Origin of the sequence: Rhodococcus sp. 1168, from assembly GCF_002091955.1 — a bacterium.
GTDB lineage: Bacteria > Actinomycetota > Actinomycetes > Mycobacteriales > Mycobacteriaceae > Rhodococcoides.
Genome location: NZ_MKKY01000073.1, coordinates 115,344 through 200,253, shown reverse-complemented (window position 1 = coordinate 200,253; position 84,910 = coordinate 115,344). Strand labels below are relative to the sequence as shown.

Annotated in this window: 85 protein-coding genes, 1 tRNA gene and 1 pseudogene (1 of these 87 running past the window's edge); 38 read left to right on the top strand and 49 right to left on the bottom strand. The window is 62.0% G+C overall.

Annotated features, from left to right (window positions below; translation table 11 throughout):
- The 3 genes and pseudogenes from BJI47_RS17095 to BJI47_RS17085 all read left to right on the top strand — a co-directional run.
- A partial coding sequence (locus BJI47_RS17095) for an integrase core domain-containing protein (RefSeq protein WP_176224923.1) occupies positions 1-418 on the top strand: 418 nt, incomplete at its 5' end.
- Between the two features lie 67 nt (positions 419-485).
- Positions 486-605 (top strand): annotated as a pseudogene (locus BJI47_RS24755) (excalibur calcium-binding domain-containing protein); the annotation flags it as partial.
- Between the two features lie 50 nt (positions 606-655).
- The gene (locus BJI47_RS17085; protein ID WP_088944821.1) at positions 656-835 is read left to right on the top strand and encodes a YegP family protein; all 180 of its coding nucleotides are present in this window, start codon (positions 656-658) and stop codon (positions 833-835) included.
- A 200-nt stretch (positions 836-1,035) separates the two neighbouring features.
- Here the strand turns inward: BJI47_RS17085 and BJI47_RS17080 are convergent, their stop codons facing one another.
- The 3 genes from BJI47_RS17080 to BJI47_RS17070 form a co-directional block, all read right to left on the bottom strand.
- Entirely contained in the window at positions 1,036-1,800 is a 765-nt protein-coding gene (locus BJI47_RS17080; RefSeq protein ID WP_088944820.1) for a hypothetical protein, read from the bottom strand.
- Positions 1,800-2,786, bottom strand: a complete 987-nt coding sequence (locus BJI47_RS17075) for a hypothetical protein (RefSeq protein ID WP_125458742.1) — start codon at positions 2,784-2,786, stop codon at positions 1,800-1,802. Before BJI47_RS17075 ends, BJI47_RS17080 begins: the two co-directional genes overlap by 1 nt.
- Positions 2,787-3,065: 279 nt before the next feature.
- Positions 3,066-3,521, bottom strand: coding sequence for a MarR family winged helix-turn-helix transcriptional regulator (locus tag BJI47_RS17070; protein ID WP_088944818.1), 456 nt, complete (start codon positions 3,519-3,521; stop codon positions 3,066-3,068).
- A gap of 356 nt (positions 3,522-3,877) precedes the next feature.
- Between BJI47_RS17070 and BJI47_RS17065 the strand changes: the two genes are divergently transcribed.
- Positions 3,878-4,744 carry an alpha/beta fold hydrolase gene (locus BJI47_RS17065; protein WP_088944868.1) on the top strand — a complete coding sequence of 289 codons (867 nt, stop codon included), beginning with the start codon at positions 3,878-3,880 and terminating at the stop codon, positions 4,742-4,744.
- 342 nt (positions 4,745-5,086) lie between these two features.
- Here BJI47_RS17065 and BJI47_RS24315 read toward each other — a convergent pair whose 3' ends face one another.
- Positions 5,087-5,407 (bottom strand): hypothetical protein, encoded by a 321-nt coding sequence (locus tag BJI47_RS24315; protein ID WP_217808555.1) that lies wholly within the window; start codon positions 5,405-5,407, stop codon positions 5,087-5,089.
- Positions 5,408-5,438: 31 nt separating this feature from the next.
- Here BJI47_RS24315 and BJI47_RS17060 point away from each other — a divergent pair, with 31 nt between their 5' ends.
- Complete coding sequence (locus BJI47_RS17060; protein WP_254900657.1) at positions 5,439-6,911, top strand: ABC transporter substrate-binding protein; 1,473 nt, start codon at positions 5,439-5,441, stop codon at positions 6,909-6,911.
- A 111-nt stretch (positions 6,912-7,022) separates the two neighbouring features.
- On the opposite strand, the gene BJI47_RS17055 is transcribed toward BJI47_RS17060, so the two are convergent.
- From BJI47_RS17055 to BJI47_RS17045, 3 genes are read right to left on the bottom strand one after another with little or no spacing between them, the layout of a single operon-like run.
- The gene (locus tag BJI47_RS17055) at positions 7,023-7,997 is read right to left on the bottom strand and encodes a zinc-binding dehydrogenase (RefSeq protein ID WP_088944867.1); all 975 of its coding nucleotides are present in this window, start codon (positions 7,995-7,997) and stop codon (positions 7,023-7,025) included.
- Complete coding sequence (locus BJI47_RS17050) at positions 7,994-8,578, bottom strand: NADPH-dependent FMN reductase (protein WP_088944816.1); 585 nt, start codon at positions 8,576-8,578, stop codon at positions 7,994-7,996. Before BJI47_RS17050 ends, BJI47_RS17055 begins: the two co-directional genes overlap by 4 nt.
- Positions 8,575-10,023, bottom strand: coding sequence for a DHA2 family efflux MFS transporter permease subunit (locus tag BJI47_RS17045; protein WP_217808553.1), 1,449 nt, complete (start codon positions 10,021-10,023; stop codon positions 8,575-8,577). The genes BJI47_RS17050 and BJI47_RS17045 overlap by 4 nt, the downstream gene beginning before the upstream one ends.
- A 106-nt stretch (positions 10,024-10,129) precedes the next feature.
- Here BJI47_RS17045 and BJI47_RS17040 point away from each other — a divergent pair, with 106 nt between their 5' ends.
- Complete coding sequence (locus BJI47_RS17040) at positions 10,130-10,609, top strand: MarR family winged helix-turn-helix transcriptional regulator (RefSeq protein WP_088944865.1); 480 nt, start codon at positions 10,130-10,132, stop codon at positions 10,607-10,609.
- Between the two features lie 444 nt (positions 10,610-11,053).
- Here BJI47_RS17040 and BJI47_RS17035 read toward each other — a convergent pair whose 3' ends face one another.
- Complete coding sequence (locus BJI47_RS17035; RefSeq protein ID WP_254900652.1) at positions 11,054-11,938, bottom strand: helix-turn-helix transcriptional regulator; 885 nt, start codon at positions 11,936-11,938, stop codon at positions 11,054-11,056.
- 120 nt (positions 11,939-12,058) lie between these two features.
- On the opposite strand from BJI47_RS17035, the gene BJI47_RS17030 reads away from it, so the two are divergent.
- The 11 genes from BJI47_RS17030 (at position 12,059) to BJI47_RS16980 (ending at position 22,193) form a co-directional block, all read left to right on the top strand.
- Positions 12,059-13,501 (top strand): MFS transporter, encoded by a 1,443-nt coding sequence (locus BJI47_RS17030; RefSeq protein ID WP_217808552.1) that lies wholly within the window; start codon positions 12,059-12,061, stop codon positions 13,499-13,501.
- Between the two features lie 119 nt (positions 13,502-13,620).
- Positions 13,621-14,637 carry an AvrD family protein gene (locus tag BJI47_RS17025; protein ID WP_088944814.1) on the top strand — a complete coding sequence of 339 codons (1,017 nt, stop codon included), beginning with the start codon at positions 13,621-13,623 and terminating at the stop codon, positions 14,635-14,637.
- The gene (locus BJI47_RS17020; protein WP_088944813.1) at positions 14,634-15,650 is read left to right on the top strand and encodes a beta-ketoacyl-ACP synthase III; all 1,017 of its coding nucleotides are present in this window, start codon (positions 14,634-14,636) and stop codon (positions 15,648-15,650) included. The genes BJI47_RS17025 and BJI47_RS17020 overlap by 4 nt, the downstream gene beginning before the upstream one ends.
- 32 nt (positions 15,651-15,682) lie before the next feature.
- Positions 15,683-15,943: an acyl carrier protein gene (locus tag BJI47_RS17015; RefSeq protein WP_088944812.1), complete on the top strand. Its 261-nt coding sequence runs from the start codon at positions 15,683-15,685 to the stop codon at positions 15,941-15,943.
- An 11-nt stretch (positions 15,944-15,954) separates the two neighbouring features.
- A complete protein-coding gene (locus tag BJI47_RS17010; RefSeq protein WP_176224922.1) occupies positions 15,955-16,644 on the top strand; it encodes a histidine phosphatase family protein in 690 nt (229 codons plus the stop codon).
- Positions 16,641-16,934, top strand: a complete 294-nt coding sequence (locus BJI47_RS17005) for a putative quinol monooxygenase (protein ID WP_088944810.1) — start codon at positions 16,641-16,643, stop codon at positions 16,932-16,934. The genes BJI47_RS17010 and BJI47_RS17005 overlap by 4 nt, the downstream gene beginning before the upstream one ends.
- On the top strand, positions 16,931-18,550 hold the full coding sequence (locus BJI47_RS17000) for an FAD-dependent monooxygenase (RefSeq protein WP_176224921.1): 1,620 nt from the start codon (positions 16,931-16,933) through the stop codon (positions 18,548-18,550). The genes BJI47_RS17005 and BJI47_RS17000 overlap by 4 nt, the downstream gene beginning before the upstream one ends.
- A 42-nt stretch (positions 18,551-18,592) precedes the next feature.
- The gene (locus BJI47_RS16995; protein WP_088944808.1) at positions 18,593-19,135 is read left to right on the top strand and encodes a carboxymuconolactone decarboxylase family protein; all 543 of its coding nucleotides are present in this window, start codon (positions 18,593-18,595) and stop codon (positions 19,133-19,135) included.
- Positions 19,136-19,180: 45 nt separating this feature from the next.
- Positions 19,181-20,161: an aldo/keto reductase gene (locus BJI47_RS16990; RefSeq protein WP_088944807.1), complete on the top strand. Its 981-nt coding sequence runs from the start codon at positions 19,181-19,183 to the stop codon at positions 20,159-20,161.
- A gap of 70 nt (positions 20,162-20,231) precedes the next feature.
- Complete coding sequence (locus BJI47_RS16985; protein WP_088944863.1) at positions 20,232-21,194, top strand: oxidoreductase; 963 nt, start codon at positions 20,232-20,234, stop codon at positions 21,192-21,194.
- 51 nt (positions 21,195-21,245) lie between these two features.
- Positions 21,246-22,193, top strand: coding sequence for a 3-oxoacyl-[acyl-carrier-protein] synthase III C-terminal domain-containing protein (locus BJI47_RS16980; protein ID WP_088944806.1), 948 nt, complete (start codon positions 21,246-21,248; stop codon positions 22,191-22,193).
- A 138-nt stretch (positions 22,194-22,331) separates the two neighbouring features.
- On the opposite strand, the gene BJI47_RS16975 is transcribed toward BJI47_RS16980, so the two are convergent.
- The 6 genes from BJI47_RS16975 to BJI47_RS16950 all read right to left on the bottom strand — a co-directional run bounded on the left by BJI47_RS16975 (position 22,332) and on the right by BJI47_RS16950 (position 29,188).
- A complete protein-coding gene (locus tag BJI47_RS16975; protein ID WP_254900656.1) occupies positions 22,332-23,576 on the bottom strand; it encodes an IS256 family transposase in 1,245 nt (414 codons plus the stop codon).
- A 218-nt stretch (positions 23,577-23,794) separates the two neighbouring features.
- The gene (locus tag BJI47_RS16970) at positions 23,795-25,237 is read right to left on the bottom strand and encodes an SAVED domain-containing protein (RefSeq protein ID WP_088944804.1); all 1,443 of its coding nucleotides are present in this window, start codon (positions 25,235-25,237) and stop codon (positions 23,795-23,797) included.
- Complete coding sequence (locus BJI47_RS16965; RefSeq protein WP_125458741.1) at positions 25,227-25,769, bottom strand: Mov34/MPN/PAD-1 family protein; 543 nt, start codon at positions 25,767-25,769, stop codon at positions 25,227-25,229. The genes BJI47_RS16970 and BJI47_RS16965 overlap by 11 nt, the downstream gene beginning before the upstream one ends.
- A complete protein-coding gene (locus tag BJI47_RS16960) occupies positions 25,766-27,322 on the bottom strand; it encodes a ThiF family adenylyltransferase (RefSeq protein ID WP_088944803.1) in 1,557 nt (518 codons plus the stop codon). Before BJI47_RS16960 ends, BJI47_RS16965 begins: the two co-directional genes overlap by 4 nt.
- Before the next feature lie 11 nt (positions 27,323-27,333).
- Positions 27,334-28,179 (bottom strand): nucleotidyltransferase, encoded by an 846-nt coding sequence (locus BJI47_RS16955; protein WP_217808551.1) that lies wholly within the window; start codon positions 28,177-28,179, stop codon positions 27,334-27,336.
- Positions 28,180-28,582: 403 nt separating this feature from the next.
- The gene (locus tag BJI47_RS16950; RefSeq protein WP_088944802.1) at positions 28,583-29,188 is read right to left on the bottom strand and encodes a hypothetical protein; all 606 of its coding nucleotides are present in this window, start codon (positions 29,186-29,188) and stop codon (positions 28,583-28,585) included.
- Between the two features lie 159 nt (positions 29,189-29,347).
- On the opposite strand from BJI47_RS16950, the gene BJI47_RS16945 reads away from it, so the two are divergent.
- The gene (locus BJI47_RS16945) at positions 29,348-30,796 is read left to right on the top strand and encodes an ATP-binding protein (RefSeq protein WP_176224920.1); all 1,449 of its coding nucleotides are present in this window, start codon (positions 29,348-29,350) and stop codon (positions 30,794-30,796) included.
- 646 nt (positions 30,797-31,442) lie between these two features.
- Here BJI47_RS16945 and BJI47_RS16940 read toward each other — a convergent pair.
- From BJI47_RS16940 to BJI47_RS25035, 4 genes are all read right to left on the bottom strand, one after another.
- Positions 31,443-32,501, bottom strand: a complete 1,059-nt coding sequence (locus BJI47_RS16940; RefSeq protein ID WP_176224919.1) for a DUF4238 domain-containing protein — start codon at positions 32,499-32,501, stop codon at positions 31,443-31,445.
- A gap of 213 nt (positions 32,502-32,714) precedes the next feature.
- Positions 32,715-33,419, bottom strand: a complete 705-nt coding sequence (locus BJI47_RS16935; RefSeq protein ID WP_254900651.1) for a hypothetical protein — start codon at positions 33,417-33,419, stop codon at positions 32,715-32,717.
- Positions 33,416-34,909, bottom strand: a complete 1,494-nt coding sequence (locus tag BJI47_RS16930; RefSeq protein WP_254900650.1) for a hypothetical protein — start codon at positions 34,907-34,909, stop codon at positions 33,416-33,418. Before BJI47_RS16930 ends, BJI47_RS16935 begins: the two co-directional genes overlap by 4 nt.
- 131 nt (positions 34,910-35,040) lie before the next feature.
- Positions 35,041-35,637: a tyrosine-type recombinase/integrase gene (locus BJI47_RS25035; RefSeq protein WP_368655903.1), complete on the bottom strand. Its 597-nt coding sequence runs from the start codon at positions 35,635-35,637 to the stop codon at positions 35,041-35,043.
- A gap of 87 nt (positions 35,638-35,724) precedes the next feature.
- Here BJI47_RS25035 and BJI47_RS25030 point away from each other — a divergent pair, with 87 nt between their 5' ends.
- Positions 35,725-36,285, top strand: coding sequence for a hypothetical protein (locus tag BJI47_RS25030; RefSeq protein WP_368655902.1), 561 nt, complete (start codon positions 35,725-35,727; stop codon positions 36,283-36,285).
- A 452-nt stretch (positions 36,286-36,737) separates the two neighbouring features.
- Here the strand turns inward: BJI47_RS25030 and BJI47_RS16920 are convergent.
- Positions 36,738-36,810 (bottom strand) — tRNA-Asn (locus BJI47_RS16920).
- Between the two features lie 189 nt (positions 36,811-36,999).
- Here BJI47_RS16920 and BJI47_RS16915 point away from each other — a divergent pair.
- The gene (locus tag BJI47_RS16915) at positions 37,000-37,248 is read left to right on the top strand and encodes a hypothetical protein (protein ID WP_088944798.1); all 249 of its coding nucleotides are present in this window, start codon (positions 37,000-37,002) and stop codon (positions 37,246-37,248) included.
- Here BJI47_RS16915 and dnaG read toward each other — a convergent pair whose 3' ends face one another.
- The 3 genes from dnaG to BJI47_RS16900 are packed head-to-tail and all read right to left on the bottom strand — an operon-like array spanning position 37,249 to position 41,228.
- Positions 37,249-39,180 (bottom strand): DNA primase, encoded by a 1,932-nt coding sequence (gene dnaG / locus BJI47_RS16910; RefSeq protein ID WP_088944797.1) that lies wholly within the window; start codon positions 39,178-39,180, stop codon positions 37,249-37,251.
- 42 nt (positions 39,181-39,222) lie between these two features.
- On the bottom strand, positions 39,223-40,500 hold the full coding sequence (locus tag BJI47_RS16905; RefSeq protein WP_088944860.1) for a deoxyguanosinetriphosphate triphosphohydrolase: 1,278 nt from the start codon (positions 40,498-40,500) through the stop codon (positions 39,223-39,225).
- Positions 40,497-41,228 (bottom strand): YdcF family protein, encoded by a 732-nt coding sequence (locus BJI47_RS16900; protein ID WP_088944859.1) that lies wholly within the window; start codon positions 41,226-41,228, stop codon positions 40,497-40,499. Before BJI47_RS16900 ends, BJI47_RS16905 begins: the two co-directional genes overlap by 4 nt.
- 465 nt (positions 41,229-41,693) lie before the next feature.
- Here BJI47_RS16900 and BJI47_RS24905 point away from each other — a divergent pair, with 465 nt between their 5' ends.
- A complete protein-coding gene (locus BJI47_RS24905; protein WP_088944796.1) occupies positions 41,694-43,724 on the top strand; it encodes a TPM domain-containing protein in 2,031 nt (676 codons plus the stop codon).
- A gap of 87 nt (positions 43,725-43,811) precedes the next feature.
- On the opposite strand, the gene BJI47_RS16890 is transcribed toward BJI47_RS24905, so the two are convergent.
- Positions 43,812-45,197, bottom strand: a complete 1,386-nt coding sequence (locus BJI47_RS16890; protein ID WP_088944795.1) for a glycine--tRNA ligase — start codon at positions 45,195-45,197, stop codon at positions 43,812-43,814.
- 198 nt (positions 45,198-45,395) lie between these two features.
- Between BJI47_RS16890 and BJI47_RS16885 the strand changes: the two genes are divergently transcribed.
- Positions 45,396-45,800: a metalloregulator ArsR/SmtB family transcription factor gene (locus tag BJI47_RS16885; RefSeq protein WP_254900649.1), complete on the top strand. Its 405-nt coding sequence runs from the start codon at positions 45,396-45,398 to the stop codon at positions 45,798-45,800.
- 8 nt (positions 45,801-45,808) lie between these two features.
- On the top strand, positions 45,809-46,249 hold the full coding sequence (locus BJI47_RS16880; RefSeq protein ID WP_088944794.1) for a Fur family transcriptional regulator: 441 nt from the start codon (positions 45,809-45,811) through the stop codon (positions 46,247-46,249).
- Positions 46,250-46,271: 22 nt separating this feature from the next.
- Here BJI47_RS16880 and BJI47_RS16875 read toward each other — a convergent pair whose 3' ends face one another.
- Genes BJI47_RS16875 through recO form a run of 3 tightly spaced genes read right to left on the bottom strand, consistent with a single transcriptional unit; the run spans position 46,272 to position 48,259 of the window.
- Positions 46,272-46,667, bottom strand: coding sequence for a hypothetical protein (locus tag BJI47_RS16875; protein WP_088944793.1), 396 nt, complete (start codon positions 46,665-46,667; stop codon positions 46,272-46,274).
- On the bottom strand, positions 46,660-47,478 hold the full coding sequence (locus tag BJI47_RS16870) for an isoprenyl transferase (protein ID WP_088944792.1): 819 nt from the start codon (positions 47,476-47,478) through the stop codon (positions 46,660-46,662). Before BJI47_RS16870 ends, BJI47_RS16875 begins: the two co-directional genes overlap by 8 nt.
- Positions 47,435-48,259, bottom strand: coding sequence for a DNA repair protein RecO (gene recO / locus BJI47_RS16865; RefSeq protein ID WP_088944791.1), 825 nt, complete (start codon positions 48,257-48,259; stop codon positions 47,435-47,437). The genes BJI47_RS16870 and recO overlap by 44 nt, the downstream gene beginning before the upstream one ends.
- Positions 48,260-48,327: 68 nt before the next feature.
- On the opposite strand from recO, the gene BJI47_RS16860 reads away from it, so the two are divergent.
- The 5 genes from BJI47_RS16860 to BJI47_RS16850 all read left to right on the top strand — a co-directional run bounded on the left by BJI47_RS16860 (position 48,328) and on the right by BJI47_RS16850 (position 51,202).
- On the top strand, positions 48,328-49,731 hold the full coding sequence (locus tag BJI47_RS16860; RefSeq protein WP_088944790.1) for an amidase: 1,404 nt from the start codon (positions 48,328-48,330) through the stop codon (positions 49,729-49,731).
- Positions 49,732-49,829: 98 nt separating this feature from the next.
- On the top strand, positions 49,830-50,372 hold the full coding sequence (locus BJI47_RS24745) for a hypothetical protein (protein ID WP_254900648.1): 543 nt from the start codon (positions 49,830-49,832) through the stop codon (positions 50,370-50,372).
- Positions 50,373-50,720, top strand: coding sequence for a hypothetical protein (locus tag BJI47_RS24740; protein WP_254900647.1), 348 nt, complete (start codon positions 50,373-50,375; stop codon positions 50,718-50,720).
- Positions 50,721-50,822: 102 nt separating this feature from the next.
- Entirely contained in the window at positions 50,823-50,969 is a 147-nt protein-coding gene (locus tag BJI47_RS24165; protein WP_176224918.1) for a hypothetical protein, read from the top strand.
- Between the two features lie 44 nt (positions 50,970-51,013).
- Positions 51,014-51,202, top strand: a complete 189-nt coding sequence (locus BJI47_RS16850) for a hypothetical protein (protein ID WP_088944789.1) — start codon at positions 51,014-51,016, stop codon at positions 51,200-51,202.
- Here the strand turns inward: BJI47_RS16850 and BJI47_RS16845 are convergent.
- Complete coding sequence (locus BJI47_RS16845; protein WP_088944788.1) at positions 51,190-52,404, bottom strand: sodium:proton antiporter; 1,215 nt, start codon at positions 52,402-52,404, stop codon at positions 51,190-51,192. The genes BJI47_RS16850 and BJI47_RS16845 overlap by 13 nt on opposite strands.
- An 85-nt stretch (positions 52,405-52,489) precedes the next feature.
- Positions 52,490-53,842, bottom strand: a complete 1,353-nt coding sequence (locus tag BJI47_RS16840) for a hypothetical protein (RefSeq protein WP_088944787.1) — start codon at positions 53,840-53,842, stop codon at positions 52,490-52,492.
- Positions 53,843-54,146: 304 nt separating this feature from the next.
- On the opposite strand from BJI47_RS16840, the gene BJI47_RS16835 reads away from it, so the two are divergent.
- Positions 54,147-54,527, top strand: a complete 381-nt coding sequence (locus BJI47_RS16835; RefSeq protein WP_088944786.1) for a PLDc N-terminal domain-containing protein — start codon at positions 54,147-54,149, stop codon at positions 54,525-54,527.
- A 214-nt stretch (positions 54,528-54,741) separates the two neighbouring features.
- Here the strand turns inward: BJI47_RS16835 and era are convergent, their stop codons facing one another.
- From era to hrcA, 8 genes are all read right to left on the bottom strand, one after another.
- Positions 54,742-55,656 carry a GTPase Era gene (era, locus tag BJI47_RS16830; RefSeq protein ID WP_088944785.1) on the bottom strand — a complete coding sequence of 305 codons (915 nt, stop codon included), beginning with the start codon at positions 55,654-55,656 and terminating at the stop codon, positions 54,742-54,744.
- 68 nt (positions 55,657-55,724) lie between these two features.
- The gene (locus tag BJI47_RS16825; protein WP_088944784.1) at positions 55,725-57,035 is read right to left on the bottom strand and encodes a hemolysin family protein; all 1,311 of its coding nucleotides are present in this window, start codon (positions 57,033-57,035) and stop codon (positions 55,725-55,727) included.
- A complete protein-coding gene (gene ybeY, locus BJI47_RS16820; protein ID WP_084344756.1) occupies positions 57,032-57,574 on the bottom strand; it encodes an rRNA maturation RNase YbeY in 543 nt (180 codons plus the stop codon). The genes BJI47_RS16825 and ybeY overlap by 4 nt, the downstream gene beginning before the upstream one ends.
- A 39-nt stretch (positions 57,575-57,613) precedes the next feature.
- Positions 57,614-58,630, bottom strand: coding sequence for a PhoH family protein (locus tag BJI47_RS16815; protein ID WP_176224927.1), 1,017 nt, complete (start codon positions 58,628-58,630; stop codon positions 57,614-57,616).
- A 127-nt stretch (positions 58,631-58,757) separates the two neighbouring features.
- Positions 58,758-59,525: an alpha/beta hydrolase gene (locus BJI47_RS16810; RefSeq protein ID WP_088944782.1), complete on the bottom strand. Its 768-nt coding sequence runs from the start codon at positions 59,523-59,525 to the stop codon at positions 58,758-58,760.
- The gene (locus tag BJI47_RS16805) at positions 59,525-60,298 is read right to left on the bottom strand and encodes a 16S rRNA (uracil(1498)-N(3))-methyltransferase (RefSeq protein ID WP_088944781.1); all 774 of its coding nucleotides are present in this window, start codon (positions 60,296-60,298) and stop codon (positions 59,525-59,527) included. Before BJI47_RS16805 ends, BJI47_RS16810 begins: the two co-directional genes overlap by 1 nt.
- Before the next feature lie 2 nt (positions 60,299-60,300).
- Entirely contained in the window at positions 60,301-61,455 is a 1,155-nt protein-coding gene (gene dnaJ, locus BJI47_RS16800; RefSeq protein ID WP_088944780.1) for a molecular chaperone DnaJ, read from the bottom strand.
- An 83-nt stretch (positions 61,456-61,538) separates the two neighbouring features.
- Positions 61,539-62,582: a heat-inducible transcriptional repressor HrcA gene (gene hrcA / locus BJI47_RS16795; protein ID WP_084344866.1), complete on the bottom strand. Its 1,044-nt coding sequence runs from the start codon at positions 62,580-62,582 to the stop codon at positions 61,539-61,541.
- A 211-nt stretch (positions 62,583-62,793) separates the two neighbouring features.
- Here hrcA and BJI47_RS16790 point away from each other — a divergent pair, with 211 nt between their 5' ends.
- On the top strand, positions 62,794-63,099 hold the full coding sequence (locus BJI47_RS16790) for a type II toxin-antitoxin system VapB family antitoxin (RefSeq protein ID WP_084344746.1): 306 nt from the start codon (positions 62,794-62,796) through the stop codon (positions 63,097-63,099).
- A gap of 38 nt (positions 63,100-63,137) precedes the next feature.
- Here BJI47_RS16790 and hemW read toward each other — a convergent pair whose 3' ends face one another.
- A complete protein-coding gene (hemW, locus tag BJI47_RS16785; RefSeq protein ID WP_088944779.1) occupies positions 63,138-64,346 on the bottom strand; it encodes a radical SAM family heme chaperone HemW in 1,209 nt (402 codons plus the stop codon).
- 409 nt (positions 64,347-64,755) lie between these two features.
- Here hemW and BJI47_RS16775 point away from each other — a divergent pair, with 409 nt between their 5' ends.
- From BJI47_RS16775 to BJI47_RS16755, 5 genes are read left to right on the top strand one after another with little or no spacing between them, the layout of a single operon-like run.
- Complete coding sequence (locus BJI47_RS16775) at positions 64,756-66,489, top strand: nitrite/sulfite reductase (protein ID WP_088944857.1); 1,734 nt, start codon at positions 64,756-64,758, stop codon at positions 66,487-66,489.
- An 8-nt stretch (positions 66,490-66,497) separates the two neighbouring features.
- A complete protein-coding gene (locus BJI47_RS16770) occupies positions 66,498-67,196 on the top strand; it encodes a phosphoadenylyl-sulfate reductase (protein WP_176224917.1) in 699 nt (232 codons plus the stop codon).
- Positions 67,193-68,137: a sulfate adenylyltransferase subunit CysD gene (gene cysD, locus BJI47_RS16765; protein WP_088944776.1), complete on the top strand. Its 945-nt coding sequence runs from the start codon at positions 67,193-67,195 to the stop codon at positions 68,135-68,137. The genes BJI47_RS16770 and cysD overlap by 4 nt, the downstream gene beginning before the upstream one ends.
- Entirely contained in the window at positions 68,137-69,447 is a 1,311-nt protein-coding gene (locus BJI47_RS16760) for a sulfate adenylyltransferase subunit 1 (protein ID WP_088944775.1), read from the top strand. The genes cysD and BJI47_RS16760 overlap by 1 nt, the downstream gene beginning before the upstream one ends.
- Positions 69,444-70,205: a sirohydrochlorin chelatase gene (locus tag BJI47_RS16755; RefSeq protein WP_088944774.1), complete on the top strand. Its 762-nt coding sequence runs from the start codon at positions 69,444-69,446 to the stop codon at positions 70,203-70,205. Before BJI47_RS16760 ends, BJI47_RS16755 begins: the two co-directional genes overlap by 4 nt.
- Here the strand turns inward: BJI47_RS16755 and BJI47_RS16750 are convergent.
- The 6 genes from BJI47_RS16750 to BJI47_RS16730 form a co-directional block, all read right to left on the bottom strand.
- Entirely contained in the window at positions 70,195-71,253 is a 1,059-nt protein-coding gene (locus BJI47_RS16750; RefSeq protein WP_088944773.1) for a sulfate/molybdate ABC transporter ATP-binding protein, read from the bottom strand. The genes BJI47_RS16755 and BJI47_RS16750 overlap by 11 nt on opposite strands.
- Positions 71,253-72,053 (bottom strand): sulfate ABC transporter permease subunit CysW, encoded by an 801-nt coding sequence (cysW, locus tag BJI47_RS16745; protein WP_088944772.1) that lies wholly within the window; start codon positions 72,051-72,053, stop codon positions 71,253-71,255. The genes BJI47_RS16750 and cysW overlap by 1 nt, the downstream gene beginning before the upstream one ends.
- Complete coding sequence (cysT, locus tag BJI47_RS16740; protein ID WP_088944771.1) at positions 72,050-72,913, bottom strand: sulfate ABC transporter permease subunit CysT; 864 nt, start codon at positions 72,911-72,913, stop codon at positions 72,050-72,052. Before cysT ends, cysW begins: the two co-directional genes overlap by 4 nt.
- A gap of 5 nt (positions 72,914-72,918) precedes the next feature.
- Positions 72,919-73,941, bottom strand: coding sequence for a sulfate ABC transporter substrate-binding protein (locus BJI47_RS16735; RefSeq protein WP_088944856.1), 1,023 nt, complete (start codon positions 73,939-73,941; stop codon positions 72,919-72,921).
- Between the two features lie 241 nt (positions 73,942-74,182).
- Positions 74,183-74,275 (bottom strand): Ms4533A family Cys-rich leader peptide, encoded by a 93-nt coding sequence (locus BJI47_RS25025; RefSeq protein WP_354561833.1) that lies wholly within the window; start codon positions 74,273-74,275, stop codon positions 74,183-74,185.
- Between the two features lie 146 nt (positions 74,276-74,421).
- The gene (locus BJI47_RS16730) at positions 74,422-74,652 is read right to left on the bottom strand and encodes a hypothetical protein (protein WP_088944855.1); all 231 of its coding nucleotides are present in this window, start codon (positions 74,650-74,652) and stop codon (positions 74,422-74,424) included.
- 80 nt (positions 74,653-74,732) lie between these two features.
- Between BJI47_RS16730 and BJI47_RS16725 the strand changes: the two genes are divergently transcribed.
- Positions 74,733-76,775 carry a glycoside hydrolase family 15 protein gene (locus BJI47_RS16725; protein ID WP_088944770.1) on the top strand — a complete coding sequence of 681 codons (2,043 nt, stop codon included), beginning with the start codon at positions 74,733-74,735 and terminating at the stop codon, positions 76,773-76,775.
- A 20-nt stretch (positions 76,776-76,795) separates the two neighbouring features.
- On the opposite strand, the gene BJI47_RS16720 is transcribed toward BJI47_RS16725, so the two are convergent.
- Both BJI47_RS16720 and lepA read right to left on the bottom strand, forming a co-directional pair.
- Positions 76,796-77,809 (bottom strand): nitronate monooxygenase, encoded by a 1,014-nt coding sequence (locus BJI47_RS16720; RefSeq protein ID WP_254900646.1) that lies wholly within the window; start codon positions 77,807-77,809, stop codon positions 76,796-76,798.
- The gene (gene lepA / locus BJI47_RS16715) at positions 77,806-79,647 is read right to left on the bottom strand and encodes a translation elongation factor 4 (RefSeq protein ID WP_088944769.1); all 1,842 of its coding nucleotides are present in this window, start codon (positions 79,645-79,647) and stop codon (positions 77,806-77,808) included. The genes BJI47_RS16720 and lepA overlap by 4 nt, the downstream gene beginning before the upstream one ends.
- Before the next feature lie 114 nt (positions 79,648-79,761).
- Between lepA and BJI47_RS16710 the strand changes: the two genes are divergently transcribed.
- Positions 79,762-80,325 carry a type II toxin-antitoxin system PemK/MazF family toxin gene (locus tag BJI47_RS16710; RefSeq protein WP_088944768.1) on the top strand — a complete coding sequence of 188 codons (564 nt, stop codon included), beginning with the start codon at positions 79,762-79,764 and terminating at the stop codon, positions 80,323-80,325.
- Position 80,326: 1 nt separating this feature from the next.
- On the opposite strand, the gene BJI47_RS16705 is transcribed toward BJI47_RS16710, so the two are convergent.
- The gene (locus tag BJI47_RS16705) at positions 80,327-81,097 is read right to left on the bottom strand and encodes an aquaporin (RefSeq protein WP_088944853.1); all 771 of its coding nucleotides are present in this window, start codon (positions 81,095-81,097) and stop codon (positions 80,327-80,329) included.
- Between the two features lie 315 nt (positions 81,098-81,412).
- On the opposite strand from BJI47_RS16705, the gene rpsT reads away from it, so the two are divergent.
- Positions 81,413-81,673, top strand: coding sequence for a 30S ribosomal protein S20 (gene rpsT / locus BJI47_RS16700; RefSeq protein WP_084344722.1), 261 nt, complete (start codon positions 81,413-81,415; stop codon positions 81,671-81,673).
- A gap of 80 nt (positions 81,674-81,753) precedes the next feature.
- Here the strand turns inward: rpsT and holA are convergent, their stop codons facing one another.
- The 3 genes in view from holA to BJI47_RS16685 are tightly spaced (at most 51 nt apart) and all read right to left on the bottom strand, a layout consistent with a single transcriptional unit that may run on beyond the window.
- The gene (gene holA, locus BJI47_RS16695) at positions 81,754-82,728 is read right to left on the bottom strand and encodes a DNA polymerase III subunit delta (protein ID WP_088944767.1); all 975 of its coding nucleotides are present in this window, start codon (positions 82,726-82,728) and stop codon (positions 81,754-81,756) included.
- A gap of 51 nt (positions 82,729-82,779) precedes the next feature.
- Positions 82,780-84,345 (bottom strand): ComEC/Rec2 family competence protein, encoded by a 1,566-nt coding sequence (locus BJI47_RS16690; protein ID WP_254900645.1) that lies wholly within the window; start codon positions 84,343-84,345, stop codon positions 82,780-82,782.
- Positions 84,342-84,910: the 3' portion of a ComEA family DNA-binding protein gene (locus tag BJI47_RS16685; RefSeq protein WP_088944766.1), read on the bottom strand. 307 nt of this gene lie beyond the right edge of the window; only the last 569 of its 876 coding nucleotides appear in the window; the start codon falls outside the window, past its right edge; it ends in the stop codon at positions 84,342-84,344. Before BJI47_RS16685 ends, BJI47_RS16690 begins: the two co-directional genes overlap by 4 nt.

The window sequence follows — 84,910 nt, the reverse complement described above, 5'->3', positions numbered from 1 at the left end:
ACTGTCGGTGCTCAACATCGTGGAGCGCTCGATCACCGCGCAGCGGCTGACCGAGGAGTTGGGTAAGGCGTTCACGCTGTGGGGAGGGCCGCCTCAAGTGCTGCGAATGGACAACGGACCGGAGTTCATTTCCTCTGTGCTGCAACAGTTCTGCCGGGACAGGATCGGTATCGCCTACATCCCGCCGGGGACACCATGGAACAACGGCCACATCGAATCTTTCAACAACCGACTACGAAAGGAATGCCTCAACCGCAATCACTGGACCAGCCTGCTCGAAGCGAGGGTCGTGATCGAGGACTTCCAGGACGACCACAATAATCGGCACCGGCACTCGTCGCTGGGTTACCTGACACCCGCTGAGTATGCTGCCCAATGCACCCACACGCACCAACCCGTGGGCTGCGAGATCGACTGACATCAATCACACCGTGGCTCTAGAACGCGGTGGTCCGACTATCGGGGACCTGCCACCTGCACCGAGGGTCTCGTACGCAAACTGTTCGGCGGTTGAGGCAGCCGGAGCAGCTCCTATCTATAAAGGCGACCCCGGATACAGCACCGATCTCGACCGCGATCGCGATGGCGTCGCCTGCGAGAAATAGAAAGTCTGCGAGACGTAGAAGCCGAACGACCGCACTCGAAGGAAAACATCTTGTCAGGAAAATTTGAAATTTACACCGATGCAGCCGGCAAGTATCGCTTCCGGCTCGAGGCCGGCAACGGTGAAATCATCGCCGCCGGTGAAGCCTACAATTCCAAGGCCACCGCTCAGAACGGCATCGAGCCCGTGAAAAAGAACGCGCCGACCGCGCCAGTAGTGGACCTGACCTGACCCCACACGTAGGCATGCAGGTCGTCGAGCTCACCGTCGCCAGTTACGGCCGCCAGGTCTGCGGGTGCGAGACTTCGCCCGCTGCTATGCCGCGGCAGTTCGACGTCCAATCAAGACTGCTTCACCCGGTCCATGGGCCTTGCGGACGGAGGGGCTGCGGACACTGTTGCGCTGGCCTGTGTCCGCGAACCGAGGTGGGTTCAGCGGGGTTGTGCAACATGGCTTTTGATCAGCGCCGCAAAACGCGACTGTAGAGTCGCCGGTCCGATTCCTGATAGTTGTTCTCTGGCAGCCAGATCGATGAGTTCGTGGAGGGCTGATGCTGCTGCGAGGCGTGTCCCTGTGGCCACTCGGTCTGTGTCGTTCATTCGCCAGGTGGTCACTGTTCGGCGGTATTCCTGCCTGATCTCCAGAAGTGAATGAAGATCTACCAAATCTTTGTCGGACCTGCGCTTCTTCCATGCCAACGCCTTCAGGATCAGAGCGGCCTCCAAGTCCGGGATGCATGCGTGGATCGATATGGATTCTCCACCTGTGGTTTCCGCGATGACGTTCACGTTCAGGGGCTTGCTGTGGAGTGCGAGGTAGAGTCCTGGCGCCGAGTCGAATCGCCGACCGCCCAACAGTTGTGACTTTTCTCCGGGCGCCACGAGCAGGTCGATGTCGAGTGTTTCGGTACCCACGGTTTTGCTGTAGCTGTTACCGCTGGTTGCCTCGTAACCGGCGGTGGTCAGTGCGTGGTGTAGGTGTCCGCTTCCTGCGAGAGCGATATCGATTCCGATATCGGCGTCTGCAGTGCTTCGTTCGGTAGCGCGGCCTGTTGGGTAGGCCAGAAGAAGCAGACGGACCATGTGCCCACCGATGATCCGATGCTCGACAGTAGCTGCGAGTCCACAGATGTCGGCGAGCGCTCGATACGCCCGATCGTCCGCGGCGGAAGTCGAGATCAAGTGGTAGGTCGTCATCAGGGATGGGACCGATCGATAATCGCTGCACGAAGTTTCGCGGCCGCTTCATCGACGTCGCTCCCATGCCCGTAGCGTGTGAGATCCCACAGTGCGATCAGGGGATCGACGTATCGATCGGAGCTGCCGTCCCTGACGGCCGTTGCCCAGATGGTGTGATCACGCGGAACGATGGCGGTGACCGTTGCGTCTTCGCGTTGCGCCGCGGGCACCAGGTCTGCTGCCGTCAGATCGAGCAGTTCACTCAGGTAGACGACACTCGAGGCGGGTTTCCTCCATGGCGCGTAATGGTCCGCTGCCCCGTCACCCGATACGAGGGCGCGGGCGTCCATCTCGTGGGCGTATCGAACAATGAGGTTGTCCTGTTCGACGGGATCCGAAAGGCCGTACCAGTAGGTTTCCACTCCCAGCGCTCCTGGGTACTCCTCGAGCCAGTTGTCGATGGCTGACGAGCGTCGAGAGCGAGGAATGATGAAACCCGACGGGTTCTTGGTCACCGACCCCTCGCGCAGAGGACGTTGTAGAGCGTACGAGACAGCTTGCTGGGTCAGACCAGCGTCCTGAGCAAGCTCTCCTTGACTACGTGGGACGCGTGCTAAGACCAGTGCCCGTTCGATCGCCCATCGCCCCACCGCGGCGCGCCCTAGCCTTCGCGCCCTGACCTGCGCGTTGACCGGACCGGCAGGTGCGGCGCTGTTGCCATCGAGCAAGACGCGTGGTGGGTTCAGAACGACGAGATTGAGCTTCAATTCGTGTGCGGCTGTGATCAGGATGTCGTCCTGGCTCACTGTTTCGACCACGAACAGGGTGGAGGCTGCTCGCTCGAACGTGTTGTGACGGGAATTTAGGATGTTCGAGCTGGTGGTGGGGCGCCAAGTCAGGTCGCGAACACGATGCTCAACGGGATCGATGATGGACACAACCTTCAGATCGCCGCCTTTGACAACCACTCCAGCCAAGCGCAGCACCCGAAGAGCTGCTGTCATCGCTTCTTCTGCTCGCACATCCACTCCCCTGCCGCGTATGATATTCGCTGATCAAAGCAATTTACACAAGGAATTGCGACCATGACCACTGTAGCTTGTTGGACACGGGACGTACCCATGCGATATGAGCAGTTCCACCCCGTAGATGTACTCCAACGCCAAGCCTTTCGGGCGCAGATAGGCGTGTGACCGGCGATGCCTCACGATGTGCAACACGTCGTGGTGCAACAAGTTGCCGATCCAGGAGACTTGCGACGGTAGTGTCCGCTGACTTTCTCTCTACTTCTGGAAGAGTTCCTTGGCTACCCGCTCGATTGCGATGATGCTGTTGAAATGTTCTTCACCGATCGCTTTCCGCAGATCGGCCTCTATGCCCGCAGCCAGCTGATCTGCCTCGTCGACGGTCTTTTCTCCAAGACGAGTCAGTCGTACCTCAACAAGCTTTTGATGCATGGGAGAAGCTTGGCGACTGATGAGACCTTTACCCTCGAGGGTGGACAGCATGGTCGCAATCGACTGTGGTGTGCCCAAACCTGTTCGCGACAGCTGCGCCGCCGAGCTCGGCTCGAGGTGTTTGATCGACAGAAGTGTGGAGTACTGCGGCACTGTGATGCCGAGCGGTTGAAGCGCCGCAGCCTTGGTGTCGATGAGTAGCCGCGTTATTCGTCGTACATGTGTGCCGATTCGGTCATCAAGAAACTCGGACAGGTGGCTAATGCCGCCGTTCTCCGCCACTGGCCCTCCTTTGTGGATGGATCCTCCCTCTTCGCAGCATACTGCTTCGCTTCAAGTCTCGTTTACCCGCACGGAGGCCAGTCCCGTCCTTGCTACCTCGGAGACCCCGCTCCGAGCGTGTCGATGAGAACCAGGTTGGCATCACACACTCCCACACTCATGATGACTACTGTTATATAAATGAGACGGTCCACATGACAGAATGCTGTTACCTTTGGTGTTAACTGTCCCTGTAGCACGAAGAAGCGGGTTCGGCGGAGTCGTTGGGTGATCAATCAATGTTCCGCGACATCGGGCGATCTCGGGTGCAGACGACATCCGATGACCTGAAACTGTTGCAGAAGAGGAGTTTTCAGATGGGTGGATCTACGTCCGGTGATCTCTACGAAAGCACCAAGGGAGAAGTTGTTACCGAAAAAGGGGTGTTGCGCTACCACGAGGCAGGCGAAGGCCCGCCGCTACTTCTCTTGCACGGCTCCGGCATCGGAGTGAGCGGGTGGCGTAACTACCGAGGAAACTTGGAAGTGTTTGCAGAGCACTTCCACTGTTACATCCTCGAGTTCCCCGGATTCGGCATCAGCGACCCTGTCGGCGGGCAACCCATGATGACAGCAGCGTCCTCTGTAGTTCGTTTCATGAAGGCCCTGAACATCGAATCGGCCGCAATTATCGGAAACTCCATGGGCGGTATTGTCGGCGCACATGTGGCCATGACACACCCGCATCTGGTAACAAAGCTCGTTACCATCGGCGGGGTAGGGCCAAATATCTTCAGCCAGAACCCAAGTGAGGGTACTCGACTGTTGCAAGAGTTCGCGGATGGTCCCAGCCGCGAGAAACTGGTCCGCTGGCTCAACTGCATGGTCTACGATCCCGCAGTAATTACCGAAGAGCGGATAGACGAACGCTGGGAAGCCTCCAGCGATCCGGCATCACACGAATCACTGTCCGCGATGTACGGCTCCAAAGCTATCGAAGAGCGGCAACACTCCAGCAGAAACTCAGATACGCCACCGTACTGGTCGATGCTGCACAAGGTGAAATGCCCGACGCTGCTCACCTGGGGCCGAGACGACCGACAATGTCCACCCGACATGCCGATGCTCCCGATGAGATACATTCCCAACGCCGAATTGCATATATTCCCGAACTGTGGACACTGGGTGATGATCGAAGCTCAGGAGGCATTCGAGCGCATCACGACAGAGTTCCTGCTCCGCTGATCAGCAACTGCGCTGCCGTACTCGGTGTTGCCGTTCACCCGAAGAAGTAGTCAGGCATCTGATGCTGCGGATCCGAGAGTCTCGACGGGCACCACAGTGCCGCCGCCGTCGGAGTCCAGCCAAATTACAACGGCATGACGGTCTTGAAAGAGGTGAGGTCTCTCGGCACCGGCATGCAAGGTCGATACGAACGCCTGTGCCGAGAGACTGTTATGCCGTTCTGAATTTGGCTGGGAAATCCAAGGAATGAACGTACACAACTTGATGCACAATCTCACTCCGGCAAAGCTCTTTCCGCGTGATCAGCGACGGCGACAACGTCTTGTAAGAACTGATCCGCGCTCATCCAAACCGGTGATGAATGCGCTCAACTAGCCGCACAAATTCCGATCCGCATCTGACGTAATTCGACGGATTGACATCTCCCGCTGCACCACCCTCGATTTGAGGGCTTTCTTCCGATTTTCGTCTTAGTGACCAACGGGCATTTTCACGCAAGTTACCAACATCGAGAATCACCATGGTCAATGTCGCATCTTCAAGAGGTAAGGAAGAGTAGTTGAACGGTAAAACGATATACGGTAGATCATTGGCGGCGATACTGGTTGCGAGCACACTCGCGCTCGCTGGTTGCGCCAACACCACAAGTGGCAGTTCGGGCACAGGAGGTAGCGAGGGACCCCCGAACTCGGGTTTGGTCAATGAGCAGGAAGAAAGCGGAAACCCCGTTGGCACAGAACAATTGAGCTTCAGCACGCAATCGCTGGCACCCGTCCTTGACCCGGCAAAAACTACCGCACGCGGTGAGAACGGCGGATCTGAGTTAGCTGCCGCGTACGACGTTTTGATACGCTATGACAGCGATACCAACGAATTTCAACCCCGATTGGCCGAGTCGCTGACACAGGAACCCGAAGGGCTGCGATGGACGTTGAAGTTGCGGCCCGGCGTGAGATTCAGTGACGGTACTCCACTCGACGCGGACGCTGTACTCCGCAGCTTCAATCGCTACACCGCGGCGAAGGGTGACGGAGCAGCGATCTGGGCGGACGCAGTCGAAACAACCATCGCAGTAGACCCTCAGACTGTGGAAATTAAACTGCGCAAACCGTGGACCACGTTCCCCTCGGTGCTCGCACTGGGCTACGGCATGATCGTCGCACCCAGTGCCGGCGAGGGTGAGACTTTCAAGCCGATCGGAGCAGGCCCTTTCGTTCTCGATCACTACTCCCCCAACGAAGAACGTGTGTTCACCGCCCGCGATGACTACTGGAACGGCAAACCCAACATTGCGCGCCTCCGGTTCATCGCGCTACCTAGCTCGCGACAGAATTTGGAAACGTTGGGGGCCAACGGCGTCGACATCGCGTTCTTACGCGGGTACTCTGCCGCGATTTACGACACTATCGACAAAGGCTTTCCCGGGTATTTCAACATTCTCAACAGCGGCAGCACACAATTGGTCAACAACCGCGATGGCAGGCCGGGCGCAGATGTGCGGGTGCGCAGGGCAATTGCGCTTGCCCTCGACCCGAAGGTCATCGATCAGAGAGGAGAGAACGGTGTCGGCTTACCGACCAAAGCACTCTTCGACGAGCGTTCGCAGTGGTCCACAGACATTCAAGGCCTGCCGTACGATCCTGACGCAGCACGGTCGCTTCTCGATGAAGCAAAAACCGACGGATATGACGGCACGTTGAACTACGTTGCGCTCGAGGACCCTCGCTCCAAATCGATCGGTCTCGCTGTTCAGTCGCTGCTCCAGGCCGTGGGATTCACCGTGAACATCGTCCCGGCAAACAACGCCGGAGACATCGTCAGGAAGGTATATGCCCAGCGCGACTACGATATGGCGCTCGGCGGAATTGGTCTCTACGACTCGATCCCGTTCGTGGGACTTCAGGGCACACTGGGAAGTACATCCTCCTCGAATTTCTCCGGCTACTCGAACCCGGAGATGGATGCACTTCTGGGGCACTTGCAGGCTGCCGAGAGCGATGATGCGTTCCGCCAGATTCTCGGGCAGATCCAGACCCTGTGGAACGAGACTGTCCCCAGCGTTCCGACAAGCGCTCTGATGATTTTCGTGGCTTGGCAGAAGGACGTGCATGGAGTGGTACCGACCGCTACCAACATCATGCTGTTGGATAAGGCGTGGCGCGGATAAAGGCTCTGAAACAGGCCTATCTATCTCAGGGGAAGTGATCGGCCCAGGGATTTCGGACCTTCTTCGTAATCTCGCGACGTCAGCCGAAATCGGACCGCCCGTCGGTGACGATCACGGGCCGGGGATGAGCAGGACTTTGCCTGTAGTTCTCCTGGCCTCGAGCTGGGCGTGTGCTGCGGCCGCCTCAACGAGCGGGTATGTCGTGGTCTCCGGCTGGAAGTGGCCCGAAGCGGCTGCCTGCAGGGCAGCGGCTTGAAGTCTGTGGTGTCCAGTCGGATCTGCGAATAGAGCCATCACGGGCGAGTCGAAGAGCGACTGGAACGTGACACCTGAGGGAGTAGCCACGGCTGTTAAGTCGCCCGTGTTCGCGGCCGCACCGAACGAAATGACCCGAGTCCCCTGCCGGAGGGTCGGATAGAGCTCCTCAGCGACCTTCCCGGCGACGCCATCGAGCACGACGGTGACTCGTGGTCCAACGTCGTTCGCCCACACTTCGGCGGTGTAGTCGACCGCCTCGTCGGCTCCCGCACGCAGGATGACTGTGCGCTTGGCTGATGTGCTGGCGGCACCGACGACGGTCGCCCCGACACGGTGTGCGTGTTGGACCAGCAGGGTGCCGATGCCACCAGCAGCCGCTGTGACCAAGACCGTGTCGGAGGCAGTGATCGCTGCAAGTTCGATGATGGCCAGGGCTGTGGCTCCGGTCGCCAGCATCGAGACCGCGCTCTCATTCGAGAGCTCGGCAGGCACGAGGTGCACGCTCGTGTGGTCAGCGAGGACGAACTCGGCGTAGCCGCCAGAGGCGAGAGGGCTGGCTGCGACTCGATGCCCGATCCATTCATTCGGGTCAAGATCAGGCCCAACAGCGTCGACGATGCCGGCCACTTCGTCACCCAGGGTGACCGGCAGCTCAGGCACCGGGTGCGGACCGACAGCGCGACCACGTCTGAACCATGTCTCGAGGAGATGCACGCCGGATGCGGCCACAGCGATCCGCACTTGCCCAGGTCCCGGCGTGGGATCTTCAACGAGCTGGACTTGGAGTTGCTCAGGGCCTCCGAACTCGCGGAGGACGACGGCCTTCATCGTCCGTCCCTCGTCTCGCGCAGGCTGCGCAGTGCTCGTGCCCAACCGGCTAGCTCGTTGAGCATCGTGTCGAATGCCTGCAGCTGCCGGCCCTCTGCGATGACTCCGCTGTCGTCGGTATCAACCCCAAGGGTCAAGGCAACCTGGCTGCGTACGTCCGCCAACTTCAGCTCTCCAGCGATCAGCCGTAGGTGTTCCGCGGCTCGCTGGCCACCCTGTACGCCGTAGCTGACGAACCCGCATGCCTTGTCGTTCCATTCTGCGAATAGGAAGTCGATCGCGTTCTTCAGAGCACCGGAGGTGGAGTGGTTGTACTCCGGGGTGACGAAGACGAAGCCATCGAAGCTGGCGATGGTCTTGGCCCACGCCATCGTGTGAGCATGTGAGTAACGGCCCATGATGGCCGGAATTGGCTCATCGAGGTGTGACAGCGCGTAGTCGGCGATGTCCACGAGCTCGAACGTGACGTCGAGTTCGTGTGCTCGGTTGGAGGCGCGCTGCAGGGCCCATCGACCGATGGCATCGGCCTTGCGTCCAGGGCGCGTGCTGCCGAGAACGATCGCGATTCGGAGAGAAGTCATGGAGTACTTTCTGTTGGGTGTGGTGCGATTCCGGCCGCGCCGTTGGCGGACCGGCTTTGCTCGGTGTGTAGGAGCCAGATGGAGGCGCTCAGGCTGAGCGCCGAGAACCCGGTGAGGGCAGCGAAGGAGAGCTGAAGCGCTGATGCGGTGCCAGAACTCATTGATCCGGCCACGGTGACAGCGAGGAGTGATCCGCCAATCGCTCCCCCTACCCGTTGAAGGACGTTGATCTGGGAGGTGGCGTCGGGCAGCTGTCGTTGAGAGACGGCTTCATAGGCCGCGACCGTCGGGGGCATGATCGCCAGCGCAAGCGCTATCCCACGAGCAAACAGCAGCACTTGGATCGTCAGCTCGTCGGTGTCTAGCGGCAGGAAGACGAACGGGGCAGTCGTCGCGATCGTTGCCAGGCCCCCTGCGACGCTGACGACACCGCTGCCGATCTTATCGATCATGGACCCGACGAAAGGCATTGTCAGTGCAGTCCCCACACTCAGACCGATCAGCAGCAGGCCTGTCTCGAGTGGCTCCTCCCCGCGCCCGACCTGGAAGTAGAGCGGCAACAACAGGAACGCGCCGAACATTGCAGCACCGTTGGCGAAGGTCGTGACGCTTGCCGCCGCGAACACCGGCAGGCGGAAGAGGCATAGATCCAGGATCGGGTCCGGGTGGCGCCGAGCGTGCCGAACAAACAGGGCAACAAGGATCCCGCCAACTGCAATCGGCATGAAGACGCCAGGCGCAAGGATCGAGCGTTGTTCGCCCCATGCGTTGAGGCCGTAGACCAGCGCCGGCACTCCTGCCGTCACCAGGAGGAGACCGACGCGGTCCAACCGCTCGCCGGAGTCGCGTGCGCCGCGTGGGATCAGACGCAACCCGAGGACAAGACCAACGAGCCCGATTGGGACATTGATAAGGAAGAGCCAGGGCCACGATCCGCGGTCGAGTAGAAGCCCCCCGAGGACAGGCCCGAGGGCAGGAGCAAGACCTACCGCGAGACCGAGCGTAGCCATCACCCGACCGAGCCTGCCTGGTCCGGCAGCCTGCCCCAGGATCGTCTGTCCGGCTGGAATGAGCAGACCCGCGGCGATGCCCTGGGCAACCCGCAGCGCGATCAGTGTCTCGACGTTGCCCGCCGCGGCGCAGGCTGCGGAGGTAAAGGTGAACGCCGCAAGGGCGGCGAGCCACATCCGTCCAACACCAACACGTCTGCCGAGCCAACCAGCTGCCGGAAGTGAGACACCGAGAGCGATGAGGTGCGCGCTGGAAACCCACTGCACCTGACCGAGCGTTGCACCGAGGTCACGAGCAATTGTGTCGAGGCCGACGTTGACGATCGTGGCGTCCAGACCGCTCATGAACGCGCCGAAGACGATCACGGCCGCCAGCTGCCACACCTTGCGGGATATCGGCTGCCGAGCGGCCTTCGGGCCGGGCTGAAATCTCACGGTCCTGCCTCAATGTCGCATTCTAGGAAATTTCGTTGGTGATCCAACGAAATAGACGCTAGCACGAGATTGTTGGGATGCCAACGAATCGCCTACGATGGACGGCATGCCCACTCGCCCCACCGCAGCAAGATCCGCACCGTGGCCCCCTATCGAGCCACCCGAGCGCGTGCGAAGGCTGCCAAGCTGGGTGCTCAACCACGTCGCGATGCGAGCGAACCGGGTCGTCGCGTCACGCCTGGAGCACAGTGGACGGCGGAGCGACTACGCCGTCCTCGCCTCGCTCGAAGAGAGCGGCCCTGCAAGCCAGGCCGATCTTGCGCGTCGCCTCGCGATCGATCGCGGCGACCTCGTCGGCATCCTGGACCGCCTCACCGAAGAGGGGCTCGCACACCGCGATCCCGACACGATGGACAAGCGTCGAAACGTGATCACAGTGACGGCTGCCGGCCGAGGCAAGTTGACCCAGCTCGACGCGGAGATCGAAGCTGCACAGGAGGATCTACTCGCGCCGCTCGATCCCTCCGAGCGCGAGCTGCTCATGGAATTGCTTGGGCGGCTGCTGTTCAACCCTGCCGCTGAGTAGTGCGTTGGTTCCGGCTTCCGACGCGAGCACAACGGTGACGGTCGATCGATTTCCGCCCGAAATCTGAGTCCACGACCGATTGTCCCGTCTATGCCCGGCGAGGCCGTGCGGGCGCGTCGACGGTGACGACGAAGCGGCGCCGTGACGTTCGTACATCGCGGTCACCTTGTCCGCCAGATGCCGCGCCACGGGATAGACCTGCATCGGCGGCGCCGGTAAAAGATCGGGCATCGACACGAACGGCGCCGGAGTGAGTGAGGTTCACCCCGAAAAGTGGAGAGTTATTACGCGGCCATGACGGCCGCGGTCAGTGACTGTTCGCAATCGGTGGAGCTGAGCATCCCGATCACGGAGTGCCTATGGAGAGTGTTGGAGAAGGTCATCCAGTTACCGCACCGTCAGGACATCCTGAGGTGGTACCGGCGATTACGGTTTGGGTGTCGGCTATCCCACCAGTCGCCGCCGAGCAGCAACCTCATCTTGAGGAATATCGGCCGCACCCAGTGATATGAGGGCTTGTTCTGTGTCCGACTCCGGTATCGCGTGGTAGATCTTCATGATGTTTCCGTCGCGAAGGTCTGCCGACTGGTACATCAGCTCCACGGTTCCTACGTGGGGATGATTGAGAGTCTTTGTTCCTTCTGTGCAGTTTTCGACATGCTGTCCATCCCACAATGCAGCGAAATCCGGGCTCGCCTCGATCAGCCTGTCGATGGTGGAGGCCAAGTGAGTGTCGTTACGGTGATCACCGGCGATGCAGCGGAAGTAGGAAACGTTGTAGAGACTCTCTTTCCCCCAGTCCCCGTAAAGTGCCTGCACAGCAGGGTCGAGAAAGTTCAATTCGATCATGTTCGGTCTGTCGTCTTGTGCAGGCGCATCAAAATTGAGGTGCGGCGCAATAAGATTGTGAAAAATCGTGTTCCACGCCAGGATGTCGCATCGATAGTTGAGAATCGCGGCAGCGACATTCCTGTGTGACTCGACCAACATTTTGGTCGCAGGACTGATCCGATTGTCGGTCGAGAGTCTTTGCGGAACAGCTTGATCGGGTGCTCTACCCACTTTGAGTAGGTAGGCCTCTTCGTCGTTGTTGAGGCCGAGTGCCCTCGATATTGAAAGCAGCACCGACATGGATGCATGCGAAGGCTGAGATTGTTCGAGGCGCGTGTAGTACGTCGGGCTCAAGCCTGCGAGAGCCGCTAGTTCCTCGCGACGTAATCCGGGCACCCGCCGCCGAGTGGATGTGGGTAGTCCGACTCGCTCCGGCGCGGTAAGCTCGCGCATGTGGCGTAGGTAACTCCCCAATGCCGTATCTGTTCGTCCATTCACGTGAACCCCCAAGTCAGGTGTACGGCCTAGGGGAAGGGTATCCCAGTTATGGATACTCACGCGAAAGATATCCACACCTGGGGTCTGGCTCGATCTCGGCTTCCCTCGCAGGCTTGGGTCATGACAACATCCACTTCCCCCACCGATCGGGCAGTCACGATGTCAGGTCGCCAAATTTCTGCGCTGATCGTGCTGTTGGCCTCTCAATTCATGATGGCCGCCGACTTCTCCGTCCTCAATGTCGCATTGCCTCGGGTGGGTGACGACCTCGGCTTCACCTCCGGTAACTTGCAGTGGATCACCACCACCTTCGCGTTGTGCGCGGCTGGGTGCACCCTGGTCTTCGGGCGGCTGGGAGACGTCATCGGGCGTCGTCGCATTTTCATCGGCGGCATGGTGCTGTTGTGCGTAGCGTCCGTCATCGGCGGGCTCGCTGAATCACCAAGCCTGCTGCTCCTCGCGCGAACATTGCAGGGATTGGCGACCGCAGCCGTCACTCCTGCCGCATTGGCGCTGCTCACCACTACGTTCTCCGATCCAGCACTGCGGACGCGTGCGCTCGGGCTCAACGGCGTCATGATGAGCTTGGGGTTCACCGTCGGGGCGGTACTCGGCGGAGTTCTGACCGACCTCCTCTCGTGGCGGTGGGCGTTTTTCATCAACATTCCGGTCGCTGTTGCGGCCATCGTCATCGTGCCCATCGTGGTGAACGAGAGCCGATCGGGTAGTAGCCAGAAATTGGACGTACCTGGCGCTGCGCTCATCACCGCTGGGTTGTTCGCGGTGATCTACGGCGTCACTACTGGTGCGGAATCGGGTTTCAGCGGTATCGCCTTGCTCGCGCTCGCCGCGGGCCTGGGCCTGCTCGGCGTGTTCAGCATCGTCGAAAGCAGATCCGCAGATGCGCTGGTTCCGGTTCAGATTTTGAAGAAGCGAACGGTCGCGGTGTCCAACGTCGCAGCACTGTTCATCTTCGGCGGTGAGACTGCGTTGATCTTCTTCACCGGGCTCTACGTACAGAACGTTCTAGGACTGTCTCCACTCGCCGCGGGACTGACACTCCTCGGCATCGGCCTGGGCCAGATAGTGGGGGGATTCATCGGCCCCCGAGTACTCACCAAAGTCGCACCGCGTACCGCGTTGGGTGCCAGTCTGGCACTTCAAGGCCTGCTCATGGCACCGATGGTATGGACGGGAACCGACTCCATCGCGCTCATCCCACTACTGGCCACCCAATTCGTCAACGGCATATTCTCCATGCTCGCCATGCTGTCGTTCATGGTCATCGCGACATCTTCAGTCACCGACGACCTGCAAGGAATGGCAACAGGCATGGCCACCCAGAGCCAGCAAGTCGGTATCGCCGTCGGTATCCCGTTGATGAGCGCAATCTTCACTGCCGTGGCCGGCGCCGACGCACTGGGCGTCGAACAACTCGACGGGATCCGCGTCGCTGTCGGGATCGACGCTGTATTGCTGGTCGTTGTCGGTGTCGCCGCATGGCTCGCCCTGAGAATTCGAGCGTCGTCGATCGGTACCGAACCCTCGCCCGCAACCGCGTGACCAGTGAACCACTGACATACACGGTGGTTCTCTATATCGACTCTGGCCAGTAATCATATGCAGCGCAGATCATTTCAGTGAGGCGCAACGGCGCGCCGCATCTCCCGAGAGGCATCCATATGTGCACCCATACGCTAGAACCGACCATCGAAGATCTACTCGGTCCCGCAGACACCAGATTTTTCGGCGACGGTTTCCGTAAAGTCGACTACACCCGGGGACCGCTCTCGATCCGCCACGATGCCAACGACGACGAGCACCGCACCACCGTCGACAGCGTGGTAGGAGTCCAGTATCCAGGCGATTGGTCTGTCAAGAAGCCGGCGTCGGGACTACGCCCGCACTTCAGCACTCTCGATGGTTTGATCCTCGGCGCGGAACTGGCCGAAGCCAGCCTGGCTTGTGCCGAGGAACCTTCCGAGCTCACCCGAGCGCGGATCCGCAAGATACAGATCAGCGCCGGCTCCGCTCCCCAGGAAAACCTCGATAACATTCCGGCTTCCGCTATTCGCCGGACCGCTCTCGTTCCCCGTGCGGGTGGATCCACCACATCATCGAGGGTCGACTGCAGGCTCGGCGGCATGCGCGTCCGATTCGATATCGACCACAAACCCACCGCTCCACCGAAGGGGTCGGCAACCCATGAGCACCCCGAGCAGGTGCTCGGCAGTGCCCGAGCCCGCTACTACGGTGACGGATTCAAAACACGTAGTCACAAGATCGTCGACGTCGCCATCGACGACGACGGCAGGCAGGCCGTCGCAACACTGTTCGTCGACGACAACGGCCACGCTCTCACTGCCGGCATCGGAGGGAGCAACGGGACAGAACTCACGCCCGTCGATGTGTTCGTCACTGCCTTGCAGACCGCGCAGGTACTGCTCTACGACCTCGACGAAATGAGGCGCGCCGACAGCAACACACTATGGATGCGCCGAACGACGATCACGGCCGCTGACTCCCCCGAACGAACCGACACCGGTGTAGCTGTATCGACACGGCTGGACAACTGCGAACTCCTCACCAAAAACGAAAAACTCTGGCGTACAGCGGATATCGTGGCCGTGGCCGCCGGGATCGAACTCACGTGTTCGGTCGCACATCAACTTCCCGACCACGTAGGCGGTCACCGATGACGACAGCGGCCGTACTCGCCGGCGTCGGCGCCACCGTCCCGCCGCGGGTAGTTACCAATCACGATCTCGCCGCCCGCCTCGACACCTCCGATGAGTGGATACGTCAACGCACCGGCATCGCCGAACGCCGCGTAGTCGACGGCGGTCTCTCGACTGGGGACCTTGCAACCGAAGCAGGGATGCGCGCGCTGAAGAATGCCGGCATTTCATCGGTCGACCAGTTGATCCTGGCTACCACCACACCGGACCGGCCGTGCCCGGCGACCGCGCCCACCGTCGCCAGCCGTATGGGGCTCGACACAATCCCCGCATTCGATATCTCTGCAGTGTGTTCCGGGTTTCTCTACGCACTACAGATGGGTACTGCATCGATTGCCGCGGGCCATGCTGCTTCGGTTCTGGTGATCGGAGCGGAATCGTTCAGTACCATTCTCGACCCGCACGACCGAACCACCGCAGCGATCTTCGGAGACGGAGCAGGGGCGATGGTCCTACGCCGCGGATCCCCGGACGAAGATGGAGCGTTCTTGGCTTTCGACGCCGGCAGCGACGGGGGGCTCGCGGACCTGATCACAGTGCGCTCCGGGGGTGCTGAACAGCGTTCTCGCACAACGCAGCCCGACCCTCACGATGCGTTCTTCCGGATGGAGGGAAAGCAGGTCTACATCAATGCTGTCCGCCGCATGACGGAGTCCTCGCGCGCGGTCACAGCGAAGGCCGGTTGGGCGATCTCCGACATCGACCGATTCGTCGGGCACCAAGCCAACAAGCGAATCATTCATACTGTCGCCGAGCAACTCGACGTCGACCTGACCCGTGCGGTACTCAACATCGAGAACGTCGGAAACACAGCAGCAGCCTCCATCCCACTTGCGCTCGTCGACAGCGCGTCCCGCAACGAAATGCGTCCCGGCGATCGAACAGTCCTCACTGCCTTCGGCGGCGGAGCTACCTGGGCATCAGTGGCCATGACCTGGCCCGAAATCGATACACCCACGTCACCGATGACGTAGCCATCCCGCACGCTTCGACAGAAAGTAACCCCATGACCGAAAGTACAGCAGTCCACGTCGACGAAATACAGAACCACATCGTCGACCAACTCGTCACCAAATATCAAGTGGCAGAATCCGATGCTGTCCCCAGTGCAGTCCTCGACGACCTGGACATCGACTCGATGACACTGATGGAAATAGCCCTGGCAATAGAGAAACGGTTCTCCCTCAGCGTCCCCGACGGTGTCTTGGAACCGGCGCAAACCATCGATGCTGCTGCTCGAGCGGTGTTGACACACGGCCAACAATGAGGCTGGTCCTCATGCGGCACGCAGAGACAGCGCTGAACGCGGCGAACAAATTTCAGTCCCGACTCGACCCTCCGTTGGACGAACGTGGTCGTCGTGCAGCGCTCGCCGCGACCCTCGAACTGCCGGCGCAGGCATGGGGGGCGGTGTACGCGTCCCCCATGGTGAGAAGTTGCCATACCGCTCAAATCGTAGGACAGAGCCAACGACATCCCACCACCTTGACGGAGCTGATCGAACGTGACCTGGGCGTGCTCGACGGACTCGACAAGGCCGGCTACGCGCGTCTGGACCCAGAAGGGATGAACCGGCTACTCGGCGACGCCAACTACGCGCCCGCAGGAGGCGAAACCCGCACTGCGGTCCGATGGCGGTTGGCCAGTGCCATCGTGCAGATCCATCGCGAACACAACGCAACCAGCAAACCGGTACTTGCGGTCACCCACGGCGGTGTACTGCGTGAACTGCTGGCATCGGCGCCCTCTGTATCGAACGATCTCATCGGTACCTGCGGCGCCGTATCCGTACATGTCGCCCTGTCAGGGGGACGAGATCTGTCGCTGCGGCTCGAGAACATCGGATCCACCGTCGCGGACTGTCACCGCACCTGGACCAGTACAGGAACCGAAACGATCCTCCCGCGGCCGGAGATGACACTCGTCCCCGGCACGGTCGCCGATCAACCGAAAGGACTCCTCCCATGAGCATCCACATCATCGTCGACTTCGTCGCCGCACCCGGCGAAAAACAGACAGTTGTCGACGCCTTCACCGACCTCGTTCTCGCTACCCGCGCGGAACCGGGATGCCTGATCTTCGATCTCTACACCACGGCCGCTGATGACAACGGGATGATTCTCATCGAGGAATGGGACGACCAGAACGCAATCGACCACCACATGACCTTGGGTCATACAGTCAAGTTCCTTCAGGCCGTCGAAGATCGGTTCTCGACGCCCGCAGTTGCGCGCAGACTCGAACCGGTGCCGGCGTGAGCGCCACGCAGACGCTGCCAACGGCGCCCACCGATGCCATTGCGGGCCGTCCGTCGGTTCTCGTTGTCGGTGCAGGGCCCGTCGGTTTGGCCCTGGCCTGTGAACTGATCATCGGTGGCGCCGAGGTCACCGTCATATCCAAGGACCGCCGCGTCGGGCCGCACTCACGCGCGACGATCCTCTGGCCACGGATTCTCGAGCTGTTGGACCGCATCGGCGTCGCCGAGACGCTTGTGGCACACGGTCACTATTTCGACCAGATGAACTACTACTCCGAAAAGAAGCGGATCGGCCTCATCCGGTTCGATCGTCTCCCGGCAGTGGGTTATCCGTTTGCAATCACCATTCCCCAATGGAAGACCGAGTCCATCCTCGAATCGCATCTGACGGCACTCGGGGGAACCGTGCTGTACGGCCGCGAGCTCGTCGACGGCGCGCAAACGGCCAACATGGTCACCGCGCGTATCAGCCACGACGGACACACCAGCGCCGAGCGCTTCGACTGGGTCGTCGGGTCCGACGGATACGCCAGCTCTGTCCGCGCACGGTTCGGATTCGACTTCGCGGGCCACGCCTTGGAGACCAAGCTGGCCATCACCGACGCCGAACTCATCGGTGAGCACACCACCAGTGAAGCCGCCTACTACCTCACCCGGCACGGCAACATGGTTCTCGCACCTTTGGGTGACGGAATATTCCGTGTCGGCGCAAGTGTTCCTGCGGGCACGAGCGGACCCGTACCGGACCGGGAGTTCTTCGAAACGCTTCTGAAACAGCGTGTTCCAGGGCGCAAGAGGCTCGGACAGATGAACTTCAGCGGTGTCTTCACCGCCAACATCAGGACCGCCAGCACGTTCCGCCGGGGACGAGTATTCCTCGCGGGGGACGCAGCCCACGCAATGAGTCCCTCCGGAGCACAGGGACTCAACACCGGCCTTCAAGACGCGGTCAACCTCGGATGGAAGCTCGCCGGGGTAGCCCGCGGAGACTATCCACCAGAACTCCTCGACAGCTACGACACCGAACGCCGCCCAGCGGTCGCTGCCGTTTCGGGGCTCTCCACTCAGTTGGCACACATCAGTCTGTACTCATCGCGTCCGAAAATAGCTATTCGCGACACCCTGTATCGGCTCGGTTCCGCCACAGGCACTCTCGAATCGATGTTGGCGCCGAAGCTAGCTCAGATCGACACGCACTACGGCCGGCGCCCACGCAGCAAATCTGCACTGATCCGCGGGCAACGACTACCACTCGGGTGGCGCCACACACCCACCGCGCCGGTCCTGGCCGTCGATCGCCACACAATTCTGCTGTGGCCCGGCCACAGCTACCACCATGCAGAGTGGTGCGCACTGACCGAGGCCGTACGCGCTGCACGACCCGACACCACGGTGCACGACCTCGGCGGCAACCCGGCCGGCGGTCTGACCCCGTACCTGACCGAGGCGCCACACGTGATCGTCGCCAGACCCGACGGACACGTCGAAGACACATTCGCCCTTCCAGCGGACGCAACCGCCGCCGTCACTGCAATCTGCGCCGCTCTTTACCCGCCTCTCTCGACCAAACGCAACACCCTCCCGGGCACAGCCACATCCCTCAGTGCCACCGCTTGATCGCTTCATAACCAACTCCACGACTCGAACGAAAGGCCCACCATGACAACGCGTGTAACCCTCTCCGATCCCGCCACCATGACCACCGACGAAGCTGCCGTCTACGAACGCTTCCAATCCAACCTCACCCGCGCTCTCCTACTCACCGCAGGATCGGCTGCGCCCCACCTTGCGCTGGGTGCATCGTTCACCGTCGGCGCTCTCGACATCGTCGACCGCGAAGTGATCGTTCTACGTGTGGCCCACCTACTCGATAGCGACTTCGAAAAAATGTTGCACTACCCCCTCGCCCGAGGTGCAGGGCTGACCGACACCGACATCAGCGACATAGAGACAGCTGCACTCGATCGCCTCGAACCAAGACGCGCCGCGATCGTCGACTACGTCACCGACTGCACCGTCGACCACAAAGCATCAGACCGCACTTTCTGGAAGCTCAGAGAGTTCCTGTCCGAACGCGAAATCGCGGACGCCACCCATCTGGCCGGGCACTGCGCAATGACCGCGATGTACCTGGCAAGTCTCGATATCCCGCTCGACACCACAGATACATCATGGGGCCGGTTGACCGAACTGCAGTCCTGATCCGTTCAGGTTCGGACTAGTGATTCAGGCGAAAGGACAACATCGATGCACTATCGAAGATTGGGAACTTCAGGGCTCAACGTCTCACGAATCGCGTTGGGCTGCATGAGCTACGGCGATCCACTACAAGGAAGTCACCCCTGGACCCTGCCAGCGGAACAGAGCGAGAAGTTCATCGCGCAAGCTCTCGATCTCGGCATCAACTTCTTCGATACCGCCAACATCTACTCCCTGGGATCGAGCGAGCACATTCTCGGAGCAGCGTTGAAGAAGATGACTTCGCGTGAGGAGGTGGTCATTGCAACCAAAGTGTACGAATCGATGACCGGACAGCCACTGTCCGGAGGTCTCTCCCGCCGAGCCATCCACCAGGAAATCGATGCAAGTCTGCGCCGCCTCGGCACCGACTACATCGATCTCTACATCGTGCACCGTTGGGACTACACCACACCCATCGAAGAAACGATGCGAGCTCTCGACGACATCGTGCGAGCCGGAAAAGTCCGCTACATCGGCGCCTCATCGATGCACACATGGCAATTCGTCAAAGCCCAGTACACCGCCGACATCGGCGGTTGGACCCGGTTCATCAGCATGCAAAACCACTACAACCTCATCAACCGCGAGGAAGAGCGCGAGATGCTGTCCTACTGCGCCGACGAAGGAATCGGCGTCACACCTTGGAGCCCTCTCGCGCGAGGACGCCTCACCCGCGACTGGGACGAGACGTCCGCACGTACCGCCAGCGACCCCATTCAGAAGTGGTTGTACGGAGCCTCCGAGATCGCGGACCGTCTGGTCGCGAAAACCGTCCACGCCATAGCTGCCGAACGCTCCCTCCCGGCAGCGCAGATCGCACTTTCCTGGCTGCTGCACCAACCCACGGTCACAGCTCCCATCGTTGGTGCCACCTCCCCTCATCACCTCGACGACGCGGTCGCAGCCCTCGACATCGAGCTGACCGACAACGACCGCCGCCGGCTCGAAGCGCCCTATATTCCTCACGCCGTCATCGAATACACATGACTTGCGTGCTCCCCGCACCCCATCGACTGCTATCGCATCAGATCTCGACCCGAAAGGACCTGAAAAAGCCGTGACCATCGACCAACACCCCATCGAGTCATCATTCAACTTCCACAGCACCGCCGCGGACGTTGTCGCCGACGCCGAACTGACAGGCAAAACAGCGGTCGTGACAGGCGGATACTCCGGCCTGGGACTCGAGATCACGCGCGCTCTGGCCACCTCCGGCGCCACCGTCATCATTCCCGCACGACGCCCCGACGCCGCACGAGCAGCGACCGCTGATCTGCCAAGAATCGAGGTCGGGACAATGGACCTTGCCGACTTGGCAAGTGTGCGAGCATTTGCCGACACCGTAACCTCCGGCAGTCGACCGATCGACATCGTCATCGGCAATGCCGGCGTCATGGCCTCCCCCGAACTTCGCTTGGGACAACGGTGGGAGTCTCAATTCGCAATCAACCACCTAGGACACTTCGCCCTCGCCAACGAATTGATGCCCGCACTGATCGCGGCGGACGGAGCGCGCTTGATCTCGGTGTCCTCAGCAGGCCACCACAACTCACCTATCCGATGGGACGATCCTCAATTCGACCAGGGATACGACAAATGGCTGGCCTACGGACAATCCAAAACAGCGAACGCGCTGTTCGCACTGCACCTCGACCGTATCGGTGCACCGTACGGTGTCCGAGCCTTCTCGCTGCACCCAGGCAAAATACTGACACCGCTGCAACGCCACCTGACGACCGACGAAATGATCGACTTCGGTTGGATCCACGCCGACGGAACCGGGGCCGACCCGGGCTTCAAAACACCCCAGCAAGGAGCGGCAACTGCAACATGGGCAGCCACGTCAAAACAGTTGAACGACCTCGGAGGACTGTACTGCGAGGACTGCAACGTCGCCGAGGTTGCCACCGAGCCACTCGACGAGCCCACCGGAGTACGGGACTACGCCTGCGACAGCGACCAAGCCGCCCGCCTATGGGCACTGTCAGCGGATCTGACCGAGGTCGCCGTACAGATTTGACACTCGTCTCATCGAACGTTCAGGGCCCACCCGACACTCAGAAAGGCCATCATGGGAATCGTCGATTTCACCGTCGAACTACCCAACTCGAAAGTCGCCATCGAGGAGTTCCTGACCCACCCAGACATGACCCGTGACAAAGTCGCCAAAGTCATTCGCTCCGGACAGCTATCCGTTCTCGGAGAGGAGCAGAGCCCTTGGGGTCTAGGCAGCGATGCAGCAATAAAACTGTTGCAACGGAACAACATCGACCCATCCGACATCGGTACGGTCATCTATGCAGGATCGGCGGACTGGGGTGTTCCGTTCTGGTCCCCGGCCGCAAAAATCGCCGCTGAACTGTCCATACCCAACGCTATCTGCTACGAAATATCGAACTTCTGCAATGCCGGCTTCTTGGCCCTCACCATTGCAGACAAGCAGACGCGATCGACAGGTCGGCCCGCCCTGGTGGTCATCGCCGACCGGCTCAGCCAGCTGGTCGACCGATCCGGCGACCTCATCGAACTGTTCAACTTCGCCGACGCAGCCGCGGCCGTGCTCGTCTCGGACACCGATTGTCGATACCAAATTATTGGATCGGCAATGCGTACCGACCCCACGTGGGTCGACTCGTATTACGGCAGCGCCGAGGGTGACCAAATTACGATCAAACGCGGACCCAAGGCCGACGGCCTGGCTGAGGCATTCACACAGAACTTCACCGAACTCACGGCAGCCGCACTGACACAAGCTGGTCATACAGTCGCTGACGTCGCGTACTTCCTGGTCACACACGGCAACATAGACCTGCACATCGACTACCTCGAAGCTCTCGGGGTCGAGCACAACCGCACGGTCTTCAACTACGACTCCGACGGACACCTCGGCGGTGCAGATCCACTGCTCGCACTGGAGGGCCTCGAGATGGACAACGCACTCCAATCAGGTGAACTGATCGTTGTTGCGACCGCAGGTTCAGGCTTCAGCTGGGGCGTCACGGTCTTGAAGACTTCATAACAGCCCCCGCACGATGACGAACACCCTGCCGAGGGTCTGGCAACGCAGACCCTCGTCCCCACCACCCAGCAAAGGGTCGGGCGGCGAGAGCGCCGAAAGGGAGTGTCAGATTAACGGTGGATCCGACCTCGGTGTCGGTTAGTTACCGTTCGGGGTGATGCGTCCTTCGAAGGTGATCGCGAACGCGTTGAGCGCTGGCTTCCACCTCATCGCCCATCGTGCCTTACCTTTCCCGGTGGGGTCCAGCGCACGCGTGGCCAGATACAAACACTTGAGTGCTGCCTGCTCCGTGGGGAAGTGCCCACGCGCCCGCACAGCACGCCGGTAGCGAGCGTTGACGGACTCGATCGCATTGGTCGAGCAGATCACCCGCCTGATCTCGACGTCGTAGTCCAGGAACGGAACGAACTCGCTCCACGCGTTGTCCCACATCCTGATGATCGCCGGGTACTGCTGACCCCATTTCGTCGTGAATTCGGTGAATCGTTCCTTCGCCGCAGACTCCGACGGAGCGGTATAGACCGGCCGTAGGTCACGAGCCATCTCGTCCCAATACTTCCGTGATGCGAACCGAAAGGTGTTGCGTATCAAACGAATAATGCATGTCTGCACCACCGCCAACTCCCATACGGTGTTGATCGCATCCGGCAATCCCTTGAGTCCGTCGCACACCACGATGCAGACATCGGCGACACCTCGGTTCTTGATCTCGGTGAGCACCGAGAGCCAGAATTTTGCGCCTTCACCGCCATCGCCGGCCCAGATCCCGAGGATGTCGCGTTCACCGTTGACGGTGACACCGATCGCGACATACATCGGCCGGTTCGTGACCTGACCGTCCCGCACTTTCACGTGCACAGCATCGATGAACATCACCGGATACACGCGCTCGAGTGGCCGGTTCTGCCAGTCGGTCATCTCCCCGACAACCTTGTCGGTGATGCGCGAGATGGTGTCCTTCGATACCTTCGCGCCATAGATGTCCTGGAAGTGCGCGGACACCTCACCAGTCGTCAAACCCTTTGCCGTCAAGGACAATACGATCTCGTCGATGCCCGTCAGGCGGCGTTGGCGTTTCTTGACGATTTGCGGTGCGAACGAGGAATCGAGGTCGCGGGGTACCTCGATTTCCACCGGTCCGATCTCGGTCAGCACTGTCTTGGATCGGGTGCCGTTTCGGGAGTTGCCGCTGCCGCGGCCGGCGGCATCGTCTTTCTCGTAGCCGAGGTGCTCGGTCATCTCCGCATCCAACGCCGTTTCCAGGACGTTCTTGGTGAGCTGATTCAACAACCCGTTCGGGCCCATCAACTCGATACCCTGCTCCTTCGCCTGAGCCAGGAGCTGTTCGGCCAACTGCTTCTGATCCACCTCGGTCGCTGCCATGGGATCCAGTGTTTCGGTCATTGTCGATCCTTCCCGCCAAGCTCAGCTCGGCGTGTCGAACCAAGGACCGGATCCACCGTTATTCAGACAGTCCCCGCCAAAACGACAGTTACCGCACCGTCAAGATGTCTTGACGTTGTATTTGTGATGTCTGTATCGAAACTCGACTAACAAGGCACTTCTGACATTCTTCGCGAGCCTCCAACGGTCAAGGGCGTCTACGCGTCCACGGTGAATGCGTGAACGTAGTCCTGCCCACCGAGGTGCTCATATACGTGAGTGGTCGTGACGCGGTTCCAGTGGTGGCCCATCAGAACTGCGAGGCCGAGTGGGCCTACGAGGAAAACGTGCAAGGCTCTGGAGCTCGCGTAGCGGCGAGCGACATTGCGGATCTCGACGGCGAGGCTGTTCGCAGCCGCCGGTGTTGGAACTACTTTTGGACCCGTTCCCGTCGACGGGAACGCCGTCACGATGGTGGCGACAGGCAGCTCGGTCCGACGGATCCATTCGGTTGCCTGGCTAGCTGCGTCGTATGAAATGTTGACGATGACCGCAATATCCGGCCCAGCATCGACAGATTCTTCCGTCACTTTTAGAGGAAACGGCGTGGTCGTCTCTTCGCTGGTCCAGATCTGGTCGCTCTGTCGTACGCCGACTTCGTAGCCCAGGACGCTTCGTAGTACTCCACCCACCGTGAATCCGGTGGCCTGTCGCATGTGTCCGCCGACGAGGATGCGCCGGGAGCCGCCGAGCTGCATGGGCACGGTGGCAATGTCGGAAGCCAGCTCGGCCCAGGTATGAGGCGGAGTCGGCGCCACCCGATTCCAGTGCTTCTCCCCCGCGATCCGATCGACCCAGTCGATGCTGACCGCAGCCTGGTCGGCGACGTCGTCGTGCTTGATCGTCGCGATCGACACGGTCGTCCATGGGGACCCGGCGTTCAGACCCAGTACCGTTACGGCGTCCTTGATGTCGTCGAGGGTGAGGTTGCGGTGTCCGGCGATGACCTGCTTTGCAACCCAGTCGGAACTCAAATCGACCGATTTCTCGTCGGACCGCAAACCGTTGGCAGTCATCAGGAGTCCGACATCGCTACGCAAGCTAGGCAGGTCGTACGCGATGTCGAGGTAGAAGTCGTCGAGGAAGGACAACAGGGCTGCTTCGTTGGTGCCGGCTGCAGTTGCCCACGACGCCCGCGCCTTTCCCATGGCACTCTTCGAGCCACCTTCCGCTGCTCGTGGCAGAAGGCGTTTGTCGCGCCCATCGCGTTGCTGCAGTAATAGGTCGGTAGGGTCGCCGGTGCGGTTGGTGGCCAGGCGTAGCTCCACGGCGGTGCCGTCGGCGGTCAAGTTCTTGTGTGCAGTGACCATCTTTCCGAGAATGCCCTCGTCGTCCAGGTAGGACAGCCCAACTGCAATTTTGTTGTCAACGGCGTACTTGACTTGTGTGTAGACGTTCGGGGGCTGTGCTCGGTACCGGACGACATCGTCGACATTGCCGACGCCGGGTGCTTCGACACCAACCGCGACAATCGGATTGTGCATGTTCTTTGTGAGATCTTGATGTAGAGCTTCCATACAGGCGCGCCACGCGTGAAGCCACTGGTAATGATCGCCGGCGATCCTGACGCCACTCGAACTAGGCATTTCGTTAGCGGTCATGATGGGCTCCTGGCGAGTCGGTGTCGGGTGTGGTGAGGACGGCGGTCTGGTCGAATGGTGCTGCGCTGACGCTCGGGAGTGGGCCGGTAAGTCCGATGGTGCAGATTCGGGGCGCGAAGGTGCTCATACGACGTGCGTCCAAGGTGTAGCCGTTGTCGGTTCTGCGTACCACGATTTGCGTGGGGTTCGCCGCCCGCGGTTTCGTCATCGAGAACAGCGCTAACGACGCCAGGTCGGTGGTACTCGGGCCCACGTCGCGAGGGTGGCTGTGCCAGTCCCCGAGGTATCCCAGCCTGTCGTCGATCGCTCGTGCACGCAGCACGGCGGTGTGTGTGGCGCCGCCGGGAATCCAGTAGTGGGACCGGCCGCGATCGGTTGACGCGATCTCGATGGTGGTCACGATCCAAGGGTGTCCATCGGCATAGACACCGATCAGAATGCCTCCGGTCTCGACGGGGTGCGCACGCGTCGCTGCGTCGACCATCGTATTCCGGGCGGACTCGGTGATCCTCAAATGCATGCTGGTGTTCACGGTGTGTCCCGCGGGTCCAATACGCCGGGGCGATCGAATGGTGGCGGCATCGGGCTGAGCACCGTAACGCGTTCGTCGGGTCGCAGGCGGCACCCGGTCAGCAAATCCAGCACAGCGCTGGAAATTTCGGATGCGGCGGTCAGGACCGCGGTGGGAGGGGCATTGTTGACCGGCGCGGTGCATCCGAGTTCTAGAAATCCCGCCATACCCGACGACGAAAGATCCTGCGGCAGTACGTGGTAACGAGGGTCCTTCGGCCGCGCAGCAATCGGGGTGTCGCCGGCCGCTTGTCGCTGCACGCGGACCATCATTCCGTGATGGAAGAGTGCACCAGCTATTAGAGGAATCCCGCGTCGACGGCACACCTCCGCGAGTGCTGCAGTCATCGGCAGCATTCCTGTGCAGTCGACGACCACGTCGACTGTTTCGATCGCTGCGAGCAGTCCGGCTGGGTCGTACGGTAGGTCGGCGTTCTGACTCACGTCGGTCCAGGGTGCGTGTTGCTCGATGACAGCGGCTACCGCCTCTGTCTTGGTGGCACCCACGAAATGGGGTGTACCGACGTGGCGAACAAGGTTGGCAGTGGTCAGGTGATCGCTGTCGTGTAGGTGTATCGCGCCCACACCGCTAGATGCCACGGCGACGGCGACGTGCCCGCCGACAGATCCGGCACCGGCTATCAGGAGTGTCGTTCCGCCGAGCAGCTCAGCGTCAGGGCCTGCGCGTTTCCGCAGCGCCCGTGTGTCGTTGGATGTGGCCGACAACGCCGCCGTGCCCAGCGTGTCACCGTCGCCGGTGATGCCGAGCACGACGGCGTCGTAGTCGTCATCGTGTCGCGGCCAGGCGAGCACGATGAAGTCGTGTCCGCCGCTCGGCTCAGGGAACTGCGAGATTGATCTGTTGGCCAGCCCGTAGGTGAGGTTCGTGCGTTGCCGGCGGGTCAGTGCCGCCCGAACGTCATCGAGGGTGCGCGGTGGTCGGGTGAGGTGGTTGCGGAGGTAGAACGCGCCGGTGAGAACGGGCTTGTCAACCGTGTGCATATTTGGATGGATGCGGTGTTCGATGAGCAATGTTTGACGTTGCACGGTCGCGGACAGCGCGGCAATGAAACCGTTGGTGCCGCGAACGATCAAGTCGTGCAAGGGTAATTCGGCTCGGTAGGTGCTCTGCCCGTCGTAGAGACGGTGCGCGTCGAGTGCTCGATCCTCGGCGTGAAACCCGTCGCGGGCGCCGGTGGCCCACCGGTCGAGACGACCCCATAGTTTGCCGAGCTCGCGGCCGTCTATCTGAGCTGGGTCATCTTCGGCCCACAGACAGATCATGCCTTGTGCATCGTGTTCGGTTCGTAGACCAGGCACGAATACGTGTGCGTAGCGCAGTGGCCACCCAGGAAAGAACTGGATGTGCATTCGGGTGCTGTCCGTGAGGGGCTGCAGGCTCGGCCGAATCGGCCCCGTCCACCGTGGGTACTGCTCGTCTCCTCCGGGCGAAAACCCGGCGTTGACCAGGTCCGAGCAGAACCTATCGAACGCAGCGTCGTCGTAGGTGTCCAACGGAAGTCAGCTCAGCGCTGGCGGAGGCGGTTCAGGGCGAAACCACGAGGCTGGTTGCTGCCCAGAGCGTCGACGGCGGTGATGGACCCGATGGCGAAGCCTGCCGCGTCACATCCATCGGGCAGCGGGAGTATCTGTCCGCGGTCGTTCGTGCCTAAAATATCGCGCCATAGCTTGGCGGCCTGGCATCGCTCTGCGGTGAGCGCCTCGCGCGCGTCGCCGGCCAGGCGCTCGAAGGTCTGACCCGCCGATGTCCACTGCCACGGGTCGAGGGCAGGCTTGAGCGGCGTACCGAGAATGGGATCGGGCAAACCGTCCTGGGCGCTGTCGAGCAGTCGTTGGGCGACGTGTTCCATGGTGGAGGCCAGAAGTTCCGCCCAGGATGTTCCGGTGACCAGTCCTTGTTTCCAGTCGTAATAGGCGGCGATCTCTACGAACAGCCCGCCGGGGCGCTGCCCCTCGAGATGGATGTGTCGTACCTGCCGCAGCAATCGCACGATCGGTCTGTAGCCATTTACTGCGCCGACGGTTGGACTCGTTGGCGCGGTGGCCAATGTGTCGGTGTTATCGGCGAACTGTACGGGGTTGGTCTTGATCCAGCGCCCCTCGTCGTTGTCCCACTGGTCGCGGTCGCGGTTGGGGATTGCCCAGTGGTCGTCCCAGGGCACGGCAGGTACCGCGTCGATCGCGAATGAGACGTCGCTGAAATGGTCCTCGGGATCGGGGAAGTCGATCTTCAGTGACCGCGACTGTCGAGTGATCCGGCCTTCCGGGTCTTCGCCCTTTACACCGTACTTCTCAACTAGAACCCGTTCGACGGCGTTGTAGATCTTCTCCGGGCTGTGCCGTACAGACAAATTCCTGAATCGCAGGAAGACGTCGACGTCCTTGCCCGGGTACCGGGCGGTCTGGCGGGCGTAGGAGCCGATGAGCCTGGTGTCGATGCCCCACCCCCCAGTTCGGGGTCGGCTTCGAGTAGATTCCGCACTTCGGTGTGTGCGGCAATCGCGCGGTCGCGTTTGTCGCCGTGGATGCTGACGTTGCGGACTGCTTGGGCGAACTCGTCGTTGAGTGGATGCATGATTTTTCTTTCTCCCGTCCCTGAAACAAACGATAGGTGCTGGGTCCGACAAACTTCGTTGTATTGACTAGGGACGTTGTGGACGGCGTGGCAGTGATTGGTCTTCATCTCTTTTGAAACGGCGCCCGAAGTCGAAGGTCTCCACCCTCACCCTGCGAAACCAAAGCCAGATGGCGACATCACCGATGGTGAGCGCCTGCCACACCCCGAATTCTCAGGAATTCCTCACCAACCACCCGCAGATCGACTGTCACCGAAGTGCCACCAACGTCCACCGGCGTCCGACCCGGCAAGCGGACGACCAACGTCGTCGGGTCGATATACCGCAGAATCGGCATTGCGTTCGACTCGCCCAAACCATGAGCGCTGGACATGACCATCCAGTGAAACGCGCCGAAGGCGTTGTAGGGCTCGCGAGCGAACTGGTCGATTCGCTCATCGAAGTGTTCGAGTGAGTCCCGGACGCTCCTTGACTTGAGCGGAGAATCATCGGCGACTTTCAACCTCTCTCGCAGCGCTCGACCTCTCTCTGCTCGCCACGGATCACGGTCAAGGCCCGGTATCGGCCAAAGCATCTTGGACGCGAACGCGGCCGCAGAAAGACTCACCGTAATACCTGCCACCAGCTCTACGTCCTTATTGCTTCGATCTGCACGGTCCGGGCGCACCGCAGCCTCGATGAGGCCGATGCCGAAATCGAACAAACTCCCCTGCCGCGCAACTTCTTCCACGTACACGTGGATCGCACCAGCGATGTCACGGTCGTCGTCATCACCGGTGGCCATGACTCCATTATTGCGATGCCTGAGCCACCTGGCTGGATAGGCCACCATCCAGACGCTCAGAACGCCTACTCGACGCCTCCCGGGCAGCAGATCCCTCAATTTGCGACTGGACCGACCTACCAGCCGTTGTGAGTCTTACGACCGATTACGGTGATCCGCGTGGCGATATGGCGTGAACAGTCCCTGGAACAGATCATCGGCGGCCCGCTGGAACTCGACTCCCTGTCGGAGGCCTCCATTCGCGCCGTGGTCGAGGCAGTCCCTGCCGAGTCCGGACTTGTTGAGTTCAAAGCGGCCGGGGCATTCGGCTCACACCCGCGCACCGCGAAACAAGCCGGCGAATGGACACAACAACACGAGCGTTCTAAAGACATCGCCGCGCTTGCCAACGGCACCGGAGGTTTGATCATCTTTGGTGTCACGGACGCTGCTACAGGGAACGACGTCACAGGTCGGATGAGCCCTCTCGACCGCCCCGACATCACCCGCGACGTCGAGCAGTACCGAAAAGACATCCGCACCTGCACCTCCCCGATACCTCTGTTCGATATGTTCGAAGTACCTGCTGCACAATCTGGTTCGTACATCGTCGCCGTCGTGCCGCCCAGCGCACTGGTCCCGCATGCAGTCAAGACCGGTACGAAAGACAAACCAGCATTGGTGTTTCCGGTACGCGCGGTCGGCGACGCCCACACACGCTTCCTAACCGAGGCAGAACTGGCAGACATGTACGCACGCCGAATTCGGAGCGCGGCGGACCGGACCCGTCGCGCGAACGCGCTCTGGGACACCTCCAGCCGAACACTTCGCGACCGCGGCGGGCACGGTGTGTGGGCGGTGGTGTGCGTGAGCCCCGACGCACCCGTCGACGACACACTCACAGTGTCCGCGCGCCGCGAGATCACCGCCTGGAATAACAGACATTCGTTCCCCGACGGCGTAATCGGAATACACGCGCACAGTCTCGACTACCCCTTCCCGGGTCCGGGGTTTGTCGAATACACCCAACTTGTGGCAACCCATCTCGGCACACAAAAACAGGTCGCCGAACCTGGAGCCACCTCGGCATACCGCGCGCTCTACGCCGACGGATCGGGGATCGCAGCAATCAAAGTCGGCGACGAGACCACCACCGACTATTTGGCCCTTACTCTCGACGAGATCATCGACGCCCTGACCACCTGCATCCCACACCTTCTCGACTGGGTTGGTGACCGGTGCGGAACCTGGGGACCGGCCACCATGACGACCTCGCTCGTCGATGTCGACACCGACGCAAACTCCTTCTCGAAACCGGTTCGACTTCAACCCGGAGACACACACTCATCCGTCCACGCGCTGCGGCAAGCGCACAGGCCAAACCCCCGCGTACAAGCGATCGACCTGTCCACCACCACGACGATGCAGGATCGGCTTGCACACACCTATCAAGCCGCCGCCCAGCTGCAGATGTTCGGCCTTATCGAACCGGACCTCCTCGCCCCCGACGGACGAGTCCGCACTGTCGGCTTCGACGGCCGCCACCGGCACCACGTCCAGGACTGGTGCCAACGCCACAACGTGCCGATGGACGCGCAAACATGGCCCGACTCCGTACCGGAAAGTTGAACCGAACAGGGATATGGCTCTTATCGCCGCTGCACCCAACTGGAACGTTGCAAGTACTGGCGCTCGAGGGCTGGGACTCGAGTCAACCCTCGCCGAGTACTCCGCATCCAACTCGTGCAGAGTCAGCAACTGACTTGTAACGTTTCCGGCCCACACCGGCAGGGTCCCGCACTTACGGATGGGAGGCAACGTACGCGAAGGCGTCGTTCAAATTGCGAAAGACGTTGCTGCAGGCGATGGAATCTGGCACCGCGACTGCTTCGTGGTTCGGTTCGAGCCCAGCGGGGATCGGCGCTTCAATGCCTGCATCCCTGGGAGGCTGACTACCAAGAACCATGATCGCTCAGTGGTCGCTACCCGGCATCACTCAACCCGGTACCGACCCCGCTGATCCAGAACCAGACCGGACACAGCGAATGAGCCCCCGCACTTCGAGTCGTTGATGCTGAAATTTCGACTAGAAGAAGGATATTCGCATCGGTAGAGGCTGGCTGCGCAAAAGTATTCTTACGCGTGGTCTTTGTTGGAAGGGCGGATCCGTTTTTCGCCATCGCGGATGATGGCGCGCCCGCTCACATCCGCACATGAATTCGACGCGCAGCCCGGTACCCCGAGTGTGGGCCGCGAGCCGTCGAAACCGGACCTATCAGCTTGCGGGTTGTCGGTCATCTCCTGAGTCTCGGGTAGAGGCAGGTGTTCTTGTACGACGCGAATGGTGCATGGCCTGAACGGTGGCGATAAGTTCTTCGACCCCGCTGGTGTCGACCTCCACCTCGTTCGGTTGGGGAAGATCGTCGGGGACGACATGCGCGTCGTCTGGATGATGCAGGACATGGTGCCGCGCATTGCTGATCGTTGTGTCGTTGAACAGCCTCGCCCACTTGGTCGAGGGAGAGAGGATCGTATCGAGCGTTCCCGCCCAGACATGCTCAACCGCTACCTCCGCCTCGATGATCGGTTGCGGATTTCCCATCAGTAGCCCGATGTGTCGGGTAAGTGGGAACGTGATGCCCCATGCGTTCTTCAACCCGACGCCAATGTTCGGGTCGGCGCGCGGGTGTGGAATGAGGGAAACAGGTGTGTCGCAGGTCAATAGAGTCTTTGTCTCAAATCTGATAAGAGACCATGGCCGCCCGCGGAAGTATTTGATTGTCGCTGGAAGGAGCTCGGTCAGTTGCTGCATGTGAGCTAGCGCCGTCGCGTCCGTTGGGGCAACCCCGGGTTGAGTCGCGAGACGCCACAGCGTGTCCGCCTCGTTCTCGGTGAGGTCGTCGATGCCGCGTGTTCGGGCTGACTCGGCAAGGTTGTCGCGGCCGGCTGCGGCGATGTCGAGGCGGTTCATCGCTGTGGACAACTGCCCTAGATGGTTCCGTTGACTTGGTCCGCGCAAATTCTGCAGCGCGATGAAGGTGGCGAGGAAGTACCGGTCCTCATGGTTCAGCGGCCACGTTCGGTCCACCTCAATCTTCTGGAAGATCTTCGCGGTGGCGTCCTCGATTCGTCCGAACTCGCGCTCGAAGAAATCGACGGGCTGCGTGTCTTGCTCGACGTTGTAGAAGTCGCGCGCGACGGTCGTGCTCTTCGTTGAACGAGTCATACGGATGAGGCCGGGTAGCTTGACCACTCCGATTTGCTTCTGGGTGTTGGCGAACTTGTTCAGGTAGAAGCGTGGAACTGTGTGTTGATTTCTAACGATGGTCGGCACGTTCGGACTGTACTGCTCTGCCCGACGGGTTTGACTGGTGAAGGTGCAGTATCCGAACGTGCGGTATTGGTCCTGCCTGATGTGGTGGGTGTCAAGCAATGCGCATCCGGTGGTCAGGTACTTATGGTGGCTGCGGTCAAGTGCCGCGTCACCGCATTCGAGCCGGTCAAGCGAAGTCGTTCGAGGCAGCCTGATCTGTCGAGAATTCTCGGCCTACAGGTATTCGCGTACCAAGTCTGGATGCCTCGCTCGGAGGTAGATACCGCCGGAGGTGATGCGATCAGCGGCCAGCCAGCTCCACGCCGACCGATCGAACCGGTCCAGTTCCTTCAATGCGTCTGCGACTGTCCATGTGGCTTTTTCGTCGGACCGAAGGACCACGGTGGGGTCGTCCCAGTCGATGGCAGCTGCTTCGGTGTCGAGTTGTCCGTGTGCTGCGATAACCGCGAGATCCGCCTCCTCGTCGAACATCCCGAACTGAACCTGGTGTTGAAACTCCAGGTCTGCAACGAGATCGAAGTTCAGAGCCGCGACCAACCAGCGCCGTGGACTGTCGCGCGAGACCAAGACGGCTGTGATCGGAATCGGTCCTGATTCACTCGACGCGCGGATAGACCCGACGACCAGAGCAATCCGATCGTCTGCGACAGCTATCGGTACCCCTTCGAGCCCGGGCTCACCGTGAACGCCGAGAGTGAACACGTCGTCGTACCGCCCGGCCAACAAGTCTCGCAGCAAAGGCCCCGTGCTCTCACGGGCGATCTGCCATCGATCGCGTCGAGCGACCGCTTGAACAAGAGTGGTGACGGCCGCGATGAGAAGCCCCAGGCGTCGGTCTTCTTTGAAACGGTTGTCCATGCGTCTTCTCGATTGATCTTCGAGGCCTGCCTCAGCGTCGTCACAGTGCTGCGAAGTCATGACATCGCGGTGACATCGAGGTGCATCTTGCCTTCCGCATCGGGATGTTCCTTGTACCCGACGGCTGCGAAAGCATCGTCGACATAGTGCAATTCGATGGTCCTTGCGCCGGAATTGGCAAGTACGTGGGTGATTGTGTGAATCAGTTTCGTCAGCACAGACTTCGGCGTGTCCGGTACCGATTCGAGTACATCGACGACCGCGGTGGTGGAGTCGGCCCATCTCGCTGCCGCGTGGGCGACGAACGGCCGCCCGGCCGCGTTGTTGACGTATGCCTGCAGCCACGCGGCGACATGACCCGACGACATTGCTGCAACGGCCTTGTCAATGTTCAACCCTGCCCTGGCAAGCCATACTCCCGACCTATCGTGCTGCGGTACGTCCGCGACGTAGTAAGCGCGATCGTGGCTGGGGCCGCCCTTCGGCCACGACACATGTACGGCGCCGTCGTCCATTCGTGTACGTGTGCCCCATAACAACATTCCGGTCAGCAGGTTTTCCTGCCAGTTCTCGAAAGTACAGGAAACCAGAGAGCCGGGCGTGTCGCCCGGTGGGCCCGGAAGATCGTCGAATGATTGCGGTAAGTGAACCGACACCGCGAACGTGTTCGGGTTCTTGGACCACATGAAATACACACGGGCAGTGCTTTTTTCGATATGGACGCGCGTGGGACGAAATTTACTGTCTATCACCCCGCGCACCCGAACAAGGCGCATAACACGTCGGGCAGTCTCCCCGGCTGAAGCCGTAAGTTCGGCTGGGTCGAGACCGGTGAACTCGACCCGCCAGCCCCCATCGGCGTCGGTGTTCGGATCCCGTAATCCCTCGGTCTCGAAGAAGGAGCCGACGCGTTCGATGTGCGCTGCCAGCGGAACCGACCGGGCCTCAATCTTGCGCGCAGAGCCGATTCCAGGCCATAGCCGCCTGAAAGTGAAGTTGTCTGGGGCGAGCGTGGGTTCCCCATCCTGCCCGAGCAGCACAACATAAATCCGCTGCTTGAACGAAAAGCTATCTCGTTCGCGTTCCGATGGGTGAAGGTTCCGCACCAGCTCGTAGGCATGGTCGGCCCACCACTCGCCGAGTAGCGCGCGGGTCCACGCTTCGCTTTCAACCTCGGTCACAGCATCGAGGAGATCGCTGCCCGCGGCCGCGCGATCGGGATAGGTCGCCGCGAAAGCTTGTACGTGAATTCGGACCGCCACCGGATTCGAACCTGCAGGGAACGATCCGAGGTTGCCGGCGTCTTGATAACTGTGGCGTAGGTGAATTTTCAGGCCAGGATCTATCAGCGACGGGCCCTCTATCGGGTTGTCGTCCACCGGCCATCGCGGATCGGAGCGTGTGGGACCGCGTGTCGAGGCAACATGGGCTAGCAGTTCTCGATGTACCGCTATTTCTGCGGCGTACCGCGTTGCAATCTCCGCGGTCATGACGAACAGGTCAGGCGGCGCCTGGTGTTGGCCACCGTTGGGGTCAGCGGGCCGAGACATACTTTCTGAGTGTTGTCAGCATCCCGTCATCGTAGACCACTCTGAAGCCTACCGCTGTTCTCAAGTCCGTTTTAGCCACCGAACAGGTAGGCCGCAGACGACAGTGACTGGCACGATGTTTGGCACCACATTCACGCTGGTTTCGATAAGTGAACAATGTTTCGGTGGGTGCAAGCGTTAACGGGGAACGGAGTCGGCGGCTTCAGTCTGCAGGGCGTCTCGCTCAGAACCAATGTTGCACAATGGTATCGAGCGCAGTTCCGCCCAGTTCGCAGGTCACATCCCGATCTTACTGACAGCGTTGCCACCAGTGGTGCGTATTCACGGCGGTAGACCTCGACGGAGTCGAGGCTGGCGTGTCCGGTCTGGCGAGCGATGGCGGGTCCGTCGGCGCCGTTGCGGGTGCCTTGGGTGACGAAGCCGGCGCGGAGCGAGTGTCCACCGAGTTTGGCGAGCGCTGTGGGGTCGTAGTCGGCGTGCTCAGCACGGCGGCGAATGGTCTGGTGGATTGCTGCCCCGGATAACGGCTTGACGCCGAGGTTCCCGTTCTTTGCGACTGCACGGAACAACGGTGAGCGGGCGGCGGTGCGCGGCACTCCCTCGCGGCACACATGACTGCCGAACAGATCGCGTTTGCGGAGCAGGCGGATCACCGACGGCCGTCCGCCGATATTGAATGCTGCTACGACCTGAATCCAGCGGACGTAGGCGCAGGGCGGACAGGTCACGTGAGAGTCTGTGTACGGGAGGGCTTTCACCGTTCCCCGGCCTTCCTGGTCGGTCTTCGACTTCCGCATTCGTACGTGGAGACCGTCGTGCCGGTGCACACTGACGTCCCCGCACGCAAGCTCCGAGAGTTCGCTGCGGCGGAACGCGCCGGCGAACCCGAGCAGCAGGATCGCCGAATCCCGGCGTTCGTGCACCTCGTCGGCCCAACCCTTGCACCGATCCCGTGCCGTCTCGACAAGGAGTTTGATGTCCTCGACCAACAACGGTTCTCGCGGGCTGCGCGGGCGGTCACCTGCCGCGGCGTACTCGCGTCGGATCCCGGACAAGGTCGCAGTCACGATCTCGTGGGCCGACGGGGACAGATGTCCGGTGGTGCGGTGCTGGTGGTTGGTCGCCGTGATTCAGGTACCGAAGGTGGCGACAGCGTAGGCGCGCTTCCCTGTCTCGTTCCGGGTGTCGACGGCGTCGACGAGATACGCGGCGACTGTGACCGGATGCGCCGGCAACGCGGCATGCCCTTCCCGGTCGCACCACCCGGCGAAGCGTCACCACCCGGCGGCGTTGTACGCCGAGTCCCCTCCGACCGTGACGATTCGACCGCTTTCGCGATCCGCTTGGCCACGCCGGCGGGATCTCCGGCTCCGTAGTCGTCGACGCAACTCCCGCAGAGCCCACTGAAGAGCTCACCGCAGGTGTTCGGCATGGTCGGAAATCCATATCGGCAGCCGAACGCACGTCACCGACACGCTTGCACAGCAAAACCGTGCTGAACTGGCGTTTCGGTAAAGATGGCGCGGAAAATGCAATTTACGTTGCCTTCGGCAAACACCAAAAGTTGTGCTCAGTTAGCGCCCCTGCTCCGCACCAAGATGAACGTGTCGAACAGGTTCATAGGCGCCCTAATCCGTTGGTGGACTTCGACCGTCCGACTAGTCGGAGTTGCGCTCCGAACGTCGGTGGTCCCATGCACACTCACCGACGCACAAGTAGCCAAAAAATCTCGTGACAACTTGTGACAATCCGTGACAAACGAGACCTAGAAACAAGAAAGACCCTCCGACCCAACGGGTTAAACCGCAGTTCAGAGGGCCTATCACTGCTCCCCCGGCTGGACTCGAACCAGCAACCGTCCGATTAACAGTCGGAAGCTCTGCCAATTGAGCTACAGGGGATTACTTCACGGCGTCACACTCTCGTGTGCGCCGAGAGAAACCATAGCGCACACCCCCATGGGAGTACCAAATCGCCCTGGTGGAGCCGAGTCAGGCAGGATGGTGGAACGCGCGTAGAGGTAGGTGGAGGGTCGCCTACGTCAATGATCGCCAAACACTGATGACCAGCAACACTGTGGGAGGACTTTGATGATCCGTTTGGTTCTGGCTGCTGGAGCGGCGTACGTACTCGGAGCCAAGGCTGGTCGTGGTCGCTACGAGCAGATCCGTAAGACCGCTGCGGCCGTCGCCGGCAGTCCGGCTACGAAGAAGGTTCTCGATGTGAGCAGGCAGAAGCTGTCGGACTCGTTGAATACGCAGCCGAAGCTCGAGCCCATGAAGACGATCGACGACGAATCGCAGCTGTACATCCCGCAGGATCAGCTCCGCAGGAAGTAGCTAGCCGGCGGCTGAATCGTCCTCCACGTTGCCGATGGCCTGTTCGAGCAGGCTTCGCCGGTACTGTTCGAGGGCGATGACGTCGCCGAGCAGTGCGTAGTACTCGTCCGGGTTGTCCTGCGGTGACATCCGCTGCATTTTCGATTTGAGTTCGGCAACCTGCTCACCGACCCACACTTCCTGCAAGCGAGCCATCACGCCGTTCGTGTAGCGGGTCAGTGCGATGTCGGCGACGGGTATGTGTTCGACGGCCAACTCCATGACGAGTGACTGCACGACCGGGCTCTCCGCGCGTTTGGCGACGGCGTCGACCCATTCCCCTCCGCCGAGCCCCGCAGCGGTGCCGCCCGCGGCTGTGACGGCCGCGCTGACGGCCGCGTAGGCGGGGTGTGTGAATGTCTCCGGGGGCAACGAATCGAACACGGAGCCGGCGATCGACGGGTTCTGCAGCGCCGACTTGAGGGCTTCGCGCTGCGGCCACAGCGCGGGATCTCGCGGTTGCGGTCGCGGTGGGCCGGCCGGTACTGCCGGCTTCGGCTCCTGACGCTTCTCGAACGGCACACGCTTGCTGTTGGCGTCTCCGCCGCCCCGAGCGATCCTCTTGGCTTCGTCCCGCACTCTGGCGAGCACCATCGCGGTGTCGTCCCAGCCGGTCCACCCGGCGAGCTGGCGGGCGTACTCGTCGCGCAAGGAGCCGTCCTTGATGCGGGCGACAACGGGAACCGTCCGCTTCAGAGCTTCGACGCGGCCCTCGGGGGTGTCCAGATCATGTTCGCTCAGCAGCGATTTGACGACGAACGCAAACATCGGTGTCCGACGCGCCACCAGATCGCGCACCGCAGGATCGCCGGATTTCTGGCGTAACTCGCAGGGGTCCATCCCGTCGGGGGCGATGGCGACGAATGTTTGGCCGGCGATCTTCTGATCGCCTTCGAAGGCTTTCATCGCGGCTGCTTTTCCGGCTGCGTCGCCGTCGAAGGTGTAGATGACTTCGCCGCGAAAGTAGCTGTCGTCCATCATGAGTCGACGCAGCATTGCCAGGTGGTCTTCACCGAAGGCAGTACCGCACGATGCGACGGCGGTCTTGACGCCGGCCAGGTGCATTGCCATGACGTCGGTGTAGCCCTCGACGATGACGGCCTGGTGCGACTTGGCGATGTCCTTGCGTGCCATGTCCAGCCCGAACAGCACCTGGGACTTCTTGTACAGCATGGTTTCCGGGGTGTTGATGTACTTGCCGGGCATGGTGTCGTCGTCGAAGAGCTTTCGTGCGCCGAAGCCGATGACGTCGCCGCTTTGACTGCGGATCGGCCACACCAGGCGGCGGCGGAATCGGTCGATCGGGGTGCCGCGCTTGCCTGGCGTGGCCAGGCCGGCGTCGATGATCTCCTTGGCCTCGAAACCTTTGCTCAGCAGATGCTTGGTGAGGGTGTCCCAGCCGTCGGGGGCGTATCCACACCCATAGGTGAGTGCGGCTTGCCCGTCGAAGTCGCGTTCGGTGAGGTAGTCCTGTGCGGCCTGCGCGTCGGGCTCGCGAAGCCGTGCAGCGTAGAACTCCTGCGCGGCAGCGTTGGCCGCGATCAGCCGTGCGCGTGTGCCGCGATCCCGCTGTACCGACGGCCCGCCACCTTCGTAGTTGATGGAGTAGTTCAGCCGGTCTGCGAGCTGCTCGACGGCTTCAACGAACGAAATGTGCTCGATCTTCTGCAGGAACGAGTAGGCGTCACCGCCCTCGCCGCAGCCGAAGCAGTGATAGTGCCCATGGTTGGGGCGCACGTGGAACGACGGAGACTTCTCGTCGTGGAACGGGCACAGCCCCTTCATGGAATCGCCGCCCGCGCGCTTGAGCGAGACGTAGTCACCGACCACGTCCTCGATTCGAGTGCGTTCGCGGATGGCGGCTATGTCTCGTTCAGGAATTCGGCCGGCCACACCGGGCAGTCTAGTACCGCGCACCGGTTGCGAAGAATCAGATCAGCCCCAACTGGCCTGAGCGCCCAGGCTGCGCTTGTCGATCCGCTCGAGCCGACTTTCGGTGTACGACGCAATTTGATCGACGACCACGCGAGTGCGCTGCGCATCGTCTTGGGCGCGGTTCCATGCCGGCACGAAAATCGGGTCCAACTCCCCCGGCGCCGATCGCAACAACCATTGCGCGACACGGTGGATTCGTTCCCGCTGCCGTTCCTGACGGAGCTTGTGTCCGGCGTCGGACATCACGTACCGCAACGCCATCGTCTTCAGGAGCGCCACCTCGGAGGCGACGACGGCCGGGATGACCAGATCGGCGTCGTATCTCGACAGTGAACCGGTGCCCCACTTGTCTCGGGTGCCGTTGATCGCGGCGGTCGCGAATCGCCCGACCAGTTCGCTCGTGAGGTGCTTGAGCTTCACCGACGCTTCGAGTGTCCCGTCGAACCGACCGGCCGTCACAACGACCGGCATGCGTGAGAGTCGCTCTGCAGCCTCGATCAGCTCGGCTGCGTCGAGACCACGGAATTCCCTGATGCCGAGCTCGGCCAATGCTCGCTGTTCAGAACGATCGCCGAGGGCTCTGAGGTCGATTCTGGCGCCGATCACACCGTCTTCGACATCGTGGACCGAGTACGCGACGTCGTCGGCCCAGTCCATGGACTGGGCCTCCAGGCATTTGCGCCGGTTCGGTGCCCCATCGCGAACCCAATCGAGGATCCGGCCGTCGTCCTCGTACGCGCCGAACTTTGCTCCCGGCGATGGCCGCAGCCACGGATATTTGATCGCGGCATCGAGGGATGCGCGGGTGAGATTGAGGCCGACGCTGGTGCCGTCGGCGTCGAGGGTCTTCGGTTCCAGGCCGGTGAGGATTCGTAGGTTTTGCGCGTTGCCCTCGAATCCGCCGCAATTCTCGGCGACCTCGTCGAGTGCTCTCTCCCCGTTGTGCCCGTACGGCGGGTGACCGATGTCGTGTGCGAGTCCCGCCAGGTCCACCAGGTCCGGATCGGCGCCGAGTCCTTCGCCGATGCTGCGCCCGATCTGCGCCACCTCGAGCGAATGCGTCAATCGAGTACGCGGGGTATCTCCGTCACGCGGCCCGGTGACCTGAGTCTTGTCAGCCAACCTCCGCAGCGCCGCACTGTGCAGTACGCGTGCTCGGTCCCGCGCGAACGCGCTGCGGTGGGATGCGTTCTCCTGCGCGCCATCGAGCCCCGCCGTCTTACGCGGTTCCGCGACGAACCGTTCGAGGTCGTGATCGGTGTAGCCACTCACCGCTATTGCCCTGCCGTGTAGGAGAAGTCGGCGGTGAAGTGGGTGAGCTGATACCACAGCAGCGCGCCGGTCTCGCGAGCAATTCCATGGGCCTGCGATTCCCTGGTGTACACCGCGGGGCCCGTCCTCGTCGGCGACGTCCATGCGTCGAGGCCTGCATCCCTGGCCATCGTGCGAGTGCGCAACGAATGCCACGGGTCGCTGACCAGCACCACGGACGATTTTCCCTGCTCGCGCAAGGTGTTGCTCACCGCCTCGATGCTTTCGAGAGTGTCCGAACCCTCCTCGACAGCGGTGATCTTGTCCGCGGGCACACCTTGCTCGATCAGATAGTTGCGCCCCGACGCGGCCTCGGTGAACAGGTCCCCTTCCTGCTTGCCGCCGACGGTGACGATCTCGGGTGCCACACCCTGCTCGTACAGGGTGGCGGCCTGGTCGAGCCGTGCCTCGAACACAGTCGACGGTGTACCCGAATACTGGGCCGCCCCGAGAACCACGATCGCCTCTGCCGGAGAGTTGTCGTCGATCCGCGCCACTTGCCAGACTCGAACGGCCGTGCCGCCGACGACGAGGAGACCCATCAGCACGACGCCCAGGATGAGCCGCGTCGTCCACCGGCCGAGTGTGCCGACGAATCCGAGCCGATCCGGGTCGGATGGGCGCTGATCCAACGGTCGACCGTACGAATACCCATCGGGTTCGCCGTACGGATTGCGGTCGAGAGTCGAGTTCACTCCTCGAGTTTGCCAGTCGCGAGCGATCGCGGTCGTATGGGCGCGCGGGAACTCGGCGTCGGTGATCAGAGCCAACCACGATCCAGAGCGATCCGAATCGCGTCGGCACAGTGGTGGCCAGCGTCGGATCGACGACGCGAGTGCTCATGTTGACGCGCCGGACCGCGTCAGCGAGCTGCCGAGCCGGGGTGCCCTCGACCACGAACCCGTCGGCGCCCACATCGGGGGCGCGCCGCAGACAACCGGGGCGGCCGAAGGTTGTGACGATCAACACTCGAGACGAGGGCGCACCTGGGTGCGTAATTCCGCGGCGGCCGCGATCCGATCGATCCTGGCATTATCAACCGAAGGTGTCGTTGTCATGAGAACAACAGTGCTCACGTCGAGGGCGTCGAACCCCTTCCGTGCGTCATGTTCTCGGCATGACATGTGTCATGGGTTGTCCTGCCGGTAGGTTCGGTACCTATGGCAGTCGATCAGGCAGAGCACCGGCCCGCGTTCGTTGCGGTCCGGAGAGTTCTCGCATACAGCGCACTCACCACCGTCCTGGGATTCACCGCATTTCTCGGCGCTGCAGGGACCGCCTCGGCTGAGCCGCCGACGCGCCTGGACACGCAGATCACCGACGAAGTGCAGGTGCTCGACGAGCAGAGCACCGGAGATATTCAGGCCGCGATCGACGATCTCTACAACAACAGCCGTATCCGGCTCTGGGTTACTTTCGTCTCCGATTTCGACAACTTGTCCTCCGAGAGTTGGGCGCAACAGACGTACACCGCGAGCGATTTCGGGCAGCGGGACGTACTTCTTGCGGTGGCGACGGACGGCCGGGCCTACTACCTCGGCGTCGACAAGTCCTTGACGGAGATCACGGCGGCGGAGCAAGAGTCGATCCGCGTCGATCAGATCGAGCCGGCGTTGGCACAGCGAGATTGGTCCAGCGCGGCTATTTCCACCGCAGGAAGCCTCGACGAGGCCTACACCTCCTCCGGCTCGGACGGGTCCGGTACACCATGGCTGATCGGTGCGGGCGCGGTCCTCGTCGCCGGCGGCGGAGCGGTCGCCTACTCCTCTCGCCGAAAGAAGAAGCTACACACGGCGAGCATCGAAGCAGCGCACACCATCGATCCGACGGACACTGCAGCACTCAGCGCGCTTCCACTCGACGTCCTCGATGCTCGCGCCCATTCGATGCTCGTGGAGACGGACAACGCCGTGCGCGCAAGCGAGGAAGAGTTGACCATCGCGCGATCGGAGTTCGGAGATCGAACTGCAGCACCGTTCATCAGTGCATACGAGGAAGCAAAGAAAGCACTCGCGTCCGCGTTCGAAGTGCGGCAGCGTCTCGACGACGCCATTCCGGAAACGCCGGATCAACGACGCTCCATGCTCATTCACATCATTTCCTCGTGCGGCCGCGCCGATCACGAACTCGATTCTCGCGTAGCCGAATTCGAATCGATGCGAGATTTGCTCATCAACGCCGGTTCGAAGCTGGATTCGCTGACGCAGTCCGTCGTCGGCTTGACTGTCCGAATCCCCGAGTCTCAGCAGATTCTCGAACAATTGCGCACCGAATTTGCGCCGGCAGCGCTCGCATCGATCGAAGCGAACGTCGATATGGCTCGCGAGGCAATCGAACTCGCCGAGTCGAACATCGCCGTCGGCCGAGAGGCAGCTGCACGGCCCGCGGGCAAGCAGGGTGAACTGGTCTCCGCCGTCCGAACCGCAGAAAAGGCAGCCGAACACGCACGCGCCTTGCTCGACGCAGTCGACCATGCGCAGAGCGATATCCGCAATGCGATAGCGACGCTTCCGGCCGCTATCGAAGAGGTGCGTAAAGACATCGCCGACGCCGGAACGCTCAGTCGGCACGGTGGGCCCGATTTGGACAAGGCGCGCGCAGCGGCCGAACAGGCACTGCGCAACGCCGAGGCATCGCAGGCGTCGGATCCGCTCGGAAGCTACAACCAACTCGTTGCTGCAGACCAACAACTGGACGCAACGATCGAAGACGCAACCGAAGTGAAAGAGCAGGAGGAGCTTCTGCGCGCCCGACTCGCACGTGACATCGGCGGGGCTCAGTCGCAGATCACCGCCGCCAAGGACTACATATCAACCCGGCGCGGCGGCGTCGGAGCCGAAGCGCGAACCCGGCTCGCCGAGTCGGAACGGCATTTCGAGGCTGCCCGCCAGCTGGAGTCCTCGGACCCGGCGAAAGCGCTCCAGCATGCTCAGGCCGCAGCACAGCTGGCCACGCAGGCATCTCGAAGCGCGCAGGCCGACGTCCGAGACTGGGAAGATCGCAATCGCCCACGCGGAGGCGGTGGCGGTGGGAACATGGCCGGCGCGGTCCTCGGCGGAATCCTCATCAACAGCGTCCTACGCGGCGGTGGCGGCGGTTTCGGTGGAGGCGGCTTCAGCGGGGGCGGAGGCTTCGGGGGCGGCGGAGGTGGTGGCGGCGGCGGTTTCGGTGGAGGCGGCGGCCGGTTCTAGGCGGGTGTGCGCATCCGGTCGGTGAAGAAGTTCGAACCTGTGTCGAGGTGACCGAACAAGACGTTCGGTCACCTCGACTCTGGCGTTCTAGGCTCCGAGCAACCGCTGCGCGAGGTAGCCCTCGACCTGATCGAGAGCGACCCGCTCCTGCGCCATCGTGTCGCGCTCGCGGATGGTGACGGCATGGTCGTCGATGGTGTCGAAGTCGACGGTGATGCAGAACGGCGTACCGATCTCGTCCTGACGACGGTATCGACGGCCGATGGCTCCGGCGTCGTCGAATTCCACGTTCCAGTATTGCCGCAATTGCTGTGCCAGGTCTTTCGCCTTCGGCGTTAGATCGGCATTGCGCGAGAGCGGCAGGACGGCAACCTTGACCGGCGCGAGGCGGCGGTCGAGCTTGAGTACGACGCGCTTGTCGACGCCGCCCTTGGCGTTGGGTGCCTCGTCCTCGGAGTACGCGTCTACGAGGAACGCCATCAGCGAACGAGTCAGACCGGCTGCCGGCTCGATGACGTACGGCGTGTAGCGGGTGTCGGTTGCCTGCTCGTAGTAGCTCAGGTCCTGGCCGGATACCTTCGAGTGCACTGAGAGGTCGTAGTCGGTGCGGTTGGCAACGCCCTCGAGCTCACCCCACGCGCTTCCCTGGAAGCCGAACCGGTACTCGATGTCGACGGTGCGCTTGGAGTAGTGCGAGAGCTTCTCCTTGGCATGCTCGTACAGACGCAGGTTCTCCGGATCGATACCGAGGTCGGTGTACCACTTCATGCGGTAGTCGATCCAGTACTCGTGCCACTCCTCGTCCTCGCCGGGCTTGACGAAGAATTCCATCTCCATCTGCTCGAATTCGCGAGTGCGGAAGATGAAGTTTCCGGGGGTGATTTCGTTGCGGAAGCTCTTGCCGATCTGGCCGATGCCGAACGGCGGCTTCTTGCGTGAGGTCGTCAGCACGTTGGCGAAGTTCACGAAGATGCCCTGAGCGGTCTCGGGCCGCAGGTAGTGCAGCCCTTCCTCGTTGTCGACCGGTCCGAGGAATGTCTTGAGCAGGCCGGAGAACGCGCGCGGTTCGGTCCATTGGCCCGGGTCACCGGTCTCGGGATCGCGGATATCAGCGAGGCCGTTCTCTGGCGGATGTCCGTGCTTCTCCTCGTACGCTTCGAGAAGATGATCGGCGCGGTACCGCTTGTGGGTGATCAGAGACTCGACGAGCGGATCACTGAAAGTTTCGACGTGACCCGATGCTTCCCAGACCTGACGCGGCAGAATGACCGACGAGTCGAGGCCGACGGTGTCTTCGCGGCTGGTGACCATGTTCCGCCACCACTGCTTCTTGATGTTCTCTTTGAGCTCGACGCCCAGCGGGCCGTAGTCCCAGGCAGACTTGGTACCGCCGTAGATCTCGCCGCAGGGGTATACGAGACCTCGACGCTTGGCGAGGTTGGCGACGGTGTCGACTTTGGACTTGGGTGCCACTGGCGGAGCTCTCCATCTTCGGTGTTCGAGGGGGTCGTTGCAGGCGCTTGGCCTCGCGCCAGCCTATCGGTCGGGCGGCGTATCTCCGAACGGTCCCCATTTGGTTTGACATGCATACTCCTGCATATCAAAATGGAAGTGGTTTGCATTAGCACCAAGTGCATGGGCCTGAGACACTCGATAAGTAGGGAGATCCTCTTGGCATCGATGGAGACGAGCCCCTCCCGCCGGATCGGTGGTGCTCCCGACGATCCCCCACCTCAGGCTCACGACGACCATTCCCATCAACCATGCGTATCTGCTCCCCCGGCACCGATTCCACCGAAGGAAACTCTTGCGGCCGCCGGCGACATCCTGCGCGCTCTCGCTGCGCCGGTCCGTATCGCGATCGTGCTTCAGCTACTCGAATCGGAGCGCTGCGTACACGAACTGGTCGGCGCCCTCGGCGTCACCCAGCCGTTGATCAGCCAACACCTGCGCGTTCTCAAGGCTGCCGGGGTCGTCCGCGGTGAGCGTAACGGCCGCGAAGTTCTCTACCGTCTCGTCGACGACCATCTCTCTCACATCGTCGTCGACGCCGTCGCACATGCCGAGGAAGGCTGAAAATACCCATGACCGACAGTTCGTCGACCGATACTGCCCGTCCCCGAAAGCCCGTCGTAGCCGGGGTGCGGGCCACCAAACAACGGAGCGCGATCTCCGACCTTCTGGACAGCATCGAGGAGTTCCGATCCGCGCAGGATCTGCACGACGAGCTCCGCAAGCGCGGCGAAGGCATCGGCCTCACCACCGTTTACCGCACGTTGCAGACCCTCGCCGACGCAGGCACCGTGGACGTTCTTCGCATCGACACCGGCGAATCGGTGTATCGGCGATGCTCGTCCGGGCATCACCACCATCTGGTGTGCCGGCTCTGTGGCTACACCGTCGAGGTCGAGGGCGCAGATGTGGAGAAGTGGTCGCAGGATATCGCCGAGGACAACGGGTTCAGCGACGTCAGCCACACGGTCGAAATCTTCGGCATCTGCAGCGAGTGCCGAGCCAACTCCTAGCTCGCCCCTCCGCGGTCGGGCGTCAGGGCAAGAGTCCTACACGTGCCTTCTCGACGCCTGCGAGCACGAGAACCAGCATCGTCATCAGCGGTTCGTCTTCGAGTCCACTGGCCGGGAACGTGTATCGCAGCAGTACGTCGGCCATCTTTCCGTTGACGTTGACCGAGATCGAGCCGAACTGCGACTCGGCGTTTCGGTCTGCGACCTTCTTGTGCAGCGAGGCCTTCACCGGCCGATCCCACGCCAGAACCGCTGTCAGAGAAAGCACTTCGAGACCCGGCGACAACTCGAGCGAACGCAACGAGCACAGGGCCCCCGCGTAGTCGAACCCCAGCGACCCCTCCTCCGCCACTGTGACGGTCGCGAACTGGGCCAACGCGATCTGGGCGCGGGATTGCAGGGACAACTGTTCACTCATACTTGACTCCACCGAATCTGCGGTCTCTGGAAGCGAATTCGACACATGCCGCCCACAGATCCCGGCGGTCGAAGTCCGGGAACAGCTTCTTTTGAAATACGAACTCCGCGTAGGCCGATTGCCACAGCAAGAAGTTGGACGTGCGCTGCTCACCGGACGGACGCAGAAACAGGTCGACGTCGGGCATGTCGGGCTCGTCGAGATACTTGGCGACAGTCGCTTCGGTGATCTTCTCCGGATCGAGTTTTCCCTGCGCGACCAGCCTCGCTATTTCCTTTGTCGCATCGGCGATTTCGGCCCGTCCGCCATAGTTGACACACATCGTCAGCGTCATGACGGTGTTGTGTTTCGTCAACTCCTCGGCAACCTCGAGTTCCTTGATCACGCTGCGCCACAGTCGAGGTCGACGTCCGGCCCACCGGACGCGAACGCCCATCTCGTTCATTTCGTCGCGCCGACGGCGAATGACATCGCGGTTGAATCCCATCAGAAATTTCACCTCGTCGGGACTACGCTTCCAGTTCTCCGTCGAGAACGCATACGCCGAGAGCCACTTCACGCCGATGTCGATGCAGCCACTGACCGTATCCATGAGCACGGCTTCACCGCGCTCGTGTCCGGCGGTACGCGGCAGGCCACGGTCCTGCGCCCACCGACCGTTGCCGTCCATGACCAACGCGACGTGTTGTGGGATCAGCTCGGGTTGCAGGATCGGCGGCCGGGCGCCCGACGGATGCGGGTCCGGTGGGCGTACAGCGATCTCCTCGTCAGGCCGTGTACGCGGTTCGCGTCGTCGAATCACGGTCTTCATCCTGCCCGACGGTCGATACTCGGATCGACTCAGCCTCGGCCTGATGCGGCTTCGATCGTTCGATCAGGGGCAACGTCCGCAACTGACGCTCGAGATGCCATTGCAGATGCGCGGCAACAAGGCCACTCGTCTGACTACGCACCGCAGTCGACGTCGTCTCGGTGTAAACCCACTCACCACGCTCGAGGGCAACCATCAGGTCGAGTACACCGGCCATCGGGGTGGCCGCCCCGGGCGGCCTGCAGTGAACGCAGACGGAACCGCCGGCTGCGACATGGAACGCCCGATGCGGGCCGGGAGCGGCACACCGAGCGCACTCGGTCAACGACGGCGCCCACCCGGCGTACCCCATTGCGCGAAGCAGGAAGGCGTCGAGGACCAGCTCTGGTGGACGAGCGCGGTCACCCAGTGCGCGCAGCGCTCCGACAGTGAGTTGGTGCAGACGTCTGGCGGGTGCATGTTCTTCGCCCGCAAGCCGCTCCGCCGTTTCGAGAATTGCGCATCCGGTGGTGTAGCAGCCGTAGTCGGTCACGATATCGCCGCCGAAGGCGTCGATGGTGTGGACCTGCGTGACGATGTCGAGGTTGCGCCCGGGGTAGAGAAGCACATCGACGTGAGCGAACGGCTCCAGCCTCGCGCCGAACTTCGACTTCGTGCGGCGGACGCCCTTCGCGACGGCCCGGACGATTCCGTTGTCTCGGGTCAGGAGCGTGACAATCCGATCGGCCTCGCCCAGCTTGTGCTGGCGCAGCACGACTGCGTTGTCCCGATAGAGCCTCACATGTTCAATACTCCCACGCTGGTCCGACGGTTCCCATCTCCCTCGCACAGGTTCGATACTGTGCAGGCGTGGATTTTTCTCGTGCGACCCTCGTCGAACAAGCCGCAGCACTCGCAGCAGGCCGCATCACCTCGACTGCGGCCGTCACCGAGTCGCTGGACCGAATCGAGAAGAGCCAGCCATCTCTGAATGCGTTCCGCATAGTGCGAGGTGACGCCGCACTACAGGAGGCCTGGGAAGCTGATCGACTACGTGCAGCGGGGCACGCAGCTCCCCTGTTGGGCGTACCGATCGCGGTCAAGGACGACGTCGATGTCACTGGTGAACCTACGGCCTTCGGGTGTGCCGGGGAGTTCCCACGGGCAACCGCCGATTCGGAGGTGGTACGCAGACTTCGCGACGCCGGTGCCGTCATCGTCGGTAAAACGAACAGTCCGGAGCTCGGACAGTGGCCGCTCACCGGTGGAAGCGCGTTCGGGCACACTCGTAATCCTTGGAGTCGTACGCACACGCCCGGTGGTTCGTCCGGCGGGAGCTCGGCGGCGGTTGCCGCCGAATTGGTTTCGGCTGCGCTGGGTTCAGATGGTGCGGGCTCGGTGCGCATTCCGGCGTCGTGGACCAATCTCGTCGGGATCAAACCGCAGCGCGGACGCATCTCGACGTGGCCGCAGCCCGAGGCCTTCAATGGCATCACCGTCATCGGCCCGCTGGCGCGGACGGTCGCCGATGCAGCACTTCTGCTCGATATCGTTTCGGGTAGTCACGACGGCGATCTGCACAAGCCCGCTCCGTTGCAGGTCTCGGACTCCGTCGGTCGCAATCCAGGTCCGCTCAGGATCGCGCTGAGCCTGCGCAAGCCGTTCATTCCGACACCCTCGAAACTGGACCCCGAGATCTCGGCGGCGGCCTACGAGATGGCTGCGGTGCTGCGCTCACTTGGCCATCACGTGGTCGTGGACGATCCGAAATACGGAATCACGTTAGGGCTCAATTTCCTTCCCCGTTCACTGGCCGGTGTGGCAGCCTGGCTCGATCAGCTCCCGGATGCGTCGCTGGCCGATCCGCGGACCCGTGCCAACGCAAAACACGGGCGTGTCCTTTCCGGTGCCCCGCTGCGCGCAGCCCGCGCCGCGGAACCGCGGATCCGGCGTCGTATCGGCCGAATATTCGACGATTACGACATTGTGTTGGCTCCGACTACGGCTACTCCACCGCCGCTGATCGAAGCAATCGACGACAAGACCAACAGCAAGACCGACCGCATCATCACCGAACACTGTCCTTACACGTGGCCGTGGAACGTTCTCGGATGGCCGAGTGTGAACATTCCGGCCGGCTTCACCGCGAACGGCCTGCCGATCGGTTTGCAATTGATGGGCTACGAATCCTCTGAGCCACTGCTGGTCTCCGTTGCCGCACAACTGGAGAACGTGCTGCAGTGGCACCTCGAGCGACCGGAACAGTGGTGGTGAGCGGCACCACCGAACTACATCCACTTCATCTCCCACGGACGAAGACACACTCACCGAACCGGAGTTGAGTCATCAGGGTGAGGCCGACAAAATTGTCTGTGGCTTTGGCCCGAGAGGCTCGCCACGCGCGAGCCGAAGCAGATGGCTGGTTCGAGGGAACCCCTCTCGGCAGGACGTTTCGGCGGGTGATCGAGGAGATCGTGGCAATCGAACTCTTCGATCGTGCAATGACGCTCGCTGCCAAAATCTTCACGTCGGTTCTCCCCGTCATCATTGTGGGCACGACGCTCACCGGCGGTGACATCGTCGCGCACGGAATCGACGATCAATTCGGATTCGACCCGGCCGGCGGACCCCTCGGAGGTGGTGGATTACAAGCGAGTGATCCTTCGTTTGCCGCGTTCGGCGTCGTGGGACTATTGATGGTCGTCATCAGCGGCACCTCGTTCGCTCGCACCCTCACCCGGATATACGCGAAAATCTGGAACATGCCGCCGAGTGGTCTCAATCATGCTTGGCGGTGGATGGCAGTCCTGTTCACAGTCGCTATGTCGGTACCGCTGCTCGGAACTGCACGCGCTGTTGCCGAACTCAGGTTCGTCGGCAGACCCCTGGCGCTTGTGGTGGAGTTCGCCGTGTAGATGCTCGTGTGGGTACTCACCCCACACCTGCTGACGGCAGGCTGGGTATCGGGCCGAGTGCTATGGGCCACCGGTGCTATCACTGCGGCGGGGCTCACTGCTTTTCGCGCCGGAGGACGCGTCTTCCTCCCCCGGATCACCGAGACAGCCGAAGCACAGTTCGGCCAGTGGGGTTTGGTGTTCACTTCGATCAGCTTGTTGTTCGGATATTCCATCATCATCGTCGGTGCCGCTGCTGTCACCAAGGCCCTTGCTCTCGACGAAGGACCGATCGGCCGGATTCTTCGCGGCCCAGAACCTGCGCTGGTCCCCGAGCGAACCGATCCGTCGACCCCGGGCGATCCGTAGAGGTGGGTGCGGGCAAAGTCGCCCATGGTGGGCGACGCGCACAGCGCGCACCGGGCATTGGCGTCGTCGATGTAGAAGCACGCTGATTACTGAGGTGTCGTTATGAGTCTTCGCTACGAACAACGCTCTTCTGTCAGGCAACGCTGGTCGTCCCGGGCCGTGATCGGCGCGGTGGCCGTGCTCATCGCGTTCGCGGGCGCACGGACGCTGGCGTTGTTCGCGGTGACCGTACACATCGACACGGACTGACTCAACATGTCTCGGGCGATATCACCGTCGACGCGGACGAGCTGATGATTCCGGTCGGAGTCGACGGTGAGGCTCTCATGCTCGGTACCCCGGTGCGCTGCAGCATCACCCCGCGCGCTCTCCGCGTCCGCGTCCCGACTATTCGTCCCGGAGTTCGCCCGTCCGCACCAGCGATGGACTGGGTTCGGCTCTTCCAGCTCGCTCGGCCGCAGCGACGCGCTCACGTGCGCTGAGAGGACGATCGGTCCCACGTCGAGTATCGCCCGGCGAGCGGGGCCGCGGTAAGTCCATGGGCCAGAACGGAAAGCCCGATCGTGATCACCGCGGTGGTCAGTAGAAGACTCTCATGGGGCAATTCGTGAGGTTCTTCGACGATGAGGATGACGAAGACGATGGTAGCGAGACCACGCGGCCCGAACCACCCGACGAACCCAACGGTCGGCGCCCCGGCGTGCAGACCGATCATTGCCACTGCGACGGGCAGCATGCGGACAACGGTGAGGCTCACAACGGCATACCCGAGTACGGCCCAGGACAGACTACCGAGTGCGGGCCCGAGTAAGACTGCACCATAGACGATGAATGTCACTGCGCTGGAAAGATCCCCAAATTCCTCGATCAGGTGTGACACGTCGCCGCCGGCCCGCCTGCGGATGACTCCGAACGCCAGCCCTCCGACGAATGCTGCGATGAACCCGGAGCCACCGACCCCGACGGCCGCGGTATAGGCGAGAGCAGCAGCCGCTACCGGGACGATCTGAATCCACAATGGGTCTATCGAGTTTCGACGTCCGGCGAGGACGAGCACAGTTCCCGCAACGGCTCCCGCGACGATGCCGGCGGCGACACCGTAGCCGATCTGCTCGAGAACCAGGACGGCGGCGGCACCACCTCCGATCGTTCCGGTCTCCGTGTGTGCAATCGCAAGCACGACCAAGAAGATCGGCACGCAGATGCCGTCGTTCAGCCCGCTCTCGACGTTGAGACCTTGACGGACCACCGTCGGTAGCGACGGCAGAGTCACCACAGCCTTCCCGAGCGCGGCATCGGTGGGGGCGAGAACGACGGCGAGCAGAATCGCTTCCGGCAGCGAGAACTCGTCGAAAATTACGAGTGCGGCAACCATTCCGAGCGCGATCGTCCCCGGAAGCCCGATTGCTAGTAGTCGCGTAGGCAGTGCAAGTTGGCGGCGTAGTGCGGCGAAGTCGATCCGCGAGGCGTCCACGAACAACACCAGGCCGAGAGTCAGTTCGGCGAGAAGTTTGACCGCTTCACCGGCATGATCCAATTCGATCAAATCGGACCCGGTTACACCCAGCGCCAGGCCTCCAACGGTGAAGACGATCGGCGCAGTGATCGGGGTTCCGTCGATGCGTCCAGAGATCGCGGCGAACGCAATCAGGAGAGCAGCGATAGCGGGCACCGCCCAGGTCATGACCGCACCCCTCCGGACGGTGTCGAAGAGTCGGTTGCCGCCGGATACGTAGTCCCGAACACACTGTTTTCGAACAGGTTCCGCATCATGTCGGTCGGGCGTCGCCCGGCGAAACCCCACTGAGCGCGGGCCGCGCAATCAGCTCCACAACGAGCAAAGCTGCGACGGCGACGAGGACTGTCACTGCTACAACAGCACCAGAGGGGTACCTCCAGAACACCAACGTCATTGTTGCGATCGCGACGATTGCCGCACGAAGAGGGAGGCGCAACTGCGCGACCACGGACTCGAACCGGTTCGGCGCCCGTCCGCCTGCACGGACCCTGATCGCATCGGCGCCTCTGCCGTACGCGGAGCGAACCGCCACTGCCGATCCTGATGCACCGGTGAGATAACCGACGATTGCGATCACCACTGCAAGCACGAATACCGCGCGCAAGGTCGTCTTCAGCGGCACCAGGAGCGTGTCGATCAGCACCGTCGCCGCTTGCGGGGACAACACGTCGGCCGGGACCGCATCGAGATACAGCGACCGACCGATGCTGATCGCAATGGCGAGCAGCGCCATGGCCACGGCCAGGCTGACTCCGACGAGCGCACCTGCCCGTCTGCGCATGCCCTTCGGGCTAGCCCATACCGCGCCCACCGCTGCGAGCAAAGTCAACCACGGAAGCACCCCGGATGCTTTGTCCAGCAACGATGTTGCGCGTTGCGCCTTGACCAGGTCGGGTGCCTGGAACAGTACGAAGGACTTGTCGATCGAAGGTATCTTTTCCGCGAACGCGAACCCACGCTCGGTCAGCTTGGCACGCACCTTGTCGATGATCGGGGTGAGCGAGATGCTCACTGTGCCATCGTCGCTGATCACGACGGCCGCTCGGGTGTTGCCGGTCAGCACGGCCGTCAAGGCTTGGTGCGCCTCCCGATTGGCCTGAATCCACAGTGTTTCGAATTCGTCGGAGGACACCAGCGACTCAACTGTCTTGTGCACGAACGACTCGGCCTGATCCGCGATGACCGGGGCGAGACCGACAACCGCCGGTGGCACGCGAGGCGCGGTCTCGGTGATCGAGGTCAGCGCTTCGGCGGTGATCGACTCGACATCGAGACGCGTCATGATCTCGTTGGTGATTTGATCTGCGAGCTCACCTTGCAGCACCGGATTCGAACCCAGCGGCGTCACCGTCTCGACGTAACGGTCGGCATCGAGGATCTCGCTGCTGGCGAACCGTGCAAGTACGGCGGAGAATCCCAGTACCGCTACCAGGACGAGAAGCAAGATCGCTGCGATCCAGCGCACGGTCGAGTGTCCGGTGCCAGATCGAGGTACCGCGACCGGCGTGCGCTGCCCGCGCAGTTCGGCCAGCTCTCGCCGCAGACTGTCGAGCTCCCTTCGCTCGGTCGTGCTCAGTGGTTGTTCCGAGCCTGGTGAATCCATGTTCGGCCTCTTCTCCCGTGGGCACAATCAGGGCCAAGCAACTACTCCCTCACCGATGACCTTTCGCGGCTCCACGCGTAACTGCATCATTCGTACCGGGTGACATTGGTCGTGAATCTGCATCGATCGCAGGTCGTCGATCAGCACACTCACAGAGCAAGTCGACCCCTGAGCAGGCCCACAAATGGGCACCGAGATAGACACAGACCTCACCCGCCTCGGATGACGCCGCAACACCCGCCGAATCCTAGAGTTGGATCGGCGAGAGAGCTCGAACCAGTCCAAGTTCGAAGGAGTTCGAAACATGATCGATTCATTCTGGGATCTGATGTGGTACACGCTGATCGTGTTCGCGTTCGTCGCGTATTTGATGATCCTGTTCCAAGTTGTCGCCGACCTGTTCCGTGATCGCAACATGTCCGGTTTCGTCAAGGTCATCTGGATCATCCTGCTTGTCGCGATTCCGTATCTCACGGCCTTCGTTTACGTCATCGCGCGAGGTCGTGGCATGACAACTCGGCAAATCGAGGCGCAGCAGACGTCGAGGGCGGCTACCGATCAGTACATCCGAGAGGTCGCCGGCAAGTCTTCTGCCGAGCACATCGCCGACGCCAAGGCACTGCTCGACGCCGGCACCATCAACCAGGCCGAATTCGACACCTTGAAGGCCAAGGCTATGAGCTGACTCCCTGTGCTGCGGCCGGGGTCCACAGAAGGAAGGCAGGCACATGAGTTCTCTTGTCCTGGAGCTACATCACCTCGTGCAGCGGATGCGTGGACCCCGGCACAAGCATCACCACAGTTGCCGATCTCGTCGGCGCAACCACGTGCACACCCTCCTCGAACACCATTCGATCTAGCCGAGGACGCGATCTAGCCGAGGGCTCGGCCCCACTGAATCAGAACCCGAGCTTGCCCATCTGCTTGGGATCGGTCTGCCAGTCCTTGGCGATCTTGACGTGCAGGTCGAGGTAGATGCGAGTACCGAGCAGCTTCTCGATCTGCAGGCGCGAGTTGGTACCGACCTCTTTCAACCGAGCACCACCCTTGCCGATGATGATCGCCTTCTGACTCGAGCGTTCGATGTAGAGAATTGCGTGGACGTCGAGCATGTTGTCGTGGCCCTCGCGGGGAGTGATCTCATCGATGACAACTGCCAACGAGTGGGGAAGCTCGTCGCGAATACCTTCTAGCGCGGCTTCTCTGATCAACTCCGCCATCAGAATTTCTTCGGGCTCGTCCGTCAGTTCCCCGTCCGGGTAGAAGGCGGGGCCGGGTGGCAATTCGGAGGCCAGCAGGGCGACCAGCTTCTCCACCTGCTCACCCGATTCGGCGGACACCGGAATCACGTGGCTGCTGTCCCCCAGCAACTTCGACAGAGCCATGAGTTGCTGCACGACGCGTTCTTTCTTGACCTTGTCGATCTTGGTCACGATGCCGATCAGCGTCGTCTTCGGTGAGATGTGGCGAACCTGCTCGAGAATCCAGCGGTCACCCGGCCCGATTTTTTCGTCCGCCGGGATGCACAGTCCGATAACGTCGACCTCGGAATACGTATCCTGCACCAGATCGTTGAGCCGCTGCCCGAGAAGGGTTCTCGGGCGGTGCAATCCAGGGGTATCGACGAGAATCAACTGGGCATTCTCGCGGTGAACGATGCCACGAATGGTGTGACGCGTGGTCTGCGGACGCGATGAAGTGATGGCAATCTTGGAACCGACGAGCGCGTTTGTCAGCGTCGACTTTCCGGTGTTCGGCCGACCGACGAAACAAATGAATCCGGACCGAAAATCCTCTTCGCTCGAATCAGACATCGAGCACCTCCCAGCTCTTCCCGCCGCGCGATGCGGCCGGGATGGTTGTATTCGTTCTACCGCACAGTTCAGGCATCGGACGCTTCTGTCGACGACTCCTCATCGTGATCGTTCTCGAACCTCTCCACCAGAACGGTCGTGACTCGCACTCGACCCTTCTGATCGGCTCCGCCTTCGCCGGTGAATGCCAAGCCATGTGACTCCACACGCGAGCCCGGAAGCGGTACGCGTCCGAGCTCGTACCCCAGGAGGCCACCAACGGTGTCGACGTCCTCGGATTCGATCTCGATGTCGAACAACTCACCGACGTCATCGAGTGGCACCCGCGCAGATACCCGATACCGTCCGTCACCCAGGTCTTCGATGGGGGCAACTTCACCTGCGTCGTACTCATCGGCGATCTCTCCGACGATTTCCTCCAACACGTCCTCGATGGTGACCAGTCCTGCAGTTCCGCCGTATTCGTCTATGAGCACGGCCATGTGCTTACGGTCACGCTGCATTTCGGCGAGCAAACTGTTCAACGGCTTGGAATCCGGTACGAATACTGCCGGCCTCATGACGTCGGTCACCTTCACACCGCGTCCGCCATCGGTGGAGTAGTACGTCTGCTGCACAAGATCTTTCAGGTATACGACGCCGATGATGTCGTCGACGTTCTCACCGATCACTGGAATCCGGGAATGCCCACTGCGCACGGCGAGCGAAGTCGCTTGTCCCGCTGATTTGTCGGACTCGATCCACACCATTTCCGGCCGCGGAACCATCACCTCGCGAGCCGAGGTATCACCGAGTTCGAAGACGGACTGGATCATTCGGCGCTCGTCGTCTGCAACCACGCCGCGTTCACGGGCCATGTCGACCAGTTCACGCAGTTCGATCTCGGATGCGAACGGGCCGTTGTGGAATCCGCGCCCTGGCGTGATCGCGTTGCCGATCACGATCAGCACGCGGCTCACCGGACCGAGAATCCAGCCGAGGCCTCTCAGCGGAAGTGCCGCGAACAGTGCGATCGAGTACGCGTGTTGGCGTCCGAGCGTTCTGGGACCGACACCGATGACAATGTAACTGACCAACACCATCACGATGGCAGTGACGAGAAGTGCAATCGTTTCGTCGAGAAGACCTATCAGCCCACCCGCGAGTAGAACTGTGGCAGCGATTTCGCACAGGATGCGAAGAAGGACCGTCAGATTCACGTATCGAGGGCGGTCCGCGACGATGGTGAGAAGACCGATAGCGCCCGGGCGACCATCTTTGACCATGTCCTCGACGCGGGCCCGTGAGACGGTGTTCAGAGCCGAATCCGCGGCTGCGAACAAACCTGCGATCGGTACGAGGACGACTGCTGCCACTATCAGCGCAGGCGCATCGCTCACAGGTTGTCGCCGCCGACGAAGCCGGTTTTGCCGAGCAGTCGGCTGTCTCTGGCGGCCTGCACTTCGGCTTCTTCTGCGCGACGGAGATCCTCGTACCATTCCGCCAGAATTCGATTCTGAAGAGCGAACATCTCTTTTTCTTCATCCGGTTCGGCGTGGTCGTAGCCGAGTAGATGCAGGACGCCGTGGACAGTGAGCAGTGCCAACTCGTGTTCGAGAGGATGGCCGGCCGCTGCTGCCTGGTCTGCGGCGAAGGACGGGCACAGCACGATATCGCCGAGCATCGACGGTCCCGGCTCGGGAGAATCCGGACGACCGCCGGGCTCGAGTTCGTCCATCGGGAACGACATCACATCCGTCGGGCCCGGTAGGTTCATCCACCGCATATGCAGGTCCGCCATGGTGGACGAATCGACGAGAACCATCGACAACTCGGCCGCCGAATGCACGTCCATGCTGGCGATAGCGAACCGGGCCACACTTACGAGATCCGTTTCGGAGACTTCCATCCCCGATTCGTTGGACACCTCGATGCTCATTGCTGCTCACTCTTTCGACAAGGGACTTTCGAGCAAATTCTATCGGCGAGCAGAGCGCGGCCCTCCAGAGCGTCGCTGTGCCCGATTGCTCAGCGAGAGATCCTGGTTGTTGGTGGATTCGAACCGCTCATAAGCGTCGACAATCTCCGACACCAGACGATGTCGAACCACGTCGCTACTGGTCAACTGCGCAAAATGAATGTCATCGACGTCGTTGAGTATCTCCGACGCAGCCCGTAGACCTGAACGTGCGCCACCGGGCAGGTCGACCTGAGTGATATCGCCGGTTACCACTATCTTCGAGCCGAACCCCAGCCTGGTGAGGAACATCTTCATCTGCTCGGCGGTGGTGTTCTGCGCCTCGTCGAGAATGATGAACGCGTCGTTGAGGGTTCGACCGCGCATGTATGCCAGCGGAGCGACCTCGATGACACCTGCCTGCATGAGCTTGGGAATCGCCTCGACATCCATCATGTCGTGCAGTGCATCGTGCAGCGGGCGCAGGTACGGATCGATCTTGTCGTGCAAAGTACCTGGCAGAAAGCCCAGACGCTCGCCAGCTTCCACTGCCGGCCGCGTCAAAATGATGCGGCTGACCTGCTTGGCCTGCAACGACTGGACCGCCTTGGCCATCGCCAAGTAGGTCTTGCCGGTACCAGCAGGGCCGACACCGAAGACGATGGTGTTGGTGTCGATCGCATCGACGTAGCGCTTCTGGTTGAGAGTCTTCGGCCGGATGGTCTTGCCTCGACGAGAAAGGATGTCCAGGCTCAGCACTTCGGCCGGTGACTCCGCGACACCTTCGGTCATCATGCCCACTGCCCTGCGTACCGCATCGACGGTCAGCGGCTGCGCGCGCTTGGCGACGGCGGCCAATTCGGAGATGACACGCTCGGCGAGGGCCACGTCGGTGACCTTGCCACTCAAAGTGACTACGTTTCCTCGGACATGGATGTCGGCGTTCAAAAGCTGCTCGAGTGTCCGCAGGTTCTCATCGGAGGGTCCGAGCAGCGGGAGAACTGCCTCGGGCGCAAGCTCCATGCTGGACCGAACCATGCGTTCGGTGGGAAGTTCGCTGTGTTCACTCACGTGGTGGCTCTGGCCTGCTTTCCGATGTCGACGAGCATGAAATGGACGGGGCCTGATTCGAGTTTAACGCGCATGCGAATAACAGCATTCCCATTTACCTGCCGGTACCGGCGAGCACCGCAGTCACCGAGCGCTGCCAGCTCTGCGACCCGGTCTCGAGGAACGCGACGTGGTCCTCACCAGGAACGATCGTCAGTTCGGCGTGATCACCGGCAGCGTGTGCCGCTGCTACATAGAGTTCGCTCTGCGACGCCGGTACCAGCGTGTCGAGCGATCCGTGAATGCAGTGCATCGGGATCGCGGTGGGAATGCGGTGAAGCGGCGACGCCGACCGATACAACTCGGGCGCGTCCTCGTAGTCGGCGTCGAGCAACGCACGAACGGCAGGATTGACGATTCCCGATGCCGGTCCAGTCACCAAGTCCAGAACACCTGCCTGCGTGACGACCAGCGACGGGGTCAGCGCGCCGCCGCGCCTGCCTGCCAGCCACGCGGCCAGGTGTCCCCCGGACGAATGCCCGAGCACTCGGATGTCTGCGAGATCGAGTGAGATCGAATCGAGTTCGGCGGCTATGCCGATCAGTGCGTCGAGCGCTGCGCCGACATCGTTGCTCACTTCGGGCCAGAGACCGCCTGCGCCGACGCGGCGATACTCGACGTTCCAGGCTGCGACACCTGCTCGCGCACATTCGACGGCGTACCGGGTGCCGAGGCTGGAGCTGTACTGACCACTCCAGGATCCGCCGTGAACGATCATGACCACGGGTACGGGAGTGCCGATTTCAGTGGCGGAGCGCTCCGGAAGATAAAGGTGGCCGAACTGTTCCTCGTGCTCGCCGTAGCTGATTTTGGTTCGCTGCACTACGGCTCACGAAAGTCGAGAGGCTGCTGCGCCCAGCGGTCCGTCGAGACACCGATCGCGCCCAGTGCAACGGCCGCAGCGGTCGAGGTCCGCAGAACCGTCGGACCCAACACGACCGTTCGGGCTCCGGCCGCAGTCAATTTGCCTACTTCACTGTCGTCCAAACCACCTTCGGGACCTACCACCAACAGCACCTCGCTCACCGAACGCAGCGGCAACTCCGAGAATCGCTCGGTTGCCGATTCATGGAGAACGGCAACGATTCCCCCGCGGGCGACGACCTCACGGACGAGTTCGAGTACCGCCGTCGTGTCATGGAGTTCGGCGACATCCGGAACGAACGGCCTTCGGGACTGCTTGGCCGCGGCGGCAACCGTACTGCGCCACCGAGCGACGCCCTTGGCTGTTTTCGCACCTTCCCAACGCGCGACGCATCGGGAGGATTGCCACGGCACGATGGAGTCGACGCCCGCTTCGGTCGCCAGTTCTACGGCCAACTCCGAGCGATCTGCTTTGGGCAGCGCCTGGACGAGCCCCACCGATGGTGTCGGCCGCGGCATGTCGAATCGAGCATCGACCGTCATTTCGAGGCGATCACGCTCGGCGGAGATCACGACGGTGTCGGCGACCCCGCCGTGCCCGTCGGACAGCAAGATTCGCTCCCCTACTCGAATCCGCCGCACCGTAGCGGCATGGTGGCCTTCTTTCCCGTCCAGTACAGCGGTGCTGCCGACCTGAGGCAAGGGATCGAGGTAGAAAACGGTGGCCGCCATCGTCAGCGACCGCTGAACGCTTCCCGAAGCCTCGAGAACAGCCCACCGCTGTGCTGGGAACCGATGGTGACGACCTCGGCCGCATCACGGTCCCGCAGGGCCTTCAGGTCCTCGAGGAGCTGAGTCTGCTTGTGGTCCAGACGTGACGGCACCACGACTTCGAGGTGCGCGTGCAAGTCGCCTCGAATTCCGGACCGGAGCTTCGGCATGCCGTGACCACGCAGTACGGCGACAGCTCCGGGCTGAGTACCTTGATCGACGACGATGTCAGTCGGTCCGTCAATGATCGCGTCGACCGACACCGAGGTACCGAGCGCTGCGTCCACCATCGGGACACGAATCGTGCAATGCAGATCTTCGCCGTCGCGGACGAACACGTCGTGCTGCTGCTCGACGATTTCCACGTAGAGGTCGCCTGCAGGTCCGCCGCCCGGGCCGACTTCACCCTGAGAAGCGAGTCGAATCCTCATGCCGTTGCTGACACCGACCGGGACCTTGACCGAAATGTCTCGACGCGATCGAACGCGACCGTCGCCACCACATTTGCGGCACGGGTCGGGAATGGTCTCCCCGGCTCCGCGGCAGGTCGGGCACGGCCGCGAGGTCATGACCTGACCGAGGAAGGAACGCTGAACGGACTGTACTTCGCCTGCTCCACCACAAGTTTCACAGGTCACGGGCTTGGAGTCACCGTTGGTGCCCGCACCGGTACACAGGTCGCACAGGATCGCCGTGTCGACGGTGATGTGCTTGGTGACACCCGTCGCGCACTCGTCGAGCGTAAGTTTCGTTCGCAGCAGCGAGTCGGCACCCGGCTGTACGCGACCACGAGGTCCGCGGCCACTGCCGCCGCCCTGTCCGCCGAAGAATGCTTCGAAGACATCTCCGAGTCCGCCGCCGAAGCCTCCACCACCGAAGCCGGCTCCGCCGCCGCCACCTTGCTGAAGTGGATCTCCACCGAGGTCGACGACGCGTCGCTTCTCGGGATCGGAGAGGACCTCGTAGGCAGTGGAGATGTCCTTGAATCGGGCTTGCGCGCTCTCGTCCGGATTCACATCGGGGTGGAGTTCACGCGCAAGTTTGCGGTAGGCGCGCTTGATCTCTTGGTCCGAGGCCTTCTGGCTCACACCGAGCGTCCCGTAATAATCCCGTGCCACGTAAGTCTCTTTCGTTTTTGTCGATCCGGTCTGCGCTTACCTCCGCTATCGCGGTGCGGCAAGCAATGTCTGTTGTCCGGTGATCAGCGCTCGGCGAGAACCTCGCCGATATACCTCGCAACGGCGGCGACCGATGCAATTGTTCCCGGATAGTCCATGCGTGTGGGGCCCAGCACTCCCATACCCCCCAGAACCATGCCAGCCGAACCGTACCCAGTGGAAATCACCGAAGTTCCGCGCATCTCCTCGACCTGCGTCTCTTCACCGATTCGCACCGTCACAGTTCGCGTGTCCTGTGTCACAGCGAGCAGCTTGAGCACGATGACCTGCTCTTCCAATGCTTCGAGAACAGCACGCAACGAACCGGGGAAGCCGGCGTCACCTGCAAAATCGGCAGCATTTCGAGTCAGGTTGGCGGTTCCGCCGAGCACCAAACGTTCCTCCGAGTGCTCTACCAGGGACTCGACCAACACAGTCGCAGATCTGATCATTGCGTCGCGCAGGGGTTCGGGCGCATTCTCAGCGAGTTCGGCCACCGCCGCCGACGCCGCGGCGAGACGTTTTCCTTCGAGCGCTCCACCGAGCAATCTGCGCAGTTTCGCCAAGTTCTCGTCGTCGATGACATCGCCCAGTTCGACGATGCGCTGATCGACGCGTCCGGAGTCCGTGATGAGCACCAGGAGGAGCCTGGCGGGGGTGAGCGCCACTACTTCGAGGTGGCGAACCGAAGACACCGACAACGTCGGATACTGAACGACGGCCACTTGGCGAGTGAGCTGTGCGAGTAGTCGAACTCCGCGGCGGAGAACATCGTCGAGGTCTACGCCGTTCTCCAGGAACTCGAGAATGGCACGTCGCTCGGCAGGCGAGAGTGGTTTGACGTCGGCGATGCGGTCGACGAACTGCCGGTAACCCTTGTCGGTCGGTACCCGACCGGAGCTGGTGTGAGGCTGTGCAATGTAGCCCTCGGCCTCCAGCGCCGCCATGTCGTTACGCACTGTTGCGCTGGACACACCGAGGTTGTGGCGTTCCACCAATGCGCGTGACCCGACAGGCTCCTGGGTGGAGACGTAATCAGCAACTATGGCCCGAAGAATTTCGAACCGACGGTCATCAGTGCCCGACATCGGTATCCACCTCCACATCTGCTCTGCTCATGACATACACCGGGTCGGGGCGCGAACAGCCCGCTGACTGCACTCCCCCGACCGACCCGCCTGCCGAGTCTAGTGGCCGTGGAGCAGTACCCACCGCTAGGCCTTAGTGTGGACAAGTGGGTTACTCGACTGCGACAACGGACATAGCTGTGACGAACTACACCGAATCGGGGGTCACGGCGTGATCTTCAAAGGTGTTCGCGACGGAAAGCCGTACCCCGAGCACGGCCTGTCTCTGCGGGACTGGTCGAAAATTCCTCCCCGCCAACTCCGCCTCGACGACATAGTCACCACCACGAAGGTTCTCGAACTCGACCGCCTTCTGTCCGAGGACTCGACCTTCTACGGCGATCTGTTCCCGCACGCGGTCCACTATCGCGGGGTCGTCTACCTCGAAGATGGCCTGCACAGAGCCGTGCGTGCGGCCCTGCGCAACAGGACGGTCCTACATGCCCGCGTGTTCGACTACGACGCACTGAGTGCGTGAGTTTCCAGTGCTGATCTCGTCGGTGAACGAACGCCCGATCACGCAGCGATAGTGCGGACGACCGCGTCGGCAAGCAGACGGCCGTGATCGGTGAGGACATAACGATCGTGCTCGACCACCATCAGACCGTCGACCACCAACTGCTCGGCCGCCGCGCGCTCGGAGTCTGCGAGCACACCGGCCGGCAGTCCCGTTCGTAGACGGATCTTCAACATCAGCTCTTCCAGGTGAACGTCCGCACTCGTGAGCAGTTCACTGCCGGCGACGGGGAACTCACCTGCTTCCAACCGGTCCGCGTAGCGAGCGGGGTGCTTGATGTTCCAGAACCTGGTTCCACCGATGTGGCTGTGCGCGCCAGGACCGGCTCCCCACCAATCTCCGCCATCCCAGTAGCCGACATTGTGTTTGCATTCGGCAGCGTCGTCGGTTGCCCAGTTGGACACTTCGTACCAGTGCAGTCCAGCACCGGACAACACCGCGTCGATCCGCTCGTACCGGCTGGCCAGCACGTCATCATCGGGGGCGGGTAGCTCGCCGCGTCGAACCTTGCGCGCCATGGCCGTTCCATCCTCGACGATCAACGCATAGGCCGACACGTGATCGACGCCCGCCTCGAGAACAGCAGCAAGGGAGGCGTCGAGATCCTCCGCGCGTTCACCTGGGGTCCCGTAGATGAGGTCGAGGTTGACATGGTCGAAGCCCGCTGCCCGGGCCTCTTTCGCCGCCGCAACAGCGCGTCCGGGTGTATGCGTTCGATCGAGTACGGCGAGTACGTGCGGGGCGGCCGACTGCATGCCGAGCGAAATCCGGGTAAAGCCCGCTGCGCGAAGTTTTTCGAAGAATGTCGGCGACGTCGATTCCGGATTGGACTCCGTCGTCACCTCGGCCCCCGTCGTCAGCCCGAAGCTGCCACGAACGGCGTTCAGCACATCGGTGAGTCCGTCCCCACCCAGCAGCGAGGGCGTACCCCCGCCGACGAAGACCGTGTCAGCAGTTGGCACCGATCCTGCACGATCGTTCATGAGCGAGGCTGCGGCATCGAGTTCGCGACGCAATCCGGTGAGCCACGACTCCGGCGATGCCGATGTTCCGAGCTCCCCGGCGGTGTAGGTGTTGAAATCGCAGTAGCCGCATCGTGTCGCACAGAAGGGCACGTGCACGTAGATCCCGAAAGGCCGCGAACCGACGCCGTCGAACGCCGCATCTGGCAGTTCGAGTGAGACTGCGGGCGAGGCGGGAAGGTTCACGCTCTCCAGTGTCCCAGAACCTGAGGAGCCGGCTCACCACGCGGACAGCATTCCTATATTCAGGCGCTCTGCCAGCCTATTTACCCCAAAATCGAGGTAAATAGGTCGCCGCGGTCGGTACTTGCCATATGACGTGGCACAATAGGCTCCGTGAACGACTCTGGGATCCGATTGGTGGCACGACGCCACGTCGATCTCAAGCGTGTCTGCAGTTCTTCGTGTCGATGCCGTAAGAGTGTGTAGCTGAGCTCTGCGTCTCGTTCGATGCGCTCGCTCATCCCCGCTCGGAATTCGAACTGAGCACGTTTCTTCTCACAAAGCCCCCGATCCAACCGAACGCGTGTGCAAGCGGTGAGTTTCATCCCCCACCCCTTCACCGTCCGGCAGAGAAAAGATGCAGGAGCCTTTGATGTCGTCGACAACCGACGCGACAACCGATGTGACCGGTGTGAAATCGCCTGAAGTTGCACCCAGAGAGCGCACCGCACGGCCCACCAAGCGCCGCGCCGAGGGTCAGTGGGCCCTCGGATACCGCGAACCCCTCAATGCCAACGAGCAGGCGAAGAAGGACGACAACCCGCTGAACGTGCGGGCCCGCATCGAGAACATCTACTCCAAGCAGGGGTTCGACAGCATCGACAAGAGCGACCTGCGTGGACGCTTCCGTTGGTGGGGCCTCTACACCCAGCGCGAGGAGGGGTATGACGCCACGTTCACCGGTGACGAGAACGTCGACCTTCTCGAAGCCAAGTACTTCATGATGCGAGTGCGATGCGACGGAGGCTCTCTCAACCTCGAGCAGTTGCGGACCATCGCCGGTATCTCGCAGGAGTTCGGCCGCAACACCGCCGACCTGTCCGACCGCGAGAACGTCCAGTTCCACTGGATCGAGGTCGAGAACGTACCGGAGATCTGGAAGCGCCTCGAGGCCGTCGGTCTGAAGACCACCGAAGCCTGCGGCGACTGCCCCCGCGTCGTTCTCGGCTCTCCCCTGGCCGGCGAATCCCTCGACGAGGTACTCGATCCCACCCCCGCTATCGACGAGATCGTGCGCCGCTACATCGGCGACCCTCGTTACTCCAACCTGCCCCGCAAGTTCAAGACTGCGATCTCTGGCCAGCAGGACGTAGTCCACGAGATCAACGACGTCGCGTTCGTCGGCGTGAACCACCCGGAACACGGTCCCGGACTTGATCTCTGGGTCGGCGGTGGCTTGTCCACCAACCCGATGCTCGCTCAGCGGGTCGGCGCTTGGATTCCGCTCGACGAGGTTCCCGACGTCTGGGAAGGTGTCGTATCGATCTTCCGCGATTACGGCTACCGCCGTCTGCGCGCCAAGGCCAGGCTCAAGTTCCTCATCAAGGATTGGGGAATCGAAAAGTTCCGCGAAGTCCTCGAGACCGAATATTTGAAGCGTCCCCTCATCGACGGCCCGGCACCCGAGAAGCCGAACCGGCCCATCGACCACGTCGGCATCCAGAAGACCCAGAACGGACTCAACGCAGTCGGTTTCGCGCCGATCGCGGGCCGCGTTTCGGGAACCATTCTCGCTCGGGTTGCCGACGCCGCAGAGAAGGCCGGCAGTGACCGAATCCGCTTCACGCCCTTCCAGAAGCTGATCATCCTCGACGTGGCCGAAGAAACTCTCGAGCCACTGATCGCCGACCTCGACGCCCTGGGCTTGCCGGCTCGGCCGTCGCACTGGCGCAAGAACCTGATGGCCTGCTCCGGCATCGAGTTCTGCAAGCTGTCGTTTGCCGAAACACGCAAGCGCTCACAGGTTCTCGTGCCCGAACTCGAAGAGCGTCTGGCAGACATCAACGCCCAACTCGACGTACCGATCACGATCAATATCAACGGTTGCCCCAACTCCTGCGCCCGCTCGCAGGTCGCGGACATCGGATTCAAGGGACAGCTGGTCGACGACGGCAATGGCAATCAGGTCGAGGGCTTCCAGGTTCACCTGGGCGGCAGCCTCGGCTTCGACACTGCGTTCGGCCGAAAGCTACGCCAACACAAGGTCACGAGCGTCGAGATGGGTGATTACATCGATCGCGTCGTACGACAGTTCGTGAAGAACCGCAACGAGGGCGAGCGCTTTGCCGAATGGGCAGTGCGTGCAGACGAGGCGGATATGCGATGAGAACTCGAATGAATCTCTCGGTCGAGGAGTTGAAGGCCGTCGCTGAACGCGGCGCTCGCGAACTCGACGGAGCCGACGCCGCCGAATTGCTGGCCTGGACCGAACGCGAATTCGGCACCGACTACATCGTGGCGTCGAACATGCAGGACGCAGTCCTGGTACACCTTGCAGCCCAGGTACATCCGGGCATCGATGTCCTGTTCCTCGAAACCGGCTATCACTTCGCGGAAACCATCGGCACCCGCGACGCAGTGGAAGCCGTCTACGGAGTCAAGATCGTCAATGCCCGCGCCGAATTGACTGTGCCGCAACAGGATGCACTGGAAGGCAAAGATCTTTTCGCTCGCGAGCCGAATCGCTGCTGTGCCATGCGCAAGGTCGCTCCGCTGAAGAAGGAGCTTGCCAACTACAGCGCCTGGGTTACCGGCATCCGTAGGGTCGAATCACCCACCCGCGCGAATGCGCCTCTCATCTCCTTCGACGACGCCTTCGGCCTGGTGAAGATCAATCCGATCGCAGCCTGGTCGGACGAGGACATGCAGAACTACATCGACGAGCACTCCATACTCGTCAATCCTCTTGTCGACGAGGGCTATCCATCGATCGGGTGCGCTCCCTGCACCGTCAAGCCCGCCCCCGGCGCCGATCCGCGTAGCGGACGGTGGGCCGGTAAGGCCAAAACCGAATGTGGGTTGCACGCATCATGACACTGGACACGACAGCGGTAGAAGCTACACGCACACTGCTCGACAGCGATCGATTCGACACACTCGATGCGCTCGAGTCCGAGGCGATCCATATTTTCCGTGAGGTGGCAGGCGAGTTCGAGCGCCCGGTCATTCTCTTCTCCGGCGGCAAGGACTCCACCGTTCTGCTGCACTTGGCGATCAAGGCCTTCTGGCCTGCGCCACTGCCATTCTCGCTGCTGCACGTCGACACCGGCCACAACTTGCAGGAAGTCCTGGACTTTCGCGACTACGTCGTCGCCAAGTACAACCTCCGCCTGCACATCGCCAGCGTCGAGGACTACATAGCCGACGGCCGGCTCACCGAGCGTCCCGACGGCATTCGCAACCCCCTTCAGACCGTTCCGTTGCTGGACTCGATCTCGGAGAATCGCTTCGACGCCATCTTCGGTGGTGCACGCCGCGACGAGGAGCGCGCTCGCGCCAAGGAGCGCATCTTCTCCCTTCGCAACGCATTCGGTCAGTGGGATCCGAAGAAGCAGCGTCCGGAACTGTGGAACCTCTACAACGGTAAGCATTCGCCGGGTGAGCAGGTTCGAGTGTTCCCGTTGAGCAACTTCACCGAACTCGACATCTGGCGTTACATTGCCCGCGAAGACGTCGAATTGGCGTCCATCTACTACGCGCACCAGCGCCCGGTGTACCAGCGTGACGGAATGTGGATGACTCCCGGCGTGTGGGGCGGACCGAACGAATCCGAGGAGCTGCAGACTCTGTCGGTTCGGTACCGGACCGTGGGCGATGGATCCACGACCGGCGCAGTTCTGTCCGATGCCGCGGACAACGACGCGATCCTTGCCGAGGTCGCAGCATCCCGGCTCACCGAACGTGGTGCCACTCGCGGAGACGATCGTGTTTCCGAGGCTGCCATGGAAGACCGCAAGCGCGAAGGATACTTCTGATGAGCATTTCTCGTTCCGGTACACAACTGCTACGGCTTGCCACCGCAGGGAGCGTCGACGACGGCAAGTCCACCCTGGTCGGGCGCCTGCTCTACGACACGAAATCTGTTCTCGCCGACCAGATCGATGCCGTCACCAGGGCATCGGTCGACCGTGGACTGAGCACGCCGGACCTGTCACTGCTGGTCGACGGCCTGCGTGCCGAGCGCGAACAGGGCATCACCATCGACGTTGCCTACCGGTACTTCGCAACGCCCGCGCGTTCGTTCGTTCTCGCCGATACGCCCGGCCACGTTCAGTACACCCGTAACACCGTCTCCGGTGCGTCCACGGCTCAGCTCGTCATACTTCTCGTCGACGCACGCAAGGGCGTCATCACGCAGACTCGTAGGCATGCAGCGGTTCTCGCACTACTGGGTGTACCCAAGCTGGTATTGGCGGTCAACAAGATCGACCTCGTGGAGAATCCGGAGCAGGTCTTCGCGGACATCTCGGAGGAATTCAACTCTCTGACGAGCTCACTCGGCTGGGCTACCGAGGATGTCACCGAGATACCGGTGTCCGCCCTTCATGGTGACAATGTGGCGGTGCGCTCGACCAAGACCCCGTATTACGACGGCCCGACGCTGATCGAGCATCTCGAGTCCGTCCCGGTCGACGCGGAACCCCATCGAGTGGGCCTTCGATTCCCAGTGCAGTACGTAATCCGTCCGCGCACAGCCGAATTCCCGGACTACCGCGGCTACGCCGGCCAAGTTGCAGCCGGAACGGTCTCCCCCGGCGACGAGGTCGTCGTGTTGCCCTCGGGGGTACGCACGACCGTCGAGCGCATCGATACAGCTGATGGCGAACTCGGATCGGCCCATGCCGGCCGTAGCGTCACGTTGATTCTCGCCGACGACGTCGATGTGTCTCGAGGCGACACCATCGCGTCCCCGCAGGATGCGCCCGAGGCCCTCGGCGACTTCGACGCCACTGTGTGCTGGCTCGCCGAAAAGCCCCTGCGGCCCGGTGCCCGCCTGCTACTCAAGCACGGAACGCGTACTACACAGGCCATCGTCGGCTCGCTGGTGGAGCGGTTCGACGAACAGAATTTGACGTCCGAGCCGTCACCGGAATCGCTGGCACTCAACGATATCGGTCGAATCTCGGTTCGAGTTGCCGAGCCGATCGTGGCGGACGACTACCGGGTCAACCGGCACACCGGAAGCTTTCTGCTGATAGATCCGAACGGCGGAAATACCCTCGCTGCCGGCCTGGTCGGCGACGCGTTGTCCGCCGTCGAGCTCGGGACGCCGACACCGGCGTGAGCGTGTTGATCGCCACCGCTCACGGCAGCCGCGATGCGCGCTCGGCTCGTACGGTGCACGCGGTGGTCGATCGGATCCGACTTCGGCGCCCGGATGTGGATGTGCGAGTGGCGTTTCTGGACCTGACGGAGCCGCACGTCGATCGAGTGATCGACGTGCTCGCTCTCGAGGGCGGCGACTCGGCAGTCGTCGTTCCGCTGCTGCTCGGTAGCGCGTTTCATGCAAGGGTGGACTTGCCGACGATGCTCGAAGCGGCACGGCTGCGTCACCCAGGATTGTCGCTGGTGCAGGCCGACGTACTCGGCGACGATCCGCGGTTGGTCGATGCGGTTCGCTCACGCATAGTCGACGCAGGCGTCGACGTCGACGACCCGGATGTCGGTGTCCTTCTCGCCGCTGTCGGATCCTCGGACGGTGCCGCCAACGAACGCACTCGTGCCATTGCTCGACACGTTCTCACGGGAACTCTTTGGCGCGAGGCCGTGACATGTTTTGCGACCGTGCCGAATTCGGGTCCTTCCGAAGCTCTCCGTCTACTGCACAGTGCCGGTGCGAGAAAGATTGTGCTCGCGCAGTGGTTTCTTGCACCGGGGTTGCTGACCGACCGCGTATCCGCAGTTGTGGACGCATCAGGTTTCGAGGTCGTCCGAGCGGACGTCATCGGTGCGCATTCGTCGGTCACCGAGGTGGTGTCCCATCGTTACGATTGCGCTCTGACGCACGTCGTGACTGCAGACAACGATCACCTCAATAGGTAGATCCGGCGGCCGTCGCCACCGTGCCCTTGGAATTGAGGATCTTCGGGATCCGTGTGGCGCGCACGTACACCGTCTCTCCGGCGTTGAGCTGGAGCGCTTCACTGTCGCCGCGAGTGATCTGCGCGGTGAAGGGCTCTCCCGTTGCAGCATTCTTCATTTCGACCTTCACCTCGAATCCGAGACGTACGACGCGTTCGACGATGGCGCGAGTCACGCCCGCAGATTCGGCTGTCCCGTTCTCCTGCGCCAGCGACATGCTCGGATCCCGACCGACGCGAATGTCGTGCGGTCGGACCAGTAGTCCGTTGAGCTTGGCGACCTGCCCGAGGAAGGACATCACGAAGTCGTTCTCGGGACGATCGTAGAGGTCCTCGGGGGTACCGACCTGCTCGATCCGCCCCTTGTTGAGCACCGCGATCCGGTCGGCGACGTCGAGTGCCTCTTCCTGATCGTGCGTCACCAATACCGTCGTGACATGTACCTCGTCGTGCAATCGACGCAGCCACGTTCGAAGATCCTCACGGACCTTTGCATCGAGTGCGCCGAAGGGCTCGTCGAGCAACAGCACTTGCGGATCGACCGCGAGCGCGCGTGCCAGTGCCATGCGCTGCCGTTGGCCGCCCGAAAGCTGCGCCGGAAATCTGCTTTGAAATCCAGCGAGGCCGACGATCTCGAGGAGTTCGTCCACCTTCCGCTTGATCTCGGGTTTCGGTCGCTTCCTGATCGTCAGACCGAATGCAACGTTGTCGCGAACACTGAGGTGTTTGAAGGCTGCATAGTGTTGGAAGACGAATCCAATTTCACGACGCTGCGGGCTCACCCACGTCACATCCTGGCCGGCCAGGACCACCTGACCGGAGTCGAGTTGCTCGAGGCCTGCAATCGACCTCAGCAAGGTCGACTTACCGGAGCCGCTCGGTCCGAGCAACGCCGTCAGCGAGCCCTTGGGGATGTCGATGCTGACATTGTCGAGTGCGGCGAAGTCGCCGTATTTCTTGTTGGCGCCGACAACGGAGATCTCGATCTCGTTGTTCTTCGATGCAGTCATTACTTCGTCCTCTTTTTGTCGAGGGCAGTCATCAGCAGCAATACGATGACGGCAATTGCCATGAGCAAGGTGGATGCGGCGTATGCACCCGCTTGGTTGAAGTCTTCGTATCGAGAATTCACCAACAGGGTCAGTGTCTGCGAGACGCCTGGCAAGTTGGTCGACACCATGATCACGGCGCCGAACTCGCCGAGCGAACGCGCAACGGTCAGGACGATTCCGTACGTCAGACCCCAGCGAATAGCAGGAAGGGTGATCCTCCAGAAGGTCTGCATCGAGGAAGCCCCCAACGTCGATGCAGCTTCTTCCTGCTCTTCGCCGATCTCGTAGAGCACCGGCTCCACTTCGCGCACCACGAAGGGCAGCGTCACGAAGATCGTTGCTATCACCATGCCGGGCAGGGCGAAGATGATTTTGAAGCCGAGACTCTCGATGCCGCCGAACCATCCGTTCGCGCCCCACAGCAGGATGAGTGCGACGCCGGTGACGATGGGCGACACCGCGAATGGAAGGTCCACGATGGCCTCGAGGACGCCCCTCCCACGGAATCGTCCACGCACGAGTGCAAGGGCAGTGATGACTCCGAACACGACGTTGATCGGAACGACGATCGCGACGATCAGCAGCGACAGTTGCAGCGCCGACTGGGCGGCCGGTGTCGTTATCAGTCCCCAGAACTCGGCGACCCCATTTTCGAACGTCCGATAGAGGATGGCGCCGAGCGGAAACAACACCAGTGCAGCGAGATAGAACAACGCAACGACCCGCAGAGAGAGTTTGACCGGAAGTCCGAGCTTCATCGGATCTGTTCCTCTCTTCGAGCGAGTCGACTTCCCACGATGCGAAGAACGAACAACACGACGAAAGCCAACGTCAGCAACACGACCGAGATCGCCGCTGCGTCCACCTGATGGTCGTACTCGATCAGTTCACGGATGTACTGGGATGCGATCTGCGTTTGCCCTGGGATGTTGCCACCGATGAGCACAACCGATCCGAATTCGCCGATAGCCCTGGCGAAGGCCAAGCCCGCGCCGCTCAGAACTGCGGGCATCAGCACCGGAAGCACGATGCGCCGAAAGATCGTCCAGTTCCCTGCCCCCAGCGATGCCGCCGCCTCCTCGACTTCCTTGTCGAGCTCGATGAGTACGGGTTGTACCGCGCGCACCACGAACGGCAATGTGACGAACAGCAACGCAACGACGACGGCGGGTTTGGTGGCATTGAAGACCAGGCCGATGGGGCTGGTCGGGCCGTAGAGCGAAAGCAACACCAGGCTCGCCACGATCGTCGGCAAAGCGAACGGCAGGTCGATCACGGCGTTGACGAATCGTTTGCCCGGGAACTCGTCCCGAACGAGCACCCAGGCGATGAGTGTGCCGAGGAAGAGGTTAATGATCGCGGTGGCGGCCGACACTTCCAGCGTCACCTTGAATGTCGCGATTGCACGCGGCTGGGTTACCGCATCCCAAAAGCCGGCAAGCCCGTTGTCGAACGACTTGACCAACAACGCTGCGAGCGGCAGCAGCACGATGATGCTCAACCACAACACCGCCACTCCGAGGCCGAGCGGACCGACGGAGCCGGGACCGCGGAACTTACGCCCCTCACGCGATTTCGCGCGCCATGACCGTGACTCGGCCTCGATAGTGGTCGACATGGTTCCTACTTGGTGTTTTCGCTGTAGATGGTCGTGATCGCGCCGCTGTCACCGAACAGATCGGCGTCGACCTGGCTCCACCCACCGAGATCGTCGATAGTGCGCAGCTTCTCCGGAGTGAAGAACTTGTCCGAGTACTGGGCTGCAACGTCCGGATCGACGGGTCGGAATCCGGCCTCCGCCCAGATCTTCTGTCCCTCGTCGGTATAGATGTAGTCGTTGAGTGCATTGGCCAGTTCCAGCTGGCCGCTGGTGTTCACGACCGCAACGGGGTTTTCGATACGGAAGGTATCGGCCACATCGATGTGCTCGACTTTCTCGCCCTGCTCTTCGATGAGGAGTGCTTCGTTCTCGTAGCTGATCAGCACGTCGCCCTGCCCCTGCAGGAACGCCTCGGTCGCCGCTCGACCCGATTCCGGTTGTACCGGAAAGTGTCCCGAGACGAGCTTCTGGACGTAGTCGAGACCCGCCTGCCGATCCTGACCGCCGTTGCTCTTGGCCGCGTACGGCGCCAGGAGATTCCACTTGGCCGAACCCGAGCTGAGCGGGCTCGGACTGATGACCTGCACGTCCGGGGCGAGCAGGTCGTCCCAAGTTCGAATGTTCTTCGGGTTGCCCTCGCGGACGACCAACGTAACGACAGATCCGAAAGGCACACCGCCGTAAGCGTTCTGATTCCAACCCTCGTCGACCTTGCCCGCCTTGACCAACCGCGTCACATCCGGCTCGACCGAGAAATTCACGATGTCGGCCGGGGCGCCGTCGACCACTTTGCGTGATTGGTTGCCCGAGGCACCGTAGTCGGCGTTGATCGAACTGTCTTCGCCCGCTTCGCTTCCCTCGAATGCAAGCCCGATCGCATCCCAACCGTTCTTCGGCACTGCGTAACCGACGAGGGTCAGCGCGGTGCCGCCCGAGGATCCGCCCGAGCCACCCACCACATCGCTCGAGCCACCTCCGCAGGCGGAAAGAACGAGTGCTCCCACCGCAGCAAAGGTGGTGAGCAGGTAACGAGAGCTGTGTCTCATCGAAAAAGAGCCTTTCATCTTTTCAGTCCGCTCGATGCCGGTTCGCAGCTGTACGAGAAGACGGTGTTGCGGGCACGCATGCGCGGAACGAGAGACCAGCGCAGCGAAAGGAAGAAGGGTAGCCGGTCGAGTCGATCGACGTCGGGCAACCAAGTAGAACGAGCTGTGCAGCAAACGTCGGATCGCCGCGAGCAAGCAGGCTACGACGAACGACCCTTACGCAGCCGAAGAGCCGCGAGGTCTATCGACAACAGTCGATATCGGCAACAGCAAGCATGCCGACCGCAATCAACGCCAACTCATGGCGGACTCGGTACTCGGCAGCGGCAGACACGGACAGAAATCTAGCAGAGGATCCTGGTGGACTCTAATCTCTGCAGGCGTCGACGCGAATACGCGTCCACTACCTGGTCAGAAACCAGGCGATCACGACGAGAACGAGCAGGGCGAACAGTGCTAGCGAGACCCTCGACCGTGGCATCAGTGGCCTTCCGTTTTCGATGTTTCTTGAAATGAGGCTTCCAGCTCGGACTGGGACTGAGCATCTCGACCCAGCACTCGCAGCAGTACTGCAAGAACTCGGTCCATCAGGACCGCGAGCCCGAATGCAACGGGTACGACCACCAGCATCACCACGAGCGACTGTGGAATGAACGGGAGAGCGGTGATCCACAGTTCGATCCCGTCCCACCAGGTCGCTATTGCATCCACGCCGTTCACTCTATCGGTCCGCCACGCCGAGAAAACCCCGGCGGTAGACGACGGCCACACACACCGATGATGATGGGACCATGACGGCATTCGAGAACGAGTCGACAGTGGTGCCCGTAGCCGACGATACGGTTTTGGCAACGGGGGTGCCCGGCGGAGAAGCGCACTCTTCCCAAGGCGCTCTGGCCAGCACAGCGGCCCCGGTTTCCAGCCTGACCTCGTATCGAAGCGCCTTCCCTCCGATCGACGACTATGCGTTTCTCTCCGATTGCGAGACGACCTGCCTCATGGCCAGGAACGGTTCGGTGGAGTGGCTGTGCATCCCACGCCCCGACTCACCGAGCGTGTTCGGTGCGGTACTCGACCGTAGCGCCGGCCATTTTCGGGTCGGCCCGTACGGCCAGTCCGTCCCGGCGGCCCGACGCTATCTGCCCGGCGGCTTGATCGTCGAGACGACGTGGCAGACCGAAACCGGATGGCTCGTCGTACGCGATGCATTGGTGATGGGTCCGTGGCACAACACCGATCAGCGTTCCCGCTCACACAAGCGGGCACCGACCGATTGGGATGCCGAGCACATTCTTCTCCGCACGGTCAAATGTGTCAGCGGCACGGTCGAATTGGAGATGAGCTGCGAGCCTGCGTTCGACTACCACCGTGCTCCCGCGCAGTGGGAGTACACCGGCAAGGTCTACGAGCAGGCAACAGCAACCTGCCAAGCCAGTACCGACGGAGACCAGCCGACGCTGACTCTGACGACCAATCTTCGTATCGGCATCGAGGGCCGAGAAGCTCGTGCTCGTACCCGTATGGCCGAGGGTGACAACATCTTCGTGGCGCTCTCGTGGTCCCATCTGGCCGCCCCTACGACATTCGACGAGGCAGCGGAGAAGATGTGGCGAACCGCCGAGTGTTGGCGTCAGTGGATCACCATCGGACGATTCCCCGACCATCCGTGGCGCGGTTACCTGCAGCGCAGTGCGCTCACCCTCAAAGGTCTCACCTATGCACCCACCGGCGCCCTGTTGGCAGCATCGACTACGTCACTGCCGGAAACGCCCGGTGGAGAGCGCAATTGGGACTATCGATACACCTGGGTACGCGACTCGACCTTCGCACTGTGGGGCCTTTACACGCTCGGTCTCGACCGCGAAGCCAACGATTTTTTCTCGTTCATGGCAGATGTGTCCATGGCCGAGAACGGCGATGCCAACCCGCTCCAGGTGATGTACGGCGTCGGCGGCGAGAAAGTTCTCGAAGAGAGCGAGCTGCCCCACCTGTCCGGTTACGACGGCGCCCGACCCGTCCGCATCGGAAACGGCGCGTACAACCAGGAGCAGCACGATATCTGGGGAACGATGCTCGACTCGGTGTACCTGCACGTGAAATCACGCGAACATGTGCCGGAGTTCTTGTGGCCTCTGCTCAAACGACAGGTCGAGGAAGCGATCGCGAACTGGCGCAAACCCGACCGTGGAATCTGGGAGGTGCGCGGCGAACCGCAGCACTTCACCTCGTCCAAAATGATGTGCTGGGTAGCGCTCGACCGTGGCTCGAAACTTGCCGAAATCCATGGCGAGAGCGGCTACGCCGAGCAATGGAACGAGATCGCCGACGAAATCAAAGCCGATATCCTCGAGCACGGCGTCGACTCTCGTGGGGTGCTGACCCAGCGTTACGGACACTCTTCTCTGGATGCGTCACTGCTACTGGCGCCGTTGCTCCGATTCCTCCCACCCGACGACGAACGCATCAAGGCGACAGTGCTGGCCATTGCCGACGAACTCACCGAGGACGGGTTGGTCCTTCGGTACCGCGTCGACACGACCGACGACGGTCTGGCGGGCGAGGAAGGCACCTTCACCATTTGTTCATTCTGGCTGGTGTCGGCGCTCGTGGAGATCGGCCACCTACAGCGTGCCAAGCATCTGTGCCAACGTTTGCTGGGATACGCGAGCCCACTGAAGCTCTACGCCGAGGAGCTCGATGCGAAGACCGGTCGACACCTCGGTAACTTCCCGCAAGCATTCACGCACCTCGCGCTCATCAATGCCGTCGTTCACGTCATACGAGCGGAGGAAGCTCAGGCCACCGGACACTTCAAACCTGCACACGTCAACTGAGTTCCCTCAGCGCCGTTCCCTCAGCGCCCTAGCTGCTGTGCCCATTCGGCCAGCAACTCGGCTGCAGGGACAGCCCTGGCTCTGAGGTGGCCCGTGCCTGCCCACATCGACAGCCCCGACGGGTCTCCCGCGGCGGCAGCTTTGGCCCGCATGGGGCCCGTGAGGTAGTGCACGTCCGGGTAGGCCAGCGGTGCCACGTCGGAGTTCTCCGAGATGAACTCGTTGACGAGTCCACGTGCTGGACGGCCGGAGAACGCGCGGGTCACTGCCGTGCCGGACGCCTTCGTCAGCTGCTCTCGGTGGACCGCCCTGGTACCGGCCTCGGGAGTATCGAGAAAAGCCGTGCCCAGCTGCGCGGCGTGCGCCAATCCTGACGACAGCAGCGGTGCGATGTCGTGGCCGTCCATCAAACCGCCCGCTGCGATACGCGGAAGGCTCGACGCCGTGCGGACGGCCTCGAGTACACCCGTCAACGGAACTGCTGGGGCCGAACCATCGAAACTTCCTCGATGGCCCCCACTTTCGGGGCCTTGCACCACGAGTGCGTCCACCCCGTTGGCTTGCGCCTCGCGTGCTTCCGACTCGCTCGTCACGGTGCACCAGACCTCGGAGCCGACTTCGTGCAGTGCCGCGACCTCTGCAGCACTGAACGTGCCGAACGTGCTGGTCACGACGGGAACGGGGTGTTCGACGAGCCAGCTGAATTTATCGACATAGTGGTCGTCGCGCCGCGGCAACTGCCCAGGTTCGACGTCGTACCGCGCGAACCATGGCACGAGATGCCGCGCGTACGCAGCGACATCGGCGCCTGTCGGGTCGTCCGGGATGAACAAGTTGACGCCGAAGACGATGCCTCGCATCGAATCCACCTGCGCGGCAAGCTTGTCGACGTCGAGTAGGGCACCGCCGAGCATTCCCAGTCCGCCCGCGTTCGACACCGCTGACGCGAGTTCCACGGTCGAGGGCCCACCGGCCATCGGCGCACTGATCACCGGGACCCGAAGCCCGTCGAGGACGACCGTCGAGCGAATCACTTCTTCGGCTTGTCCGTCGATGACTCCGAAGACAAAGCGGCAACGAAGGCTTCCTGCGGCACCTCGACCCGACCGATGGTTTTCATCCGCTTCTTGCCCTCTTTCTGCTTCTCCAGGAGTTTGCGCTTGCGGCTGATGTCACCGCCATAGCATTTGGCCAGCACGTCCTTGCGGATCGCGCGGATATTCTCGCGAGCGATGATCCGGGACCCGATGGCAGCCTGAATGGGCACCTCGAACTGCTGACGCGGAATCAGCTCTTTGAGCTTGGTGGTCATCTTGTTCCCGTACGCGGCCGCGGCATCCTTGTGCACGATCGCCGAGAACGCGTCCACTGCCTCACCCTGAAGCAGGATGTCCACCTTGACCAGAGCGGCGCTCTGCTCGCCGATCTCCTCGTAGTCGAGGCTCGCGTAGCCACGAGTGCGCGACTTCAAGATGTCGAAGAAGTCGAAGATGATCTCCGCCATGGGAATCGTGTAGCGCAGTTCGACACGCGTCTCCGACAGATAGTCCATTCCGCCCAGCTCGCCGCGCCTGCCCTGGCAGAGCTCCATGATCGAACCGATGAACTCGCTCGGGGTGATGATGGTGCACTTCACCATCGGCTCGTAGACGTCGCGCACCTTGCCCTCGGGCCAGTAGGACGGGTTGGTCACGACATGTTCGGCGTTGTCTTCCATCTCGACGCGGTACACCACGTTCGGGGAGGTGGAAATCAAATCGAGGTTGAATTCTCGTTCGAGGCGCTCACGGGTGATCTCCATGTGCAGCAACCCGAGGAACCCGCAGCGGAAGCCGAATCCGAGCGCGACAGACGTCTCGGGCTCGTAGGTGAGCGCGGCGTCGTTGAGTTGCAACTTCTCGAGTGCGTCACGCAGATCCGGGTAGTCGGAGCCGTCGAGTGGGTACAGGCCGGAGTACACCATCGGGCGAGGTTCGCGATAGCCGGTGAGGGGTTCGGTCGCGCCCTTGCGTGCCGTGGTCACGGTATCGCCGACCTTCGACTGTCGAACGTCCTTGACGCCGGTGATCAGGTACCCGACCTCGCCGACGCCGAGACCCTTGGTCGCTTTCGGATCGGGTGAAACGATCCCGACCTCGAGAAGTTCGTGAGTCGAGCCGGTCGACATCATCGTGACCTTCTCGCGCGGGTTCAGAGCCCCGTCGACCACTCGGACATAGGTGACGACGCCGCGATAGGTGTCGTACACCGAATCGAAAATCATCGCCCGCGCGGGCCCGTCCGGGTTCCCGACTGGCGCGGGAACCAGCTTGACGACCTCGTTGAGCAACTCCTCGACGCCGACACCAGTCTTGCCCGACACACGAAGTACGTCTTCCGGTTCGCACCCGATGATGTGCGCGATCTCGGCGGCATAGCGGTCGGGGTCCGCTGCGGGGAGGTCGATCTTGTTCAGAACCGGAATGATCGTCAACTCTTTGTCGAGCGCGAGGTACAGGTTCGCGAGCGTCTGAGCTTCGATCCCCTGCGCGGCGTCGACCAGCAGCACTGCACCCTCACAGGCCTCGAGGGCACGAGAGACCTCGTAGGTGAAGTCGACGTGGCCGGGTGTGTCGATGAGGTGGAGAACGAACTCCTCGCCGTCGACCAACCACGGAAGGCGGACGTTCTGAGCCTTGATCGTGATGCCGCGTTCGCGCTCGATGTCCATACGATCGAGGTATTGAGCCCGCATGGATCGGTCATCGACGACGCCCGTGAGCTGCAACATCCGATCTGCCAGCGTCGACTTGCCATGGTCGATGTGGGCGATGATGCAGAAGTTCCTGATCCTGGACGGATCGGTGAACGTCGTGTCGGCGAAGCTGGGCACTTACGATCCTTTGGCCGGGGAGAAGAGCGAACGGACAAAGTCCATCTTCCCATGTCTCGTGGCCGAAGACTTCCCCGACTGGCCGTTGGGGCGGAATGACTAGACTGTCGTCGCATGGCTGTGAACTGGAGCAAGTTCGGTAAGGAATTGAGCAGGATCGCGCGGCGCGAGGGGCCGAGACTGTTCCGTCAACTTCAGAGTTCGGGCGCCCTTCAGAAGGGCATGGATGCCCTGTCGAGCAGAGGCTCTTCCGGTCCGACCGTCGATCAAGGGCGTCCGGTCGCCTCGCACACCGTGCCGACCGCACATCGCGCACGCCGGGTCGAATACTCCCCCGATCTAGATGGGAAGGCCGATCCCGGTGAAATTGTGTGGACCTGGGTCACCTACGAAGAAGATGCGAATCAGGGCAAGGACAGGCCCGTCCTCGTGGTCGGACGCGACGGCGACGTCCTGCTCGGTTTGATGCTGTCGAGTCAGAGCAAGCGCGATGGTGAACGAGACTGGGTCGCCATCGGTTCGGGCTCCTGGGACAGCGAGGGGCGGCCTAGTTGGATTCGACTCGATCGGGTCCTCGACGTCCCCGAATCTGGGATCCGACGCGAGGGTGCGGTGCTGCTCAAGTCGAAATTCGACTTGGTGGCATCACGTTTGCGCCGTGACTTCAGCTGGACCTGATTCAGGAATCGAGACGGTTGTACCGACCGAATACGCCGCGGTAGATGAGGGCACCCAATGCTCCGCCTACCAGCGGGAACACGATGAAAAGCCAGACCTGTGAAAGCGCACCGGGTTGCCACGCCGCGACGGCGAGGCTCCGAGCGGGATTCACCGACGTGTTGTCGATCGGGATGGCAACCAGGTGAATGACGGTGAGGGTGAATCCGATCGATACCCCCGCAAGCGGCACGTCGGAGATCTGATCGGTCGACGCCAACACCACGAAAACGAGCAGCGCGGTCAGCAACACCTCGATGACGATCGCGGCACCGATGCCGTAACCGTTCTCCAGCACACCCCCGAGCGGGCCCTTGACGGCGGAGGGGCTGTGCGCACCCCAACCGTTTGCACCGAGGCCGTCCACTTTTCGGTCGTACGCCGGGAGGCTGTTCGCAACTGCGAACAGAGTTGCGCCGGCAATGAGTCCGCCTATTACTTGAGAGAGAACGTAGAGCCCCGCCTTGGCGATCGACAACCGCCCGAGTAACAACTGCCCCATGGTGACAGCGGGATTGACGTGGCAACCGGAGATCGGGCCGATCGCATAGACGAGGAACAGCAGAGTGAGACCGAAAGCGAGTGCAACACCTAGGTTTCCGACCTTGTCCCCCGCGAACACTGCCGTCCCGACGGCGGTGAATACGAGCACGAAAGTGCCGATCGCCTCTGCGACATACTTTTTCGTGTCGGAGATTACTTCCGGTTCCGCATACTCCTGTGCTGTCGACATGCCACCACCTTGTTGAAAGGGATTCACGACCACATCCTGTCGAGCAGTAGGTTACGCCAATTGCATGACCTCCACCACACCTTTAGGTATTGGGGTCGGCACTGCCGGAAGAGTCCGATCGACCCTCCGACGGGATCGGTCTTCCAGCCTCCACCCTCGGCATCCATGCCGCGAGCGTGGCCGATTTCGGTTATGACTGCCGGTGCTGGTATTCTCGATCTTCGGCGCAGGGCTCAACAGCTCGGCAGCATACTTCGGGCATTTCAGCATGGATCGCCCTGACCGGAATACCGACGAAGACAGAAGGATTTACGCGTGGCAAACATCAAGTCCCAGAAGAAGCGGATTCTCACCAACGAGCGCCAGCGACTGCGCAACCAGTCGGTGAAGTCTTCGCTGCGGACGGTCATCCGTTCCTTCCGTGATGCCACTTCGACCGGCGACAAGGACAAGGCCTCGGCATTGCTCCTCACTGCAGCTCGCCAGCTCGACAAGGCAGCAAGCAAGGGCGTCATCCACAAAAACCAGGCGGCCAACAAGAAGTCGGCACTGGCTCTCGCGGTCAACAAGCTCTGATCTTCTCGTATCGAAAGAACCCGCTCGGATCGCCGAGCGGGTTCTTTTGCGTCGCCACTCGGGTGCGGAGCAGGACTGCGTTACCGACTGCCCAACTCCGCCACCACTGACACTGCATGTTCGACGGCGTAGTCGAAGTCGGCGGCCTGCCCCTTCACGTCGGCATTCAACTGCGCCACGATCTGCAAGGCTTCTGCGATCGATCGACCGTTCCAGGTGCGGGCCTGACCTTGGGCCTTCTTGATCTTCCAAGGCGGCATGCCCAGCTCTCCTGCCATCCGGAACGGATCTCCGCGTCCTGCTGACCCCACCAGCGCAATGGTGCGCACGGCATCTGCCAACGCATCGGCGAGAAGCACGTGCGGCACACCCCGGTGTTGGGCCCATCGCAAGGCCTCCAGTGCGCCGGGACGGTCCCCCGCTACTGCCTTGTCCGCGACGTCGAAGCCGGACACTTCTGCTTTGCCGGAGTAATACCGACGTACAGCGGCGACATCGACCTTGCCACCGGTGTCGGCAATCAACTGCGAACATGCCGCGGCTAGTTCGCGGAGCTCGGAACCGACCGACTCGACGATTGCATCGACCACGTCACCACTGACCCGGACCTGTGCGGCGGTGAACTCGCGTTTGACGAAGTCCACTCGCTCGGACGCCTTGGTCAGCTTCATGCACTCGTGGGTCACGGCACCGCTCTTCTGCAGCGATCCGACCAGAGCCTTTGCGCGGCCACCGCCGGAGTGCATGACGATCAGCACCGCGCCGGCCGGCGGATCCGCTGCCGCATCGACCACGATGGCCATTGCGTCCTTGCCTGCTTCGGCGGCGGCCTCGAGCACCACTACTCGATCCTCGGCGAAGAGTGACGGGCTCAGCAGCTCGGCCAATTCCGGGGCGCTGGCGTCGCCGGCACGAAGCTTCGTGACGGGAAGATCCTCACCGGGTTGTTGAGTCGATCGGATCTGCCCGACGATCGACGCCACTGCGCGGTCCATCAGCAACTCCTCGTCGCCGAGGACGAGATGGAGGGCTGCAGGTGGAGTATTCGCATTCACATGTGCGATCGTGCCATGCCGGTCCGACCTTTTCCGAACTCCACGCACCTCTCACGACCGAAGTCCCGTGAGCCAGAACAACACGAGGACTACGCCGAGACCGCCGAGGATCCAGCGGGCCAGCTGAAAGCGCAGTGCAAGTATCAGGACGGTGAGCGCACCGACCACCGCTGCGGCGCCGGGAACACCACTGGTGATCTCGAACCCGGCCCCGGGCACCGACGCTGCCCACTGCGCGACGGAGATCAACCACCACAGTGGCGCTGATGCCACCAACACGATCAGCGATGCCACACCGGTGGCGAAGCTCGCTACGACGGCCACGATCGCACCGATCACCGTGATCGGCGCCACGAGTGGAGCAACGGCTACGTTCGCCACCACACCGACCGCCGAGAAGGTGCCCGACATCGCTGCCACCACTGGCGCCGTCACCGCGTGGGCGGCGGCCGCCACTGCCACGATTTCGGCGCTCGCTCTCCCCCATCCATGTCTGCGCAGCCAATCCACCCACACCGGCGCCAAGACGACCAAACCTGCCGTCGCCGATACCGACAGCGCGAATCCGAAATCCACGGCAAGGTTCGGCCACCAGGCGATCAGTCCGAGTACCGCGGTACACAAAGCTGGAACCGCTTGACGCCTGCGTCCGGTGACAAGTCCCAGCAGTCCGATACTTCCCATTACTGCCGCCCGCAGGACACTCGGAGACGGACGCGCGATCACCACGAAGATGAGCAGAACGAGAGCGCACACCAAAGCCGTTGTGCGCGGGCCCGTTCCGATCCCCCGAGCGAGCAGAAGGACAGCACCGAGCAGAATCGAGAAGTTCGCGCCGGAGACCGCCGTCAGATGAGTCAGACCAGCAGCCCGGAAATTGTTCGCTATCTCTTCCGGCAGCGCGGACACGTCGCCGACCACCAGCCCCGGTAAGAGACCGCCCCGGTCCGGTGGCAACGACGTCGACGCTACGAGGGCGAGATTCGATCGAACATGTCCAGCGGCCGCCGCGAGGAATCCGGGTTTCGAGACCGAGGTCGGCGGTCCGTCGACTCGCACCACGGCCACGGTGAGGTCCGCACGGTCCGGTACGGACAGCTGCCCGCGCAGCGTCACCTCTTGGCCTGGTACCAGGTCGTCCCAACCGTCGGCAGGTGCGATGACCAATATTCGTCCACCGACACGGTGTGGTGCGCCGGCAATATCCACCTGCCTCAGCTCGCCTCGGACCGTCACGGTCTCGGGCCCAGCGGACCGCGACGACCGCGGATCTTCACGCACGGTCACGGCGGCGCTGACCCAAGCCTGCCGTTCCGCGGCTCGACCCACCGGGCTTGTCTCGAACACTCCGACGTGAATCGCGGCCGCTGCAGCGAAGCACGCTCCCAGAGCGAGCATCGCCACCACACCTGGCACCACTCGCCGAACCGAGCCGGACTGTTCCAAGACCCGTGCAGTGCCGGCTACACCGAGCACTGCGGCGGCAACACCGAGCGCAGCGGCAAGAATTGTTACCGCTGCAGCACCGGCCAACACTCCGAACACCATCGCAGCCCAACACAGCAGAGTCGACGGAACCAGCCGAAAATCGTAGGGACGGATCTCCGGCTCCGTCACACGAACACCTGACTCCGGAGCTTCTCGAGACGAACGGGGCCGATACCGTCGACCTCACCGAGTTGAGCGACATCGGTGAACGGCCCGTTCACCTCACGCCACGAGACAATGTTCGCAGCGGTCACCGGGCCTACCCCCGAGAGGGCATCCAGCTCGGCAACCGTGGCGGTATTCAGATTCACCGTGCCGCCACTGGAGCTACCGGACACTTGCGCTCCGGCCGGCCCCGACTTCTCCGCTGCATTCGAACTTGCCTGGGCGCCCGAGGTTCCCGACGCAGCGGACACAGTTCCGCTCACCAGAGGCCGCGGATCGGGCGGAATGAACCCCACTACGATTTGATCTCCGTCGCTGACCTTCGCCGCCAGGTTCAGCGCCATGACGTCAGCTCCGTCGAGCGGACTTCCCGCCGCGGCCAACGCATCTGCCACCCGTGAGCCGGGCGGCAGATGGATCAAGCCGGGAGACGACACAAGACCGACCACACTGACTACGACGTCTGCCGCAGGAACCGGTTCCGATCCTTCGGTGGGGCGCCCGGGCTTCGGCGGTGTCGCAGCAGCCC

Excerpts from the sequence above, each read along its gene's own strand:
- BJI47_RS16805 (WP_088944781.1), bottom strand. The coding sequence starts at position 60,298 with ATGGCGGCCACCGTTTTCTACCTCGATCCCTTGCCTCAGGTCGGCAGC.
- BJI47_RS17065 (WP_088944868.1), top strand. The coding sequence starts at position 3,878 with ATGGGTGGATCTACGTCCGGTGATCTCTACGAAAGCACCAAGGGAGAA.
- BJI47_RS16770 (WP_176224917.1), top strand. The coding sequence starts at position 66,498 with ATGAATCTCTCGGTCGAGGAGTTGAAGGCCGTCGCTGAACGCGGCGCT.
- era (WP_088944785.1), bottom strand. The coding sequence starts at position 55,656 with ATGTCTGATTCGAGCGAAGAGGATTTTCGGTCCGGATTCATTTGTTTC.
- BJI47_RS17050 (WP_088944816.1), bottom strand. The coding sequence starts at position 8,578 with ATGACTTCTCTCCGAATCGCGATCGTTCTCGGCAGCACGCGCCCTGGA.
- BJI47_RS16935 (WP_254900651.1), bottom strand. The coding sequence starts at position 33,419 with ATGACTTCGCAGCACTGTGACGACGCTGAGGCAGGCCTCGAAGATCAA.
- BJI47_RS17075 (WP_125458742.1), bottom strand. The coding sequence starts at position 2,786 with ATGACAGCAGCTCTTCGGGTGCTGCGCTTGGCTGGAGTGGTTGTCAAA.
- BJI47_RS17040 (WP_088944865.1), top strand. The coding sequence starts at position 10,130 with ATGCCCACTCGCCCCACCGCAGCAAGATCCGCACCGTGGCCCCCTATC.
- BJI47_RS16870 (WP_088944792.1), bottom strand. The coding sequence starts at position 47,478 with ATGAAGACCGTGATTCGACGACGCGAACCGCGTACACGGCCTGACGAG.
- BJI47_RS16915 (WP_088944798.1), top strand. The coding sequence starts at position 37,000 with ATGATCCGTTTGGTTCTGGCTGCTGGAGCGGCGTACGTACTCGGAGCC.
- cysW (WP_088944772.1), bottom strand. The coding sequence starts at position 72,053 with ATGAAGCTCGGACTTCCGGTCAAACTCTCTCTGCGGGTCGTTGCGTTG.
- BJI47_RS16760 (WP_088944775.1), top strand. The coding sequence starts at position 68,137 with ATGAGCATTTCTCGTTCCGGTACACAACTGCTACGGCTTGCCACCGCA.
- BJI47_RS24905 (WP_088944796.1), top strand. The coding sequence starts at position 41,694 with ATGGCAGTCGATCAGGCAGAGCACCGGCCCGCGTTCGTTGCGGTCCGG.
- BJI47_RS17055 (WP_088944867.1), bottom strand. The coding sequence starts at position 7,997 with ATGAAGGCCGTCGTCCTCCGCGAGTTCGGAGGCCCTGAGCAACTCCAA.
- BJI47_RS17015 (WP_088944812.1), top strand. The coding sequence starts at position 15,683 with ATGACCGAAAGTACAGCAGTCCACGTCGACGAAATACAGAACCACATC.
- BJI47_RS17080 (WP_088944820.1), bottom strand. The coding sequence starts at position 1,800 with ATGACGACCTACCACTTGATCTCGACTTCCGCCGCGGACGATCGGGCG.
- BJI47_RS16840 (WP_088944787.1), bottom strand. The coding sequence starts at position 53,842 with ATGGATTCACCAGGCTCGGAACAACCACTGAGCACGACCGAGCGAAGG.
- BJI47_RS17005 (WP_088944810.1), top strand. The coding sequence starts at position 16,641 with ATGAGCATCCACATCATCGTCGACTTCGTCGCCGCACCCGGCGAAAAA.
- BJI47_RS17020 (WP_088944813.1), top strand. The coding sequence starts at position 14,634 with ATGACGACAGCGGCCGTACTCGCCGGCGTCGGCGCCACCGTCCCGCCG.
- BJI47_RS16995 (WP_088944808.1), top strand. The coding sequence starts at position 18,593 with ATGACAACGCGTGTAACCCTCTCCGATCCCGCCACCATGACCACCGAC.
- BJI47_RS24740 (WP_254900647.1), top strand. The coding sequence starts at position 50,373 with ATGCTCGTGTGGGTACTCACCCCACACCTGCTGACGGCAGGCTGGGTA.
- BJI47_RS16775 (WP_088944857.1), top strand. The coding sequence starts at position 64,756 with ATGTCGTCGACAACCGACGCGACAACCGATGTGACCGGTGTGAAATCG.
- cysT (WP_088944771.1), bottom strand. The coding sequence starts at position 72,913 with ATGTCGACCACTATCGAGGCCGAGTCACGGTCATGGCGCGCGAAATCG.
- BJI47_RS16835 (WP_088944786.1), top strand. The coding sequence starts at position 54,147 with ATGATCGATTCATTCTGGGATCTGATGTGGTACACGCTGATCGTGTTC.
- BJI47_RS16705 (WP_088944853.1), bottom strand. The coding sequence starts at position 81,097 with ATGTCGACAGCACAGGAGTATGCGGAACCGGAAGTAATCTCCGACACG.
- BJI47_RS16975 (WP_254900656.1), bottom strand. The coding sequence starts at position 23,576 with ATGGCAGCGACCGAGGTGGATCAGAAGCAGTTGGCCGAACAGCTCCTG.
- BJI47_RS16815 (WP_176224927.1), bottom strand. The coding sequence starts at position 58,630 with ATGGTTCGGTCCAGCATGGAGCTTGCGCCCGAGGCAGTTCTCCCGCTG.
- BJI47_RS16845 (WP_088944788.1), bottom strand. The coding sequence starts at position 52,404 with ATGACCTGGGCGGTGCCCGCTATCGCTGCTCTCCTGATTGCGTTCGCC.
- BJI47_RS16875 (WP_088944793.1), bottom strand. The coding sequence starts at position 46,667 with ATGAGTGAACAGTTGTCCCTGCAATCCCGCGCCCAGATCGCGTTGGCC.
- BJI47_RS16950 (WP_088944802.1), bottom strand. The coding sequence starts at position 29,188 with ATGGCCACCGGTGATGACGACGACCGTGACATCGCTGGTGCGATCCAC.
- BJI47_RS16735 (WP_088944856.1), bottom strand. The coding sequence starts at position 73,941 with ATGAGACACAGCTCTCGTTACCTGCTCACCACCTTTGCTGCGGTGGGA.
- BJI47_RS24165 (WP_176224918.1), top strand. The coding sequence starts at position 50,823 with ATGAGTCTTCGCTACGAACAACGCTCTTCTGTCAGGCAACGCTGGTCG.
- BJI47_RS16850 (WP_088944789.1), top strand. The coding sequence starts at position 51,014 with ATGATTCCGGTCGGAGTCGACGGTGAGGCTCTCATGCTCGGTACCCCG.
- BJI47_RS16930 (WP_254900650.1), bottom strand. The coding sequence starts at position 34,909 with ATGTCTCGGCCCGCTGACCCCAACGGTGGCCAACACCAGGCGCCGCCT.
- BJI47_RS16990 (WP_088944807.1), top strand. The coding sequence starts at position 19,181 with ATGCACTATCGAAGATTGGGAACTTCAGGGCTCAACGTCTCACGAATC.
- cysD (WP_088944776.1), top strand. The coding sequence starts at position 67,193 with ATGACACTGGACACGACAGCGGTAGAAGCTACACGCACACTGCTCGAC.
- BJI47_RS16970 (WP_088944804.1), bottom strand. The coding sequence starts at position 25,237 with ATGACCGCTAACGAAATGCCTAGTTCGAGTGGCGTCAGGATCGCCGGC.
- BJI47_RS17025 (WP_088944814.1), top strand. The coding sequence starts at position 13,621 with ATGTGCACCCATACGCTAGAACCGACCATCGAAGATCTACTCGGTCCC.
- BJI47_RS16725 (WP_088944770.1), top strand. The coding sequence starts at position 74,733 with ATGACGGCATTCGAGAACGAGTCGACAGTGGTGCCCGTAGCCGACGAT.
- ybeY (WP_084344756.1), bottom strand. The coding sequence starts at position 57,574 with ATGAGCATCGAGGTGTCCAACGAATCGGGGATGGAAGTCTCCGAAACG.
- hrcA (WP_084344866.1), bottom strand. The coding sequence starts at position 62,582 with ATGTCGGGCACTGATGACCGTCGGTTCGAAATTCTTCGGGCCATAGTT.
- BJI47_RS16710 (WP_088944768.1), top strand. The coding sequence starts at position 79,762 with ATGGCTGTGAACTGGAGCAAGTTCGGTAAGGAATTGAGCAGGATCGCG.
- BJI47_RS16980 (WP_088944806.1), top strand. The coding sequence starts at position 21,246 with ATGGGAATCGTCGATTTCACCGTCGAACTACCCAACTCGAAAGTCGCC.
- BJI47_RS16880 (WP_088944794.1), top strand. The coding sequence starts at position 45,809 with ATGACCGACAGTTCGTCGACCGATACTGCCCGTCCCCGAAAGCCCGTC.
- BJI47_RS17010 (WP_176224922.1), top strand. The coding sequence starts at position 15,955 with ATGCGGCACGCAGAGACAGCGCTGAACGCGGCGAACAAATTTCAGTCC.
- BJI47_RS16750 (WP_088944773.1), bottom strand. The coding sequence starts at position 71,253 with ATGACTGCATCGAAGAACAACGAGATCGAGATCTCCGTTGTCGGCGCC.
- BJI47_RS17030 (WP_217808552.1), top strand. The coding sequence starts at position 12,059 with ATGACAACATCCACTTCCCCCACCGATCGGGCAGTCACGATGTCAGGT.